The organism is Hydrogenophaga sp. (assembly GCF_051860785.1).
Taxonomy (GTDB): domain Bacteria; phylum Pseudomonadota; class Gammaproteobacteria; order Burkholderiales; family Burkholderiaceae_C; genus Hydrogenophaga.
The window spans coordinates 1-112,940 of the sequence record NZ_JBIMLB010000011.1; the positions used below are offsets into that span (position 1 = coordinate 1).

Below are 112,940 nucleotides of genomic sequence, written 5' to 3' on the forward strand. Positions count from 1 at the left end.
TCGAGAAACTCGACCTCATGTTCCTAGGCTTCATCAGCTTCGTGCTCGTCGCTGATGGTCTGCGGTTGTGTTAACAGACCCTAGTTTGTGGTGAGAAGCTTCTTCTTTTGCGCTTCGAACTCCGCGTCGTTCAGGATGCCGCGCTTTCGCAAATCCTCAAGCTTGAGAAGCTCTGCATACGTGTCCGTCGATTGCCCACGCGCCGCTTGTGGAGGCTGAGCCGATGGGACGACCTGGATAACCTGATCTGCTGACCGTTGCAGCTTCGGGCGGCCCAACTCATGGTCACCCTCGGCGAGGCACATGAATTGGACCTCTGCTGTCGCATTCACCCCAAAGCTCATGTCGCGCTCATTGGTGTTTACGACCTGCATTTTTTTCCCTTGAGTCGCGCAGAACTGCGTAGCCTCGCGGAACGCAGCAGCCTTCACCTCTGCCCCCGAGTAGCCACCTGGACTCTTACCGCTACCGCCGACCATGTAGGTGTCTTGTCCAATTGGCACTACGCCGGTCGTTGTCGTGCAGGCCACGAGTACGGGCAATAGAAGCACTGAAAGCTTGCGCAAAGTTTTCTCCTCAAAAGCAGTTTTGACTGTGGCTGCCAGAGCGTTGCACTCTGCTCGCCTCTCCGGGCCGCAGTCTGCCACAAATCAAACTCATAGTGTGTGTACTGATAGTGTGGGTCACGGAAGACTCGGGGCATGGTCAAGGCCCCTCCCAAAGCACCCACCAAAGAAAAGGCCCAAGTGGCCTTTGGTGCGGCGCTACGGGCCTATCGTGAGGAGCAGGGGCTGACGCAAGAGCGCTTGGCCGAGCGGGCCGACCTGCACACGAATTACGTCAGTTCTGTGGAAAGGGGCGAGCGCAACCTGTCCTTACACAACATCGCCAAGTTGGCCTATGCGCTGGAGATCGATGTTTCCGCCCTGGTGGGTTGCCTGGATCGGCGCCACTAGAAGCTGTGCAGTAGGCCTATAGCTATACTGGCTGCTTTCAACAACCGTGAATCACACCGTGTAACGATACGGCGGTTTTCAGGCTGTTCCCCTCTATGAAGAGGTGGTTTTTAGGAGCGCCCCGTCCACTCCGCCAGAAAAGCGAGAAGCCGTTGCAAGTCCTGCTTGCAGCGGCTTTTTCATTTCAGTGCTGACTTGGCTCATCGAGAGCGGCTGTCAGCTCGTGGGCCAGGTGGCGCACTTCAGATTCGTGCAGCCCGACGAGTTCGAGTCGCAGGATGCCCTCGGCAAGCCCGTGTTCCATGACCCAGATGCTGGGTCGGCCTGCCTTCAGGCGGCGCACGATTTCCCTGGCCGCACCCGCGCCGCCTGCGATGGTGAGCCGGACGCGCTGGAACGGCATGCCGACCGGGTCGTTCTCCGCCTGCGACTGAACACCCTGGCATGGCTGCAAAAGGTCCAGCAGCAGATCCACCTTGCGCTGTTGCAGGAGCTTCCACGCCGTGCCATCCAGCCTGTCGCGCTCTTCAAGGGCAGCCAGCACGCCCACGATGGCTTCCTTGCTGGCTTTCATCGCGCGGCCTATGCCCCGTTCCTGCGCCCTGAAGGCTTCAACGAAGGCCTGCGTGCCCAGGACGAGCCCGGCTGTGGGAGAGGCCAGGTGCTTGTGGGCGCTCACAAGGACTGCGTCGGCTCCGGTGGCGAGCAGGGCTCTCACGCGCAGGTCCTGCGCAGCGCCGTCGATGACGGTGGGGATGCCTCGGGCATGCGCGGCCGAGACCGCAGCGGCCAGGTCGAGATCGTGAAACGAAGTCAGCCGTGAACACACCAGCAACAAGCAGCACACGCCGGGTTCATCCAGGCAGCGCTCGAGTTCGCTCAGGGAAAGTGAAATCCGGTCGCCAGCCTGCAACGCACGGCCGCCGGCCATGCGAATGTCCGTCTCGATGGGGTGGCCGTAGTTCACGCAGTGGCCCTGGGGAATCACCACGAGGTGTTTGCGCTCCCCTGGGTCAGGCAGTGCTTCCACGGCCGCCTGATCGGTGCCCGCGATGCAGGCTGCCACCGCTTGGGTGATGGCGGCCGCTGCGCAGTGGGTCACCGCGCCCGCCTGGCACCCTGCCCAGGATGCGAGCCTTTGCGAGGCACGCTGTTGGAGCTCTTCCATGATGAAGAATGAGCCCATGGCCAGTGCGGCACTTTGTGCCACGTGATTGGACGATCGCGACACCCCCAGCGGGGTGAAGCTGCCTGCTGCGTTCAGGACGAGCGTGAGCTGGTACTTGCGATGAAGGTCGTCGAGGCTCATCGCCGCGAATCTACAGATCGACCGACGGGGCGCTCAGTGAGGCTTCGGGAGGTGAAGCGCAGCGCCGCTTTCGCGCCGGTGCGCATCCAGCACCGATTGCACCCGCGCCGCCAGCTGGGCCCGGTTGTCGGTCTGGAATTTCCTGAACGCGTTGGCCAGGTGGAAGCGCACCGTGGAGTGACCGACCGAAAGGCGTTGGGCGATGAGCTTGTCGGGGCAGCCGCAGGCGACCAGCCAGGCCACTTCGGCTTCGCGCTGGCTCAGGCGGGCGTGGCGTTGCAGCAGTTCTTCGGCGCGTTCGTCTTCGGCGGGCGGGGGCGCCAGATGCGATTGCCAGCGCAGTCGCGCCAGGGCCGCGGCCAGGGCTGGCTCCACCATGCGCAGCACCTCGATCTCGTTGCTGTCGAAGTTGCCCCGGTGGTGCTGGCGCCAGATGCGCAGGTCACCCACGCATTCATCGCCTGCGTAGGCGTAGACGTTCACGCCCCAGTACATGCGGTCTCGCTGCAGGAAGTCGTTGAAGAATTCGGTGCGCATCAGCTCGGGCTGGCGCAGGATCTGCGTGGCCACCGTGGGGCGGCGGCGCTCCATCATGGGAAAAGTAAGGGGGTCGACGAACCGGTAGTGTTCGTCCCAGGCGCGCAGGTTCTCCTGGGATATGTTGATCGACTTCACCCGCTCGAAGCGCTGCTGGGTGCCGTTCCACACGAACGAGACGTAGGTGTCTGCACCCATGAGGTCCAGCATGGGCAGGGCGAGTTGTTCGCGCAGGGCGTCGGCGTCGGTGGCGTCGGCCATCAGGCGCATCACGTCGCGCAGCGCGCGCGTCTGGGAAGTGGACAGGTGCATGCCCAGAGTGAAGCAATAAACGTGCTCGAACCGCATCGGGTCTTTCCCCACCCCTCCCGCCCCGCAGGGGTACCCCTAACAATCCTGATAGGTGCGCAAGCGCCTTGCGGCTCCTACGCTGCTTACCAGTCAAGTCCAAGCACTGGAGTAGCACACATGTCGGAAACAGATCCCATCGGGCAGGGCGTGGTGGCCTTGCGGCGCCTGCTTCAGGCTCGAAAGCTCACCAGCCTGGCGCTGGCCGAGGCGCTGATCGCCCGCACTGAGGCAGGGGCAGCCCTGAATGGCTACGTGGCTTTCGACGCCGAGGCCCTGCGCGATCAGGCGCGCCAGGCAGACGCGCGCATTGCGGCCGGGGAAGACCTGCCGCTGCTGGGCATTCCGATCGCGCTCAAGGACAACATTGACGCGGTCGGCTGGCCCTGCGGTGCCGGCACCGGCGCCCTGCATGGCCTGCACCCGGTGCAGGACGCCGAACTGGTGCGCCGCCTGCGCGCGGCCGGTGCATTGATCACGGGCAAGGCCAACATGCACGAGCTCGCTTTCGGCATCACGACCAACAACGCGGTGACCGGTGCGGCACACAACCCCTGGAACCCCGCGCGCATCCCGGGTGGCAGCAGTGGGGGCTCGGGTGTGGTGGTGGCCGCCGGCATGGTGCCCGCTGCCATCGGCACCGACACCGGTGGGTCTGTGCGCGTGCCTTCGGCACTGTGCGGCCTGGCCGGCCTGCGTCCCACGGTGGGCCGGGTGCCGGGCACCGGTATTGCGCCCATTTCCACCACGCGCGACACCGCTGGTCCGATGGCGCGCAGCATCCTGGACTGCGCCCTGCTCGACGAGGTGCTGACCGGCGACACCACGCCGTTGAAGGTGCCCGCGCTGCGCGGCTTGCGACTGGGTATCCCGGGCGCCGGCTATTGGGACAACCTGGAACCCGGGGTGGAGCTGGTGGGCCTGCGCACGCTGGAAGCGCTTCGCACCGCCGGCGTGGTGATGGTGGAGGTGGACTTGCCGGGTCTGCAGGAGGCCAATGCCGCCGCCAGCTTTCCCGTGGCCCTCTACGAATTCGTGCGCGACATGCGCGCCTACCTGACGGACGCGCAACGCGGCATCACGCTGGAGCAGCTTGTGGCCGGTGTGCGGAGCCCCGATGTGGCCGGTCTCGTGCCAGGGCTGCTGGGCGAAGGCGCCATGCCCGAAGCTGTCTACCAGGACGCACTGGCCGCGCGCCAGCGCCTGCAGGCCATCTACGCCAATGCGTTCGAAAGCCACTGCGTGGCTGCATTGATCTTCCCCACCACCGCACTGACCGCGCGGCCCATCGGTGAAGACGAAACCGTCGAGCTCAATGGCGTGCGCGGCCCGACCTTCGGCACCTTCATCCGCAACACCGACCCCGGCAGCAACGCCGCCATCCCGGGCGTGACGCTGCCCGTCGGCCTCAGCGATGGTCTGCCCGTGGGCATCGCCCTCGACGGCCCGGCCGGTAGCGACCGCCGCCTGCTCGGCATCGCGGCCGCCATCGAAGCATTGCTGCCACCCGCCCCCCTCGCACCGTCGCCCGTCTGATATTCGCCACCCAACCAGGAGCATTTCCATGGACCGTCGTCAATTCGTGAAGTACACCGGCGCACTCGCCGGCAGTTCCACTGTCGCCACGCTGGGCGTTGCGCCCGCGTTCGCCCAGTCCGACCTGAAGGTGGCGGTGATGCTGCCGCAGAGCGGGCCGGCCGGCCTGTTCGGCCCCTCGTCCAAGGCCTGCGCCGAGCTCGCCGCCGAAACGCTCAACGCGAAAGGCGGCATTCTGGGCCGCAAGATCTCGCTGCTGTTCGGCGACGCCGGTCTGCCACCGGCCGAGGCCTCGCAGGCCGCGCTCAAGCTGTGGAAGGGTTCCGGCGCGCAGGCCTTCATCGGCATGCACGACAGCGCTGTGCGCGGCGCGCTGGTGGGCCTGTTCAAGGCGCAGGTGCCTTACTTCTACACACCGGTGTACGAAGGCGGCGAGTGCGCAGCCGGCACCTATGTGAACGGTGAGACGCCACAGCAACAACTGGAACCCGTCATTCCCTGGCTGGCGGCCGAGCGCAAGCCCACCAAGTGGTACATGATCGGCAACGACTACATCTGGGGCCGCACCACCAACGCCGTGGCCAAGGGCTACATCACCAAGACAGGCGCACAGGTGGTGGGCGACGAGTACCTGCCCTTCACCGCCGACAACTTCGACTCCAGCCTCGCGCGCATCCGCGAGAGCGGTGCCGACGCGGTGCTGGTTTCTCTGGTGGGGGGTGCCTCGGTCGGCTTCAACAAGGCCTTCGCCAGCTTCGGCCTGGCCGACAAGGCCATCCGCCTGGGCACGCTGATCGAAGAAAACACACTGGCCGGCATCGGTGTGGCCAGCGCGCGCAACCTGTACTCCAGCGCGGGCTACTTCGCCAACATCACCACCCCGGCAGCCAAGGCGTTTTCCGATGCGTACTTCAAGCGCTTCGGTGCGCAGGCGCCCGCACTCAACGGCCTGGCCGAGTCGGTTTACGAAGGTTTCCTGATGCTCGACGCGGTGGCCACCAAGGCGAAGTCGCTCGATACCAAGGCACTGGATGCCGCCAGCCAGGGTGCAAGCTACAACGGACCACGCGGCGCGGTGACCATGCGCGCGCGCCACGTGGACCAGGACGTCTATCTCGCCGACGTGAACGACAAGGGCTTCCGCGTGATCAAGACCTTCCCACGCATCGGTTCGGGCCAGACCTGCAAGGTGTGACGCGGCGATGGAGGGAAGCTGGCTGCTGCACGGCCTGAACATCGCCTACGAACTCGCCACCCTCGGGCTCACCACGCTGGGCCTGGCGGTGGTGTTCGGTCTGCTGGGCGTGATGAACATGGCCCACGGCGAGTTCGTGATGATCGGCGCGTACTCGGTGGTCACGGTGCAGGCCTGGGGCTGGCCGCTGTTCACCGCGTTTCCGCTTGCGGTGGTGGTATGCGGTGCACTGGGCCTGGTGGTGGAGCGCTGGCTGATCCGTCCGCTGTACGCGCGCCCGTTCGACATGCTGCTCGCCACCTGGGGCCTGGCCATGCTGCTGCGAAAGCTGGTGGAGGCCATCTACGGCAAGGGCTACCGCAACGTGGAGAGCCAGTTGGGCGTGCCCATGCAGTTCGGTGGTATCGAGTACCCGGCCTACCGGCTGGTACTCATTGCGCTGGCCGTGCTGCTGCTCGTGGGGCTTTTCTTCTGGTACCGGCGCAGTGCAGCAGGCCTGCGCGTGCGCGCCATGACGGGCAATCCCGTGCTGGCACAGGCGCTGGGTATCGACACCCAGCGTCTGGCCTCGCAGGCCTTCGTCATTGGCGTGGTGCTGGCGGGCGCTTCCGGCGTGCTGCTGGCGCCACTGGTGCGCATCGAACCCGGCATCGGTGTCGACTATCTGCTCGATGCCTTCTTCGTGCTCGTGGTGGGTGGTCTTGGCACGCTCGGTGGTTTCGCTGGCGGCGTGGGCGTGATCGGTGGTTCGCAAGCCGTCATGAGCAGCATCGCGGGCCAGACCAGCGGCTATGCGGTGGTGCTTGTGCTCTCCATCCTGTTCCTGTGGCTTCGTCCTCACGGACTCTTCGGGCGCCGCTGAGATGAAGCACCCCCTGCGCCGCTTCGCGGCTTCCCCCTCTCTTGCGCGCCTTCGGCGCTTGGAGGGGGACGACACCAGCCGACCGGCAGAGCCGGATCGGCGGTGTCCCACGGTTGGACCGTTTCGTGCGTTGCAGGTCGCGCTCCGGCGCGGTGGAAACTGATACCGTGATATTCGCCAAGACCTTCGCCGCACCCCTTGCCCTGGCCGCCGCGCTCGTGGCGCTGCCGTTTGCGAGCAACGAATTCGTCGCATATCAGATTGCGCTGTTCCTCATCTATGGCATCGCCACCCAGGGCGTGGCGCTGTGCTGGGGCCGGCTGGGCTTCCTGCCGTTGGGGCATGCGCTCTTTTTCGGCCTCGGCGCCTACCTCGCGGGTGGCACGCTCAAGGCGGCCGAGCAGCAGGCCGTGTGGTTCGCCGCGCTGCCACTGGCGCTGCTGCTGCCAGCCGCACTGGCCTACCTGGTTGCGCGGCTCATCTTCGCCCGCAGCCACCGCAGCGGACCGTTCTTCTCGCTTATCACGCTGGCCATGACCATGCTCGGCTTCCTGGCCGCGCAGCAATGGAGCGATCTCACCGGCGGCTTCAACGGCATGGCCAACATCCCGGACCTGCCCGGCACCGAGCGTTACAGCACGCTCTACTGGCTGGTGGCTGCCTGTGCGGTGGCCAGCACCGCGCTGCTGGGCCTGCTGTTTCGCCGGCCACTGGGCGTGCTCTGGAGCGCCATTGCACTCAACGAAGACCGATTGCAGCTCTTCGGTTTCGCCACCGACCGCATGAAGGCCAACGCCTACGCGCTCTCGGCGCTGCTGGCAGCGGGCGCGGGCGCACTGTTCGCGGCGCACCAGGGCATCGTCACGCCGCTCACCATGGGCTTTGTGCTGTCCACCGAATTCGTCATCTGGGCCGCAGTGGGTGGCAAGGCCAGCCCACTGGGGGCGCTGCTTGGTGCTGTGCTGGTGGGCTATGCGTCGAGCGAGCTGCGCGAACACTTCAGCTACTGGGAGGTGCTGGTGGGCCTGCTCTTCATCGGCGTGGTGCGCTTCCTGCCCGATGGGGTGGCGGGCATCGGCGCGCGCTTCTTCGGCGGTGACCGCCGTGCGATGTTGAAGCCGGTGCCGGCACCGCCGCTGGCAAAGGTGCCGGGCGAGCTGAGCCTTTCGTTCGATGGCGTGTCCTGCGGGCAGGGCGGTGTGAAGATCCTCGATGGCCTCACGCTGAGGCTGCAAGGTCCCGGCATCCGCTGCGTGATCGGGCCCAACGGGGCGGGCAAGACGTCAACCTTCAACGCGATGACCGGTCGCCTGCCCGTGCGCGCTGGCCATATCGTGCTCGACGACACCGACATCTCGGGTGCCACCGCATGGCGCGTGGCACGCCATGGCGTCGGCCGCAAGATGCAGATTCCCTCGGTGTTCGGTGCGCTCACCGTGCGGCAGAACCTGGCCATTGCACTGTGGGCTGCTCGGCTGCGGCCTGCGATGTCGCTCGCCCGCGCGCCGCTGGGGTGGCACAGCGCCTTGCAGACCGAACTGCTCAACCGGTTTCCTGCCTTGAAAGAGCGGCTGGATGAATCGGCTGGCAGCCTCTCGCAGGGGCAGCGACAGGCGCTGGAGTTGGTGATGACCGTGCTGCCCGAGCCGCGCCTGGTGTTGCTGGACGAACCTTGTGCCGGCCTGTCGCCGGCAGAGACCCACCAGATGATCGATGTGATTCGCGACGCCATGGCATCGCTCGGTGCAGCCGCGCTCGTGATCGAGCACGACATCAGCGCGGTGGCCGCCATCGGTGGCGATGTGTTCGTGCTGCACCAGGGCCAGCTGCTCGCGCAGGGGTCACTCGCCACCATCCAGGCCGACCCTGCCGTGCGTGCCGTATATGCCGGGGGACGAAAGTGAAGGACTTCGTGTTCGAGAACATCGTATGCGGGTATGGCGACACCATGGTGCTTCGTGGTGTGAGCGGCCGCGTGTCCCCGGGGCGCGTGCTCGGCATTCTTGGTCGCAACGGCGTGGGCAAGACCACGCTCCTGCGCGCGCTCGCGGGTTTTCTGCCGCTGGCCAGCGGCACCGTGCTATGGGCGGGGCACGATCTCCGTGGTGTGCGGCCACACCGCCGGCTGACCATGGGGATTGCGTATGCGCCGCAGGAAGAGGTGGTCTTCGCCGAACTCAGCGTGCAGGAGAACCTGTGGCTGCACCTGCCCGAACGCCAGGGCGAACGCTACGCCCCACTGCTGGCACAGTTCCCGCGCCTGGCCGAGCGCATGGGGCAGCGCGCTGGTTCATTGAGCGGGGGCGAACGCAAGCTGCTGTCCTTCACCCGCACCCTGGGCCTGTGCGCCGAGCTGAGCCTGCTGGACGAACCGACCGAAGGCGTGCAGCCCGAGAACATCGAACGCATGGCGACACTGCTGCGCCATCGATGCCATGAAGCCCGCGCCACCTTCATCGTGGTGGAACAGAACCTGTCGTTCCTGATGGGCGTGGCCGACGACGTGCTGGTGCTGGACCACGGGGACTGTGTGCTGCAGGGACCGGTGGCGAGTTTCGGGCGCGAGGCGCTGGAGGCGCATCTGGTGGTTTAGCTTCTGGCTCCAAAGCTCGCAGTGGGTGGAATTCAGACCACGATCGGCACCGATGCACCGTCCAGCGACATCACCACGCCAGTGACGTAGGCAGCGCGTGGCGAGGCGAGGAACACCACCACGTCGGCGATGTCCTGCGGATTGGCCAGGCGGCCCAGCGGCGCGCGCGATTGCGCCTGACGCATGGCTTCTTCTTCCGATACGTTGCGCTGCCGTGCGTCGGCCGAGATGTTGGCAGCGGCGCGTTCGGTCAGCGTGATGGCGGGATTGACCGCATTCACCCTCACGCCCTGGGGTGCGTACGCGGCAGCCAGGCCCACGGTGGAGAGCATCAGCGCGGCGTTGGCCGAGCCACCGGCCAGGTGGTGGATGGTGGCGACCTTGCCGCCCATGCCCACCACGTTGACCACCGCACCCCGGCCGCGCGCGCCCATGCGTTTGATCAGCGGGTCCGTCACGTTGATGTAGCTGAAGAACTTGGCCTGCATGGCGGCTTGCCATGCGGCGGGGCTCAGTTCGGCAAACGGCGTGAGCTTGGCCGCGCCTGCGGAGTTCACCAGGATGTCGATGGGGCCACCTTCGCGCTCGGCCGCGTCCACCACGGTCAGTGCGGCTTGCGTGTCGCTCAGGTCGGCACTGTGGATCGTCACGGTGGCGCCCGTGTCCCTTTTCAGTTGCGCCTGCGCAGTCTGCAGGTGTTCGGGGTTGCGGCTAACGATGCTGACGCGAGCACCTTCGCGCAGAAATTCAAGCGCGCACGCCAGTCCAATGCCGCGGCTGCCGCCCGTGATGAGCACATGTTGTCCGGTGAGTCTGAGGTCCATGCGGTCTCCGTTGGCCTGTGAGGATGGAAGGGTCTTGCCCGTAAAATTCTAGGTCTTCAAGCGCTGCCTTTACAGGCCGACCTGCCTGGCATCCTCATGCCAATGGAATGGAACATGCAATGCAAACTGTCCTGATCACTGGTGCCTGTGGCAATCTGGGGCGCGCTGTGGCGCAGGCCTTTTCTGATCGGGGTTGTGCTCTGGTCCTGCTCGATCGCGAGCAGAGCCTGCTGGGCTCGATCTACGGGCCCGATACCGATCGGCAGCTCAGCCTGGCCGCCAACCTGCTGGATGCTTCTGCGGTGGACGCAGCGGTGCAGCGGGCACTCCAGCAGTTCGGCCGCATCGACGTGCTGTGCAATCTTGCAGGTGGTTTCCGCATGGGCGAGGCGGTGCACGAGACCAGCGACGGCACCTGGGATTTCCTCATGGGGCTCAACGTGCGTTCGGTGCTGCACACCGCCCGTGCGGTGGTGCCGGCGATGCTGGGTGCAGGCGGCGGACGTATCGTCAACGTGGGCGCGGGCGCCGCGGGCAAGGGGGGTGCGAACATGGGCGTCTACGCGGCTTCCAAGAGCGCGGTGGCGCGCCTGACCGAGTCGATGGCGGCCGAGCTGCGGGAGCGCGGCATCAATGTGAACTGCGTTCTGCCCAGCATCATCGACACGCCCGAGAACCGCAAGGACATGCCCAAGGCCGATCCCTCGCGCTGGGTGTCGCCCCAGTCGCTGGCAGGCGTGATCGTTTTCCTGGCCTCGGATGCCGCCAAGGACATTCATGGTGCGAGCGTGCCCATCACGGGCCTGAGCTAGGCTGCCTGTCATGATTCCTGCCCGCTCACTCGGTGGCTCCGGCATCCAGGTCGTACCGCTGGCTTTCGGTGGCAACGTGTTCGGCTGGACCGTGGACGAAGGCCGTGCGTTCCGCCTGCTCGACGCCTGGGTCGACGCCGGTTTCAATCTCATCGATACGGCGGACATCTATTCCAGCTGGGTTCCTGGCAACCAGGGTGGCGAGTCGGAAACCATCATTGGCAAATGGTTCAAGGCCAGCGGCAAGCGCGACCAGGTGGTGATCGCGACCAAGGTGGGCAAGCCCATGGGGCCCGGCAAGAAGGGGCTGAGACCCAAGTACATCCGCCAGGCGGTGGAGGCTTCGCTCAAGCGCCTGCGCACCGATCGCATCGATCTTTACCAGTCGCACGACGACGATCCCGACACGCCGCTGGCCGACACGCTGGGTGCTTACCAGGCGCTCATCCAGCAAGGCAAGGTGCGCGCCATCGGTGCATCCAATTTCACTGGGGCGCGCCTGCGCGAGGCGCTGGACGTGAGCGAGCACCACGGCTTGCCGCGCTACGAAACGCTGCAACCCCTCTACAACCTGTACGACCGCCAGGGCTTCGAGTCCGACCTGTTGCCCGTGTGCAAAGCGCGGGGCGTGGGTGTGCTCACCTTCTACGCGCTGGCCGCCGGCTTTCTGAGCGGCAAGTACCGCAAGCCCAAGGACGCGGGCAAGAGTGCGCGTGGCAGCAGCACGGTGACCAGATACCTCAATCCGCGAGGCCTGGCGATTCTCGATGCGCTGGACGAAGTTGCCGCACGCCATTCCAGCACGCCCGCCCAGGTGGCCATCGCCTGGCAACTGGGCATGCCGGGCATCACCGCACCGATTGCCAGCGCGACTGCGCTGGATCAACTCGAGGATCTGGTGGCTGCCGCGTCACTGAAGCTGGACGAGGCCGACATGAAGCGGCTCGACCAGGCCAGTCGTTGACAAGAGCGGCCTCGCTTCGTCCCGATGAATCCGACACCCAACGATCCTGAAGCCGTTGCCGCCGCGAGAACCCCGCGCGCGGCCTCCACGCTCATTCTCTTGCGCGACGCCGAACAAGGCCCCCAAGTGCTCATGCTCAAGCGCCATGGGCTCTCCGAGGTGCATGCGGGCGCTTTCGTGTTCCCAGGGGGCAAACTCGATGCGCCCGACGCCCAGCTGCAGGACACGCACCACCTGGATGAATCGGCCCAGGCACTGCACGCGCGGCTGGGCGAGAGCGACATCGATACCGCCACCGCCGCGGGCCTGTACGTGGCCGCATTGCGGGAGACCTTCGAAGAATCCGGCCTGTTGCTGGCTGAAAACCTGACCATCGCGCGCGCCGAAGAGGCGCAGGCGCGCCTGGCCAGCGGCCTGGCGTTCAACACGTTGCTGGCCGAGATGGGCCTGCGTCTGCGCGTGGGTGCGCTCGCACCGTGGTCGCGCTGGGTCACGCCCCCTGATTCGCCCAACAAACGTTTCGACACCCGCTTCTTCGTGGCGCGTGCACCAGAAGGCCTGGCCCGCCATGACGAGCGCGAAACCACGGAGGCGCGGTGGGTGCTGCCACGTCCCGCGCTGGAGAGCTATTGGCAGGGCGAGATCGCCCTGGCACCACCGCAGATCATGACCCTGGCCCACCTGGCGCGGCACGGCAGCGTGGAGAGCGTGCTGAGCGAGGCGCGAGGGCGTCTGCCGGCGTTGATCCAGCCGCATGTGTTCCGCGATGGTGAAGGGCGCGCCATGTGTTACCCCGGTGACGAATTGCACCCCGTGCGAGCGCGTGCCATGCCTGGGCCGTTGCGCCTGTTCACACGCGGCCATCGCTTCGAACCCGAAAACGGTTTCGAGGGATTCTTCTCCGCCTGTGCACCCTGACCCGGGGAGTGCCGCGCAAGTCGTGCACGGCGATCGCCTGGGTTGGTCAATGCGTGGATTCGGTGCGCCGGCCCAGCGCGCTGGCGAAGGCCCACCCCGCCACTGAAAAACCGACCGCTGCCGTTGCCAGCATGGGCGTGTAGCCCAGGTGGTCAACCGACCAGCCCGCGAGCGTGACGCCCAGGGCCTGGCCGCCGAAGAGGCAGAAGGCGAACAGCGCCACGGCGGTGCCGCGCGAGGCGGGGGCCATCTGTGTGGCATGTGTTTGCAGCGTGTTGTGAAACAGATAGGTGCCAAAACCCATCAGCAGCGCAGTGGGACCAGCCGCGAGCCACCACGGCGAGAGCCACAGTGCCAGAAACGCGGCGCCCACCAGCAAGCCACCCACAAGCACCATGCGCTGCTCGCCCCATGTGGCCACCAGGCGCCGCGCGCTCATTGCGTACACCAGCCCACCCACCGCGTACAGCGCGATCAGGCCCGAGGCCACCACCAGTGAAAGGCCATGGCGCTCATGCAGATAGGAGGGCAGGAAGGCCATGGGTCCCAGCAGAAAGGCGCCCTCGGCACCCACGGCCAGCAGCACGCGGCGCGCCCAGGGCTCCTGCAGCACGGACCACAGGCTGCGGCCCAGGTGACTGGGTGCCGCGCTGGGGGTGGGCGGCGGCACCGGCATGCGGTGCACACGCTTCAGCAGGAGGATGGCCACCAGCGTGAATCCCACCGCGAGCGTGAAGAAGGCGCCGCGCCAGCCGGCGGCGAGTTCGGCGAAGAGCCCACCAGCCAGCTGCCCTGCCATCATTCCCGACAGGGTGCCAGTGAGGAACCGTGCCAGCGTGGTCTGGCGCTGCGCATACGGCACGTTGTCGCCGATCCAGGCCATGGCCAGCGGGATCACCCCGGCCGCCGCCATGCCCCAGAGCATGCGTGTCCACACCAGTGCGTCGAAACCCGGTGCCAGTGCCGAGGCGATGGCACCCCCCGCGCAACCGAAGAGCGCAGCGCACATCAGGCGCGCCTTGCCGTAGCGGTCGCCCAGCGGTCCGAACACCAGTTGCATCAGGCCATAGGCCACCGCGAAACTGATGACCACCTGGCTGGCCGCGCCGGGCGTGATGGAGAAGTCGCGCGCCAGGCGTGGCAACAAGCCATCGCACACGCGCAGCGCAGCGCCGCTGAAGAACGCGGCGCAGGCCAGCAGCACGATGGTGCTGTCGCGCTCGGCATCGTTGGTCATGGAATGGGTCGGTTCTTTCAGGGGGCTTGAGTTCAGCCAGAGCTGCGCAGCACTGTGGCGATGGTACCGAGGCACAGGATGGCCAGGCCGAGGTAGATCAAGGCGAAGCCTCGGTTGAGGTTCACGGTGACCGCGGTCACCGAATAGCCGGAATAGCGGTGCACCATGAGCGCGATCATGGAGAACGGCGTGGCATAGCTGGCCACGCCCCAGGCCACGAGCATGGCCGCCATGTGCACCGTCACGGGCAGGTCCAACATGGCGGGCGGCAAGGCCGTAGCGACCAGCACCACCGTGAGCACCGGATGCACCGCGAGAAACGCCAGGCCGATGACGATGGCGATCAGCGCCAGACAGGCGAGGTACGGCGATGTCGCGAATGCGGCGCCGATGGCACTGGTCCAGGCCTGGGGGATCGCGCCGGCAATGACCGTGCCGCCGCAGCCCGCCGCCATGAACAGCGCCACTTCACCCGCCAGCGCCGGCAGCTTCTGGTAGTCCTCGCGCAGCCGCTGGCGCGCCTGCGCCAGCCGGGTCGGTCCCTGGGCCTGCAGCGCATGGAGCACCAGCACCGCGAAAGGAATCAGCAGCACAATGCCCGCGACTACCGCCACCTGCAGGGCATGGGCCAGCGCGATCACCGCCGCGAGGAAGATCGCCATGGCCAGCAGCATGGGCAGCAAGGCGCGGTAGAGCGGTGCGCGTGGCATGGGCAGCGGTGAAGCCAGCGTGCGATGGCGCAGGCGTCGCATCTCGAGCAGGGTACCGAGCAAGATGGAGGAGGCGGCCATGGCCAGGCACAGCGGCACCACCGTGGACCACGAGAGGCCCGGATAGAGCGCCAGCAGGATGGTGACGTTGCTGAACATGGGGCTCCACATGGTGGCCGCCGCAAAGCTTCGCATGATGGCGGCCAGCATGGAGAGGCGGTCCTCCTCCACCAGCACTTCGCCCCTGGAGGCCATGTTCATCAGCATGCTCACGCCGGCCAGACCCATCAGCCCACCGAAGAGCTGGCAGGCCAGCGAGACCAGCAGATAGCGGCTGCGCATGCCGGTGGCCAGCAGGTGGTGCGCCACCACACCGGTCTGCGGTGCGGCCAGCGCGGCGCGCGCCATCAGCGTCACCGAAGAAATGAGGGACACCATGAGGCCACCGATGGCGATGCCCTTGCCCAGGCTCTGTGCGGGCGACGCTGCGAATGGCAGCAACAGCAGCGTGATCGCACCCAGGGCCAGCGTGATCCGACGGATGCCGGGTGCCAGGCGAGCGCGCTCCCGCACCAGGAACGCGGCCGCGGACACGCCGACCAAGGCCACCGCCCCGGGGTGCGGATGGAACAGGTTGAACAGCGTGCCGATCATCATCGCCAGCAGCAGCACGGTGCTCCTGGACGATCGTTGCGACTCTCCCACGGGTGGAATCACTCCAGCAGGATGATCATGCGCGTGACCGGATGTCGACGATGCTGGGTGATGGGGTGGACGCCATGCGGATTCCTCGGATGCGAAAGGGGCTCCAGGGTTCTGGAGAGGGTCAAAGACCTGCCCGATGCTACCGAATGGGAGGCCGCCTTGTCAGGGCTGTTGAGTTGGCCCTGGCCGGCGCTCTTTCTGGAATCGTCCCAACCGCACCAGCCCCGTCGACAACGCCGTACCGCAAAGAATCACCACCCCGCAACCGATCATCAGCGGCGTGATGGTCTCGCCCAGGAGCAGCGCGCCGTAGGCCAACGCGAACACCGGGATCAGGAAGGTGACGGTGAGTGCGCGCGACGGCCCGGCCTGTTCGATCAGGCGGAAATAGAGGACGTAGGCCACGCCAGTGCAAAGCACGCCGAGCGCAACGATGGCGGCCCAGGCGGTGGCGCCAGGCATGCTGGCGGGCCAGAGCCAGAGGGCGGGCAACGCCAGGCCGCACACGGCACCCAGTTGGCTGCCGGTGGCGGTGACCATGGACGGCAGGCCGCCCAGATAGCGCTTGGTGAAACTGGCGGCGATGCCGTAGCACAGCGTGGCAAGCAGGCAGGCAAGCACGGCCCAGGCCGGCGCGATGCCGGAGACGGCGTCGGGCTTGAAACTGGCCTTGCCGCTGGTGAGTGCCACGATGCCCGCAAAGCCGATCACCAGACCCAGGATGCGCGAAGCGTTGGGGCGATCCTTGAGCCAGAGCCAGGCCACCAGCGCGCCGAACAGCGGCACAGTGGCGTTGAGGATGGCCGAGAGACCGGTGGTGATGGCCAGCAGCGCGAACGAGAAACACGCGAAGGGAATGGCCGAGTTCAACAAGCCCACGAAGAAGATTGCCCTCCAGTGTTGCAGCAGGATGCGGGCCTGGCCCTTCCAGAACAGGATGGGCAGCAGGAAGGCGGCGGCCACCGACACGCGCACGAAGGCGGTGGGCAGCGCGCCGAAGTCCACCACGGCCAGGCGCATGAACAGGAAGGAGGCGCCCCAGATGGCGCCGAGCAGGACGAATTCGAAAGCGAGTGCAGGATTCATAGGCCGGAAGTATGCAGTTGAAGCGGCGTGGGCACACTCCGGTGATTGATGATGCTTGGCGCGTGAATTGATGCGCGGGTCTGCTCAATGCAGAAGCGCACCTTCGAGGGACAGCAAGGCGGTCTTGCGGTCCAGCCCGCCCGCGTAGCCGGTGAGCGAGCCGTTCGTTCCGATCACGCGGTGGCAGGGCACGACGATGCTTACGGGATTGCGCCCCACCGCCGCGCCCACGGCGCGCACGGCAGCGGGGTTGCCGATGCGTTCGCTCAGCGCGCCATAGCTCGTGGTGCCACCCGGTGCGATCTCCAGCAGCGCCTGCCACACGCGCTGCTGGAAGTCGGTGCCCCCGCTCAGATCCAGCGGCACGTCGAATGCCTTGCGTCGGCCGGCGAAATAGGCGGCGAGCTGGGTCATGGCTCGCTCCAGCACGGGCACCTCGGCCGCGCGTTTCCAGGCCGAGGTGTCCGGTCCATGGCGCTGGCCTTCGAACCAGACGCCGCTGAGGCCTCTGGGCGTGGCGGCCAGGATCATGGGGCCGAGTGGCCCCTGCCATTCGGTGAAGACGGTGTCGGGATCGTGTTTCATGTCGGGCTTCCTTGTCGTTCGTTGGCGGGTGCGACGCCGCCGGTCCAGGCGCGGATCACGGCGTAGCTGCGCCAGGGTTTCCAGGCCGCCGAGGCGGCCTCGGCCAGACGCGCCGCCTGCTTGTGCTGCTGCACGCCCATCACCTTGTGCAAGGCCACGTCGCCCGCGGGAAAGGCGTCCGGCCAGCGCAGCGCGCGCATGGCGATGTACTGCGCCGTCCAGTCGCCAATGCCGGGCAGTTCCTTGAGCGCAGCGATGGTGGCCGACACGTCGGCGCTGCCATGCAGCGACAGGCGTCCTGCGGCCACCGCCTGCGCCAACGCCACGATGGCGGCCTGGCGCTGTCTCACGATGCCCAGCTGGCCCAGCGCATCGCCACCCGCCACCGCCAGCACCTCGGGCGCGGGAAAGAGGCGCGTGAGTTCGTCGAACGGGGTGTCGATGGCGTCGCCGAAGCGGTCCACCAGGCGCTGCGAGAGCGTGCGCGCGGCGGCCACCGTGATCTGCTGGCCGAGCACCGCGCGCACCGCGAGTTCGAAGCCGTCGATCGCGCCCGGCACACGCAGGCCGTCGCCCTGGGGAAAGGCCTCGTGCAGCACGGCGTTGATGGCGGCGGGGTCGGCGTCCAGGTCGAGCGCGGCGCGCACGCGGTGGATCACCTGCGGCAGCGCTTCGCGCAGCGAATCGCTCACGCGCAGCACCACCTGGCAACGTGCTTCGTCGAAGTCCGCCAGCAGCCAGCCCTGGTGCACCTGCCCGGCGACGGCCAGCCGGCACGTCTGTCCCAGTTGCGGCGGTGAGCCCGCCTCGGTGCGCACGAACCCGGTGCCGGCGATGAGGCGCTGGCGCAGGAAAGCGAGCAGGGCGCGGGCGTCGTACGGCGGTCGGTAGCCCAGGCGCACCGAGGTGCCCTGGCCTGTGTCGGCCGCTTGCCGGGTGGGCGCCTGGCGGCGCAGCTGCGTGGGATTGAGCCGGTAGTGTTCTAGAAATGCGGCGTTGAAACGGCGCACGCTGGCAAAGCCGCTGGCCAGCGCCACCTGGGTCACGGGCAGGTCGGTGTCGGCCAGCAGTTGTTTGGCGGTGAGCAGCTTGCGCGTCTGCAGGTACTGCAAGGGCGAGACACCCAGGTGCTCCTCGAACACGCGCCGCAGGTGGCGGTCGCTCACACCGAGGCGGTTCGCCAGCCGCTCGCTCATGGCGGTGGAAACGTCCGGGTCGGTCCAGTGCTGGGGGTCGTCGAGCCAGCGCGTGGCCTGCTGCACCAGGATGGTGGAGGCGTCTTCGGTGGACCAGTGCCGTTCCAGCGGCGCCAGCTCGGGCCGGCAGCGCAGGCAGGGCCGGAAGCCGGCACGTTCGGCCTGGGCCGCGTGCTCGAAAAAGCGGCAGTTCTCGCGCCGCGGCGTGCGCACGCGGCACACCGGGCGGCAGTAGATGCCGGTGGAGGTGACGGCGGTGAAGAAACGACCGTCGAAGCGCGCGTCGTGTGCGCACAGGGCGCGGTAGCAGGCGTCGTCGTCGATGGGGTTGGAAGGGTCCATGGGTGCCATGGTAGGCCCGGTCGGCCGATTCAACTGGCCGTTTCCGGACATATGCCTCACAAAGCCGGATACACCCCCTCCTACAATGTTTTTTTCAATTGAACAGGGATCCTTCATGAAAGTTGCGGCGTCCATCTTCAAGGCCTACGACATTCGCGGCGTTACGCCTACCGACCTGAACGAGGGGGTGGCCGAGGCCCTGGGCCTGGCCTTTGGCACACAGGCGATGGCGCAGGGCGAGCGCACCGTGGCCGTGGGGCGCGATGGCCGCCTGAGCGGGCCGTCGCTGTCGGCCGCGCTCATCCGGGGCCTGGTGGCTGCCGGGGTGGACGTGATCGACATCGGCATGGCCACCACGCCCATGCTGTACTTCGCCGCGAGCACGCTGTGCACCAGCGGCATCCAGGTCACGGGCAGCCACAACCCGCGCGACTACAACGGTTTCAAGATGGTGCTGGGCGGCCGCGCCATCTACGGCGAAGACATCCAGGCCCTGCGGCGCACGATGGAGGGCGAGACCCACCAGCGCAAGGACGGCGGGCGCGTGCGCCTGATCAACGTGTCGGCTGCCTACCAGGCGCGCATCGTGGGCGACGTGAAGCTCGCCCGGCCGATGAAGCTGGTGGTGGACTGTGGCAACGGCGTGGCCGGCGCCTCGGCCCCCGCGATCTTTCGCGCGCTGGGTTGCGAGGTGATCGAGCTGTTCAGCGAAGTCGACGGCAACTTTCCCAACCACCACCCGGACCCGAGCAAACCCGAGAACCTGCAGGACGTGATCCGCACGCTGCGCGAGACGGATGCCGAACTCGGCCTGGCCTTCGACGGCGACGGCGACCGACTGGGCATCGTCACCAAGGACGGCGCCACCATCTACCCGGACCGGCAGATGATCCTGTTCTCGCAGGACGTGCTCTCGCGCGTGCCGGGCGGCGACATCGTGTTCGACGTGAAATGCTCGCAGCGCCTGGCCCCGGCCATCGAAGCGGCGGGTGGCGTGGCCCACATCTACAAGACCGGTCACTCGCTGATCAAGGCGCGCATGAAGGAACTGAACAGCCCGCTCGGTGGCGAGATGAGCGGCCACATCTTCTTCAAGGAGCGCTGGTACGGCTTCGACGACGGCACCTATGCGGGAGCACGTTTGCTGGAAATCCTGAGCCGTAGCGCTGACGCCAGCGCCGTGCTCAACGCCTTGCCCACCAGCTTCAGCACGCCCGAGCTCAACGTGGCCTGCGCCGAAGGCGAGCCGCATGCGGTGGTGGAAAAGCTGGTGGCGCTGGCGAAGTTCGACGCACCGGCCAAGGTGTCCACCATCGACGGTGTTCGGGTCGACTGGCCCGATGGCTTCGGCCTCGTGCGCGCGTCCAACACCACGCCGGTGCTGGTGCTGCGTTTCGAGGGGCACACGCCGGAGGCCCTGCACCGCATCGAGGCGGCGATGTTGACGCTTCTCAGGCTTGGCAAACCTGATGCGGTGGTGGGCGCCAGCGCCCACTGACGTCAACCAGGCAAGTGAGAAAGCACGCGCGTGATCACCGCTTCGGCCTGTGGATCCACCAGCGCGGCCGCATCGGGCTCGCGCCGCATGGCCCAGACGGCGTTGACGGAGCGCACCACGTCGTCAACGTCTTGCACCTGTTGACTCTGACCCAGGCTGTCGAGTCGCTCGTAGCTCTCTGAAAAATTCCACACGTTGGGCCCGTGCAGCACCGTGCAGCCCAGCGCCAGCGGCTCGTGAGGGTTGTGCCCACCGACCTGGGCGAACGATCCACCCACGAGCGCGATGGGTGCCAGCCGGTACCACAGGCCCATCTCGCCAATGCTGTCGGCCACATAGACCGGTGCTTCGGTCGGCAACTGGGCACCCGCGCTGCGCAGCGGTGCGTTGTCGGCCAGTGCCGCCACTTCAGCGCCGCGCGCGGGTGCACGCGGCGCGATCAGCAGCAGGGCGTCCGGCCGTTGTTCGCGCAGGCGTGCATGGGCCTGCAGCGCCATCGATTCCTCACCGGGGTGGCTGGACGCCAGCAGCCACACTGGTCGCGCACCCAGGGCCTCTCGCCAGGCAGCCAGTTCATCCACATCGCAGCCCAGCGCCGGCACCAGCGACTTGATGGTGCCGCTGACCGTGATGCGCTCGCGCGGCGCACCCAGGCTCACCAGCGCTTCCACCGTGGCCTCGTTCTGCGCGAACAGGTCGCGAAATCCCGGCAGAAGGGCCTGGTACAACCAGCGACCCCAGCGTCGCTTGGCCAGCGATTCGGGTGAGAGCCTGGCATTGACCAGCACACGCGGCACCCCGCGCGCGTCGGTGCCGGCGATCAGCGCGGGCCACAGGTCCATCTCGCACCACAGCGCGAGTGATGGGCGCCAGTGGTCGAGGAAGCGGGCCACGGCCTCGGGCGTGTCGACCGGCGCGAACTGGTGCTGGCAGCGTGGTGGCAGGCCGGTGCGCTTGAGCGCATCGCCCGAGGTGCGTGCGGTGGTGGTGAGCAGGAAACTGCAGTCCGGCCGCAGCGGCGCCAGGCGCGCGAACAAACCGGCCAGTGCCATCGCTTCGCCCACACCGACCGCGTGGCCCCAGACCACCGTGCCCTCGGGTCGGTCGGCGTACTCGCTGCCCAGTTTCTGGCGCACGCTGCGCGGTGTCTCCTTGCCGCGTTTCAGGCGCCGTTCCAGCCCGCGGCGCCACACCGGCGCGAGCTTGCCCGCCAGGCCCAGGTAGGCCCGCAGCACCCAGGGCAGGGGGGTGCCGCTCACCGACCCTCCAGCCAGGGCACCAGCGTGGCCATGTGTCTTTCGGTGGCGCCACCGTGCTCGGCGTAGAACGCCTCGGCACCGGCAATGGCGGCGGCGTAGTCGGTGGGCGAGGTGAGCAGCTTCACCAGCGCATCGCCCAGGCTCTGAATCGTCATGTGCTGCTGCAACACACCCGCAGCCAGCGCTTCCACGCCGGGGTACTCGATGCCCCAGATGCTGTGGCCCACCATCACCGGCTTCTTCAGCGCCAGCGGCTCGATGACGTTGTGCGCGCCCAGCGGCACGAAGGAGGCGCCCACCACCACCACCTGGGACAGTGCGAGGTAGAAGTACATCTCGCCCAGGGAGTCGCCGAGCAGCACGTCCACCTGCGCCATGTCGGGCGCGTCGGTGTTGGGCGTGAGTTCGGCGTCCAGCATGCGGCTGCGGCGCGCCACTTTCAACCCGGCGCCTTCCAGCATGTCGGCCACCGCGTCGAAGCGCTGCGGGCTGCGCGGCACGTACACCACCAGCAGGCGAGGCAGCCCAGCCTGCACCAGCCCGGCCTGCACGCGCGCGATGGCGTCGATGAATTGCTCGTCCTCGCCCACGATCGCGCTGGCGAAGCAGAGCACCGGTCGTCCGCCAGCCACACTGGTGGCCAGGTTCCATGGGGTGAGCAGGGCATGGGCTGCAGCGAGCTGCGCGGGAGAGACTGGCAGGTCGAACCGCGTTTCACCCGCGATCACCACGCGCTCGCATCCCACGGCGCGAAAGCGCTGCGCGTGCGTTTCGGATTTGCAGAGCACGAGTTCGTAGGCCTGGAAGATGCCGGCGCGAAATCCGCCCCATTTCCGGTCGCGTTCGATGCTCTTCTTCGGGTACTGCGCGTTCGCGATGCACAGCGGCACGCGCTGGCGGCGGATGCTGGCCAGCAGCACCGGCCAGGTGTCGATCTCGGTCATCATCGCTGCGCGTGGGCGCACGCGGCGGATGAAGCGGCGCACCGCCCAGCCCAGCTCCAGCGGCACGAAGGCCACTTGCGCCCGGCCCTGGCGTATGTCTTCCTCGAAGAGCTTGTTTGCGGCGGTGCGACCGGCGGGCGTGAGCGTGGTCACCAGCACCGGGTAGCCGGCCGCGAGCAGGGCCCGCACCAGCGGTGCGGCCCCTCGAATCTCGCCCATGGAGGCCGAGTGCACCCACAGCGGACGCTCCAGCGTGGTGGTGACAGCGCCAAAGCGCTCGCCCCAGTGCTGGCGGTACAGCGGCTCTCGCTTGCCGCGCTGCCACAGGAACAAAAGGAAGAACGGCAGCAGCAGGTGCCACAGCAGTTCGTACAGCGCGATCATGGCCGACAGGCGCCAGCCGGGCGGGAACGGGCGAGACGATGTTCGGTGGGAAGCGGGCTGGGCCATCGGTGGTTGCGGGGTGCGCTGGCCGGGAGCCCGGCGAAAGGCTTTCAGTATAGTTACGCACCTGCACCGGCCATCCCGCCGTGCGGGCGCACCCGCACCACAGGAAATCCACCATGTCCCTTCCATCTCCGGCCTGGACCGCGGTCATTCCGCTGCGCGCCGGATCCAAGGGCCTGCCGTCCAAGAACATCCGCCCGCTGGCGGGCAAGCCGCTGTACCGCCATGCGGTCGACCAGGCCCTGGCGGCCGGCGCGGCCCGCGTGGTGATCACCACCGATATGCCTGAGGTGCTGTGGGCCGAACTGCCCACGCAGGTGACGCTGGTGGAACGACCGGTCGAGCTCGCCGGCGACAACGTGCCCATGGCGCCGGTGCTGCAGCACGCCCTGCAAACCGCCGACGTGCACGGCGGCGTGGTGCTGCTGCAGGCCACTTCGCCGCTGCGTCGCCCGGCTGACATCGAAGAAGCGTTGCGCGTGTTCGCCGGCGGCTATTTCGAGCTTGTGATGTCGGTCACCGAGGCCGACCGGGGCGTGCTCAAGTGGGGCACACTGCGGGGCAACCGGTTCCAGCCTTTGTCCGACCCCGCGCACTGCTTCGCCAACCGCCAGAGCCTGCCGGCGGTGGTGCGGCCCAATGGCGCCATCTATGTGCTCGACGCCGACTGGTTCGTGGCGCGCGGCAGCTTCGTCTCCGAGCGCATCGGCGTGCTGCAGATGCCCGCCGAGCGCAGCCTGGACATCGATTCGCTGGAAGACTTCGAGCGCTGCGAGGCGCTCCTGAAACAGAACAGCTCCTGAAGGAAACCCACCCATGAAGATCGCCCACCGAGAGATCTCGCCCGCCCACCCACCGCTGGTGGTGGCCGAGATCGGCATCAACCACGGCGGCAGCCTCGACGTGGCCAAGGGCATGGTGCTCGCCGCGCACCGAGCCGGCTGCGAGATGGTCAAGCACCAGACGCATTTCGTCGACGACGAGATGACCGACGAAGCCAAGGCCATCTTCCCGCCCAATGCCGACAAGTCGATCTGGGACGTGATGGCCGAATGCGCGCTGTCGAAGGACGACGAGATCGCACTCAAGACATACGCCGAGTCGCTCGGCATGATCTACATTTCCACGCCGTTCTCGCGCGCGGCGGCCGACTTCCTCAACGACATCGGCATCGCCGCTTTCAAGATCGGTTCGGGCGAATGCAACCATGTGCCGCTGATCCGCCACATCGCCAGCTTCGGCAAGCCCATCATCATGAGCACCGGCATGCAGACCATCGACGGCATGCGCCCCTCGGTGAAAGCGCTCGACGATGCTGGGGTTGATTACGCGCTGCTGGAGTGCACCAACCTCTACCCCTCGCCGCCGGAGATCGTGAGCCTGCAAGGCATCACCGAGCTGCGCAGCGCCTTCCCGCGCGCCGTCATCGGGTTCTCGGACCACAGCATCGGGCCCGAGATGGCGATCTCGGCGGTGGCGCTGGGCGCCTGCATCCTGGAGCGCCACTTCACCGACACGCGCTACCGCAAGGGTCCGGACATTTCCTGCTCCATGGACCCAGCCGAACTCAAGTTCCTGATTGACCGCTCGCGCGAGATCCACACCGCGCTGCACAACCCCAAGGTGCGCACCGCTCCGGAGGAAGACGTGTACCGCTTCGCGCGCGGCTCCATGGTGGCCGACCGCGACCTGGCGGCCGGCCACGTGATCACCGCCGCCGACATCTGGGCGCGCCGCCCCGGTTCGGGCGAGATCTCGGTGCAGCATTTCGACCGGCTCGTCGGCGCGAAACTCACGCGCGCCGTCAAGCGCAACCAGCAACTGCTGTGGAGCGACCTGGATGGCGTGAAGCCGCTGGTGAACACCTGATGGGCCGCAAGCTGCTTTTCGTCACCGGCACGCGCGCCGATTTCGGCAAGCTCGAGCCGCTGGCGCTGGCTGCGCAGCGAGCCGGCTTCGACATCAGCTTCTTCATCACCGGCATGCACATGATGCGGCGCTACGGCGAGACGCGCCTGGAGGTGAAGCGTTTTCCGCAGGCCGAGTTCTTCGAGTTCGTCAACCAGCGCGAAGGCGACGCGCAGGACTTCATCTTGTCCAAGACCATCCTCGGTTTCTCCGATTTCGTGCACGAGCACCGGCCCGACCTGGTGGTCATCCACGGCGACCGTGTCGAGGCGCTGGCCGCCTCGATCGTGTGCGCCATGAAGTACATCCCTTCGGCACACATTGAAGGCGGCGAGGTGTCGGGCACCATCGACGAGAGCATCCGCCACTGCAACACCAAACTGTGCTCCCAGCACTTCGTGAGCTCTGAAGAGGCGCGCCAGCGCGTGCTGGCACTGGGTGAGCCGGCCGACCGCGTGCACAACATCGGTTCGCCCGAACTCGACACGCATGCCCAGCCGTCGGGCGTGACGCTGGCGCAGGTGAAGGAGCGCTACGCCATTCCGTTCGATGACTACGGCATCGCCATCTTCCATCCCGTCACCTCCGAGGCAGACACCATCGGTGCGCAGGCCGAGGCGCTGTTCGCACGGCTGGAAGCGAGCGGCCGGAACTTCGTGGTGATCTCGCCGAACAACGACCCCGGTACCGAAGACATCTTCGCCGTGCTCGATCGCCTGCCCCCCGCGCGTTTCCGTCAGATCCCGTCGATGCGCTTTGCCTACTTCTCCGAACTCATGCGACATGCATCGGCCATGGTGGGCAACAGCAGCGCAGGCGTGCGTGAGGCGCCCTTCCTCGGTGTGCCGAGCCTGGACGTGGGCACGCGGCAGAACAAGCGAGCCAGCGGTCCTTCGATCACCGCGTGCGCGGCGAGCGAAGAAGCCGTGATCGACCATTTCCTGCGCAAGACCTGGGGCCAGCGTTTCGCCGCCGACACCACCTTTGGCAGCGGCCATGCGGCCGAGGGTTTCGTGGAGGTGCTGCGCCGTCCCGGGTTCTGGCAGCAGCCCCTTCAAAAGGCCTTCTCCAGCGACTGATGGTCATCGAATCTTCTGTTCCCTCGGTTTTGCACCGCTTCCAGTCCTCGATGGATGTGACCGCCCGGTGGGCCGCCGTGGCCTTGCTGCTGGGTGCGCCCACCTCGATCGCACTGGTCAACATCTCGGTGCTGCTCATCCTGGTGTGCTGGCCGCTCTCGGGTCGCTATGCCGAGAAGTGGTCGCTGATCCGTCACCACCCGATCACGCTGCCCAGTCTGCTGCTGTTCGCCCTGGTGCTGGTGGGCATGGTGTATACCGAAGCGCCACACGACATCATGGGCAAGCACCTTTACGTGTACAGCAAGTTTCCCATGATGCTGATGCTGCTCACGCTGCTGCACGAGCCACGCTGGCAGAGCCGGGCGCTGGCGGCCTTCGCGGTGGGTTCGCTGATCACCCTGGTGTCGACCTACGCCAACGTCTGGGTGCAGGTGCCCTGGTCGGACTCCCACCAGCGTGGCTTCGGCGTGAGCCACAACATCTTCAACGACTACATCGCGCAGGGCCTGGCGATGTCGTTCTTCACTGCGCTCTCGGTGGTTTACGCGATGGAGGCCCGGGGGCGCGCCGCACGTGTGGCGTGGTCTGTGGTGACGGTATTTGCCGTGTTCAGCATCACCCACCTGCTGCAGGGGCGCACCGGCCAGGCGGTGCTGCTGGCCATGTTCTGCGCGCTCGCGCTGGTATCAGCGCCGGTGGTCTGGCGCTGGCGATCCCTGGCCGCCGTGCTGCTGCTCATGGTGGTGCTGTTTGCCTCATCGCCCCTGCTGCGGCAGCGCATCCTTTCCGCCTTCACCGAGTTCGGCCAGTACCTTGACGGTGGCGTGGTCAACACCTCCATCGGTGCGCGGCTGGACATGTGGAAGAACGCCTGGGACATGTTCCTGGCCAGCCCGATCTGGGGGCACGGCACCGGCGGCTACCGCATGTATTCGCTGCAGTTCTACAACGACGCCGGGCAGTGCGCGATTTCATGCGTGCACCCGCACAACCAGTTCCTCTTCTTCGCTGCCGAGCATGGTGTCATCGGCGTCCTGGCTTACGCCTGGCTGCTGCAGCGCGCGCTGGTGGCGGGCCTGTCGCAGCAGGGGCGCTACAGGCTGCTGGCGGTGGCCTTCCTGACCATCCTGCTGGTCGACAGCTTCATCAACGGGCCATTCTGGGTGACCACCGAACGGCACTTCTTTGCGTCCATGCTGCCCTTGCTGCTGGCCGGCTGGCGCAGCGCGGCATCGCCTGCGGCCGTGAGGTGACGCGCATGGTTCCACGCTGGAAGATCGAACGCGAGCTGGAGACGCTGCGCCAGCAGATCCAGTCTCTGCCCGAGCGACTCATCGGCCCCGCGCGCCAGCGCCGCCTCGATGCCCGGTTCCCGTCGGACTACCGCGTGCTCAACGGCGCCGCACCGCTCACGCCCAAGGTGGCCATCTTTCTGGTGTACCAGCCGAAGGGCATGGCGGCCTCGGTGTTGGCCACCTGCCGGCACCTGGCCCGGCGCGGCTACGCGGTGTTGCTGGTCTCGAACGCGCCGGTGTCTGCGCAGGACCAGCAGGCCCTGGGCTCCTGCGTATGGCGCTTCGTTGAGCGCCCCAACTTCGGCTACGACTTCGGCGGCTACCGCGATGGCATCCGGCTGCTCTGGCATTGGTCGGTGTCGCCGGAACATCTCGTCATCCTCAACGACAGCGTCTGGTTCCCGCTGAGCGAGAACGAGACGATGCTGGCGGCCATGGAGCGATCGCATGCAGGCTTCGTGGGTGCCCTGCGCCACGTGGACCACCCGCAACCCGAGTCCGAGCACGCGGGTATTTTTCTTTCGTACTTCTTCCACATCAAGCGCACCGTGCTGGGCTCGCCGGCGTTCCTGGACTACTGGAACGAGTACGTGGCCACCAGCAACAAGTACCTCACCGTGCGCCGGGGCGAACGTGGCTTTTCACGCCGCCTTTTCGCGGCGGGCGTGCCCAGCGAAGGCATCTTCTCGCGCGATCGACTGCTCCAGGCCATCGCGCAGCAACCCGTGGAGGCCGTCGTCAAGACGCTGGAGTACGGCGCCTACACCGACCTGCACCAGCAACACGAGCGCGACGAGCTGCTGGACGCGGGCGAACGCGACGCCACCTGGCGCGCGCGGGCGATGTTGCACATCGAGACGGTCACGGCGAAACGCAACTTCCACTCGTCGTTCTGCTACGCCACCATCGGCCTGATGGGCGTGCCGCTGCTCAAGAAGAACCGGGGTGAGCTGCAGATCCGCATGCGGCTGCAGTACGTGCGCGCGGTGGAGGCCGGCGATCTGCCGCGGCCCGATGAGGCCACGTTCTCCGAGATCGCTGCCAGCGTCGCCCAGGCCTGAGAAAAGCCTCAGGGCGCCAGCAGCGAATTCACGGGTCGCAGGTCTTCGGGTGCCAGCTTGCCGCTGGCCTGACGAAGGCGCAGGCTGCCAAGCAACACGTTGTAGCGCGCCTGCGCCAGGTCGCGCTTGGTCTGGAACAACTGGCTTTGCGCATTGAGCACGTCGATGTTGATGCGCACGCCGACCTGATAACCGAGGCGGTTGGCATCCAGCGCGCTCTGGCTCGACGCCTCGGCCGCTTCCAGCGCCTTCACCTGACCCTGGCCCGAGACCACCCCCAGGAAGGCGCTGCGCGTGTTCAGGTTCACCACGCGCCGCGCTGCTTCCAGGTCGGTGCGGGCCTTCTCTTCCAGCGACAGGGTTTCCTTCACCCGGTTCTGGATCGAATAGCCGGCGAACAGCGGCATGTTGAGCTGGACACCGACGCTGGCGTTGTTGGAGCGCACGTTGCCCGGGATGGTCGCGACGTTGGCGGGCGCGCGGCCCACCTGGTACTGGGCCACCAGGTCGACGGTGGGCTTGTGCCCGGCTTCGGCCTTGGCGGTCTCCAGTCTTGCGATCTCCAGACCGCGTGTTGCCTGCAGGATGGCGGGGTGGGTTTCATCGGCCAGATTCACCCAGGCCTGCGGATCGGCCGGCAACAGCTCGGGCAACGCCACCGGTGCGATCAGGGGTCTGGGTGTGACACCGGGACGGCCCACGAGCTGGTCCAGTGCCAGCTTCTTCACGCGCAGGTCGTTCTCGGCCGCAATTTCCCTTGCCAGCACGAGGTCGTACTGTGCCTGCGCCTCGCGCGAGTCGGTCACGGTGGTGGTGCCGACCTCGAAGTTGCGTTTGGCAGCGGCGAGCTGTTCGGCCACCGCGGTCTTCTGCGCCTGCACGAAGGTCAGTGTGTCCTGCGCGGCGAGCACGTCGAAGTAGGCCTGCGAGGTGCGCAGGATCAGGTCCTGCTCGGCCTGTGTGAGGCGGGCCCTGGCGACGTCGATGGAGAGTTGGGCCTGTTCATCGACCAGCTTGTTCACAGGACGGTAGAGCGGCTGGCTGGCAGTGACGCCGGTGCTCTGGCTGTTGGTTGTGGCATCCAGCGCGTTGACACTGCTGTCGCGGCGCGCCCAGCTGGCTGCTGCCGCCAGGCCCACCTGCGGCAGCAGGCCCGCGCGGGCCTGGGCTGCACGCGACAGGTCGGCTTCGTATTGCGAGCGCGCCGAGAGGTAGGTGGCATCAAAGCCCTGCGCGGCATCGAACAGTTCCACCAGGCTCTGGGCCTGCGCGCTCGTGGCAGCACCGAGCACCAGCAGCGCCCCCAGCGCCGTGCGGCGGAGGGCAGGCAGGCCGGGTCGGGTCGGGCGGTAGAGGGCAGGGCGATCGGGGCGTTCATGGAGAGTCCTTTGAGACAAGGCGGTGCGATGCAGGGCAATGAGGTTTTCAGTACACCGGCACAGCGGGGTCGAGCTCTTGCGACCAGGCGTGGATGCCGCCGTGGATGTTGACCACGTCGGTGAAACCGTTCTGCAGCAGGAATTGCGCCACCTGCGCGCTGCGCGCACCGTGGTGGCACAGGCAGGCGATGGGTCGAGCGCGGTCCAGTTCCAGATAGCGCTCCGGCACGCTTCGCATGGGCATGGTCACCAGGTCGAAGCCATCGGGTCTGACGGACGCGGTCTGCAGTTCCCAGGGTTCGCGCACGTCGAGCACCACGGGCACGGTGCTGGGCTCGGCGAGTTGCAACCAATCCTGGAGCTGGGCGGGGTGGATGGCTTTCATGTCGAAGTCGGGTGTGAGAGGCGGATCAAAAGCGGAAGCTCGACGGTGCGGGAAAGTTCCGCAGGCGCGGTGCCACGGTGTCCCAGGGCTGCGCGGTCTGGAACGCCGCATCGCCAGTGCGCGTGACGATGGTGGCGCGCATCATGGGCTCGAAACCGACGATGGCGGCCAGGCGGCCGCCCTGGGTCAGCAGGGCCAGCAGGGCGGGCGGCACCTCGGCCACCGAACCGCTGAGCACGATGGCGTCGAAAGGGCCGAGGCTGGTGCACGCAGCAAAACCATTGTCGGCCGCATCGGCCTGTCGCACGTCCACGTTCTGAATGCCCGCGGTCTTCAGGTTCTGGCGCGCGGTGTTGGCCAGCGCGGGGTTGATCTCGAGGGAGACCACGCTCTGCGCCAGGCTGGCCAGCAAAGCAGCCATGTGGCCACTGCCGGTGCCCACCTCCAGCACCTTGTCGGTGGGTTTGAGCGCGAGGTCCTGCAGCAGGCGGGCCTCGACCCGCGGCGCGAGCATCGCCTCGCCGTCCACCGCAGGGTGGGTCAGGGGCAGTTCCAGGTCGCCAAAAGCCAGGGCCTTGTGTGCGGCGGGCACGAAGTCTTCTCGGTGCACGCGGCCCAGCAGCTCCAGCACCTGGCCGTCCAGCACCTCCCAGGGGCGGATCTGCTGTTCGATCATGTTGAAACGGGCCTGGCTCATGTTCGTGGCGGCTTGGGTGTTGGATGTGGTCATGGGATCGACTCGGTTGAAGGGTGATTCGAGGGGCGGATCAGCGCGGGATTTTAAGGAGTGGGGCCCGCCGGGGCTGGGTAAGCTGGCGCCAGTCCCAGGCGGCGGCGGAACCAGGCGGCCAGGTCATCCATATAGCAATAGACCACCGGCACCACCACCAGGGTGAGCAATGAAGAGGTGATGACGCCGCCGATGACGGCCTGGCCCATGGGCGCGCGCTGCTCGGAACCTTCGGTGAGCGCGAAGGCCAGTGGCACCATGCCGAACACCATGGCCAGCGTGGTCATGAGGATGGGGCGCAGCCGCACGCGCGCGGCCAGCAGAAGAGCCGATTCGCGGTCCACCGGCGGGCCGCCAGCGCGGCCCTCGCGCGCACGGATGGCGAAGTCCACCAGCAGGATGGCGTTCTTGGTGACCAGGCCCATGAGCAGCACGATGCCGATGACCGAGAACATGCTCATGCTGGAGCCGAACATGAGCAGCGTGAGCACCACGCCAATGAGTGTGAGCGGCAGCGAGGTCATGAGTGCGAGCGGTTGCAGGAAGCTCTGGAACTGGCTCGCCAGGATCATGTAGATGAAGATGATGGCCAGCGCCAGCGCGGAGAGCGCGTAACCGAAGGACTCCTGCATGTTCTTGGTGGAACCGCCGAACTCGTAGCGGTAGCCGGGCGGGAACGCCATGCTGTCGAGCACCTGGCGGATCTCGCCGGACACCTCTCCTGCCGAGCGCCCGTACACGTTGGCGTTGATGGCCACCTCTCGGTTGAGGTTGCGCCGGTTGATCTGGTTCGGGCCGGTGGCGTCCACCACGTCGGCCACCTGGCCCAGGCGCACCACCCGCGCCGTGCCGTCGGCAGCGGTGCCGACCATGAAGGGCAGGCTGGCGAGGTCGCTGGTGCGCTCGCGTTCACCCGGCGCCAGCCGCACGTTCACGTCGTAACTCTGGCCGTCGGCGGCGCGCCAGTTGCCCACCGTGGTACCGGCCACCAGCGTGCGCAGGCTGGCGCTGACAGCGGCCACGTTCAGGCCCACGTCGGAGGCCAGGTCGCGCTTCATCTTCACGTCCACCGTGGGCTTGTTGGGCTTGACACTGGCGTCCAGGTCGACCAGGCCCACGATGGGGCGGATGCGCTCCATCACGGTCTGCGTGAGGCGCTCGAGCTCGGCGAGGTCGTCACCCTGCAGCGAGAACTCCACCTGCTTGTTGCCACCTACCGCGTCGAGCAGGCCGACGTGCGTCACGGTGATACCGGGCACGCTGCGCAGGCGATCGCGCAGTCGTGCCGCCATCTGGTTGGCGCTGAGCGTGCGCTCCTTGCGGTCGACCAGGCGCACGTAGACGCTGGCGTACATGGCGCCCTGCGCGTTGCCGGTGTTCAGCGTGGACAACGTGTACTTCACCTCCGGAAACTCGCGCAGGATGGCCTCGACCTGCCGTGTCTTGGCCTCGGTGGCTTCGAGCGAGGAACCCACTGGGGTGTTGAAACTCAGCGAGGTCTCGGAGAAGTCGGCCGTGGGCACGAACTCGGTGCCCAGCAGCGGCACGATGGCCAGGCTGCCGACGAAGGTGGATAGCGCGAGCGCCAGCGTGGTGAGCTTGTGTTTGAGCGACCAGCGGAGCGTGCCCTGGTAGGTGTCGGCCAGGTCGTCCTGGAAACGGTCGAACCAGCCCGTCACGCGGCCGATCGTTCTGTCGTAGAACGACTTGGGTCCGGTGCCTTCGCCGTGCTTCTCGATCTCCGGGTCGTGCCACACCGAAGACAGCATGGGGTCGAGCGTGAAGCTCACGAACATCGAGATGAGCACGGCCGCCACCATGGTGATGCCGAACTCGTGGAAGAACTTGCCGATGATGCCGCCCATGAAGCCAATGGGCAGGAACACCGCCACGATGGACAGCGTGGTGGCCAGCACGGCCAGGCCGATCTCCTGCGTGCCCTCCATGGCGGCGTTGTAGGGCGTCTTGCCCATCTGCACGTGGCGCACGATGTTCTCGCGCACCACGATGGCGTCGTCGATCAGCAGGCCCACCGAGAGCGTGAGCGCCATCAGCGTGATCATGTTGATGGTGAACCCGAACAGGTTCATGAAGAAGAAGGTGCCGATCAGGGCAATGGGCAGCGTGAGCCCGGTGATGACGGTGGAGCGCCACGAGTTCAGGAACAGGAAGACGATCAGCACGGTGAGCAGCGCGCCTTCGATCAGCGTGCGGCGCACGTTGTCCACCGAGACACGGATCGGTCGCGAGCCGTCGGCGATCTGCTCCAGCCGCATGCCGGGTGGCAGTTCCGCGCCCAGTGCCGCCACGGCGGCCTTGAGCCCGTCCGTCACCGCGATGGTGTTCTCGTCCTGCGCTTTCTGCACCTGCAGCAGCAGCGTGCGCTGGCCGTTGTAGAGCGCCAGGCTTTCCACTTCCTGCGTGCCGTCGCTCACGCGCGCCACCTGCCCCAGGCGCACCGCCTGGCCGCCCCGGCGCGCCACGATGATGTTCTCGAAGTCCTGCGGGTTCTCCAGGCGAGAGAGTACCTGCACCACGCGCTCGGCCTCGCCGGTCTTGAGCGTGCCCACCGGCAGGTCCTGGTTCTCGTTGCGCACGGCGGTGTTGATCTGCTCGGTGGTCACGCCCAGCGCTTCCATGGCCGAGGGGTCCAGGTCGATGTTGATCGCGCGCCGCGTGGGTCCGACCAGCGTGACCGAGCCGACACCGCGCACGTTCTCCAGCCGCTTCTTGAACACCTGCTCGGCCCAGGTGGTGAGCTCGACCGCGCTGGGCGTCCTGCCATTCACCGCTTCGGGAATCACCGCCACCGACCAGATGGACCGGCTCGCCGGGTCGAATCGCAGCACGCGCGGCTCTTCCACCTCGTCGCGGAACACCGGGCGCAGGATGGCGATCTTCTCGCGCACGTCCTCGGCCGCCTTGCGGCCATCCACCGTGAGCTGGAATTCAATGATGACGATCGACTGGCCTTCGTAGCTGCGCGAGGTGAGCGTGTTCACGCCAGCGATGGCGTTGACCGCTTCCTCCACCTTCTTGGTGACCTCGGACTCCACGATTTCGGGCGATGCCCCCGGGTAGGCCACCTGGACCACCACCACGGGGAAATCGATGTTGGGGAACTGGTCGACCTGCAGGCGCTGGAACGAAAACAGGCCCAGCACCACGAACGCGATCATCACCATGGTGGCGAAGACCGGGTTGCGCAGCGAGACCTGGGTGAACCACATGGCGGTCGTTCAGGGAGTGGCCAGCTTCACGGCCGTGCCTTCGCGGATCAGGCCCGCCTGCGCGCCGAGCACCTGCGTGCCCTCGGCGAGGCCGGCGATCTCGCGCATGGGCTCGCTGCCGCGCAGGCCGGTGGCGCCGCCAGAGACGGTGAGGTACACCACCGAGCCTTCGCGCATGAACTGGATGTAGGGTTGTGGCTTGTCGTTGCGCACGGCCGAGGCCGGCACAGCGACCGCCTTCACGGAACCCGTGGCCAGATGGCCCTGTGCGAACAGGCCCTGGCGCATGCCCGGTGCTGCCGGCACCCGCAGGTACACCAGCACGCTGCGGCTGCCCGCCTGCACGCTGGGGTTGATCCGTGAGACCGTGGCCGGTACGGGTTCTGGCAGGCCCTCGACGCGCAACACCGCAGTCTGGCCCACGCGCACGGTCACCGCGTCGGCGGGTGAGATGGCGGCTTCCATTTCAAAGGCGGAGAGATCCACCACGTCGAATACGCGCGTGTCGATGCCCACGCGTTCGCCGTTCTGCACCAGCCGCGCCGACACCTGCCCGCTCAGCGGCGAGCGCAGCGTGGTGTCGGCAAGGGCCTTCTGCGCGATGTCCAGTGCGGCCAGCGCAGCGCGGTGGTTGGCCTCGGCGGCGGACAGGTTGTTGGTGGACGTCTCCAGTGCGGTGGCGGAGATGAAGCCCTGGCGCACGAGCGCCTGGTTGTTGTCCATCGTGCGCCTGGCGATGCTTACCTGCGCCTGCGCCGACTCCGCCTGCTGCGCGGCCTGGCGCACGCGCGCCTGGGCTTCGGTGCTGTCGATGCGCGCGAGCACTTCGCCGGCCTTCACCTCGTCGCCCTCGCGCTTGCTCAGGCCCTGGATTTCACCCGCGGTGCGCGCCTTCACGGAGGCCTTCTGCAAGGCGGCGACCGAGCCCGAGATGCCAACGGTCTGTGTGAGCTCCAGCGATTGGGCGATCACCACGTCGCTGGCCGCCAAGGTGTACACGGGCGCTTTCTGCATCGCCTCGGCGGCCGTTCGCGCCTCGGCGGCTTGCGTCTTTCGCTTGTCCAGTGCGCGCACCAGCCCGAGGCCGATGCCCACCACCAGCAGAGCCAGCAGCAACCATTTGATCCAGGTGGAGCGCGCGCGTGGAGGAGTCATGGCCGAAGCAAGGAGGAGTGAAAATTCAGGCCGATGCGGTCGGCAACAGCATGCCGTGCAACAACAGATCGACCTGGTTGTCGATGAAACCGATCGGGTCGATCTGTTCGGACGCGGGACAGCACGGCGCCATGGAGTGCTTCCACATCAGCAGGAAAATCATGGGCGCAATCAAACTGTAGACCGCGTACTCCAGCTGAAGGGGCCGGAACTCACCGCGGTCGATGCCGCGCTGCAGGACACGGCGCAGCAGATCGTGGCCCGGCGTGATGACCTCCTGCTGGTAGAACGCAGCGATCTCGGGGAACATGCCCGCCTCGCTCATCACCAGCTTGGTGATGCCTGACGCCGCTGTCATGCCGATGCGCTCCCACCAGGTGTGCATGCAGTAACGCACCAGCTCGACGCTGCCGCCGCTGAACTGCTGCAGTTCCTCGTTCCATTCGGTGAAGCGCCCGGCGATGTTCTCGCGCACCACGGCTTTGAACAGCTCTTCCTTGCTGGGGAAGTAGAGGAACAGCGTGCCTTTGGAAACGCCCGCGCGCGCGGCGACTTCCTCCACGCGGGTCGCGGCAAAGCCCTTTTCTACGAAGAGCTGCAGCGCAGCGTCCAGCAACTCACCCGGGCGCGCTTCCTTGCGACGGGCGCGGCGCTGGCGCGGCTCGGCGTCGGAATCGGTGGGCGTAGGTGGGGTTGGCATGGATATGGATTTAATGACCGGCGGGTTAGTAATATAACCCATGGCCCCACGCCGCTGGATGGACCGCCGGTAAAGCCGGCGGGCCCCATATCAGGAGAAGGCGGCGATGCCCGTGATGGCGCGTCCGAGGATGAGCGCGTGCACGTCGTGCGTGCCCTCATAGGTGTTGACCACCTCAAGGTTCACCAGGTGGCGCGCCACGCCGAACTCGTCGCTGATGCCATTGCCGCCCATCATGTCGCGCGCCAGCCGAGCGATGTCCAGCGCCTTGCCGCAGCTGTTGCGCTTGAGGATGGAGGTGATCTCCACCGCCGCGGTGCCTTCGTCCTTCATGCGGCCCAGGCGCAGGCAGCCCTGCAGGCCCAGGCTGATCTCGGTCAGCATGTCGGCCAGCTTCTTCTGGATCAACTGGTTGGCGGCCAGTGGGCGGCCGAACTGCTGGCGATCCAGCACGTACTGGCGGGCGCGGAAATAGCAATCTTCGGCCGCACCCAGAGCACCCCAGGCGATGCCGTAACGCGCGCTGTTGAGGCAGGTGAACGGGCCTTTGAGGCCGCGCACGTCGGGGAAGGCGTTTTCCTCTGGGCAGAACACACCGTCCATCACGATCTCGCCGGTGATGGAGGCGCGCAGGCCGACCTTGCTGTGGATGGCCGGAGCGCTCAGGCCCTTCATGCCCTTTTCCAGGATGAAGCCTCGGATGGCGCCTTCGTCGTCCTTGGCCCAGACCACGAACACATCGGCGATGGGCGAATTGGTGATCCACATCTTGGCGCCAGAGAGGCTGTAGCCACCGGCCACCTTCTTCGCGCGCGTGACCATGCTGCCGGGGTCGGAACCGTGGTTGGGTTCGGTGAGGCCGAAGCAGCCGATCCACTCACCCGTGGCCAGCCTGGGCAGGTACTTCTGCTTCTGTGCCTCGGTGCCGAACTCGTTGATCGGCACCATCACCAGCGAACTCTGCACGCTCATCATGGAGCGGTAGCCTGAGTCCACGCGCTCCACCTCGCGCGCCACCAGGCCGTAGCACACGTAGTTCAGGCCGGCACCGCCGTAGGCCTCGGGAATCGTCGCGCCCAGCAGGCCGAGCTCGCCCATCTCGCGAAAGATGGCCGGGTCGGTCTTCTCGTGGCGGAAGGCTTCGGTGACGCGGGGCAGCAGGCGTTCCTGGCAGTAAGCGCGTGCGGCCTCCATCACCTGGCGTTCGTCATCGCTGAGTTGCTGGGACAGGTGGAACGGGTCTTCCCAGCTGAAGCTGGCTTTGGCCTTGGTGGGGGAAAGCATGGGTGGTCTCCTATCGGTGAATAGGCCGATTGTCGACCTCGCATGCATACTTGTCTAATATCGTCCGTGTATCCATTGATCCAGAAAACATATTCATGGAATTCCGCCACCTGCGCTATTTCCTGGTGCTGGCCGAAGAGTTGCACTTCGGCCGCGCGGCGCAGCGCCTGTCCATCACGCAGCCGCCGCTCTCTCTCAACATCCAGCAACTCGAAGCCTCGGTGGGAGCGCAGCTGTTCATCCGCAACAGCCGCGGTGTGCAACTCACGGCGGCGGGGCAGGCGTTCGTGCCTGCGGCGCGCGCGCTGCTCGATCAGGCGGGCCAGGCCGCCCGGGAGGCGCGTGAGGTGGCGCAAGGGTTGGTGGGCAGCCTGCAGATCGGCTTTGCCGGCACCGTGCTTTACCGGGGCTTGCCGCAGATGCTCAAGGGCTTCGCCGCCGAGCACCCCAAGCTGCGCCTTAACCTGCGCGAACTCAGTTCGAGCGACCAGCTCATCGACCTGATGCACGAGCGGCTGGATGTGGGCTTCGTGCACACCACGCGGGTGCCGGCGGGCTTTTCGCAGATCCTGGTGTCTCGACAGCCGTTTGTGGCCTGCCTGCCGGTGGGGCACAACATGGCGCGGCGCAAGCGGCTGGCATTGCACGCGCTGCAGGGTGAGCCTTTCGCCATGATCTCGCGCGCTGTCTCGCCCGATTACCACGAGCGCATCCTCGGCCTGTGCGCCGACGCAGGCTTTTCGCCAGAGGTGCGCTACGAACTGCGCCACTGGCTCAGCGTGGTTTCGCTGGTGGCGCAGGGGCTGGGCGTGGCGCTGGTGCCGGCCGCACTGCAACAGGCCAACCTGCCTGGCGCGGTGTTCGTGCCGCTGGATTCAGACACGGCGCCCTACGAAACGCACTGCCTCTGGAAAACCGACAGAGACCAGGCCGCGCTGGGGGCATTCCTGGCGGTCGTGCGCGCGGCCGCGCAGTCGGTACATTCGGTGGGCTGAAGTTTCTGGAGCGATGCAATGAGCGACAAACAGGTGCTGGTGCTGGGTGGCGGCTGCTTCTGGTGCACCGAGGCGGTGTACGTGGGCGTCAAGGGCGTGACCGATGTGGAGTCCGGGTACAGCAACGGACAGGTGAAACAGCCGAGCTACGAAATGGTGTGCACCGGGACCACCGGTCACAACGAAGTGGTGCGGCTGGAATACGACCCGCAGCAGATCAGCACGCGAGAAATCCTTGAAATCTTCTTCGTGGTGCACGACCCGACCACGCTGAACCGCCAGGGCAACGACGTGGGCACGCAGTACCGCAGCGGCATCTACTTCACCACGCCCGAGCAACAGCAGGTGGCGCAGGCGCTGATCGATGAACTCACGAAGGACAACGCCTTCGGCAGGCCCATCGTCACCGAGGTGAAACCGCTGGACAACTACTGGCCGGCGGAGGACTACCACCAGGACTTCTTCGAGCGCAACCCGCACCAGGGTTATTGCATGGCGGTGGCCGCGCCCAAGGTGGCGAAATTCCGCAAGACCTTCGCCCGGCTGGCGAAGTAGGTCTTGCAGATTCTGGGTGGCTTACTTCGGCAGCAGCACCTTGTCCACGACGTGGATCACGCCGTTGGACTGGTAGACGTCGGCGATGGTGACGGTGGCCACGCCACCCTTTTCATCGGTCACCGTGACCTTGCCGCCGGCCGACTTGGCCACCAGCGTGCCACCGGCCACGGTCTTGATCGAGGCCATGCCCTTGCCGTCGGCGATCATCTTGCTGATGGCCGCTGCGTCCCACTTGCCCGCGACCACGTGGTAGGTCAGGATGCCCGTGAGCATGGGCTTGTTTTCCGGCTTGAGCAGGGTGTCCACGGTGCCTGCAGGCAGTGCGGCGAAGGCGGCATTGGTGGGTGCGAACACGGTGAACGGGCCAGGCCCTTTGAGCGTGTCAACCAGACCGGCTGCCTTGACGGCGGCGACCAGCGTGGTGTGGTCCTTGGAGTTCACGGCGTTGTCGATGATGTCCTTGCTGGCCAGCATCGGCGCGCCGCCGACCATGACTTGCGCGAACGCGCCGAGGGATGCGGTGCCGATGGCCAGGGCCAGAACGGTCTTGCTGAGGGTCTTGGTGATCATGAAGTCTCCTTGAGGGGTTGAAGCCGATGCGGCTACAGGAGATACGCAGCGCAGGTGTGCACTGGATTCAGAAAAAGTCATGGCGTTTCGTAGCGCAACTGGATTGCGTTAACATCGCCTCTCTATCGCAACTGTGTTGCATTAGAGGAGAAGGAGCCATGTCATCTCGTCTTGCCAGGGAGCTCACGGGCGTTCCGCCCGAGGTGCAGTCGCGACTGGAGCGGGCGGGCCTGCGCCGCACGCTGGCCACGCGAGCGGTGCTGGGCCTGTTTCTGACCAGGCCTCGCAGTCGCCTCACTCATGCCCAGGCACAGGCCGCGCTCACCGCGCGAGGCCTGGATCTCAATCGCGTCACGCTCTACCGCTTGCTGGACCGCCTCGCCGTCTGCGGTGTGTTGCGGCGCGAAGCCGACGAGCAGCGCATCTGGCGTTTCAGCCTGGCGCCGACCGGCGATACCCTGGCCGAAACCGATGGCGCCGGTCCGCGCTTCGAGTGCGACACCTGCCATCGGCGCTTCGAACTGTCGGACGCCGGCGAGCCCACCCGCGCGGTGACGCGCGATCTGTTCGAGGCGCTGGCCCGGCTGGGCCACCAGGGGCGGCGCCTGGATGTATCGATTCACGGCACCTGCGCCAGTTGTGTGACGCCGAATGACCTGGCGGAGGGCATCGCGTGATCGAGACCCGTGGCCTCACGTATGCCTATCCACACGCGCAGTCCCTGCCATTGCCGGACGTGGTGGTGCCTCAGGGCGGCACGCTGTTGTTGCGCGGGCCTTCGGGCAGCGGCAAGTCGACCTGGCTCGCGCTCGCTGCGGGCTTGCTCATGCCTTCGTCGGGTGAGGTGGTGGTGGCGGGCCAGTCGCTCGGCGTGTTGCGCTCGGGTGCACGCGACACCTGGCGCGCGCGCCACGTGGGCTTTCTGCCGCAGAAGCTGCACCTGAGCGATGCGCTCAGCGTGAGCGACAACCTCGCCCTGGTGTATTTCGCGGCGGGGCTGCCTCTGGATCGAGCGGCCATCGTCCGATCGCTGGATGCCTTGCAGGTGGGAGCGTTCGCCGCGCGCCGGCCTTCACAACTCTCGGGAGGGCAGGCGCAACGGGTGGCACTGGCGCGCGCCTTGTTGTTGCGCCCGTGCGTGATCCTGGCCGACGAACCGACGGCGAGCCTGGACGATGACGCCAGCGCCATGGCGCTGAGCTTGCTTAGAGATAGCGCAGCCCGGCTGGAGGCCACTTTGGTGATCGCCACGCACGATGCGCGTGTGTGGCAGACGCTGCCGCAGGCGCAGGTGTTGCCGCTGATGCGCCCGGAGCGCCGGGCATGAACGTCGCCACCCTGTCCTGGCGCTACCTGTGGTCGCGCCCCCTGGCCACCACGCTGAACCTGCTGCTGCTCACACTCGGGCTCGCGTCCATGGCGATGGTGCTGATCGCGCGGGATCAGGTGGAGCGTGCTTTCGAGCGCGACCTGGCGGGCATCGATGTGGTGGTGGGCGCCAAAGGCAGCCCCATGCAGCTCATCCTGGCCGGCGTGTTCCACATCGACGTGCCGCCGGGAAACATCCCGCTGGCCGAAGCCGGGAAGCTCGCACAGCATCCTCAGGTGGCCCAACTCATTCCGCTGAGCCTCGGCGACAACCTTCAGGGCTTTCGCATCGTCGGCACCACGCACGACTATCCCGCGCACTACGGCGCGCAACTGGCCAGCGGTGCCTGGTGGCAGCGCCCGCTGGAGGTGGTGCTGGGTGCGCAGGCGGCCGCCATCACCGGGCTGCGGCTGGGGCAGGCTTTCGAAGGAGCGCACGGTCTGGGCGTGGGCGGGGCTTCACACGGCGAGACACCCTACACCGTCACCGGCCTGCTGGCTCCCTGCGGCTGTGTGCTCGACCGGCTCATCCTCACCGCCACCGAATCGGTCTGGCGGGTGCACGACGACATGCACGCAGGCGAGGGCATGAGCGAGGCCGAGCGCGCTGAACTGGACGCCGCGCTGCAGGACGAACGCGAAATCACGCTGGCGCTGATCCGCTACCGCACGCCCATGGCAGCGGTGAGCTTTCCGCGCTTCGTCAACGAGACCACGTCCATGCAGGCGGCGGCGCCAGCGCTGGAGATCACACGCCTGCTCGCCATGGTGGGTGTGGGCACGCAGGTGCTGCACGGCCTGACAGCGGTGCTGCTCGCGGTGGCGGGGCTCTCCGTGTTCATCGCGCTCTGGAGCGCTGTGCGCGAACGCCGGGGCGATCTCGCCATGCTGCGCATGCTGGGCGCGCCACCGGCTCGCGTGAGTGCGCTGCTGCTGTGCGAGGCGCTCTGGCTCGCGCTGCTGGCCTGCGCGCTCGGCCTGCTGGCCGCGCACGCGCTTACCGCCCTGCTGGGCCAGATGTTGGTGGCCCGGCACTCGCTGGCCATCTCGGGTTGGCAATGGGTTCCCGCCGAGGGGTGGGTGCCTGTGCTGGCTTTCGGTGTGGCGGTGGTGTCGGCCCTGTTGCCGGCGATCAGCGCTTATCGGCTCGATGTCACTTCCCTTCTCAACACTTCAAGGTGAACTCCATGAAAAAACCGCTCCTGTTCCTCGCTACCGCCGTGCTGCTGGCCACCTCGGCCCTCGCCCAGCACTCCGACAAGGAAACGAAGGAAGACATTGCGCGTCACCGCGCCATCGCGTCCGCGCACGAAGGCGCGGCCAGGTGCCTGGAAGCGGGCAAGGGCGAAAAGGTCTGTGTGCAGGAACTTCAGGCCGCTTGCAAAGGTCTCGCCCTGGGCAAATACTGCGGCATGCGCCATGCTCACTGAGTCCCCTGTCCCTTTCTTCGTATGACATCTCTTCGCTCCGTCGCATCGATTCTTTGCCTGTGCCTCTCGGGTGGTGCGTTGGCCCAGCTGAGTTCACCGCTGCCACCTGGCGCTGCAGCCACCCAGGCTGCGCCTGCCGCTCCGCACCTGCAAGGGCAGGGCGCTGGCGTGCACAGCCCGCTCAGTCCGTTTGCACCCTTGCCCAAACGCGGCGACGTGGTGGCGTGGTCCACGCTGACCGACATCACCACCAAGGTCGAGAAGAAGCGCATCGTGCCGGTGTACCCCGATGCGGTGAACGCGCTGAACCAGAAGACGCTGCGCCTGCAGGGTTTCATGATGCCGCTCGAGCCCGGCGAGAACCAGCGCCACTTCCTCCTGGCCTCCGTGCCGCTCACCTGCTCGTTCTGCACGCCAGGCGGACCTGAAAGCATGGTGGAGGTGCGCACCAGCAAGCCGGTGAAGTACAAGCTGGACGCGGTGGTGGTCGAGGGGAAGTTCCACGTGTTGCAGAACGACAAATACGGTCTGTACTACCGCATCACGGAGGCGGTGGGGGTGGAGTGAGTAACATCCCCGGGTGAACTTCGCCCAACACCCCGTCGTCGCCTCCCTCACCCCGGTCTTCCTGCTCATCGCGCTCGGCTTTCTCGCCGGTCGCCTGCAATGGATTCGCGACAGTTCCATCAAGGATCTGTCCAACCTGGTGTTCCTGCTGCTGATCCCGGCGCTGCTGTTTCGCACCATGAGTGCGGTGCGTTTCGAGCAGCTCGACCTGCTGCCCGTGGCAGCGTACTTTCTGGCCGCGCTCACGCTGCTTGGCGTGTCGATCGCGTGGCGCGGTTTCAACCGTCGCAGCGTGGTCATGGCCCTGGCCGGCACTTTCTCGAACATGGTCATGCTCGGTATCACGTTGGTGGAACTGGCCTACGGAAAGGCTGGCCTTGTGACGGTGCTCACCCTGGTGTCGGTGCACGCGCTCATCCTGCTGACCGTGGGTTCCATCGTGCTCGAACTGGCGGTGGCGCGTGAAGCCCGTGCGGGCGGCGAGCGAGCGCCACACGTGCTGGCCACCGCGTGGTCGGCTTTCAAGGGCGCGCTGATCCATCCTATTCCGCTGCCTATCCTCTGTGGCCTCCTGTTCGCGCAGACGGGCTGGAGCCTGCCTTCGGTGGTGGACAGACCGCTTCAGTTGCTCGGCAGTGCGTTCGGCCCTATCGCCCTGGTGCTGGTGGGGGTGACGCTGGCGCGAACGCCCATGGCGGGGCACGTTCGCCAGGCGCTGTGGATCAGTGTGTCAAAGAATGTGGTGCTGCCGATTCTGGTCGGCGCAAGCGCCTGGGCCATGGGCATCACCGGAGTGCCGCTGACCGTGCTGGTGGTGGTGGCCGCGCTGCCGATCGGCGCCAACGTGTTCCTGTTTGCCCAGCGCTACGAAGTTGCGCAGGAGATCACCACGGCCAGCATGGGCCTGTCCACCGTGCTGGCCCTGTTCACGCTCAGTATGGTCATGCTGCTCATGGCGCACATCGGCTGAGCACTCACTGGCTGATCTTGCGCCCTTCCTCCACCTGGTATTCGAAGTAGCGCTGGAAGCCGAACGCGAGGCTGCCCATCAAGGCAACCGTGCCCATGAGCAGCGCCGCCACCAGGGCGCCGATGGTCAGCCAGTTCGTGCCGCCAGGGTTTGCATCTGGGGGGAGATCAGGATTGAACTGGCGGTTCCATTTCTCGCGGTCGGTCAGCGCGTAGATGATCGCCATGAGGCAGCTCGCTGCCACCGTCATGCCCAGCAACGGGATCAGGATCCACGAGAGCTTGTCGTCCTGCCCGTACAGCAGCACCCGGTCCACGCCCCACAGGCCGAGTGCAGCGGGAATGGGATGCAGCCAGCCTACCCAGTCGCCCAGGCCGCGCAGGTAGAAGCGGTGCAGGCCGAGCACTCCGAAGATCAGCGCGAGCCAGACGGCCAGCGTCTTGTTTCTGCGATACGCGCTCATGCCGGGGCGTTCGGCGGCGTGCTGTCGCCCGCGCCCAAGGTCTTCTGCATCATCACGATGTCGAGCCAGCGGTCGAACTTCCAGCCGCAGGACTGCACCACACCCACCGTCTCGAAGCCCAGTGCACGGTGCACACCGATGGAGCCGGCGTTGTTCGAGTCGCCGATCACGGCCATGACCTTGCGGGTGCCCGTGCGCTCCAGCACCGCCAGGAGTTCGGCCAGCAACGCGCGGCCCAGGCCCTTGCGGTGCGCAGCCGGGTCCATGTAGATCGAATCCTCCACGGAGAAACGGTAGGCCGGTCGCGGCTTGAACCAGTTGCCATAGGCAAACCCCAGCACCTGGCCGGCGTCTTCCGCCACCAACCAGGGCAGGCCCTTGGCCAGGACGTCGGCGCGGCGGGCCGTCATGTCGGCCACGGTCGGGGGGGTGGTCTCGAAGGTGCCGGTGCCATGGAGCACATGGTGGCCATAGATGCGGGTCATCGCGTCGAGGTCTTCGTCGCGGCTGGGGCGTATGAGGGGCATGGCGTCGGACGGTGAAAAGAAGGCGGCTGGCAGAAAGGCCAGACGGGCTATAATCGCGGGTTTCGTGGCGTTTCGCTGGCCGGGTGGTCAGTCGTGTGTCTCAGGCGCCGCGATCGAGGCGGGTTGCAAAACCCAGTGAAGTACCAGTTCGGTACCTCTCCACCCGAAGGATAAATCATGGTCGTCATCCGACTCTCCCGCGGCGGCGCAAAAGCCCGTCCGTTCTACAACATCGTGGTTGCCGACAAGCGCAACCGCCGCGATGGCCGCTTCATCGAGCGCATCGGCTTCTACAACCCGCTGGCCCGCGGTGGTGAAGAGCCCCTGCGCATCGCCCTGGACCGCCTGACCTACTGGACCAGCGTCGGCGCCACCCCGTCCGACACGGTGGCCCGCCTGGTCAAGCAAAGCGCTGCTGCCACGGCCCCTGCGGCCTGATCCTTCGCCACCGAAGGTGACCAGCCCCGCGTCCGGCACCTTTCGGGCGTCGTCCCTGCCCGATGACGCCATCGAGCTGGGTCGCATCCAGGACGCGTGGGGCATCAAGGGCTGGGTTCGCATCCTGCCGCACAGCGCCGATACGCAGGCGCTGCTCACTTCCTCCCGTTGGTTCCTCCAGCCGCCCGAAGCCCGCTTCGCGCGCGGCTTTTCGGCATTTTCCGGATGTGTGGGCGTCGAAGTCGCCGAGGTCAAGGCCCACGCCGATGGTCTGGTGGTGCAACTCGAAGGCGTGAACGACCGCAACACTGCTGAATCCCTGAAGGGTGTGCGCATCTACCTGCCGCGCAGCGTTTTTCCTGCCACACCAGAAGGCGAGTACTACTGGGTCGACCTGATCGGCCTGGACGTGGTCAACCGCGAGGGCATGCACCTCGGCGTGGTGCGCGACCTCATGCCGACCGGGCCGAACTCGGTGCTCGTGCTCGAGTACCCCGAGACCGTGGATGGCGAGCCGCAGGTGGCCGAACGCATGATTCCCTTTGTCGCCGCCTATATCGACCAGGTCGACAAGTCGACACGCAGGATCACCGTCGACTGGCAGCCTGACTATTGAGGCTGGGACGTCCGCATCCAGGCCCACCCATGCGCTTCGACGTCATCACCCTGTTTCCCGAACTGTTCGCGCCGTTTCTGCAGAACGGCATCAACCGCCGCGCTTTCGAGTCCGGCCAGGTGGCTGTGCACCTCTGGAATCCACGCGACTTTGCGGAAGGTAATTACCGACGCGTGGACGACCGGCCTTTTGGTGGCGGTCCCGGCATGGTGATGATGGCCGAGCCACTTTGGCGGTGCCTGCAGGCGGTGCGCGAGGCTCGGGGGGGGACTGAGGCAGCGCGTGCACCTGTGGTCCTGTTTTCCCCCATTGGTGACAAGCTGGACCATGTTGGCGTGGCGAACTGGTCAGACAGTCAAGGCGCCGTGCTGGTTTGCGGTCGCTACGAGGGCATTGACCAGCGTTTCATCGACGCCTGCGTGGACCTGCAGGTCAGCCTGGGCGATTTCGTGCTCTCGGGTGGTGAGATCGCCGCCATGGCCCTGCTGGATGCCGTGGCGCGCCTGCAACCGGGGGTGCTGAACGACGAAGGCAGCCACCAGCAGGACAGCTTCAACCCGGCGCTGGACGGCTTGCTCGACAGCCCGCACTTCACCCGCCCCGAGGTCTGGCAGGGCCCCACTGGCCCGCAATCGGTGCCTGAAGTGTTGCTGGGAGGCCACCACGAGCGCATCGCTCGCCATCGGCGTGAACAAAGCCTCCTGCTCACCGCACGTCAGCGCCCCGACGTCCTGGCGAGGTCAAGGGAGCAGGGTTTGCTCGAGCCGGCGGACGAGGCTTTTCTGCGTTCTCAGGGCTTGCTATAATCCAAGGCTTTTCGATCCTCTGACCGGCCGCCGCGACCGGGCCAGCCCGCAACCCCGCAGCCCGTCTGCGAAGGTTGGACAGGGCTCCTGCCGGATTCGCGGCCTTTAGTGCAGCGCGGTCATGACCGATGAACAGGAAATCATGAACCTCATCCAGACCCTTGAGCAGGAAGAAATTGCTCGCCTCGGCAAGGTGATCCCGCCATTCGCCCCCGGCGACACCGTGATCGTCAGCGTGAACGTGATCGAAGGTACGCGCAAGCGCGTGCAGGCCTACGAAGGCGTGGTGGTGGCCCGCCGCAACCGTGGCCTCAACTCCAGCTTCATCGTGCGCAAGATCTCCAACGGCGAAGGCGTGGAACGCACCTTCCCGCTGTACAGCCCGCTGATCGCCAAGATCGAAGTCAAGCGTCGCGGTGCCGTGCGCCGTGCCAAGCTGTACTACCTGCGTGAGCGCAGCGGCAAGTCGGCCCGCATCCGCGAAAAGCTGGGCGCGTAAGCCTCCATGCTGGTCCAGAAAAGCCGCTCCCCGGAGCGGCTTTTTTGCGTTCCGCCTATGCTCGCTGCTCCATGACCCAGCTTCTGCCTGCCTTCGATCCGCGCCTCGTGCCCATCCAGGCCGATGCGCCTGACGAAATCCTCCATCCGGCGCAGGCGCAGCGCCTCACACCAGCAGGTCTGCGCGATCTGTTCACCCATCCTCCGGTGTGGACGCCCGAACTGCACCGCGAGCGCAAGTTCGCCGACCGGGCACCTGCGCAGGCCGCCGTGCTGCTGCCGCTGGTCATGCGCGACGAACTCACGCTGATCCTCACCCAGCGCACCGCGCGCATGTCGACTCACGCAGGGCAGATCGCGCTGCCTGGTGGCAAGCTCGACCCGGAGGATGCCGATGCCATCGCCGCCGCGTTGCGCGAAGCCCATGAAGAGATCGGCCTGCCGCCGGACCATGTGGAAGTGCTCGGCACCATGCCCGAGTACGTCACCGGCACGGCGTTCATCATCACGCCGGTGGTCGCCCTGGTTCAGCCGGGCTTCGAGCTCGTGCCCAACCCGCATGAAGTGGACGATGTGTTCGAAGTGCCGCTGGCCTACCTGATGAACCCCTTGCACCATCGCCGCCATGCGCACGATTTCGAGGGTGTGGTTCGCGAGTGGTACTCGATGCCCTACCAGGATGGCGACAGGGAACGCTTCATCTGGGGCGCCACTGCCGGCATGTTGCGCAACTTCTATCGGCTTCTTACAGCCTGATCCAGATCCTCGCCGTGAACGCGCCACTATGATGGCGCCATGAGCTTCTTCGCCATTCTCATTGCCCTGTTGCTGGAGCAAGCGCGCCCCCTGGCTTTCGACAATCCTGTTCACGCCGGTCTTCGCGGTTGGGCACGCATGGTGCGGCGCAATCTTGATGCAGGGCAGTCTTCCCACGGTTGGGTGGCATGGCTGCTGGCAGTGGGCGTACCTTCGCTGCTTGCCGGTCTCATCTATTGGGGTCTGTGGCGATTCAGCCCGGTGCTGGCGTTCGTGTGGGTGGTGGGCATCCTCTACGTCACGCTGGGCTTTCGCCAGTTCAGCCACCACTTCAGCGAGATTCGTCAGGCGCTGGAAGAAGGCAACGACATCGCAGCGCGCGAGAAGCTGGCCGCCTGGCTTCGCGTGGATGCCTCCACGCTGCCGCGCACCGAGTTGCTGCGCCAGGTGATCGAGCATTCGGTGCTCGCGGCGCACCGCCACGTGTTCGGCGTGCTGGTGTGTTTCGTCGTGTTCTGGGCCGTGGGACTGGGGCCTTCGGGCGCGGTGTTCTACCGCCTGGCTGAGTACCTCTCGCGCAACTGGCGCGCGCGCCCGGACGGCACGCCCAGCGTGGCGCTGCAACTGGCGGCGGAAAAGGCATGGGGCTGGGTGGATCACGTGCCTGCACGCCTGACCGCGCTGGGTTTTGCCATCGTTGGCAACTTCGAGGAGGCCGTGGCGAGCTGGCGCGGTGACGCCGAGCGTTTTGCGCCGGGCAGCGACGGTGTGGTGCTGGCCGCCACCTCTGGCGCGATCAACGTGCGGCTGGCGCCGCAACCCGACGCACTGGTGCTGCCCGAGGAAGGTGATCCGGGCAGTCGACCCGAGCCGCAGTTGGCGCACCTGGGCAGTGTGGTGGGCCTGGTGTGGCGCGCGGTGGTGCTCTGGATGCTGCTGCTCGCCCTGCTCACGCTGGCCGGGCTTTAGTCTTCAATAGCGGCGCTTGTTCGAGAGCTCTTCGAACAGCTCGCGGTAAATGCGGTAGCGGTTCTCGTTGATGGCCATCGGCGCATCGCCGTCCTGCACGTGCGCCACCACGGCGCAGCCCGGTTCGTGAAGATGGGTGCAGTTGTAGAAGCGGCACTCGCCCAGGGTGGCGTTCAGGTCGGGCATGAGGTGGGCGAGCTGCATGGGCTCGATGTGATTCAGGCCGAACTCCTGAAATCCAGGCGAGTCGATCAGGGCCGTGCTGCGCGCCGCGTCCACCCAGTACCACGTGGTGCTGGTGGTGGTGTGCTTGCCGGAATTGAGTGCGCGCGAAATCTCACCCGTCTGTGCCCGCGCTTCAGGCACCAGTCGGTTCACCAGCGTGCTCTTGCCCACACCCGATGGGCCGAGCACCAGGGTTCGTTTGCCGGTCAGGCGATCCTGCAGCGCATCCAGTCCGACCTCCGAACCGTCGGCCGACTTCAACCGCAAGGGCAACACCGTGCAACCCATGCGTCGGTAGGGAGCGAGGCGGGCCCAGGCGCGATCGAACGCGGGTTGCAGATCGCTTTTGTTGAGCACGATCAGCACGTCGATGCGCTCGGCCTGAGCCGCAATCAATGCGCGTGCGAGCTGGCTTTCGGAGAACTCGGGGTCGGCCGCCACCAGCACCAGCACCTGGTCGAGGTTGGCGGCAAACGACTTGGTGCGCATCTCGTCCTGCCGGTAGAACAGGTTGCGCCGCTCGTCCACGCGCTCGATGCTGCCTTCGTCGCCAGTGACCTGCCATCGCACCGCGTCGCCCACCACCACCGCGTTCTTCTTGCCGCGCGGATGGCAGATGCGGCGTTCGCCATCGGGGCTTTCCACGAGACAGTGGCGCCCGTGGGCGGCCACCACCAGACCAGGCAGCAGATCGGCCATCAGTCCTTCTGCAGTGCGTCCACCGCGGTCGCGCAATGGAAATCGCTGATGGAGATGCCGCCCACGTCGTGCGTGTTGAACCGCACCGTGCAGCGGCTGTAGCCCAGCGCGAGGTCGGGGTGGTGGTCTTCACGGTGTGCGATCCAGGCCAGCGCGTTCACGAACGCCATGGTCTCGTGAAAGTTGGCGAAGGTGTAGGTCTTCTCCAGCGAACCGTCGATCAGCTTCCAGCCCTGGGCGACGTCGCCGTTGAGTTGGGTCAGCTGGGTGACGATTTCGGTGGCGGAAAGCGCGCGGCGGTTTTGATGGATCGGATTCATGGGCAGGGGGTGGTGATCAGGCTGCCTGCAAGCGGGTGAGGCGCTCGCTGGCCGGAGGGTGTGAGTAATAGAAGCGGGCGTAAAGCGGATCGGGCGTGAGCGTGCTGGCGTTGTCCTTGTAGAGCTTGAGCAGCGCGCTGGCCAGGTCGGTGCCGCTGGTCTGGGCCTTGGCGTAGGCGTCGGCCTCGAACTCGTGCCGGCGCGAGAGCTGCGCCATGAGGGGCGAGAGGAAGAAGGTGAACAAGGGCACGACCATGAGGAAAAGCAGCAAGGCCAATGCGTCGTTGGGTGCCTCCATGGAGGGCGTCACGCCCAGGCCGCTGTAGAACCAGGCCTGGCCGGAGACCCAGCCGAGCAGAGCGAAGCCCATGAGGCTCAAAGCAAACATCAGCGCTATGCGCTTGAGGATGTGGCGACGCTTGTAGTGGCCGAGTTCGTGGGCGAGCACGGCATCGATTTCGCCCGGGCTCAGTTGCTGGAGCAAGGTGTCGAAGAACACCACGCGCTTGGCCGCCCCGAAGCCGGTGAAGTAGGCGTTGGCGTGAGCGCTGCGCTTGCTGCCGTCCATGACGAACAACCCTTTGGCAGCGAAGCCACAGCGCTGCATCAGCGCGTTGACCCGCGCCTTGAGGGTTTCGTCCGACAGCGGTTCGAACTTGTTGAACAGCGGGGCAATCACGGTGGGGTAGAGCACCAGCGCCAGCAGGTTGAACGCCATCCACGCGCCCCATGCCCAGAGCCACCAGGTGGAGCCGGCTGCGCCCATCAGCCACAGCATCAGCGCGGCAATGGGCAGGCCGATGAGCGCGCCGATCAGCGTGCCTTTCATCAGGTCACCCAGCCAGAGCGAGAGCGTCATCTTGTTGAAGCCGAAGCGTTCTTCGATGCGGAAGGTGCTGTACCAGCCCAGCGGCAAGGTGATCAATCCCCCGATCAGCACGAAGGCCGCCATCAACGCCAGTTGTTGTCCCATACCGGGGCCGAGCGCTTCCAGCAGCGACTGGTTGAGCCAGTCCAGGCCGCCCAGGAGCGTCCAGCCCAGCAGCAGTGCGGCTTCGATGGCCGTCTCCAGAAGGCCGAAGCGCGACTTGGTGATGGTGTAGTCGGCGGCTTTCTGGTGCGCGGTGATGGAGATGGTGTCGCTGAAAGCGGCGGGCACGGCGCCACGGTGCCGCGCCACGTGGCGAATCTGTCGGCTGGCCAGCACCGTGCGCACGAAAAGGCCCAGCACGAGCAGGGCGCAGAAAAGGGCGGTGAAGGAGAGGGAGGCGGTGTCCATGGGAGCGAGTCTATCGAATCGGTGAAAATCCCCGCCATGACCTCCGCCACCTCCTCGGCCACCGTGCCCGCCGCGTCCGACGCCCCCACCCTCCCCAAAAGCGACCAGAACCTGGTCTGGATCGATTGCGAGATGAGCGGTCTCGACCCCGAGAAAGAGCGCTTGCTCGAAATCGCGGTGATCATCACCGGCCCACAGCTCACTCCGCGCATCGAAGGCCCAGTGGTGGTGATTCACCAGAGCGACGCGGTGCTGGGTGCCATGGACAACTGGAACAAGGGCACGCATGGCCGCAGCGGGCTGATCGACAAGGTCAAGGCCAGCACGGTGACCGAAGCCGACGCAGAGGCCACGCTGCTGGCGTTCATCGCGCAATACGTGCCGAAGAACGGCTCACCCATGTGTGGCAACACCATCAGCCAGGACCGTCGCTTCATGGTGAAGTACATGCCCAAGCTGGAGGCATTCTTTCACTACCGCTGTCTGGACGTGAGCACATTGAAGGAACTGGCCAGGCGCTGGCGACCCGAGGTGTATGAGGCTTTCAAGAAGCACCAGAAGCACACGGCTCTGGCCGACGTGCACGAGTCCATCGACGAACTCGAACACTACCGCACGCACTTTCTGCGCTGATTCGGGCGGCTTTGCCGCGTTCGACACATGTCAAAATCGTGACATTCACGCGAAAAATTCATGACAAGAAAATCCCGAGCCCGCTTCTTCACCAAGCACCAGGAAGTGTTCCAACTCGGAGCCGCCGTGCTGTTCCTCCTCATGGTGGGGGTGTACGCCTCGCTCACAGGTGCCTCTACCGCCGGTTTGACGACACAGGCCACCTGGCTTTTGATCGTGGCCGCCGCCGTGGGCGCCTACATGGCCATGAACATCGGCGCCAACGACGTGGCCAACAACATGGGCCCGGCGGTCGGTTCCGGGGCCATGACCATGGGTTGGGCGATCTTCATTGCCGCCATCTTCGAGGCGTTGGGCGCCATCGTGGCAGGCGGCGACGTGGTGGGTACCATCAAGGGCGGCATCATCGATCCGAATGCGATTGCCGATCCCTCGCTGTTCGCCTGGGTGATGTTCGCGGCGTTGCTGGCGGGGGCCCTCTGGCTCAACCTGGCCACGGCGCTGGGCGCGCCAGTGTCCACCACCCATTCCATCATCGGTGCCGTCATGGGTGCGGGCATTGCCGCCGGTGGCTGGGGCCTTGTCAACTGGGAGACCATCGGCCAGATCGTCATCAGCTGGGTGGTCTCGCCTCTGGCGGGCGGGGCCATGGCAGCCGCGTTTCTGTACATCATCAAGCGCAGCGTGACCTACCGCAGCAACATGATCGAGGCAGCCAGCCGCGTGGTGCCCATCCTCATTGGTGCGATGGTCTTTGCCTACACCACCTACATGCTGCTCAAGGGTTTGGGGCAACTGGTGCAGGTGAGCGTACCGACGGCCCTGCTGGCGGGTGCTGGCGTGTCGGTGGTGGTGTGGTGGCTGATTCGAAAGCCCATGGCCAACATGGCCCGGCGGCAAGACAACAGCAAGAGTGGTGTCAACCGCCTGTTCACCTGGCCGCTGGTGTGCTCGGCCGCTTTGCTGAGTTTTGCGCACGGCGCCAACGACGTGGCCAACGCCATCGGGCCGCTGGCAGCGATCTACGAAGCCGTGAAGGAGGGCGCCATCGCCACCAAGGCCGGCACGCCGATGTGGATCATGGTGCTGGGCGCGCTCGGGCTGGCGGTGGGTCTGGCGCTGTACGGCGCGCGGCTCATCCGCACCGTGGGCAAGGAAATCACCGAGCTGGACAACATGCGGGCCTATGCCATTGCCATGTCCGCCACGCTCACCGTGATCATCGCGTCGCAACTGGGCATGCCTGTATCGACCACGCACATCTCCATCGGGGCGGTCTTTGGTGTCGGCTTCCTGCGTGAGTTGCTCAAGGTGAACTACGCCAAGATGGAAGCGGCGGTGCGCAAAGGCCATTCCGGGGCGGACCGCGAAGAGGTGGAAGCTTATCTGCTGCGTTTCGAGGCCGCTGAGGTCGGCGAGAAAAAGCGCATGCTGGCAGACATGAAGCGACGCGCCAAACATCGCGAAGCGGCGGACAGCGAAAACGGAGCCGTGTTCGCCAAGAAAGAACAGAAGGCCTTCAGGAAGGCCTACAAGAAGGAAATCGTCAAGCGCTCGGTGGTGCTGCGCATCGTGGCCGCCTGGATCGTCACCGTGCCGGCTACGGCCGTGCTGGCGGCGATCCTGTTCCACATCGTCGCTGCCGTGCTCAACTGATCAGGCCGACGTGCCTCGCAGCAGACGCTCGAACACATCGGCCGGGCCCATCTGCCCGCCCTTGAGCATCAACTCCAGTCCTTCCAGAGAGGCCTGATCGCTGCGTGCGCGGCTCAGCGTGACGCCCGGCGCCAGCACGCCCTGGCAACCCAGAGCCCAGATCCCGAGCTTCTGAACCGCCAGGCTGGAAGTGTCGCCCCCCGCGATGCCGATGCGCCTGAGAGGCTGGCCCTGGGTGACCCGGGTGGCCACGATGCGGGCCACCAATTCACCGGTGGCGAGGGCGACCGCGCGGGCATCGAGCTCTGCGTGGCGGGTGTTCGAGTCGGTGTGCAGCAAGACGTGTTGCCCGCTCGCCAGATCTTTCATCACCGCACCGACACATTCATCGGCATGGTCTGGCCCGTCGTCGAGCAGGCGGCGCACATCGACGGGCTGCTTCCGGTAAGACCGCGCCGCCACCACCTGTGCTGCGGTCTGTGGCGAAAGGCTGCCCGCGAACGCGAAGACCGGGCCTTCGGCGGGCGCGGGAGGGGCGAGGACATGGGGCTGCGACGTTGAAGACGACCAGTGCGCGGCCAGGGCCTGCACCACGCCGCTGGGCCCCACCACCAGCAACGGGGCGCGCTGTGCATCGCGCCAGATGAGGCGGCCAACAGCCGGCAGGTCACCGGGGCCTGAGATGTCCATCAACACCGCCTCGGGATGCCTGGACAGCAACTGGCGCAGCGCCTCGTCCTGTTGCTCGTGAGACAGGCCGTAGCTGGGGTAGTGCACGGCCAGGACGCCAGCCAAGCCTTGGGCTTGCAGGTGCAAGCGCAGGTCGGCCTCTGCCATGGGCGTCACCGGGTGCTGCCTCATCGTGGGATGGCGGTCGATGCGGTGGACTTCACCGGCAGCGCCCGCCGCCGCGAAGAGCTGGCTGAAACAGCAGTAGCGGCCGATGTTGGGCTGCCCGCCGACGATGGGCACCCAGGCGCTGCCGATGTGGCGGTTCAGCAGCCGGATGGCTTCGCCGATGCTGCCCACGTGGGGTGCACTGTCGAAGGTGGAGCAGCATTTGTAGTGAACCACCGGCGCGCGCAACGCGGCGAAGAACCGGCCCACCGGTTCGAGTTCTTCCGCCATCGCGGCGGGGTCCATCGCGCGCGCGGCCCCGGCGATGCCGATGGCGTCCAGCGGGCCTGCCTGCTGCAGGTGCTGCGCGCTGGGCACGCCCAGGAACAGCAGGCTTCGCAGCCCTGCCTGTGCGGTGGTAGCCAGGGTGTCGGTGGCGCCTGTGAAATCGTCGCCGTACCAGGCCAGCCGGGGCGGGGTGCTCTCGGTCGACGGGTTCACTTCGTTTTCGGGCCGAAGAACGCCAGGGCGGCAGCCAGCTCGGGGGCCTCGCGCGCGCTGTCGGCCAGTGGGCGGCCTGCAAGCGCCGAAGCCCACGCTTGCCGGATGCTGGCCACGCCCGCTTCGGGGCCACCCGGGTGCGCGAGGATGCCGCCGCCGGACATGAAGAGCAGGTCGTCGGTGCCCGTGGCGGACCAGGTGGCCGGCACGGTGCCGGCCCACTGGCCGGAGGAGAAGGCGGGCATCACCGCGTCGTCGGCGCCATCGGTCAAAGGGGCGAGGCAATCGCGCGCGGATTCTTCCACTTCCTCGTCCGGTTGCGAGAATTTGCCTTGCAGTCCATGGACGTGCATGTGGTCCACGCCAGCCAGCCGCCACAGGGTCTGGTAAGCCTGAAAGCCGATGCCCAGCAAGGGGTGGCGCGAGAGCGCGCCAAAGCCGTTGCGATGGCCGTGCAGTGTCAGAGGCGTGTGGCGGCGCAGGGTCTGCACGGCCGAGTAGCCACACCAGTTCAGGCTGGCCATCACGCATGAGCCGCCTTCGCGCTCCACCAGGTCGGCGTGGCGCCGCATGGCATCTGTCTCATCGGTGATATTGAAGGCCACCATCACATGCTTGCCGGTGCGCTGCTCGTGCGCGCGCACGGCGGCCATCACGGCGGGCACGCGTTGCGCCAGGGGCGCGTGCTCCGGGTCGGCACACACCTCGTCGTCCTTGATGAAGTCCACGCCCGCTGCGCACAGCCTGGTGACGAGCTCGGCTGTCTGTTCGGCGGAGAAGCCCACGTTGGGTTTGATGATGGTGCCCACCAGCGCACCCTTGCGCACACCGGTGCGCTCGCGTGTGCCGGCCATGCCGACCCTGGGCAGATCGAAACGTGTCCGGTAGGCTGCCGGCAACTGCAGCGACTCCAGGCGCAGGCCGGTGACTTCGCCCAGGTCGTAGAGGTTGCCGCTGACGGTGGCGGCCAGCGTGGGCAGGTTGGCACCGATGTTCGCGGAGGGAAAGGCGATGCGCACGCGTGCGCGCCGCCACGGGCCGCCCCGGCCCTGGCGTGTGAGCCAGGCATTGGGCAGGCTGGGCGCGTCGGCATCGGGCAGCAATTCGATGTGCTCCACCGTCGCGCGCGCGCGATCGCGCAACTCGTCGGTCTCGCCCTGCACGCGGGTGAATGTGCCGCAGGATTGTTCCCCCGCCATCACCTCGGCCACCTGCGCGGGCTCCAGCGGGGTTTCAATGAGGTAGGTGGCGTGCAGGCGTTCGCAATGCGTCATGGGACGGGTCAGATCTTGCTCAGGTCGGGAAAGGGACGCACCGGGTCGGTGACGCCGTCCCAGGTCAGCGAGGATTCGCGGATCAGATCGAACATGCGGCCTTTGGGGCCGGCCACTTCAGACAGTTCGATCACCGTGCCTGGGTGGTACTCGGTGTCGAAATAGATGAAGCGGCCACGCTCGCCCACCTCACCCTGCATCTTGGGCTTGAAACCCTCCGTCAGCAGGCGCTCCAGGTCCGCGTCGTAGTCGCTCGTCCAGTACGCCACGTGCTGCAGACCGGTGCGGCCGGCCTGCAGGAAGTCGCGGTACATGGACGGCACGTCGTTGCGGGTCTGGATCAGTTCCACCTGCACGAAGCCTGAATTCGCCAGCGCCACGGAGTTGTGCGGTTGGTAGCTGTGGCCGTCGTACTGATAGTTCTCGATGGGCACGCGCGGGTTGTAGTACCACGGGCCCACGCCCAGCGTGCGGCTCCAGTACTCCATGGCGGCTTCAATGTCGTGCACGACATAACCGAGCTGGCGGATCTCTCCGAAATGGCGACTCATGTGTTGATCTCTCTCAGGTGCGAATGCAGGCGGCGAAATGAAGGGCTTTACTTCGCACCGTCGACGATTTCCTTGGGGATCGGCACGCCCGCGTGTTTGATGTGGATGTCGTTGAGCTTGCCGTTGGCCAGATTGGTCTTGACCCAGCCGTTGACCCAGTTCATCAGATCGGGTTGGTTCTTGCGCATGGCCACGGCCAGCTGGTAGGACTGGAGAACGAACTTCACTTCGAATTCGCGTGCGGGTGCGCGCTTGGCAATTGCCGCGATGATCGGCGGCGTGATGGCCACGATGTCGGTCTGGCCGCTGGCAGCCGCGGTGATGGAAGCGGCTTCGTCGTCGAAGCGCACCACCCTGGCCTGCGGTGCGCGCTCGGTAACGATCTTGTCCTGCGGGCCACCGCGCGTGACCGCCACGGTCTTGCCAGCAAGGTCATCGATGTTGGCAATCTTCAGGCTCTTGGGTGCGCCCACGGCAGCCTGAATGGCGCCGTAGGGAATGGAGAAGTCCACCGCTTTCTGGCGCTCGGGCGTGATCGAGAGCGAAGAGATGATCAGGTCTGCCTTGTTCGACAGCAGGTTGGGGATGCGTGCGGAGTTGGTCGAGTTCACGATCTCGAGTTGCACACCAAGATCCTTCGCCAGCAACTGTGCGGCTTCCACATCGGAGCCGGCGGGGTTCACCTTGTCGTCCACATAGCCGTAGAACGGCGCGCTCAGGTCGATGGCGATGCGGATCTTGCCGGCTGCCTTGATGTCGGCCAGATCGGCCAGCGCCGGAAGGGACAGGGCGCCAAGGGCGGCAGCGAGCACGGTGCGGCGCAGGATGCTGGAAGCGGTCATGGTGTATCTCCAGGGTTTTGTAGGAAGGGACGGGGAAAAGGTTGGTGGATCAGAGTCCGTGAGAGAGGAACTCGCGCAGTTCCTGGGTCTTCGGATTGCGCAGCATGGTGCCGGGTCCGGTCTCCCAGACGCGGCCTTCGTGCATGTAGATGATGGTGTCGGCCACGCGCGCGGCAAACTCCATCTCGTGCGTCACCAGCACCATGGTCATGCCGCCTTCGGCCAGTTGCTCGATCACGCGCAGCACTTCGCCGGTGAGTTGCGGGTCCAGCGCCGAGGTGACCTCGTCGAACAGCATCACCTGCGGCTCCATGGCGAGCGACCGCGCGATCGCCACACGCTGCTGCTGCCCGCCGGAGAGCTGTTCCGGGTAGGCCTGCGCCTTTTCGGCCAGCCCGACCTGGCGCAGCGTGCGTTCTGCGATGACGCTGGCCTCCGCAGCGGACAGGCCCTTCACCGCCTTGGGCGCGAGCGAGATGTTCTGTTCCACCGTCAGGTGCGGGAAGAGGTTGTAGCTCTGGAACACGATGCCCACGTCCATGCGCAGCTTGCGAAGGTCGATCGCACCGGCTTCGTGGACCGCATGTCCGCACACCTGGATGGTTCCGCTGTCGATGATCTCCAGGCGGTTGATGCAGCGCAGCGCCGTGCTTTTGCCTGAGCCGCTCTTTCCGATGATGGCCGTGACCTGGCCCTTGGGGATGGCGAAGGAAACGCCCTTGAGCACCTGGTTGGCACCGAAGCGCTTGTGCACGTCCTTGAGTTCGACGACCGGGTTCATGGTGGTGGCTTCTTTCATGTCTCACTCAGGGGGCGGCTGCCGAACTGCAGGCGCTGCTCCAGCCGGCGGCTCCATACAGAGAGCGGATAGCAGAGGGCGAAATACAGCACGGCGATGATCACGTAGACCAGGAAGGGCTGGAAGATGGAGTTGTTGATGAGCTGGCCTGCGCGCACCAGTTCGACGAAGCCAACGATGGACGCCAGCGACGTGTTCTTCACGATCTGCACCATGAAGCCCACGGTGGGCGGCGTGGCGATGCGCAGCGCCTGCGGCAACACCACCAGGCGCATGCGCTGCGATCGCGAGAGGGCCAGGCACTCGGCCGCCTCCCACTGCGTGCGCGGCACGGACTCGATGCACCCGCGCCAGATTTCGCCAAGGTAGGCGCTGACGTAGATGATCATGGCGATACCTGCGGCCACCAGGCCCGGCAGTTCCAGCCCCAAGATGCTCAGGCCGAAGTAACACACGAACAACACCACCAGCAGCGGTGTGCCCTGGATCAGCTGGATCCAGGCGATGGCCAGCCAGCGCAAGGCCCTGACCGGGCTGATGCGGCACAGTGCCACCGCGCCACCCACCAGGCCACCCCCGACGAAGGCGATCACCGACAGGCACACCGTCCACATCAGGCCCACCAGCAGCAACTGCACGTGGTACAGGTTCAGTCCACCCTCGATCATCGTGCGCCTCCACCCGCGCCGAGCCGGCGCTTGCGCGTGAAGACCACCTGGCCGAACACCCACAAACCGACGCGCATCAACAGCGACAGCACCAGGTAGGCCACGGCGACCAGGATGTACGCCTCGAACGGGCGGAAGGTTTCGGACTGCACGCGCGCGGCAGCGGCTGTGAGCTCTTCCACCGAGATCTGCGACGTGATGGAGGTGGCCAGCATCAGCAGCACGAACTGGCTGGTGAGCGCCGGATACACCTTCTCCATGGCCGGGCGCAGCATCACGTGCCAGTAGATCTGACGGCGCGTCAGGCCCAGACACTCGGCCGCCTCGAGCTGGCCCTTGTGGATGGAGTCCAAGCCCGCTCGCATGATCTCGCAGGAGTAGGCCGCCACGTTGATCACCAGCGAGAGCAGCGCCGCCGAAAAAGCCGTGACCTTCCAACCCAGGCTGGCCAGGCCGAAGAAGACCAGGAACACCTGCACCAGCAGCGGCGTGTTGCGGATCACTTCCACGTACACCCCGCACAGTGCGGACAGCCAGCGCACATCGCTGCGGCGGCCGATCGCGAGCACCGTGCCGATCACAAAGCCCAGCACCGTGGCCGGAAAGGACAGCTGGATGGTCATCCACGCCCCGTCCAGGAACTGGGGCCAGGCGGCCAGCACGCTGGCAAATTCGAATTCGTAGTCCACGGTCTCCGACTCGTTGTTTTGATTTGATTTGATGTCTTGCACATCAAAATCTGCATGGATGTTATCTTTCGATCCTTGCAGACGCCAGGCGGTTATCTGATGCTTTTTGATGGATTCGATCGAATGTCCAAAGCTGCCCGAATTCCCGACATCGCCCACATGGCTGGCGTCTCCACCGCCACTGTCGACCGTGTGCTGAACCGCCGGCCCGGTGTGCGGCGCGCCACGGTGGAGCGCGTGATGCAGGCGGCCGAGCGCCTGCAGTACCTGCCCGATGCCGAAGTGCGTGCGGCCCTGCGGCCAGCACCGATGCAACTGGTGTTCCTCCTGCCTGCCGGCAGCAACCGCTTCCTGCGCATGCTCGGCGACACCATCGGTTATTCCGAAGAGCACTGGACACCCTACAACGTGCGCTGCCGCGTCGAGTTCGTGGAGGGCTTCAATCCCGAGGTGCTGGCCAAGGCTTTGCTTCGCCACGGCGCTCGCGCCGACGGCATTGCCTTTATGGCGCTGGAGCATCCGCTGGTGCGCGACGCCGTGGACGCGCTGGCCGAACGCGGCGTGCACACCGTCACCCTCATTTCCGATCTGTCTAATTCGCGGCGAGCCGCCTACGTCGGCCTGGACAACCGCGCCGCCGGCCGCACGGCGGCCTATCTGATTGCCCGTTTCATTGGCGATCGGCCCGCGCAGGTGGCCATGATCGCTGGCAGCCTGAGCTACCGGGCACACGAAGAGCGTGAAATGGGCTTTCTCTACCTGTTCAAGGAATCGTTTCCGCGCATTGAAGTGGTGGGCTTGCGAGAAGGGTATGACGATGCCGAGCGCAACCACGCGCTCACGCGCACGCTGCTTGACCAATATCCCGATCTCGCCGGCATCTACAACATCGGCGGCGCTTCCGACGGTGTTGGGCGCGCGCTGAAAGAGGCCGGGCGCGACCAGAAAGTCGTCTTCATTGGCCACGGCCTGTCGCCTGACACTCGTGCCCTGCTGATCGACGGCACGATGGATGCGGTCATCAGCCAGAACCCCCAGGGCGCGATGCTCACCAGCGTGCGCATCTTCGCCAATCTGCGCGATGGCCGCGACGCACTCACCGGCGTGGAGGCGGTGCGCGGACAGATCATGTTCCGGGAGAACCTTCCTTGAGAAGATTTCAGGGTTTTCCCGAATCTGTGCCATAATCACTGGCTTCGCAGGCAACTGCGACGATTTGTGCATCTGCCTCACACACCAGGCCCCCGGAATCTCCAGGATGGGCCTTCGCTCCCGGTGTCACGCTTCTCTTTGTGACCCATGGCGCGTTGATCGTTTGATGGTTGATGTTTTGTAACCACGAACGGATCCAGCGCCCCGGAGCTGCCACCCCTTGAGGTCGGCCGTCCCATTCAGCGTTTGCATTCGATCAATTGCGCATCTGGCGCATGGACGAACATGAGCGACTCTTTTGAAGCCCGCGGCGATTTCTCGCCCGAAATCCTTTCTGCCGACACCGAGGCAGACACTTCCACCCTAGTGGTCACCGAGCCTGCTGCTCCCAACGGCTTCCAGTTGCTGGGCCTTGCGCCTGAGCTGGTGCAGGCGTGCATGGACCTCGGCTACACGCAGCCCACTGCCGTGCAGAACAACGTGATCCCCAAGGCCATGGTGGTCAAGGGTGATCAACGCTTCGCCGATCTGATGGTTTCCAGCCAGACCGGCAGCGGCAAGACCGCCGCTTTCCTGCTGCCCGTGTTGCACACCCTGCTGCAACAACGTGCCGACGCCGAAGCGAAGGAGCGCGCCGACCGTGAGCGCGCCGTGGCCGAAGCCCTGGCGCGTGGCGAGGCACCGCCCAAGGCCCCCAAGCGCAAGGACCCGACCAGCTCGCGCAATTTCAAGGCCGCCACGCCCGGCGCCCTGATCCTGTGCCCCACCCGCGAACTCGCTCAGCAGGTGGCCAACGACGCCATCGACCTCGTGCGCCACTGCCGTGGCCTGCGCATCGCCAACGTGGTGGGCGGCATGCCTTACCAGTTGCAGATCGCTCGCCTGCAGAACGCCGACCTCGTGGTGGCCACGCCCGGCCGCCTGCTCGACCTGCAGCGTTCGCAGCAACTCAAGCTCGATCAGGTCCAGTTCCTCGTCGTTGACGAAGCCGACCGCATGCTCGACCTCGGCTTCTCCGACGACCTGGCCGAAGTCAACGAACTCACCAGCCAGCGTCGCCAGACCATGATGTTCAGTGCCACCTTTGCGCCGCGCATCCAGCAACTCGCCATGCGCGTGATGCACGACAACGGCAAGCACGTGCAGAAGGTCCAGATCGATTCGCCCCAGGAACAGCACGCCAACATCAAGCAGGTGCTGTTCTGGGCCGATCACGCCGACCACAAGCGCAAGCTGCTCGACCACTGGCTGCGTGACACCACGATCAACCAGGCCGTGGTGTTCTGCAGCACGCAGATCGAATGCGACGGCCTCGCCAACGATCTGCAGCAGTCCGGCTTTGCGGCCGTGGCCCTGCACGGTGCACTCAGCCAGGGCATCCGCAACCGCCGCCTCATGGCATTGCGCAGCGGCCAGGTGCAGATCCTGGTGGCCACCGACGTCGCCGCACGCGGCATCGACGTACCCACCATCACCCACGTCTTCAACTTCGGACTGCCGATGAAGGCCGAGGACTACACCCACCGCATCGGCCGCACCGGCCGTGCCGGCCGCGACGGCCTGGCCGTCACGTTCGCCGAGTTCCGCGACCGCCGCAAGATCGGTGACATCGAGGCCTACACCCGCCAGCGCATCAACGTGGAAACTGTGCCGGGCCTGGAGCCGCGCCAGCGCGCACCACAACCCGAATTCGGTGGACGTGGTCGCCCGACCGGTCGTCCCGGCAACGGTTACGCCGACCGCAGCGGCTTCAACGATCGCCGTGGTCCTTCGGCACCGCGCGGCCCGCGTTTTGAAGGTCGCCCGGAAGGCCGCTTCGAAGCACCGCGCGTGGACCACAGCCGCCCCGAGACGCGTTTCGACCCGCGTTTCGAAGGCCGTGCCGACCCGCGCAGCGAGAGCCGCTTTGACAACAACCGTGGCGGCGAAGGCCGCTTCGACAGCCGCCCGCCCGCTGGCCGAGGTTTTGCCGATCGCGCCCCTGCCCGCACGGGTGGCAAGCCCAGCGGTGGCTTCTCCAGCTTTGGTCGCAGCGACAAGGGTGCCGAGCGAGCACCGGCTCGACCGGTGGCACGACGCAGCCCGCGCTGAGCGACCGCACACTTCAAAAAGAGCCGGACCTGAGGGTCCGGCTTTTTTTCGTTTGCATGGACCCAAGGCATTTCAACGCCTTGTTCCGGTTAGGACTTGAGCCGATCCAATTTTTCGTTGAACCGTTCTTGAAAATCACTGCCCGTGTGATCCGAGCCAGACTCGCCGCTGCCGTTTTTGGCCTGTCGAGGCACCGCGCGCAATTGCCATGAAGGGCCCACAAGGCCCGAGATACTAGAAGGCAGGTCGCGGTTCTCAGAGCACCCTGAGGGAGGGGAAGGTGCGATCACCACAAGCATGTATGGCGGCATGGTTGTGCCTGTGCGTCACGAGCGCGTTGGCACAAACACCCAGCCAGAAGGAAATCGGTTCAGAAGCTGCACAGGCTCAGGAACGCCGCACGCTAGAGCGTGAGGCAGAGCAGCAGCGCCGCTTGCAGCCTCGATCCGATGTCAGGTTGCCCACTGCACAGCCTGTCGCAGGGGCCGCTCCGCTGCCCCGCGACGAGACACCTTGCTTTGTCATCCGCCGTGTCTCGCTCCCCGGTTTGAGCGGCGCCATTGAGCCCGCTTTCGACTGGCTGCCCGCCGCGCTCGCAGGCATGGATGGAAGCGACCCGCCAGAGGGACTGTGCCTGGGCGCCCGAGGCGTGGCCCAACTCATCGACCGAGCCCAGCAAGCGCTGGTTGAGCGAGGGTTTGTCACCACTCGCGTGTTCGCCCCGCCTCAGGACCTGAGCGGTGGCGACCTCGCCCTGCAAGTGCTGCCCGGGCGCATCCGCAGCATCCGTTTCGCCGAACCGCTCAGCATTCGCGCAACAGCCCTCAACGCGATGCCCATGGCCCCCGGCGACATCCTCAATCTGCGCGACATCGAGCAGGCCCTGGAGAACTTCAAGCGCGTGCCCACCGCAGATGCCAGCATCGAGATCGTCCCAGCAGATGGGCCGCAGGACGGTCCGGGGTTCAGCGATCTCGTTCTCACCTGGCGGCAGGACCAGCTCTTTCGTGTGAGCCTGGGCCTGGACGATGGCGGAAGCCGTGCCACGGGGCGGTACCTCACGGGCCTGACCGTGAGCTACGACCACGCGCTGACCCTGAACGACCTGTTCTACCTCACGCTGCAGCGCGATCTGGGCGGGGGGGATGCCGGACATCGAGGAACGCGCGGTGCCACCGCCCATTACTCGCTGCCGCTGGGCTACTGGCTGCTGAGCTTAAACACCAGCCGCCAGCGCTACTTCCAGACCGCTCCCGGACCATGGCAGGACGTGCTCTACAGCGGCTGGAGCGCCAACCAGGACATCCGTCTCTCGCGGCTGATCCACCGCGACGCCGACAGCAAAACCACCCTGAGCTTCAAAGCCTTCGCTCGTCAGTCGAACAATTACGTCGAAGACCTGGAGATGCTGGACCAGCGCAGACGCGTGGGAGGCTGGGAGCTTGGCTTGGGGCATCGGGCCTACGTGGGCGATGCTGTGTTGGACTTCAACGTCGCCTACAAGCGCGGCACGGGTGCGTTCGGATCGAAGCCTGCGGTTGACGAGGACTTGGGCGAAGGCACCTCGCATTTCCAGCTCACCACGCTGGACGCCGGCCTTCAGCTGCCGTTTGAGCTGGCTGGCCGATCCTGGCGTTACAGCGGCAACCTGCGGGCACAGGTCCACCACACCCCGTTGACGCCCCAAGACCGCTTTGCCATCGGCGGGCGCTACACAGTGCGCGGTTTTGACGGCGAGGTCACGCTCTCGGGCGACAGCGGGTGGCTGGTGCGCAACGAGATATCCACCGACTTGGGCGAGAGCGGTGCGTCGCTGTATGCCGGGGTCGACCACGGTGAGGTGCGCGGACCCAGCAGCGTCTGGCTCCTTGGCCAGCGCCTGACGGGCGCGGTGATCGGATTGCGCGGCTCGATCGGCCCCACGCAATACGAGTTCTTCTTGGGCGCGCCGCTCAGCAAGCCCCAGGGCTTTCGCACCTCCAACGCCACCGCCGGCTTCCAGCTCTATTGGCAATTGCTGTAGAGCAGCAGAACTCAGGGAGAACCCCGCATGAACAAGCAACGTCACCGACTCGTCTTCAACGCACGCCGTGCCCAAGTCATGGCGGTGGCCGAAACGGCCTCCAGCATCGGAGAGGGTTCCTCGGGTGAACGAGCAGCACCAGCGCATCCGCGCGCAGGCCCGCTCGCTTATCCACTGCGCCACATCGCGCTGCATCCGCTGAGCCTGAGCATCGGCCTGGCGCTGGCCTTGGTGCTCAGCACCAGCGCACAAGCGCAGATCATTGCCGACCCCAGTGCTCCCGCCAACCAGCGGCCCACCGTGCACAGCGCCGCCAACGGTGTGCCATTGGTCAACATCCAGACCCCGACGGCAGGCGGCGTCTCGCGCAACACCTACCGGCAGTTTGACGTTCAGAGCAACGGCGTCATCCTCAACAACAGCCGCACCCAGGTGCAAACGCAGCTCGGCGGCTGGGTTGCCGCCAATCCCTGGCTGGTTGGTGGGTCGGCCCGCATCATCGTCAACGAGGTCAACTCCTCCAATCCCAGCCTCCTTCAAGGCTTTGTGGAAGTTGCAGGTCAGCAAGCGCAGGTGATCATCTCCAACCCTTCCGGCATCCAGGTCCAGGGCGGAGGTTTCATCAACGCCAGCCGCGCCACGCTCACCACCGGAAAACCCGTCTTCCACAACGACACGCTCGAAGGCTTCCGAGTGCAGGGAGGCACCATCACCATCGATGGAGCCGGGCTGGACACCTCGTCCACCGACTACACCGCCGTCCTCGCGCGCGCCGTCCAAGTCAACGCCGGCATCTGGGCTCAGGAACTCAAAGTGGTTACCGGCGCGAACGAGATCAGCGCTGACCTTAGCACCCTCAACGCCAATCCCTCGGCGGCCACTGGAAGCACCCCCACATACGCGCTGGACGTGGCTCAGCTTGGTGGCATGTACGCCGGCAAGATCCACCTCGTTGGCACCGAATCGGGCGTGGGCGTCAATCTGCGCGGCGTGGTTGGCGCCACGTCGGGTGATGTGGTCATCCACGCCAGCGGACGGCTCCACGCCCAGGGGACGTTGCAGGCCAGCGGGCTGGTACGCGTGCAGACGAAGGGCGATGTGCGCGTTGAGGGCGATGTTTACGCGGGTGGAGATCTCTCGGTGTCCACCACACATACCCTGTCCAACAGCGCGGAGCTCCGTGCCCAGGGTGACGTTGACGTTGATGTCGGCAAGCTGAGCAACGAGCAAGGGGCTCGCATTGTCTCGGCCTCTACGCTGCGCATTGCCAGCCAGGGCGATGTGGACAACGCGGGCCAAATTTATGCGGCGGGCAGCCATACCCTTAACGCTGCGGGGGCCTTAACCAACAGCGGCCTGATCGCAGCAGGTGGGCATACCAACGTCACTGGCCAGACCATCACAAACACGGGCTCCATGGCTGCTGGCTTGAACACCGACGGCACGCTCAAGGCAGACGTTGCCAACCTGGGCGTGCAGGCCGGTGCGCGATTGACGGCGACCGGCGACCAACTGGCCAGCGGCGACGTGAGCCTGCGCGCACAGGCCGTGAATCACGCGGGAGGTCAGACCCAGGCGCGGCGCGACGTCACCATCGAAGCCGGTGACCTGAACAACATCCAGAGCTCGGTGGTGGCCGGGCGAAATCTGAGCGTCACCAGCGCCCAAAAGTTGCTTAACCATGGAGGATTGCTCAGCGCCGGTGAGACCCTGACCATTGCCGATGCGGCCGCCACCGCCGATCCCAGTGCTCCCCGCTCGCTGAGCATTGGCAACACCGGCGGCACCATGATCGCCAACGGCCATCTGGGCATTGAAGCCGCGAACCTCGGTCTGGACGGGCAACTGCTCTCTCGAAACACCATGAGCCTGAAGCTCGATGGCGACCATCAAATCGCGCAGACCGGGGTGGTGCTCGCCAACAACGACCTGGACATCACGCTCGACGGCGGCGACCTCACCAACGACGGAACGCTGCAGGCTGGGCGTTTGCTGCAAGCGAATGCACGCAACATCACCAACAACGCCACAGGCGTCATCAGCGCTGAAACCACCCGCCTGCGTGCGCTGCAGAACCTGGTCAACCGAGGGTTGATCGACGGCGCCACCACCGATGTGCGCGCGCATGGCATCACCAACACCGCGACCGGGCGCATCTATGGCCAGGACGTGCGCCTGCAAGCCCAGGCCAACCTGATCAACGAGGGCAACGCGGTGGTGGCCGCGCACAACTCGCTGCACATCGGCGTGGGCGGTGAACTCACCAACCAGGACGGCGCCACCTTGCTCAGCCTGGGCGAACTGGCTGTGGGCGGCGCACTCGATGCCGATGGCAAGGCCACCGGTGCCGCGCAGGCCATTCAAAACCGAAGCGCGAGCATTGAGAGCGGGGGCGACATGCGGCTGAGCGCCGGCGAGCTCAACAACGTCAACGATCAGCTCGAATACAAGATCGTTCCTGAAGGCACGACCTCGCGCACGGACTACTACCTCAACTCTCTCGGCTATGTCGGCAGCGAGGACGTGGCCTGGACGGCACCGATGGTGCTCTACGCAGCGGGTGACTACGTCATTTACTGGCCCAATCGGGTCGCCTTGTTGCTCAAGTCCAGTCCGTACGCCGACCCGATGTACCGCAGTTACTTTGTGGGTCCCACGGCTTTTGTGCCGGAGCACTACAAGTCCTTGAATGATGTCAACGCTAGCCAGGTCTGGGTACCCGATACCTTCAACTACGCGCAAAGCTCGCCCATATGGCAGGCGTTGGGCATGACAGCACCCGCCTGGGAGGCCCCAGGCCAACGACCGCAGCCGCGCGAAGGCGTCAACAACACAGAGCCACCCGACCCTCAAGCCGTGGCGGCATGGCAGGCGAAGGCGGCTCCCTGGTTCGAGTTGAACAACAAGATTGCGGCATTCAAAAATGCCGTCAATGGCCAGTTGCTGGGTTACGACATCTACCGGAACTACACCGAAACCACCCACTCCGCCGAGGTCACCGCCAGCCAGCCGGCCAGGATTCTGAGTGGTGGCAACCTGCAATTGCTGGTGGATGGCACCGCACTCAACAAGGACAGCACCATCGTTGCTGGCGGAGGCATTCAGGTGGTGGGCAGCAATGTCACCAACCAGAGCACCGAAGTCAATGCGCCCACACTGCGCAGCGGGACCTTCTCCAATTGGGCCGTCCTCGGCCAGAGCTGCGACCTCTTCGGCTGCGATCCCATCTTCGGTTGGGCCACCGCTCCGTATGCGGAGACCATCAACCGCGCCGTCTCCCTCGCCTCCGTCCGCTACGAGCAAAACACCCAGCCGCCCGCCATCAGCCAGCAACCGGGCGCGCTCCAGACCGGCCAGACCACCACCCAGGCTTCCGGGGTCACGGCCCCCACCGGGCAGGCCGGCGCGCCCAACCTCACCCTGCCCAGCAGCGCTCTTTACCAACTGCATCCCGACACCACCTCGGGCTACCTGGTCGAAACCGATCCGCGTTTCACCGACAGGCGCCAGTGGTTGAGCTCGGACTACATGCTCGCCGCCCTGTCGGTCGACCCCGCCACGGCACAGAAACGCATGGGCGATGGCTACTACGAACAGCGCCTCGTGCGCGAGCAGGTGGCTGCGCTCACCGGCCACCGCTTCCTGGGCGACCACACCAGCGACGAACAGCAGTACCAGGCCCTCATGAACGCAGGCGCCACCTTCGCGCAGGCCCACGAGCTGCGCCCGGGCATTGAACTCTCCGCCGCGCAAGTGGCCGCACTCACCTCCGACATCGTCTGGCTCGTCGAGCGCAACGTGCGCCTGCCCGACGGCAGCACCACGCAGGCCCTGGTGCCCCAGATCTACGTGCGCCCGCAGGTGGGCGACCTGCAACCCAGCGGCGCGCTGCTGGCCGGCAAGAGCGTGAACCTCAGCCTCAGCGAAGACCTCACCAACACCAGCGGCACCATCGCCGGGCGCCAGGTCACGCAGATCAATGCACAGAACGTGCACAACCTCGGCGGCCTCATCAGCAGCGGCCAGACCACCGCCATCACCGCCGCACAGGACATCCGCAACGTCGGCGGCACCATCGGCGCGCAAGACGCCCTGGCGCTGGACGCCGGACGCGACCTGAGCGTGCAGACCACCACCACCCAGGGCAGCGGCAACACCGGTGTGGGCGTGTACAGCAGCCAGGGCATCGACCGCGTGGCCGCCCTGTACGTGAGCAACCCCAACGGGACCCTGCAGGCCAGTGCCGGGCGGGACGTGAACCTCACCGCCGCCCTGGTTCAAAGCGAAGGCAGTGTGCAGATTCAGGCCGGGCGCGACATCGCTCTGCAGACCGTGCAAACCCGCACCGACATGGCCGTGCAGCGGGACAGCCGCAATTACGCCGGCGTGCGCCAGAGCGAGGAGGTGGGTACGCGCATCACCAGCGAAGGCAGCACCAGCCTCAGCGCCGGGCAGGACATCCGTGCCCGAGCCGCACAGGGGCAGGCGCAAGGCGAGCTGACCCTGCAGGCCGGGCGCGACGTGCAGATAGAAGCCGGCCAGCAAAGCCTGGCCACCGACAGCGCCAGCTACGCCAAAGGCCGAAGCCTGACTGGTTCAAGCCGCACCGAAATGCGCAACCGCCGCAGCGAGACCAACGCCGTGGCCAGCAACCTGAGCGGCGAGCAGGTCACCATCCAGAGCGGGCAGGACACCACCGTGCAAGCTTCCCGCGTGGCCGGGGATCAAGGCGTCAGCGTGAGCGCCGGGCGCGACGTGAACGTTGTGGCCGGGCGCGCTTCCAGCGAATCGCTGTCCGCTTTCCACTCCAGCAAGAGCGGCATGCTCTCCAGCAAAAGCAACACCACCCAGGCAAGCTCCAGCGCCGATCTTGCGGTCGGATCGAGCATCGACGCGCAGTCTGTGGAGATCACAGCCGGCCAGGACATCGCCGTCAAGGGCAGCAGCGTCAACGCGCAAGACCTCCTGTTGTTCGACGCCGGCCGCGATATTGCCATCTCTTCGGAGCAGAACCACGAGTCGGGCTCGTACTTCTCGGAGACGAAGAAGTCCGGATTCACCGTGAGCAAAGAAGGCATTGGCTACGGCAAGAGCGCTCAAGATCGCAGCGGCATCAGCGAATCCACCACCCAGGCAGGCAGCACCGCGAGCGGTGGGGATGTGCTTCTCTTCTCGGGCCGAGACAGTCGCGTCGAAGCCAGCACCGTGGTGGCCGACGACATGCTGGGCATCGAGGCCGGCCGTGACGTGAGCATCGTTGCAGGCGTCAACACCGAAACCAGCGGGCAGACCAGCAACAACAAGAGCAAGGGCATCAACCTGGTGGCCAGCGGTTTGACCGAGAGCGTCACGATCATGCACGACATGCGCCAGAGCAGCGATGGGACCGGTAGGTCCGCCACCGCCGCCGCCAGCACCGTGGGCAGTCTGGAGGGCGAGGTAACGATCACCGCCGCCCAGAAGTACCAGCAGACCGGCAGCGACGTGCTTGCCCTGGAGGGCGATATCGACATCCAGGCCAGACAGGTGGAGATCACCGAAGCCAGAGAAGCCGGCAGAACCACGAGCCAGCAGAGCAGCAAGAGCACGGTGCTGGGTGCCACACCGCGCAACCCGCTGGTCGATGCTATCCAGGGCGTCAAGAGCACCGCTGAAACGGCCCTGGCCACCGCCCAGACGGGCAACGGCCGCGCGCAGGCCCTGGGCGCTGCGGCCACCGCACTCAGCGCCTACAACACCGCGAACCAGGTGGCCGACCTCATCGCCCACCCGGAAAAGATCGCCAGCGTCACCATCGACTTCAACCTCAGCAGCAGCAAAAGCCAGAGCCAGAGCACCGAGACGGCAGACAGCGGACGCGCCAGCGCCGTGGCCGCCGCAGGCGATGTGCGCATCGCGGCCGAAGGCGGCGGCGCCGAAAGCGACCTGCTGGTGCGTGGCAGCGACGTGAGCGCAGGCAACAACGCCACCTTCAAGGCCGAAGGCGATGTCCAGCTCGAATCCAGCCAGGACATCTCCACCCTGCACAGCACCAGCCAGAGCAGCGGCGCGAGCATCGGCGTGGGGGTGAGCTTTGGCGCGTCCAACGGCATCACCTTCAACGCCTCGGCGAACAAGGCCCGGGGCAACGGCGATGGGGAGGATGTCGTCCAGCGCAACACGCACATCGTGGCTGGCGACACCGCGCGCATCGAGTCCGGTGCCGACACCACCCTGGCTGGCGCCACCGTCTCGGCCAATACGGTGCAGGCCGAGGTGGGCGGCGATTTGAACATCGAGAGCCGCCAGGACACGGGACAGTTCAAGAGCGACCAGAACTCCAGCGGCTGGGGCGTGAGCTTGTGCATCCCGCCCTTCTGCTACGGGGCTTCGAGCGTGAGCATCTCGGGCGGCGCGCAGAACATCGACAGCGAGTTCGCCTCGGTCACTGAACAGTCCGGACTCCGCGCGGGCGATGGCGGCTTCCAGGTCAACGTGCAGAACGACACCACGCTCACGGGCGGCGCCATCACCAGCACGGACCAGGCGGTGCAGGACGACAGGAACAGCTTTGCCACCGGTGGGGAACTCAAGCTGAGCGACGTTGAGAACCACGCCGAGTTCAAGGGGGACGGCTACAGCGTGACCATGACGGTGGCCGGCGGTGGGCCAGACCCCAAAACGCTCACACCTGAACAGAAAGCCCTGGCGCCAGCGACCCCGGCAAAGAACGCGGGCAGTGCCGGCATCGGAGAAGACAGCGGCTCGGCCAGCAGCACCACTCATGCCGCGATCTCGGGGATCGCGGGCAACACCGAAGCGCGCACGGGAGACGCCGAGACCGGCATCGCACCGATCTTTGACAGGGAACGGGTGCAGAGGGAGATCGATGCGCAGGTGAGGATCACGGCGGAGTTCGGCAAGCAGGCGAGCCAGGCCATCGGGGACTATGCGACGAAGCAGTACAACGAGCTCAAGGCCACGGACCCTGAAGAAGCGGCCAAGTGGGCCGAGGGAGGCATCTTCCGCTCCATGGCGCATGCCGTGGTGGGTGGGCTCACGGGTGGGGCCGCAGGGGCAGCGGGCGCAGGCCTTGCGGCCCTCTCGGCAGATGCCATCAATCAGCTCACCGAAGACATGCCCGATGGCGTGAAGAACATGGTGGGTGCCGCCGTGGCAGCGGGCATTGGTGCCATTGCAGGCGGAACCACGGGTGCAGCCACTGCGTTCAATGCCGACATGAACAACCGGCAGTTGCATCCAAGCGAGCGCGCTATTGCCAAGAAGCTCGCCGCCAAGAGTGATGGCAAGTACACCGCCGAGGAAATTGAGAACGCGCTGCGCAATGCAGGCAACACAAAAACCGGCGAGAGTGTGGTGGCCGGTATGGTTGTTGACCCTGCACAACGCGATGCCATCTACGATGCTGGCGCTGTATGGACCACCGGAGAGAACGGCTGGCTGGTGCAAGTGCTGCCGCCGCAACCCGATGCAGAACTGACCACGTTTATCCGGCAGAACACTGGTGAAACCTACAACTGGTACACGCCGTCAACGGGGGGACTCCCAAACGACCCGAACATGGCGCGGGACCGGCTGACCGGCCAGCCGCTGGATGAGAAAGGGCGCTACAGCCAGAGGGTGATCTTGGATGGAAAGGCGTTTGAGCCCAAGTATTTCCAGTGCGCGACCACCGAGTGCATGCGCACCGGGGCCAATCTCGATGTGAGTGATCCTGCGTCGCAGGCCTACATCAGGGCGCTCGATGCGCAGATATTTAAGGACATGGACAAAGCAGCAACGGTGGGGACCTTGGTTACGCCCATTGGGGTTCCAGGTGCGGTGCTAACCGCTGTTGGGCTATTGGCCTCTGGTGGACAGGTCGCCACTAGCGACAAGCCGACAGATGTCGCCATCGACGAAGCAGTCAAGGAGATTTCTGAGCTTGGGGCGGTACGATTCTTTGAGAAGGTTCTTGGACACACATCTTCTGCTGCGGCACGAGCATCGGCACTGATCAATCTTGGTGGCGGATGGGATGCGTTTTCTGAACGTGTAAGGGTCGAGCTATTGGGGATGAAATCTGATGAAAAAAAGAAGTAAGGCCATATGGCTTTGGTCAAGCATTACCGTTCTGACGCTTCTCCTGTACGTCATGGGGAATATGGGCACCTATCCGAGCAGAGCGCTGCCTTTCGTTTGGGCATTCTTCTCTTGGAATTTCTATGCTTACGGGTTCTCGGGGGATATGTGGCCCTTTCAGTTTGTAGAACTCAAAAAGGCAGGGCACCAATTGGCTCGAGAAGTGGTCTTCTGGGCCACCGCCGGTGTATATCTGATGCTCTTGGCTACCTTGGCTTGGGCTTAGTAGGTAAGCCGCCGTGATCATCGAAGCCTGGCGACACCACTACAAAACGGTGCGTCCCCACAGCAGCCTGGACTACCGCACACCCCACGAATTCAAGCAGCACAATCAACCCATTCCCAACCGGGCCGTCTTACAGGAATGAATGGCTCGAAAACGCCGAGCAGGTCAATGGCGACCAGAGCACAGCCAGCACACCCGCCGAGAAGCGCGCGGCCAATGCGCCCACCGCCCCCGGCGGCAGTGCGGGCATGGGGCAAGACAGCGGCTCGGCCAGCAGCGTGACCCAGGCGGCCATCTCAGGGATTGCGGGCAATCAGGATGCACGCACCGGAGACACCGAGACGGGGATTGCACCGATCTTCGATCAGGAGCGGGTCAAGGCGGAGGTGAATGCGCAGGTCACCGTCACGGCGGCGTTTGGTCAGCAGGTCAGCAGGCCAGCAAGTCGGTGGGGGACTACGCCACCCGGCTGCGTTTAAGGCTGCCGAACCTGGTCGTCGCTCTACGGACATCTTCGTTTTTGTGGGAGATGCGAAACCCGATGAGGGGGCGCTGCCCGCAGGGATCAAGGTGCATTGGGTGCGAGCGGATGGCTCCCTGTGGCCTTGACGTGATCGAGTCCACAGGCTGGTGGAGACGAGGAGGATCGAACTCCCGACCTTCGCATTGCGAACGCGACGCTCTCCCAGCTGAGCTACGTCCCCACGAAGTGAAAATTCCAGATCAGGCCATGCCGTTGCGGCTGGCCAGTTCGACGAACAACGCCGAGTGATCCAGCTCGGCCAGGCCGTGGTCGGCGGCCTGGGCGAAGAGTTGCTCGAAGAGCTGCGTGATCGGTGCTTCGAAGCCGATTTCGCTCGCGGTGGCGAGGGCGTTGCGCATGTCCTTGAGCTGTACCGCTACCGCGCCTCGTTTGGTGAAGTCGCGCTCGATCATGCGCTGACCGTGTACTTGCAGGATGCGGCTGTCGGCGAAGCCGCCGGTGATGGCCTGCCTGACCTTGGCCATGTCGGCACCACCTTTCTCACACAGCAGCAGCGCTTCGGCCACCGCGCCGATGGTGATGCCCACGATCATCTGATTCGCGAGTTTCGCGAGCTGTCCGGCGCCGGTGGGGCCCACGTGCGTGGGTCGGCCCAGCAGCTCCAGCAGCCCGCGCACGCGTTCGAAATCGGCGGGCTTGCCGCCGACCATGATGGCGAGCTGGCCCGCTTCCGCGCCCACGGTGCCGCCTGAGACCGGCGCGTCCAGGTGACCCACGCCCATGGCGGAAAGCCGTGCAGCGTGGTCGCGGGCCTGGCGTGGCTGGATGGATGACATGTCGACCACCAGCGTGCCGGGTCGCAGCCCTTTCATGGTGCCCTGGTGGAACAGCACGTCCTCCACCACTTCGCCATCTTCCAACAGCGTGATCACCACGTCGGCTTGCGACACGGCTTCTGCCGGCTGGTCGGCCACGCGTGCGCCGAACGGCGTCAGGCGATCGGCCTTGGCGCGGGAGCGGTTCCAGGCGCTGACTTCACAACCCGCTTCGCACAGCCGCCGCGCGATGGGCAGGCCCATCATGCCGATGCCGAGCACGGCAACGCGTGCAGGGGCGGAACCTTGTGGTGTTGGCGTGGGCGTGTTCACTGAATCTTCCGTTGGTTCGCTGAATGAAGGTCGAAGGGCACACCAGCAAAAAAAGGCGGTTTCCGGGCAAGCCCGGAAACCGCGCAGAAGTGGGTCAAATGCTAAAGCAAATGACGACCACGGAGTTGTCGGGTGCGAGCGGTCCGGGCCGCCAGGGGTGGCTCGGTGCGGTGCTGCCGGGCCTTCTCGATCATTTCGGCGCCGAGTGTGGAGCTGGCCTTGCCGCTGTGCTCGCGCATCAGTTCATCGGCCAGATGCACATCGCCATTGGCCACCGCGTTGGCGATGGCCTCGTGTTCGTCCCACACCGGTTCGCGCAACATCTCGGACTGCAGGGCTTCGCCCATGGCGCGGCGGATATGGTGCCAGTGCAACAGCGCGCTCTGTTCAATCAGCGGGTTCTGGGAGGCCCTGTAGAGGGCGGTGTGAAAAGTCAGATCGGCGTCGATCATGGCCTTGATGTCGCCACGTTTCACGGCATCGCGGCCCTCGGCGAGGAGGGCAGGGTCGATGGCGGTGCGCCGCTGTGCCGCCAGGCGCACGGCCAGTGCATCGAGCGCCCCGCGAACCTCATACACCTGGGCGATCCAGTTGGCATCGATGGGCGTGACCTGCAACCCCCGGCAGCGACCTGCCGCGCCACGGATGATGGGCGCGTCCTGAACAAACCCGTCCTTCTTCAGCAACCGCAGAGCCTGCATCACCGGCTGGCGCGACACGGCAAGCTGCTCAGCCAGTTCTTCCTGCGTGATTCGCTGGCCCGGCTTGAGCGAGCCTGCGCTGATGGCGTCCAGCAGCACCCGGTAGACCTGGTCGGCCAGGTCCGGGGTGGCGTCGAGTTGGAGGGGGGGTACGGGCATGGCGAGAAATTGGAACTCTGTATACAGAATACACGTTTGGCGCCAGTCCGACCAGGGGTGTCTGGCAAAAGACCCCATGACACAATGCGCCTCCATGACCAATGCCACCCCCTACGACGCTGCCTGGCTCGACCGCGAGTACAACAACCGCGCGAGGGTGCCTGGCCATGCCACCCATTTCGAACGCTGGGCGCGCGACTCGGCCCAGGCTCGCCAGGACGGCCGTGCATTGCTGGATGTGAGCTATGGCCTGGGTGCTGGCGAGACGCTGGACCTCTTTCCCGCTGCGCGCAGCCCTGGAACTCCGCTGGCGCCTGTGCTGGTGTTCATTCACGGTGGCTGGTGGCGCAGTCTGGACAAGGCCGATCACTCTTTCGTCGCGCCGCCTTTCGTGCAGGCGGGGGCCTGCGTCGTGGTGCCCAACTACGCGCTGTGCCCGGCCGTCAACATTCCCGAGATCACCTTGCAGATGGTGCAGGCGCTGGCCTGGGTGCATCGGCACATCGCCGCTCACGGGGGCGACCCGAGCCGCATCACCGTGGCCGGCCATTCTGCGGGTGGTCACCTGGCAGCGATGATGCTGGCATGCGAATGGAAAAGGGTGGGTGACGATCTTCCCGCCTCGCTGGTGAAGAACGCCATGTCCATTTCCGGACTGCACGATCTCGAGCCGGTGATGCACACGCCCTTCGTTAGGGAATCGCTGCGTCTCACCCCGGCTCAGGTGAAAAAAGCCAGCCCTTCGCGATTGCCCGCGCCTCCGTTGCGCGAAGGGCGGGGCCGGCTGTACGCATTGGCCGGTGCAGATGAAAGCAGCGAGTTCCAGCGCCAGAACCGCTTGATCCAGCAGGCCTGGGGCCGCCAGGTGGTGCCGGTGTGCGAAGCGCTGACAGGTCTCAACCACTTCAGCATCGTCGAGGCGCTGGCGCAACCCGAACACCGGTTGCACGATCTCATGCGGGAACTGCTGGATCTCTGACGACCCGCCCGGGGCTACATCAGCAGGTGTTCACCGGCGTTGTCGCCACCCAGAATCACGTAGTTCACCTTGCGGATGTCCATGAGCTTGGTGCCGCCGCCATAGCTGATGGAACTCTGCACGTCCTGCTCCATCTCCACCAGCGTGTCGGAAAGCTGGCCCTTGATGGGTTCCAGAATGCGTTTGCCTTCCACGTGGCGGTATTCGCCCTTGTTGAAGTCGCTCGCCGAGCCGTAGTACTCCTTGAAGCGCTGGCCGTCCAGCTCCACGGTCTGCCCCGGGGATTCCTCGTGGCCGGCAAACAGCGAGCCGATCATCACCATGGAGGCGCCAAAACGCACGCTCTTGGCGATGTCGCCATGGCTGCGGATGCCGCCGTCGGCAATGATGGGTTTGGTGGCCACGCGCGCGCACCACTTGAGCGCTGACAGTTGCCAGCCACCGGTGCCGAAGCCGGTCTTGAGCTTCGTGATGCACACCTTGCCTGGACCCACACCCACCTTGGTTGCATCGGCGCCCCAGTTCTCCAGGTCGATCACCGCCTCGGGTGTGGCCACATTGCCGGCGATCACGAAGGCCGTGGGCAGCTTCTTCTTGAGGTAGACGATCATGTCCTTCACGCTGTCGGCATGGCCGTGCGCGATGTCGATGGTGATGTACTCGGGCGAGATGCCTTCGGCCGCCAGTTGATCCACCGTGGCGTAGTCCGGGGCTTTCACGCCCAGCGATATCGAGGCATAGACCCCGGCCGCACGCATGTCTCGCACGAATTTCACGTTGTCCAGGTCGAAACGGTGCATCACGTAGAAATAGCCGTTGCGCGCGAGCCAGGTGCAGATGGATTCATCCACCACCGTTTTCATGTTGGCCGGCACCACCGGCAGGCGGAACTTGCGCCCGCCCAGCTCCACACCCGCGTCGCATTCCGAGCGGCTGTTCACGCGGCACTTGCGCGGCAACAGCAGCACGTTGTCGTAGTCGAAAATTTCCATGAAAAACCAGGCTCCAGATGACTGTTGTTGAACAGGAGAGCGCTTGGCTTGTGCCGGCTTCTGTGGGCGATGGCCACAAAAAACCGGGCGCAAGAATCTTGGGCCCGGTGACTGATTCTACCCGCGCTCGCTCCAACAGGAACATGCACATGTCCCTATGCAGGTCATACGAACTTTCGCATGACCGTGTCTCAGAGCCTGCGGGGCTGATTCCCCTGGCAAAGCGAACGCGCGAACTCGCCGGTCTCGCGGCGGTAGGCTGCCGCCTGGGCCTCGTTGTTGAACATGCGCTGCGCGTGCAAGGGCCAGTAGGCAGCTTCCCGGCCCATGATGCGCATGTAGCGCTCGCGGTTGCTGGTGACGCTGTGATCGGTTCCCGCATCCAGTGCCAGCGGAAACAGCGCCGTGGCGATCAGCTCGCGCGGCCAGCGTTGCAGGAAAGCCTGGAAGGAGGGCATGGGAGCGGGCGGCGCGAGCTTCTGCAACAGCGACTCGTAGTCCGGGTAGGTCGGCGTATCGCTCACGTCAACGGTCTCGAACTGAGCACCTTTCAAACCCTCGTTGGCTTGCAGGATGTCGAGCAGGCTGCCTTCCAGGGTGCCCGGGTGGGGCGTCGCCTCGATGCCCTTGAGGCGGTCCGCGCTGTTTTCCATGCCGTACAAGGGGCGCAGCGATCCCTGGGCGTAGCTTAGTTGCGGGTCGGTCCAGGGCGATGCAGCCACGCTGTCTGGGGTGAATTTTTCCGGCTCTGCCAGCAGGATGGACATGGTCTGTACCTGCGCCAGGTTTTCGCGCGAACCCAGTGGCAGGCCCGCGAGCACGGCAGCGGCCTTGGGCGCGAGTTGTGGATCGCTCAGGTAGGGGCCGATGGCGGCCACGATCTCCAGTCGCGAATGGCGGCGAGCGAACCGCCAGGCCGTCCAGTTCAGATCGATTTCCCAGAACGGGCCGAAGCGTTCCGTGGGCGCTCCAACGCGCTGCCGTTCCCAGCGTTCGTGACGCTTGAAGCCTTCGTAAACCGGGTTGGGCAGCGCCAGGAATTCGGTCCGGATGCGGCAGATCGCCGCCATGGGCGTTTCATCCGCCGCCAACGGGGTGGGTGCAACGAAATCGTGTCGCCAGTCGCGCAGAGACGGCCACGCCAGAAAGCCAATCCCGATCAGCAGCAACAGGCCCAGCACTCGCAGGATCTTCATGAAAGCCTCTTCATGTCCCTTCGGTGTGCGCATTGTGCCTCGCAACGCGTCGCCGGCTTCCTACAATCGAACGCATGCCGTTTGAAGAACCATCGCAAGCCAGCTTGCTCCCGTCCCCGTTGCTCACGGGCCTCAATGCCGAACAGGCCGCCGCCGTCACCCTGCCGGCCGAACACGCGCTGATCCTGGCGGGCGCCGGCTCGGGCAAGACCCGTGTGCTGACCACGCGCATTGCCTGGCTGATGCAGAACGGCCATGTGTCCCCCGGTGGCATCCTGGCCGTGACCTTCACCAACAAGGCCGCCAGGGAAATGATGACCCGCCTCTCGGCCATGCTGCCAGTGAACGTGCGTGGCATGTGGATCGGCACTTTCCATGGGCTGTGCAACCGTTTCCTGCGTGCGCACCACAAGATCGCCAACCTGCCTGCCACGTTCCAGATCCTGGATACGCAGGACCAGCTCTCGGCCATCAAGCGCCTGTGCAAGCAGTTCAACGTGGACGACGAGCGCTTTCCGCCCAAGCAGGTTCAGTACTTCATCAGCGGCTGCAAGGAAGACGGCCAACGCCCGCGCGACGTCGTTGCGAAAGATGAAGAGACGCGCAAGAAGTTGGAGCTGTACGGCCTCTACGAAGAACAATGCCAGCGCGAGGGCGTGGTCGACTTTGGTGAACTCATGCTGCGCAGCTTCGAAGTGCTGCGCGACAACGATCCGATCCGTGAGCACTACCAGCGGCGCTTCCGCCACATCCTGATCGACGAGTTCCAGGACACCAACCGCCTGCAATACGCGTGGATCAAGATGTTCAGCGCACCGCCGCTTGAAGGCCTCACGCCGTCGGGCAACGCCGTGTTCGCCGTGGGCGACGATGACCAGAGCATCTACGCCTTCCGAGGCGCGCGCGTGGGCAACATGGCCGATTTCGTGCGTGAGTTCCACGTGCGCCACCAGATCAAGCTGGAACAGAACTACCGCAGCGCCAGCAACATCCTGGACTCTGCCAACCAGCTCATCAGCCACAACACGCACCGCCTGGGCAAGAACCTGCGCACCGATGCGGGCGCGGGCGAGCCTGTGCGCGTGTATGAAGCCACCAGCGACTTTGCCGAGGCGCAGTGGATGGTGGACGAGATGAAACAGCTCGCGCGCGAAGACGTGCCGCGCAGCGAGATGGCCGTGCTCTACCGCAGCAACGCACAAAGCCGAGTGGTGGAAACCGCCTTGTTCAATGCCTCCATGCCTTACCGTGTGTATGGCGGGCTGCGCTTCTTCGAACGCGCCGAGATCAAGCATGCACTGGCCTACCTGCGCCTGCTGGAGAACCGGCACGACGACACCAGCTTCCTGCGCGTGGTGAACTTCCCGCCGCGCGGCATCGGCGCGCGCAGCATTGAACAGTTGCAGGACGTGGCGCGTGCGTCCGGGTGTTCGCTGCACGACGCGGTGAGTGCCGTCACGGGGCGTGCGGGCGTGGCCATCGGTGCCTTCGTGGCCAAGCTCGACGTCGTGCGTGAGCGGACCGAAGGCAGCACGCTGCGCGAGATCATCGAACTGGTGCTCGAACACAGCGGGCTCATCGAGCACTACCGTGCGGAGCGCGAAGGGCAGGACCGCGTGGAGAACCTGGAGGAACTGGTGAACGCGGCCGAGAGCTTCGTGAGCATCGAAGGCTTTGGCCGAGATGCAGTGGCCTTGCCCGTCGACGAACTGGGCAAACCGTTGACGCAGAGCCCGGTGAGCCAGGGGCTGGATCCGGCCCTGCCGGTGATCAACGAACCCCTGGCGCCCGACGCCGAAACCGGCGAAACCCTCAGCCCGCTCGCCGCTTTCCTCACGCATGCGGCCCTGGAGTCCGGCGACAACCAGGCCCAGGCCGGGCAGGATGCGGTGCAGCTCATGACGGTGCACGCCGCCAAGGGGCTGGAGTTCGACTGCGTGTTCATCACCGGCATGGAGGAAGGCCTGTTCCCGCACGAAAATTCCATGAGCGACCGGGCGAGCCTGGAAGAGGAGCGCCGCCTGATGTACGTGGCGATCACGCGTGCGAGGAAGCGCCTCTACCTCAGCCATTCACAGACGCGCATGCTGCATGGTCAGACGCGTTACAACCTCAAGAGCCGCTTCTTCGACGAACTGCCCGAAGCCTGCCTGAAGTGGCTCACGCCACCGCAGCCGGCCTGGGGCGCGGGGGGGGGCACATGGCAGAACGGACGCCGGGGCTTCGGCGCCGCTCCGGTTCTGCAACCTTCGTGGTCACCCGGTTTCAACGACAAGGGCGATCCCAAAGGCCTGGGACAGAAAGCGCCCGAACCCGATCGCGGCACCGACATCCACGCCGGCCTCGCCGTGTTCCACAACAAGTTCGGTGAAGGCAAGGTGCTGGCGGTGGAGGGCGCAGGGGACGATGCGCGCGCCCAGGTCAGTTTCACGCGACATGGTACGAAGTGGCTGGCCTTGAGCGTGGCCAAGCTCACCCCGATCACCTGACCATCAGGTACCGATCACGCCCCCGTCGTTCTTCGTGATCACGATGGTGGCCGAGCGCGGGCGTTTGCCCGCGCCGTAGCCCGCATTCGAAGGCCACTGGCTCTCGAATTTCGTCACGTCGTTCACATCCACCATCTTCGTGTTTTCGCCTGCGTGCTGGATGTTCACGAAGATGGCGCGGCCGTCGGGCGTTTCGGTGATGCCGGTGATCTCCGCGCCCTTGGGGCCGACCAGGAACCGTTTGAGCGTGGCCGGCGTCTGGGGCTTGCCCACATGGGTGATGACCTGCCTGTCGCCATAGGCCAGGGTCTTGCTGGTGCCGTCGCCGCGCTGGCCGGGCAGTGCGGCCAGCAGCATGCAGTTGGTGTTGTCGGTGTAGGCGCTGTCGTCGGTCTGGATCCAGCACACGCCGGTGGCCTTGCTGAACACCAGGCCATCGGGCGATGACAGGTCGTTGTCGTCGGTGAGGTTCGAGAGGTTCACGCTGGCCTTGTCGGCGTCGGCCTCGGAGGCGAACAGGTAGATGTCCCACTGAAACGCCGCATCGGCGGGCGACTTCTCGGCCAGGCGCACGATGTGGCCGTGCACGTTGCCCTTCTGTTCCTTGCCAGCCTTGAGGTCGGTGTACGAGCGCGGGTTGGCGCTGTCCACGTTGGCCGCGGTGCGCGCGCTGTTGTTGGTGAGGGTGATGTAGACCTCACCGTTCCTCGGGTTCACACCGCCCCACTCGGGGCGGTCCATGCGCGTGGCGCCCACCGCATCGGCGGCGAGCCGGGTGAAGATGACCACATCGGCTTCGCCCTTGAATTCGAAGTAGGAACTGTTGGCGATCACCGGGTTGTTCATGGAGAGCTCCAGCCACTCGCCGGTGCCGTCTTCCTTGAAGCGCGCAACGAAGAGCGTGCCCTTGTCGAGGTATTTGTCGCCGGCGGCCAGACGGTTGGCGGGCCGGGCGTCGGCCGGATCCCATCTGGCGGCCGAGACGAACTTGTAGATGTACTCGCCGCGTGCGTCGTCACCCATGTAGGCCACCACCGGCCGGCCTGCGCTTACGCGCGCGAAAGTCGCGTTCTCGTGGCCCATGCGGCCGAGTGCGGTGCGCTTGCGCAACGCCGTGGTCTTATCGTAGGGATCGATCTCGACGATGTAGCCAAACGTGTTCATCTCGTTGCGAAAGTCGTCCTTCGCGCTCGCGCCCACCGCGCTGTTGTTCCAGCGCGCGTAGGTGTCGGCATTGCCGCTGCTGTTTCCAGTTTCCCAGCCGTGGCGGCTGGCCGCACCGGCCCTGCGGCCATAGCGGTTGAGGGCCTGCACCTGCTTGTCCTTCTTGCGTGCGTCGTCGTCCTTTGCGTCGCGGAAGAAGTAGCCGAACCAGTTCTCCTCGCCCGAGATGAAGGTGCCCCACGGCGTGCGACCCGTGCCGCAGTTGTTGAGCGTGCCGCGCGCCTGCGTGCCGTCGGGGCTGTACTTCGTCACCAGGTGCTCGCTGCCGCGCGCGGGGCCGTGGATGGTCACCGGCGTCATCGTCGTCACGCGGCGGTTGAACGCCGAGCCCGGCTTCGTGGCCCAGGCCTTGCCGTCGCTCTGAACTTCAACCACCGACAGCCCGTGAATCATGAGCTCCTTGTCGATCTCGGCCGCCGGACGGGGCAGGGTGGACGTGCCGCCATTGGCGTGGATGAAGAAGGAGCTGAGCTTCTCGTCGGTGGTGGCTTCGTGGTTCATCGCCAGCAGGCCGCGCGATGCGAAGCTGTCCGAAGGCTGCCCGGTGGCGTCCAGGCCAAACCACTCGATCCCATCGTGGTGATCGCCCGCGCGGTTGCCGAAGTCGGCGTCGTTGCCGTCGTTCCGATAGGCCGGCGTGCTGGCGGTGAGCGGGTCACCGAGCGCGTAGATGACGCGCGCGGTGTAGCCAACTGGTACGGTGACCTGGTCGGCGGTGGTCTTGGCCACGGCGGTGAAGCCGAGGGCGTGAACCGGCGAGGCCGGGCCCGATGCCGTGGCGCAACCTCCCAGGGCGGCGGCGCCGCCGAGGGCGGCCGTACCGCGCAGCAGGCCACGGCGGCTCAGGCGAGCCTGAAGCACGCTGTCGAATGCGGGGTTGTGGCTGGCGTTGGAATCTTCGTTGTTGAATTGAGCGTGGGTCATGTGATGTCCTGGTGGTGACGGAGCCACCGGGAAGCATGTGCAAGCTGTGTGAAAAGTGTGTGACAGGCGAAGAGGTGACTTGTTTCCAGCGGATGGTGGTGAATGTGACAAGGTGATGTCGAAGCGGCTTGCTTGGGTACGGGTGGGGGTTTCCATCCGATTCACGGAAACGTCATGCGCGCTCGGGACACTGCGCAGGTCTTTCAACCACCCACGCAAACCAACATGTCCCACCATTCCGACGACGCTTTCAACGATTCGCCCAACGAACACTTCCAGGATGTGCTGGAACGCAGCAGCCAGACACCGCTGAACCGCCGCAATCTCATTCGTGGTGGTATCGGCCTGGCTGCGCTCTCCAGCATTCCTTTCCTGTCGGCCTGCGGTGGTGGCGGTGACGATGCACCTGCGCCCACGCCCGGCGCACCGTCTGCCCGGGCGCTCGGCTTCGGTGCGATCGACAAAAGCCTGCTCGACAACGTGATCCTGCCCGCCGGCTACACCTACAGCGTGCTGCACGCCACCGGCGATCGTCTGGTCTCCAGCATTCCGGCCTACACCAACCTGGGCACCGAGACCGACGAGTGGACGATGCGCGTGGGCGATCACCACGACGGCATGGACCTGTTCTACGTCAATGGCAGCGGCCGCTACTCGACCACGGACACCGGCCGCGCCGTGCTCGTCGTCAACCACGAAAGCTCGGCCGACGCTCATTTCTTCCACGCCAACGGCCAGACCACCAACGGCGTTTCGGGCAAGAAGTTCAGTCAGTTCGACAGCTGGGATCTTGGCGTGCGGCCCGAGTTGGAAGTGCTCAAGGAAATCAACCACCACGGCGTGTCGGTGGTGGAAGTGGGCAAGAACGCCAGTGGCACCTGGGAATACAAACTTGACTCGCTCTACAACCGGCGCGTGACGGGCCAGTCGCCCATGCGCATCGCGGGCCCCGCTGCGCACCTGGCGGACATTCGCGCCCTGATGGTCACGGCGTTCGACAGCACGGGCGCTTCGTCGCGTGGCACGCTGAACAACTGCGGCCATGGCAAGACGCCCTGGGGCACCTACCTGGCCTGTGAGGAAAACTGGGCCGCTTACTTCTTCATGCCCGCCGGCTCGACCGACGTGGACGCCCGCACCAAGACCTCGCGCCAGCGCTACGGCGTGATCCGCGCGCCGCATGCCGCCGCCACCGCCGGCTCGCAAGGCTGGTCCAACACGGCGACCGCCGGCACCGACAACCGTTTCGGCCGCTGGAACGTGTCGGCGCCCGGTGCTTCCGCCGCACAGGATTTCCGAAACGAACCCAACACCTTCGGTTTCAACGTCGAGATCGATCCGCTGACCAGCGGCACGCCGGCCAAGCGCGTGGCCATGGGCCGATTTGCGCACGAAGCCGCCATCTGCGGCCTGCCGGTGGTGGGCCAGCCCCTGGCCTTCTACATGGGCTGCGACTCGCGCAACGAGTACATCTACAAGTTCGTCTCCACCGCCGTGTGGAGCGCGAGCGATGTGGGCGGTGGCCTGGCCGCTGGTGACAAGTACCTTAATGAAGGCCGCCTGTATGTGGCGAAGTTCAACGACAACGGCACCGGCGAGTGGCTGGAGCTCAATATCGCCAACCCGCTGATCAGCGGCTACGCCACCTACGTGTTCGCCAACCAGGCCGACGTGCTGGTCAACGCCCGCCACGCCGCCGATGCGGTGGGTGCCACCAAGATGGACCGCCCGGAGTGGGGCGCGGTGAATCCCGCCAACGGCGAGATCTACTTCACCATGACCAACAGCAACAATGCCAACCGTCCGGTGACCGGCACCAACGCGGCCAACCCTCGTTCGTACACCGACAACGATGGCCGTGGCCAGGTCGGCGGCAACCCCAATGGTCACATCATCCGTTTCAAGGAAACAGCGAATGCCTCGACCGCGACCACCTTTGCCTGGGACATCTTCCTGTTTGGTGCGGAAGCGGATGCGGGTGCCAACATCAACCTCTCCGGCCTGACCGCGAAGAACGATTTTTCTTCGCCCGATGGCCTGTGGTTCAGCAAGGCCACAGGCATCTGCTGGATCCAGACCGATGACGGCGCTTACACCGACCAGAGCAACTGCATGTTGCTGGCGGCCATCCCGGGTTCCGTGGGCGACGGTGGTGCGATCGCGGTGAACAACACCGTGGCGGGCGTCAGCGCCACACAAGGCACCTTCATCGGTGCCGCGCTGGGCGAGGCCCGGCTGCGCCGGTTCCTGGTGTCACCGCGTGGCGCCGAAGTCACCGGCATCACCGAGTCGGCCGATGGCCGCGCGATCTTCGTGAACATCCAGCACCCGGGAGAGGGCACGCCCGCACTGGGCGCCGGGCCGTTTGCCTTCGAGAGCCAGTGGCCGGGCAACCAGGGCTACGCACCGGCCGGCCGCCCGCGCTCGGCGACCATCGTGATCACCCGCATCGATGGGGGCGTGATCGGCCTGTGAGTTGCGGCGCGCGCCTCAGCGCGGCGCTGCAGGATGGGCTTCCGGCGGGCGCTGCTCCATGTAGCCGCGCCCGTCCTTCACGCCGGTCTGGCCGACGATCTGCCAGGCCGTGCGCTGACCGATCAGGCGGGCGAGGAACTCCAGTTCTTCATCGGTGTGGTTGAGTGCCGGCGCCGGCGTGAGGAAACGCCCGCCGCGTGGTTGCACCTCGCCCCAGAACGACTGGTGATAGCTGGACACGGATACCGCCTTGTTGCCATTCGACTCCATGTCGACCGTGCCATAGCAGTTGCAGAAATAGCTGCGCCCACCCTGGTCGGCCATGATCTCGGTGTACACCCCGGTACCCCGGATGCCCGCGGTGAGCGTGGGGGTGACGATGCTGCGGTTGCTGCCCCGTCCGAACGCGCTCACCACGGCGCCGGAGGCCAGGCGCAGAAGGCTTGCTGTGTTCAGCGTCGCGCCGCGCTCCACGCGCAGGCGCGAGTTCTGCCGCACGTGGAAGGCGGCGTTGCCGATCAGAAAGACCAGCCGCGAGGCCGGGCCGGTGAGGATGTCGTCACCAGTCTGCACCGTCTGTTGCGGCACCATGCGCTGACCGTTGAGCATCACGTCGCCCACGAATTCCACCACGTTGCTGCGCTGTTGCGCCAGGGCCGCAGGCAGCCCGCCTGCCAGCACCCAAGCGGCCGCGGCCTTGATCGTGTCGCGCCGCTGGAACCACAGGATCTCGTCTTCGCTTCGGCCTTGCAGGTGGTGCTGGCTCATGCGTTTTCTCCTCAGGTGGCGTCGATGGGAGCGGAATCGCCTTCCGCCACAAAACTGTCACGGACACTGAAATAGATCGAGGTGTGGAACATGGAGGCCATGAGCAGCACCATGGGGTAGAGGATCAGGTTCAGCGCCTGCGTGCCGCCCAGCAGCGTGCCCAGCAGGCTCATGATCAGGCCGCCCAGCATGAAGACACCGACCCATCCGAAGAAATAGAGCAGCATGGCGCCCTTGTTGGACCAGCACGCCAGCAGGCTGAAGAACAGGCTCTTGAGCGGGCTCACCCCATGCCAGTGCACCAGCGCCGGTGCATGCCAGAAGGCCATGAGCAGCGGCAGATAGAGCACCATGGCGGCCCACAGGCCCTGGTTGGCAAACATGTTGCGGACCATCTCCGGCGAGACCTCGTCACCCGGCACATCGGCAGGTACCGGAACGTCCGTGGCGAACAGCGCGGACACGCCCAGCACCATCATCAGGCCACCGGCATACATCGCGCCGAGGATGAGCATCGAGCGGGTCTTGTCAGGACCGGCGCGAAACCCCGAGATCAGCAGCGAGGGCATGGGAAAGCGTCCCTGCGCGGCCTCTGCGCTGGCGGCCATGAGGCCGAGCGTGGCGGCAGGCACCAGCGCGAGCGAGATGGCGGTGCCCAGCACGGGCACCAGAGAAACGATCGACACCGTGGCCATGAACATGAAGAACAGGCCCGACATGGCCAGCGGCTGGCGGAAAAAGGTCTTCACGCCGAGCTTGACCCATTGCAGGCCGGTGCGGGCGGGGACGAGGTTGAGTTTCATGCGGGTTGGAGGGCGTCTTCGCGCAGCAGGGCCGACAGCGCCTGCGTATCGCGCACGCGCGCGCGCAGCACGCGTTCGAAATGGGTGGGGTCGTGGGGTTGCAGCAGCGCGGCCTCGCGCGGCAGATGCAGGTCCCAAAGGCGGGAAATCCAGAACCGCAAGGCACCGGCGCGCAGCAGCGCCGGCAACAGGCTGCGCTCAGCCGCACTCAAAGGGCGAACCGCCTGGTAGGCCGACAAGAAGGCGAGCGAACGTGGCGTGTCCAGCGAACCGTCGTGGTCCTCGTCGTGCAGCACGCACCAGTCGTTGAGGCAGACGGCAATGTCGAACAGGAATGTGTCGTGGCCAGCGAAATAGAAGTCGAAGAACCCCGTGAGCTCGCCATCTTCGAACATGGCGTTGTCACGGAACAGGTCGGCGTGTATGGGTCCGCGCGGCAGCGCGGCGTAGGCCGGGCTGCCGGCCACGTGGTTCTGGTAGGCCAGTTCCGAGCGGATCAGGTCGGCCTGCGGTGCACTCAGGAAAGGCAGCACCACCGGCACGGTCTCATTCCACCAGGGCAGGCCGCGCAGGTTGGGCTGGCTCATGGGGAAATCGCGCCCGGCCAGGTGCATGCGCGCCAGCATGTTGCCCACGGCCTCGCACTGCGTCACGCCGGGCGCCAGGTCGCTGCGGCCGCGCAGCTTGTCCACCACCGCTGTGGGCTTGCCTTGCAAGGTGTGCAGGATCTCGCCTTTCGCATTGCCCGCCGGTGCAGGCACCGGGATGCCACGTTCGGCCAGGAACTTCATGAAATGCAGGTAGAACGGCAACTGTTCGAACCCGAGGCGTTCGAACACGGTCAGCACATGCTCCAGCGTGGCGCCATCGCGCTCGCTGGTCACAAAATAGTTGGTGTTTTCAATGCCGCCCTGGATGCCGCGAAGCTCGGTCAGGTCGCCCAGACCAAGGGTGTGGAGGAGGGCGGCGGCATCGGAAAACGCGACTTCGGTGTAGACGGCCATGTCGCGGACGGTCAGAAGTTCAGGACGCGCCAGCTGCTGCGCCCGGCGTTGCCGGTGCGTTTGCCACTGGAGTCGGTCGAACCGCCTGCTTCCGGCTGGATCTGGTAGGCCGGAGCCCCATTTTTGGGCTGAACGTCGATGCTCTGCGTCTGTCCACCCACGCGCACTTCGTCGATGCGGGTCAGGCGGTCTTCATGCGTGATTCGCTCGATGCGGTCGCGCGGCGAACCGGGCTCGCGCGGCGCCTCCACGGGAGCCACCTGGGCCAAGGCGGTCAAAGTGGCGCACAGGCCGAAGGCCAGTGCGACGAAGGGGCGGCGGATGTTCGGGGTCATGCGGCATTGTAGGCAAGGCAGGTCAACTGCGCCGACGAAGGGATGCGGGCGGTTACCACTGGATACGCAACCGGTGCACGGCTGGATGTAGGGCGATCTCCGCCACAATCGCTCCATGTCCGAAGCCCAGACCCCCACCCAGAACCCCGCGCCCACGCTGCTGCTGGTCGACGGCTCCAGCTACCTCTACCGCGCCTTTCACGCCATGCCCGACCTTCGGGCCGTGCCGGGCGACCCGTCCAGCCCCGCCACCGGGGCGATCCGCGGCATGGTCAACATGATGCAGAAGCTGCGCAAGGACGTGCGCGCCGACTACGCCGCCTGCGTGTTCGATGCCAAGGGCCCCACGTTTCGCGACGCGCTCTACCCGGACTACAAGGCCAACCGGTCCCCCATGCCCGACGATCTGCGTGCGCAGATCGGCCCGATTCACGAAGTGGTAAAGCTGCTGGGCTGGAAGGTGCTGGACGTGCCCGGCGTGGAAGCCGACGACGTGATCGGCACGCTGGCCCACGTGGCTGCCCAGCAGGGCATCACCTGCATCATCTCCAGTGGCGACAAGGACCTGAGCCAGCTCGTCAACGAGCACATCACCGTGATCGACACCATGAACGACCGTCGCCGGGATATCGCTGGTGTGACGGCTGAATTCGGCGTGCCGCCCAGCCTGATGCTGGACTACCAGACGCTGGTCGGTGACCAGGTGGACAACGTGCCCGGCGTGCCCAAGGTGGGGCCGAAGACGGCCGTGAAATGGTTGCAGGAATACGGCTCGCTGGAGGCGCTGGTGGCGCGTGCCGGTGAAATCAAGGGCGTGGCGGGCGAGAACCTGCGCAACGCGCTCGACTGGCTGCCCAAGGGCCGTGAGCTGCTCACCATCAAGACCGATTGCGACCTGAAAGACTACATCGAGGGCTTGCCCTCGCTGGAGGCCATCTCCATCGGCGGGCAGGACACCGAGGCCCTCAAGGCGTTCAGCGAGAAGTACGGCTTCAAGGGTTTGGTGAAGGCGCTGGAGCAGCTCGAGGTGCCTCCCGAACTGATCGAGGAGCACAAGGCCCGCTCGGGCAACGCGGCGCCGGGCCTGTTCGACGAGCCCGACCTGAGCGGCACCACGCAGGCCACCAACCTGAAGTACGACACCATCCTGGACTGGGCGCTGTTCGACGACTGGCTGGCCCGGTTGCAGGCGGCAGAGCTCGTGGCCATCGACACCGAGACCACCTCGCTCGACGAAATGCGCGCGGAGATCGTGGGCATCAGTTTCAGCGTGACACCGGGCGAGGCGGCTTACATTCCGCTTCGCCATGCCGGTCCGGACGCACCGGTGCAACTGCCGTTCGATGACGTGCTCGCGCGGCTCAAACCCTGGCTGGAAGACGGCAGCCGCAAGAAGCTCGGCCAGCACGTGAAGTACGACCGCCATGTGTTCGCCAACCACGGCATCGAGGTGCAGGGCTATGCGCACGACACCATGCTGCAGAGCTACGTGCTGGAAGTGCACAAGCCGCACGGCCTGGCCAGCCTGGCCGAACGCCATCTGGGTCGTCAAGGCATCAACTACGAAGACCTGTGCGGCAAGGGTGCGCACCAGATTCCCTTTGCCCAGGTCGACGTGGCCCGGGCCGCTGAGTATTCGTGCGAGGACAGCGACCAGACGCTGGACGTTCATCGGGCCTTGTGGCCGAAGCTGGAAGCCGACGAGAAGCTGAAGTTCGTGTACGAGCTGGAGATGGCGAGCAGCGAGGCGCTTTACCGCATCGAGCGCAACGGCGTGCTGATCGACGCGCCCACGCTGGCCGCGCAGAGCCACGAACTGGGCCAGCGCATCGTGGCACTGGAGCAGGAGGCTTACGCCATCGCCGGCCAGCCGTTCAACCTCGCCAGCCCCAAGCAACTCGGCGAAATCTTCTTTGACAAACTGGGCCTTCCCGTCATCAAGAAAACCGCCACCGGCGCGCGCAGCACCGACGAAGAAGTGTTGGAAAAGCTGGCCGAAGACTACCCACTCCCTGCCAAGATCCTGGAGCATCGGGGCCTCTCCAAGCTCAAAGGCACCTACACCGACAAACTGGCCCAGCTCGCGCTGCCGCGCACCGGCCGCGTGCACACGCACTACGCTCAGGCCGTGGCAGTGACGGGGCGACTCTCCAGCAACGACCCCAACCTGCAGAACATCCCGATCCGCACGCCCGAAGGCCGCCGTGTGCGCGAGGCTTTCGTGGCGCCCCCCGGCCACGTGATCGCCAGCGCGGACTATTCGCAGATCGAGTTGCGCATCATGGCCCACATCAGCGGCGACGAAGCCTTGCTGCGCGCTTTCCACGAGGGCCTGGACGTGCACCGCGCCACGGCGGCAGAAGTGTTCGGCGTGGAGACGGTACAGGTCAGCAGTGAGCAGCGGCGCTATGCGAAGGTGATCAACTTCGGCCTGATCTACGGCATGAGCGCCTTCGGTCTGGCCAAGGCCCTGGCGATCGACAACACGGCGGCCAAGAACTACATCACTCGCTATTTCGAGCGATTCGAAGGTGTGAAGCGTTACATGGACGAAACGCGCCAGAGCGCCAAGGCCAACGGTTATGTCGAGACCGTATTCGGTCGACGCCTGTACCTGCCCGAAATCAACAGCCCCAACGGCCCGCGCCGCAGCGGCGCAGAACGCGCCGCGATCAACGCCCCCATGCAGGGCACTGCCGCCGACCTCATCAAGCTCAGCATGGTGGCGGTGCAGAAGACGCTTGACGAACAGCGCCGCGGCACGAAGATGATCATGCAGGTGCACGACGAACTGGTGTTCGAGGTCCCCGAGGGCGAGGTGGACTGGCTGAAGAGCGAGATTCCGCACCTCATGGCCGGCGTGGCAGCGCTGAAGGTGCCACTTCTTGCCGAGGTGGGCGTGGGGCCGAATTGGGACAAAGCGCATTGAGCATGGATGGCTTGAACTTTGGGCGGCGCACGGAGTCAGCCCACTTTCCCCACCCAGCTTAAGGAGACACGACGATGCTCGACGACCGACACGCCCAGGACCTGGATGCCCTGCTGCCTGGCCAGTCCACCGAAAGCGGTGCCACCCGCAGAACCGCTCTCAAAGCTGCGCTCGGCGTGGGTTACGCGGCCGCTGCCGCGCCTCTGATGGCCCAGACCGCGATCAACACACAAGCCGACGGCCTGACCGTGGGTGAAGTCATGATCGACGTGAATGGCTTCAAGATGCCCGCTTACCGCGCGGCGCCGGCCGGCAAGACCGGCCTGCCAGTGGTGCTGGTGCTTTCCGAGATTTTCGGCGTGCACGAGTACATCGCCGACACCACAAGGCGCTTCGCCAAGGCCGGCTACCTGGCCATCGCACCCGAGCTGTTCGTGCGCCAGGGCGATGCCCAGAGCTATGGCGAAATGGCCAAGTTGATCGCTGAGGTGGTTTCCAAGGTGCCCGACGCGCAGGTCATGGGCGACCTGGATGCCACCGTGAAGTGGGCGGCCGCCAACGGCGGCGATGCGCGCAAGCTCGGCGTCACCGGCTTCTGCTGGGGCGGGCGCCACGTCTGGCTGTACGCGGCGCACAACCCGGCAGTGAAAGCCGGTGTGGCCTGGTATGGCCGCCTCGTGGGCGACGCCACGCCCCTCAGTCCAAAGCACCCGGTGGATGTGGCTGCCACGCTCAACGGTCCGGTGCTGGGCCTGTATGGCGGTGCCGACACCGGCATCCCTCTTGACACGGTTGATAAGATGAAAACCGCCCTGGCCGCTGGTAACGCGGCGGCCAAGGCATCGACCTTCGTGGTCTACCCCGACGCTCCGCACGCCTTCCACGCCGACTACCGACCGACTTTCCGCAAGGAGCCGGCCGAGGATGGCTGGAAGAGGGCAGTGGCGTGGTTCAAGCAGCACGGCGTGGCCTGAAGACTCGCCTGCACCGTTGACCTCGGGGCCGCTGCAAGCGGCCCTTTTTCATGGCTGAATACTGACTGAATCGAGCAGAAACATGACCCTGATTGCGATCCTGATCGGCACCGTTGCCGCCGGCGTGGGCAGCGTCTGGCTGGCCGCCCTTCTGGGTTTTGCCATGATGGCCCGCTACACGCAGCACATGCTCAGTCTGGCGGCAGGCGCGCTCATGGCGACCGCCTTCATGCACCTGCTGCCCGAGGCTTTCGAGAGCGAGGCCAGTTCGCACGAACTGTTCGCCCTGTTGCTGGGTGGCCTGGTGTTCTTCTTCCTGCTCGACAAGGCCGAACTCTGGCACCACGGGCACGAACACCATCAGGAAGACCACGCCGGCCACCACGGTCATGGTCACCACCATCACCACCACCATGAACCCCGCTCGGGTGGCTGGACGGTGCTGGCCGGGGACAGCGTGCATGCTTTCGGTGACGGCATCCTGATTGCCTCGGCCTTCATGGCCGACATGCGGCTGGGTGTGATTGCCGCGCTGGCGGTCCTTGCCCATGAAGTACCTCACCACATGGGCGATCTGGTGGTGCTGCGGCAGACCTCGAGCACCACCCGGGCCGCACTCATCAAGGTGTCACTGGCCGGCACGGTGACCGCGCTCGGTGGCCTGATCGGGTACTTCCTGCTGACCCGGCTGGAGGACTACCTGCCCTATTTTCTGGTGGCTGCTTCCAGCAGCTTTGTCTATGTGGCGCTGGCGGACCTGATCCCGCAACTGCAGAAGCGCGTGGGCCTGCACGCCACCGTGGCGCAGATTGCCTGGCTTCTCGTGGGCATCGGGCTGGTCACTTTCGTCAGTGGCCTCGCCCATTCCTCACATTGAAGCGGGCGGGTCTCCAAAGGTGAAGGAGAAGAGGGCACCTTCGCCGGGTCTGCTCTCCCCCCGGATGGAGCCGCCGTGTCGTTCGATGATGCGGCGCACCGTGGCCAGGCCGATGCCGGTGCCCTCGAACTCGCTGGGCATGTGCAATCGCTGGAAAGGCTTGAAGAGCTTGTCGGCGTAGGCCATGTCGAAGCCCACGCCGTTGTCGCGCACAAAAAACAGCGCAGGCTGATCCCCTTGCGCGGGCAACCGGCCCCATTCGATCAAGGTCTGATCGCGCCGGCGGGTGTACTTGAACGCATTGGCGAACAGGTTTTCCAGCGCAATGCGCGCCAGGCGCGGATCGCAATGGGCCTGCAAGTCGGGCTCCACCCGGTATTCGATGTCGCGCTCGGGATGCTTCTGCCGTTCCTGCAGCAACACCTGGCTGGCCAGGGCGCTGAGGTCCACCGTCTGGCGCTCCAGGCGACCCTGGCTGACCCGTGCCAGCGCCAGCAAGTCGTTGATGAGCGAACTCATGCGGTTGGTGGAGTGCAGGACGCGATCGAGCAGCTCGCGCTCGTCCGCGCTCAGGCGCTCGCCCACCGCTTCGTCGAGCAAGCGCGTGAACCCGTCGATCGCGCGCAGTGGCGACTTGAGGTCGTGCGAGACGGAGTAGGCGAACGAGTCGAGCTCGGCGTTGAGGTTCTGCAGATCGGCGGTGCGCTCGCGCACACGCTGTTCCAGCGTCTCCCTGAACTGCTGGATCTCCCGGTCGCGGCGCAGCCGCACCAGCTCGGCATTGGCGCGGCTGGCGAAGATGGCGATCAACGCCTGGGTGTCCGAGCGGATTTCCACTTCGCGACCCCAGAGCGCGAAGATCACACCGATGGGAGTGCCGTCGGCATCGCGCAGGGCCTTGCCCAGGTAGGCCTGGCAGCCCGACGCAATCAGGCTGGTGGCTTGCGGGAACTGCTCGGCCAGCGCGTGGTCGCAGACCAGCATGTCCTGCTGGAGCAAGGTCTGGCCGCAAGGTGTGCCGTTGGGGTTGAAGCTGAAGTTGGAGGCGGCCTGCCCGTTCTGCTGAATCGCCAGTGTGCGCACGCGGCCGTCTTCTCGGCATTCGCCGATCACGACCATGTCCGCGCCCACGGTTTCCTCCAGGTGGCGCGTGAGGGCGCCGAAGAAGGCCTCACCGGTTTCCGCCGCCACGCCTCTGGCGACATTCAGGAGCAGGTTTTCCCGCTGCTTTTCTTCGGTGATGTTCACTGTGCACGACAGAATGCAGCGTTCGCCGTCCATTTCCACCAGCTCGGCCCATAGCCGGGTGTCCACCAGATGTCCGTCCTTGTGGCGCATGCGGGTGTCGTAGCCATCGACACGACCGTCGCGCAGAAGGCGCTCGACGAAGGCTTCGCGGTGCTGCGGTGTCAGCCAGGAGCCGATCTCCACCGAGGTCTTGCCCTTGAGGTCTCCTGGCACCAGGCCTTGAGCGCGATCCTCGGCCCGGTTGACCTCGATGAAAGAACCATCGGAGAGCCGCGTGATGGTCATGTTCAGAGGGCTGAAGTTGAAGGCCTTGGCAAACCGTTCCTCCGAGCGACGCAGCCGTTCGAGCATCTCGTTCTGGGCGCTCGCGTCCGAGATGGTGGTGATGATCAGCTTGTCTTCGCTGTCGTCGCCCATCTCGCTGGAGATCAGCGCATCGAACACACTGCCGTCGGCGCGCAGGCCGTGCGCCGCGTACTGCTCGGCCCGACGCCTGGCGAACAGGAAGGTCATGAACGCCTCACGCTCCTCCTGCGACGCCCAGAGAAAGCTGTCCTGACGTCCCAGTACCTGCGAGCGCTGGTAGCCGTAGCAACGTTCGAATGCGGGGTTCACGTCAAGGATCATTCCGGAGCGGGCCGACTGCGCCACCATTGGACTGGGGTTGGTTCGGAAGATGCGGGCGAAACGCTCGAGGTTGCGGTCGCGCTCCTGCTCGGTCTTCTTGCGGCGCTCCAGTTCCTCCATCTGCCGCTTGAGGGCTTCGCGTGCGCGAGTGCGGCTGTGGAAGACCATGATGGCCACGACCACCAGCGTTGCCGAATATGTGATCCAGACCCGCAGTCCGACTTCAAAATACGGCTGGTTGGGCAGCAGGCCCTGCGTCTCGGCCCAGGTGAGCACGCCCAGGGTCACCACACTGACCGAGAGCGTGGCAATGAGTGCCATGCGCCCGAGGAAAATGCCTGCACCCACGACCGCGCCCACGAACAGGAAGCCTACGGCAGTGCGCACCGAGCCGTAGGACAGCACGGAAAAAATGGCCGTTGCCAGGATGCCCGCCACGATCAGATGCGCCACGAAGTCCAGGTGCCCTTTGCGCACCATCCCGTAGCAGGCCCATGACACCAATGCCAGCAGGCCAGCCACCCAGGCCTCTCTTTGCTCCGGGGGGGCGAGCAGAAAGTCCATCACCATCACCAGCGTCGAGACGCCGCCGATCAGCAGCGTCAACAGGGCCAGTGTGGTTTTGCGGTCGTTGTCGCCGTGAAATTCTCGCGACGGGGGGTCCTGTGGTGACAAGCTGTTGGGCATGGTCGACGGGGCGGTGGCGGGCTTAGCCTTTGGCGCAGGGCATGCCTGGCGTGTTGCACCACTCGCTCCAACTGCCTGGGTAGAGCCGCGAGCGGCCCAGGCCTGCAATTTCCATGGCCAGCAGGTTGGGAATGGCGCTCACCCCGCTGCCGCAGTGATGGACCACGCTGGCGGGATCGCGCCCTCCCAGAAGTTGATCGAACTCGGCTCGCAAGGTCGCGGCTGGCTTGAAGCGGCCATCGGCTGTCACGCTTTGCACGAAGGGCCGGTTGAGTGCGCCGGGAATGTGCCCTGCCACCGGATCGAGTGGCTCGGTTTCGCCACGGAAGCGGGCCGGCGCGCGTGCATCGATGAGCGTGAGCCCCGGCCGCCCCAGCGCTTCCGCGATTTCGTGGGTGCTGGCAATGTGGGCCAGGGGCGGGTGCAATTCGAATCGTGCAGGCACAGGTGTTGGCGACGATCCGCTGGTCACGGCTCCATCGGCGGCTTTCCATGCGGGCAACCCGCCATCGAGCACCGCCACCGCTTCGTGGCCGCACCACTTCAGCATCCACCACAGGCGCCCGCAGTAGTTCGCTCCCTGCCGGTCGAGCACCACCACCTGCATGTCGTTGGAGATTCCCAGTTCACCCAGTCGCCGGGCGAAAGTCTCGCGAGATGGCAAAGGGTGGCGCCCACCGCTGGCGCGGTCGGAGCCGGTCTTGTCGCTCAGGTGGTGATCGAGGTGAACGTAGGTCGAACCCGGGATGTGTTCGTCTTCGAACTGGGCCGCGCCCGCGTCGGGGTTCATCAACTCGAAGCTGGCGTCCAGCACGCGCAAGGCTGTACCGCTGGCGATCAGTTGCTGAAGCTGGACGGGGGTGATCAGGGTCGTGTACATGCGCACATTGTGCGGTAGAGCCGGATTTCAGTGCTCTTCGGCGGGTGCATTGGGCATGGCCCGTGCACGCAGCACGGTCGCGGCGATGCCGCTGATCACGATGAGCGCCATCCCCAGCCAGCCGATCAAGGGCAGCTCGTCGCCGAAGAGGGTAATGCTGTAGAGCGCAGCAAACACGATACCCGAATACTGCAGATTGGCCACGACCATCGTGGCACCGCTGGAGTAGGCGCGTGTCATGCAGAGTTGCCCGAGAGCCGCAATCAGGCCGATGGGCAGAAGCCACAGCGCGCTCGGCCAGAACCAGGGGCTCGCACCCACGAACAGCATGCCCAGAGCGCCTGCGACGACAGCGCCGGCGGAGAAATAGAAGACCGTGCGGCTATCGGGCTCACCCGCGCGGGCGAGTGAGGCCACCTGCAGGTAGGCAAAGGCAGAAAACACGCCGGAGATCAGGCCAACGAAGGCTCCCATGATCTGGTCCTCGTTGAGCGTGGGCCGCAAGATCATGGCCACGCCAGCGAATCCAGCCAGGACCGTCAGAAACAGCGGACCCTGCTGGCGAACCGGAGCCCCGCGACCCTGTAGCAGCAAGGCGCCACCCAGGAGGAACGCAGCGATCCATACACTGCTCATGTAGTTCAAGGTCATGGCCGTGGCCAGCGGCAGATGCGCAATGGCGTAGAACCAGGCTGTGAGCGCGATCACGCCCACGACGCTGCGCCAGAAGTGCATCATGGGAACATGTGTGCGCAGCGAAACGCCTCGCGCACGCGTCACGCCGATCAGGAAGAACACGCCCACCAGACCACGATAGAACACGATCTCGAAGCTGTTGAAATGGGCGCCTGCAAACTTGATGCATACCGCCATGGTGGCGAACAGCAGTGAGGCCAGCAACATCCACAGGGCCTGCATGCTAGCGACCTCCGCGCACCGCGAGCAAGCGGCATTTGTCGAGAGTCACCGCGGAACTGGCTCCGCCAGGCCGCAGGTGACGCCCCCGCGGGGGGGTGACGCCGAAGGCGGCGCGGGGGGGTACATCTTCCTACGGTACCACTCGTGGAAGTGCTGCATGCCGTCTTCCATCGGGCTCTGATACGGTCCCACCTCGTTGTCCCCGCGCGCCAGCAGAGCCTTGCGGCCGGCGTCCATGCGCTCGGCAATCTCGTCGTCTTCCACGCAGGTTTCCATGTAGGCCGCGCGCTGCGCTTCGACGAACTCGCGCTCGAAAGCCGCAATCTCCTCGGGGTAGTAGAACTCCACCATGTTCAGGGTCTTGTCCACACTCACCGGATGCAGCGTGGAGACCGTCAGCACATGGGGATACCACTCCACCATGATGTGCGGGTAGTAGGTGAGCCAGATGGCACCGTGTTCGGGCATGGCACCCTGGCGGTAGTTCATGAGTTGCTCGTGCCAGTGCTGGTACACCGGGCTGCCCGCCTTGCCCAGCAGATTGGCTGCACCCACGGTCTGTACAGAGTACTCTGGCTTGAACTCCCAGCGCAGGTCTTCGCAGGTCACGAACCCGCCGAGGCCGGGGTGGAAGGGCGCCACGTGGTAGTCCTCCAGATAGACCTCGATGAACGTCTTCCAGTTGTAGTTGCACTCGTGCAGTTCCACGTGGTCGAGCACCATGCCTTCGAAGTCGAGTGCCGCACGTGGCCCCATGTTCGCCAGATCCCCCGCGATGTCGCGGCCGTTGTCTTCAAACAGCAGCCCGTTCCATTCGCGCAATGGGTATTGGTTGAGATTCAGGCAGGGGTCCTGCTCGAAGTGCGGCGCCCCCAGCAATTGCCCAGCGCGCTCGCCGCGCACACCGCTGTAGGTCCAGCGGTGCAGCGGGCAAACGATGTTGCCCCCGGCACTGCCGCTGCGGGTGTCGTTCAGGTTGCCCTTGCCCTGCAGCATCATGGCCTGGCGATGACGGCATACGTTGGAGACCAGTTCGACGCCCCTGGCCGTGTGCACCAGGGCGCGGCCACCACGTTCCTGCGGCAGCGTGTGGTAGTCCCCGACGTTGGGAACCGAGAGTTGGTGCCCCACGTACCGGGGCCCGCGCTGGAAGAGACTTTCCTTTTCGCGCTGGAACAGCGCCTCGCTGAAGTAGCTGGAAACCGGAAGTTGGCTTGCGGCCTGCTGCAGTTGAAGACTTAAATCAGACATCAGGGTCCTGACCTAGAGACTCCCCCTATGAAGGGGCAGGGTAAGCGCTGTGCTCGTCAGACGAATTCGCGCGGGATGGGTGGAGTGGTGCGTCCCTCCGGGCCTGGAGGCCCGTCAGTATGAAAAAAAGAGGCCGGATTGTACCCCGGGGGGCCACATCGCGTGCTGTGCATAGAATGTCGCTCGGCCGGCTCGCGGCCATCGACAATCCAATCCTATGACCACACGCCCCGCCGCCAGTTCCTCCCGCGCAACGGCATCCACCGTGCCTGTCAGTTACGAAGCGGCACTGGCGGAACTCGAACAACTCGTTTCACAACTGGACGCCGGGCAATTGCCGCTGGAACAGTTGCTCACTCACTACCAGCGCGGAGCAGAACTCCTGGCCTTTTGCCGCGCACGCCTTGACGCGGTGGAGAACCAGATCAAGGTGCTCGAAGGCGGTGAGCTCAAGCCATGGGACGCTGCTTGAACGCCGTGCTCAGCCATTCTCTGGATTTCGCCGCCTGGCGCCAGGCGAGGCAGGATGAGGTGGAGCAAGCCCTCTCCACCTGGGTGCCAGCCGATGCGCCCGCGGGCCTGGGAGAGGCGATGCGTTACGCGGTGCTCGACGGCGGCAAACGGCTGCGCCCCCTGCTGGTGCTTGCCACGAGCGACGCGGTAGGCGGCTTGCGCACTGCGGCGCTGCGTGCGGCTTGCTCGGTCGAACTCATTCATGCGTATTCGCTCGTGCACGACGACATGCCCTGTATGGACAACGATGTGCTGCGCCGGGGAAAACCCACGGTTCATGTGCGTTTTGGCGAGGCGCAAGCGCTGCTGGCGGGCGATGCCTTGCAGGCGCTGGCTTTCGAACTCCTGGTGCCCGGCGACGACAGCGTGCCGGCCGACATGGCTGCTTTGCTTTGCCGCTTGCTGGCGCAGGCCGCCGGTGCCACCGGCATGGCCGGCGGCCAGGCGGTCGATCTGGCCAGTGTGGGCATCTTGCTGGATCAGCCCGCGCTGGAGGCCATGCATCGGAAGAAGACCGGTGCCCTGCTCAAGGCCAGCGTGATCATGGGCGCGGCCACGGGCCGCGCTTCGCCCGAGGCGCTGGTGCAACTGGGCCGCTATGGTGCGGCCCTGGGCCTGGCCTTTCAGGTGGTGGACGACGTGCTGGATGTCATCGCCGACTCGGTCACCCTGGGAAAGACGGCCGGCAAGGACGCCGCCGCCGACAAACCCACTTTCGTCTCGTTGATGGGTCTGGCGCAGGCTCAGAGCTATGCCGAGCGCGTGCTCGACGAGGCCCACGCCGCGCTGGACCAGAGCGGCCTGGACGACACCGCCATCCTGCACGCATTGGCCGACTGGGTGGGCCGGCGTGCATACTGAGCCCTTGCTCAAGGCCCCCACGACATGACCCGAGCCAATTTGCCCATGAGTTCACTGCTGTCCACCATCGAGTCGCCGAAGGACGTGCGCCGCCTCACCCGCGCGCAGCTGCTTCCCCTGGCCGATGAGCTGCGCACATTCCTGCTCGAAAGCGTGGCCCGCACGGGCGGCCACCTCAGCTCCAATCTGGGGACGGTGGAACTCACCCTGGCCCTGCACTACGTTTTCGACACGCCGGAAGACCGGCTGGTGTGGGACGTGGGCCACCAGACCTATCCGCACAAGATCCTCACCGGTCGACGCGACCGCATGGGCACCCTGCGCCAACTGGGCGGCATCAGCGGATTCCCCCGCCGCGACGAAAGCGAGTACGACACCTTTGGCACCGCGCATTCGTCGACCAGCATCTCGGCCGCGCTGGGCATGGCGCTGGCCGCCAAGATCAAGGGCGAGAAGCGCAAGGCCGTGGCCATCATCGGCGATGGCGCCATGACGGCCGGCATGGCCTTCGAAGCCCTGAACAACGCGGGCGTGGCCGAAGGCCGCCTGCTCGTGGTGCTCAACGACAACGACATGTCGATCTCGCCACCGGTGGGTGCGCTCAACCGTTACCTGGCCCAGCTCATGAGCGGGCAGTTCTACGCGGCCGCCAAGAACGTCGGCAAGCAGGTGCTCAAGGGCGCGCCGCCGCTGTTCGAACTGGCCAAGCGGCTGGAAGAGCAGGCCAAGGGCATGGTGGTGCCCGCCACGCTGTTCGAGAAGTTCGGCTTCAACTACATCGGCCCGATCGACGGGCACGACCTCGATTCGCTCATTCCCACGCTGGAGAACATCCGCCACCTGCTCGACACCGACAGCGGGCCGCAGTTCCTGCACGTGGTCACGAAAAAGGGCCAGGGCTACAAGCTGGCGGAAGCCGATCCGGTCGCTTATCACGGCCCGGGCACCTTCGATCCCGCCGTGGGCTTGACCAAGCCCGCCACGCCACCCAAGACCACCTTCACGCAGGTGTTCGGTCAATGGCTTTGCGACATGGCTGCGGCCGACCCGCGCCTGGTCGGCATCACGCCTGCCATGCGCGAGGGTTCCGGCATGGTCGAATTCGAGCGCCGCTTCCCTGCGCGCTACTTCGATGTGGGCATCGCTGAACAGCATGCGGTCACCTTTGCCGCCGGTCTGGCCTGCGAAGGCCTCAAGCCCGTGGTGGCGATCTACTCCACTTTCCTGCAGCGTGGCTACGACCAGTTCATCCACGACGTGGCCCTGCAGAACCTGCCGGTGGTTTTCGCGCTTGACCGCGCTGGCCTGGTGGGCGCCGATGGCGCCACCCACGCCGGGGCTTACGACATCGCCTACCTGCGTTGCATTCCCAACATGGCCGTGGCCTGTCCGGCCGACGAGGCCGAGTGCCGCCAGTTGCTGAGCACCGCGTTCGAGCAGAACCATCCGGTGGCCGTGCGCTACCCGCGCGGCGCGGGTGCTGGCGTGGCACAGCCGAAGGACCTGACGGGATTGCCGTATGGCCGTGGCGAAGTGCGGCGCAAGGGCCGCGGCGTGGCCATCCTGGCCTTCGGCACCTTGCTTCACCCGGCGTTGGTGGCAGGCGAGAAGCTCGGGGCCAGCGTGGCCAACATGCGTTGGGCCAAGCCGCTCGACATCGAGTTGCTGCGTGAACTGGCGCAAACCCATGAAGCGCTCGTGACCGTGGAAGAGGGCTGCGTGCAAGGTGGCGCAGGCTCCGCGGTGCTGGAAGCATTGCAGGCCGAAGGGCTCATGCTGCCGGTGCTGCAGTTGGGCCTGCGCGACGAATTCATCGAGCACGGAGATCCGGCCAAGCTGCTGTCCTTGCAGGGACTGGATGCCGGCGGCATCGAAACCTCCATCCGTGCACGCTTCGAAGCGCTGCTTCAGGCGCCCTTGAACCTCAAGGTCGTGGGCTGACAAGCCCCTGGCCGAACGAGCGGCCAGAAAGCTTGCAGGAGGCTGAACACGCCCCAGCGAGGGGGCGTGTTTCGAGGGAAAACCCGTGACTGTGGCGCGGGGGCCATTTCTACAATGACTTCGGACTTGCCAAGTCTCCAGCGCGGTTCGCCGGGCCGGGTGTATTCCCATTCAAAACCACGGAGTCAAACAATATGGATCGTCGTTCAATGATCAGGCACGCCGGTATGGCCGGTGTGCTCGCCGCTGGTGCCGCGCCTGCGGTGCATGCCCAGGCCGCCATCCGCTGGCGACTGGCCTCCAGTTTCCCCAAGGCGCTGGACACCATCTATGGTGCAGCCGACGTGTTCGCCAAGAAGGTGGGCGAGATGACGGGAGGCAAGTTCACTGTTTCCGTCCATCCCGGCGGCGAACTCATGCCCGCCTTCGGCGTGGTCGACGGCGTGCAGGAAGGCACCGTCGAATGCGCGCACACCGCGCCGTACTACTTCTTCGGCAAGGACGACACTTTCGCACTGGACTGCGCGATTCCCTTCGGTCTCAACAGCCGGCAGATGACGGCATGGATGTACGAAGGCAACGGCTTGAAGCTGTTCCGTGAGTTCTACGAGGGCTACAACATCGTGAACTTCCCCATGGGCAACACCGGTGCCCAGATGGGTGGCTGGTACCGCAAGGAAATCAAGACCCTGGCCGACATCAAGGGCATGAAGATGCGCATTGGTGGCTTCGCAGGAAAGGTGCTCACCACCATGGGCGGCGTGCCACAGAACATTCCGGGTGGCGAGATCTACCAGGCGCTCGAGAAGGGCACCATCGATGCCACCGAATGGGTGGGTCCGTACGACGACCAGAAGCTCGGCTTCAACAAGGTGGCCAAGAACTACTACTACCCCGGCTGGTGGGAAGGTGGCCCGCAGCTCTCGCTGTACGTCAACAACAAGGCGTACAACGCCCTGTCGGCCGAGAACAAGGCCATCGTGGAGTGCGCTGCCGCCATCGCACACACCACCATGCAGGCCAAGTACGACGCCCTGAACCCCGCGGCCCTCAAACAGCTCGTGGCCGCAGGCACCAAGGTGCTGGCTTTCCCCAAGGCGGTGATGGACGCCGCGTTCAAGAACTCCATGGAGCTCTACGCGGACAACAGCGCAAAGAACCCGAAGTGGAAGAAGATCTACACGGACTACTCGAACTTCCGCAAGGACCAGAACCTGTGGTTCCGCTTCACCGAGGCGCAGTTCGACCGCTACATGCAAGCGGCCAAGCTGTAGTCCATCCCGCATCGTGCCAGTAGCCCCGCCCCGGCGGGGCTTTTTGCTCGGATCGGGTTGAGCCTCGAGCCCAGGTGGACCGCCTGTGCGTCAGCCGTCTTTCAGCTCGGACTCGAGTCGTCCGCTAGACTACCCGGTTGCTTTCGAGACAGCCCTTCACAAGGGGAATCCCATGCCGTTCTTACTGAAAATCTCCCGACTCATCGACGCCTTCAGCGACTTCATCGGCAAACTGGTCATGTGGTTCATTCTGGCAACCACTCTCATCAGCGCGGGCAACGCCATCGTTCGCAAGCTGTTCGACAGCAGCTCCAACGCCCTGCTGGAAATCCAGTGGTACCTGTTCGCTGCGGTGTTCATGCTTGGCAGCGGCTATGCCTTCCTGCGCAACGCCCATGTACGCATCGATTTCATTTCATCCAGGTTCAGTGCACGCGGCCGCAACTGGGTCGACATTCTGGGCATCCTCATCTTCCTGTTCCCACTGTGCTACATGATGGCCACGTTGGGCTGGCCGCTGTTCGAGCGCGCCTGGCACACCGGCGAGATGTCGTCCAACTCGGGCGGTCTGATCCGCTGGCCGGTCTACGGCCTGATTCCGCTGGGGTTCCTCATCCTGTTCGTGCAGGGCGTCAGTGAGCTGATCAAGCGCGTCGCGTTTCTCACCGGACATGGCCCCGACGTGCTGGCCCACGACGGCCCCACCGACGAGGAGAAACTCGCCCAGCAACTCCTGGAAGAAGCCCAGGCGCGCCTCAAGGGAGCGCAGTGATCATGATCGAATTCATTGCCGCCAATTTCGTCCCGATGATGTTTGCGGGACTGCTGGTCTTCCTGCTGTCCGGCTTCCCCGTGGCCTTCGCGCTCGCGGCCACCGGTCTGTTCTTCGGTGTCATCGGCATGGAGGCAGGCCTGTTCCCGTCCAACCTGTTCCAGGCGCTGCCGTTGCGCGTGTTCGGCATCATGCAGAACGACACGCTGCTGGCCATTCCCTTCTTTACCTTGATGGGGATCATTCTTGAACGCAGCCGCATGGCCGAGGACTTGCTGGCCACCGTGGCGCAGGTGTTCGGCCCGGTGCGCGGCGGTCTGGCTGTGGCCGTGATTCTGGTGGGCGCGCTGCTGGCCGCCACCACCGGTGTGGTGGCCGCTGCGGTGATCTCCATGGGCCTGATCTCGCTGCCCATCATGCTGCGCTACGGCTACAACCGCACCATCGCCACCGGCACCATCACCGCGTCGGGCACCTTGGCGCAGGCCATTCCGCCGTCGCTCGTACTGATCGTGCTGGCTGACCAGCTCGGCCGCTCGGTGGGCGACATGTACGCCGGCGCGCTGATTCCGGGCCTGATGCTGGTGGGCCTGTACCTGCTCTTCATTGCAGGCGTGGCCATCATCAAGCCCCGCTGGGTGCCGGCCCTGCCGGCCGAAGCGCGCATCTACAACGAGCCCGACGGCACCAGTGGGCACCGCTCTCTGCTGGTGTTGCTGGCGATGTGTGCAGCGGTCAGCTACGCATGGGCGCAAGTGCACGAAGCGGTGATCAATCCGCTGATTGGCCGCGAGTTCAGTCCCGCCGCCGACGAAATCATCATCCTGTCGATCACCGTCGGATCCCTGCTGGCGCTGGCGCTGGCCTTGCTCAACCGCCTGTTCCGCCTGGGCCTGCTTTCCCGCCTGGCCGAGCAGGTCACCTTCGTGCTGATCCCGCCGCTGGTGCTGATCTTCCTGGTGCTGGGCACGATTTTCCTGGGCATTGCCACGCCCACCGAAGGCGGTGCCATGGGTGCGCTGGGCGCGCTGATCATGGCGAGCTCGCGCCGCGCGCTCACCTGGAGCCTGCTCAAGCAGGCGCTGGAGAGCACCACCAAGCTCGCCATCTTCGTGATGTTCATCCTGATCGGATCCACGGTCTTCAGTTTCACCTTCAACGCCGCCGATGGACACGTCTGGGTCGAACATCTGTTTGACAAGCTGCCGGGCGGCCAGATGGGCTTCCTTCTGTTCGTGAACATCCTGGTGTTTGTGCTGGGCATGTTCATCGACTTCTTCGAGATCGCCTTCATCGTGGTTCCGCTGCTCGCCCCTGTCGCTGCGAAGATGGACATCGACCTGATCTGGTTCGGCGTCATCCTTGCCATGAACCTGCAGACCTCGTTCCTCACGCCGCCGTTTGGCTTTGCACTGTTCTACCTGCGCAGCGTGGCCGCCCGCAGCGACTACACCGACGTGGTGACGAAAGAGCGCATCCCCGCGGTGACCACCGCGCAGATCTACAAGGGTTCAATCGCCTTCATCATTCTTCAGCTCATCATGGTGGCGGTGGTGGTGTTCAATCCCACGCTGGTCACCGGCAGCCTCGGCGCCAAGGTACAGGTGGACGACGACGCTGTGAGCGACATGCTTCGCAACATGCCCGGCCTGGAAGAAGCCTCGCCGCAGGAAGAAGAAGCGCCCGCAGAGGAAGAGGCCGAGGTGCCCGAACCCGAAGCTTCTGCGCCCGCAGAGGAGTCGGCAGAGGACCCGCGCAAGGCCCTGCAGGACAGCCTGAAAAAGCCCTGAAGACCAACGACATGGCCCGCAGGGCTGGAGTGACTGCATGAAGATCGATGTGAAGGTGCTGGATCCACGCATGGCGAACCAGCTTCCGGCGTACGCCACCGCGGGCAGCGCGGGCCTGGACCTGAGGGCCTGTCTGGACGCCCCCGTCACGCTGGCGCCCAACGCCTGGCAACTGGTGCCCACGGGCCTGGCCATCCACCTGGAAGACCCAGGCTACGCGGCCATGATCCTGCCGCGCTCCGGCCTCGGTCACAAGCACGGCATCGTGCTGGGCAATCTGGTGGGCCTCATCGACAGCGACTACCAGGGCCAGCTCATGGTGAGTGCCTGGAACCGCAGTGACGTGGCCTTCACCATCGAACCCATGGAGCGCATCGCGCAGATGGTGATCGTGCCGGTGGTGCAGGCGCGCTTCAACGTGGTGGAAGAATTTGCAGCCGCAAGCGAACGCGGAGCTGGCGGTTACGGCTCCACAGGTCGCGGCTAATGCAGCGTGCGGGGGCCGGGTGGCGTGATCCCCGGGCCCTGCAGTTCGTCGGGGGCGTCCACCTCCATGCGGAAGAAGCCCGTCCCCAGTGTGCCGCGCCCGATTTCGCTTTCTTCGGCCTCTCGCACCGCATGCACCTTCAGCACGATGCGCAGGGCGATGCCTGCGAGCGGGTGGTTGCCATCCAGCACCACGTGTTCGGGATAAATGTCGCTCACGAAATACAGGCGGTCTTTGGGCGCCGCCGAGTTGCAACCCTCGGGCAGGCCTTCGAAACCCATGCCTTCTTCGATGTTGTCGGGAAACAGGTGCCGGGGCTCCAGGAACAGCAGGCGGTCGTCGTAGTCGCCGAAGCCATCCACAGGTTCCAGGTGCAGTTCGACGGTGTCGCCCGCCGAATGGTTGAGCAAGGCCTCCTCGATCTTCGCCAGCAAGTCGTTGCCGCCCACCAGGAACTCCACCGGCTCTTCGAGCACATCGAGCTCCTCGCCCAGCGTGTCCTTGAGGGTCCAGGTCAGTGCGACCACGCATTGTTGGTTGATTTTCATCCGACAATTGTCCCATGACCCCAGCATTCGCATCCAGCCTCCCTGACGCGCCTTCCCCGCTGTTGGGCGGCCTCTCGCCCGCACGGTTCATGCGCCGCCACTGGCAAAAGAAGCCACTGTTGATCCGCGCGGCGGTACCTGGATTCCAGCCGCTGCTCTCGCGCCAGCAATTGTTCGAAATGGCGGGGCAGGAGACGGTGGAGTCGCGCCTGATCGTGCGCCAGGGCGCCAGCTGGACCCTGCGCCAGGGACCCCTGGGCCGCAGCGGCCTGCCACCCTTGAAGCAGCCTGGCTGGACGATGCTGGTTCAGGGAGTGGACCAGCATCTGGACGCTGCACACGAACTCTTGCAGCGGTTTCGTTTTGTGCCAGACGCAAGGCTGGACGACCTCATGGTTTCCTGGGCCAGCGACGGTGGCGGTGTGGGGCCGCATGTCGACAGCTACGACGTGTTCCTTCTGCAGGCCACAGGTCAGCGGCGTTGGCGCATTGGCCGGCAGACCGACTTCTCGCTTCAACCCGATGTGCCACTGAAGATCCTCAGCCATTTCGAACCCGAGGAAGAGCACCTTTTGGGCCCGGGCGACATGCTCTACCTGCCGCCGCGATGGGCGCACGACGGCGTCGCGGTGGGTGGCGACTGCACCACCTATTCCATTGGCTTTCGGGCGCCACAACGCGGAGGCCTCGCGGGGGAACTGTTGCAGCGCATGGCCGACGAATGGCAGGACGACACGCTCTACCGCGACCCTCGTCAGCATGCCACCGCGACCCCGGCGGCCATGCCCGTCGCCCTGCGCGACTTCGCGCTCGATGCATTGCAGCGCCTGCTGGCCGATCGTCGCTCACTTGCCTGCGCGCTCGGTGAAGTCATGACCGAACCCAAGCCCCGCATCTGGTTCGACGAGGCCTCTGGCGCCTGGACGCCCGGTGCCTTGAGACTGGACCGGCGCACGCGCATGATGTACGACGAGCATCACGTGTTCATCAACGGTGAGAGTTTTCGCGCGGGCGGGCGCGATGCGCGCCTCATGCGCACGCTGGCCGATTGGCGTGTTCTCGCCGAACGCGAGGTGATGCACGCCAGCGAAGACGCGAAGACGCTGCTTCAGGACTGGTTCGAGGCCGGCTGGCTGCACCGGGAATTGAGCCCATGAACAGGAGGCAAGCATGAACCCTGCCGAAGAGTCGACCCCACCGCCCGATCTGCCCGCGTTGCCGCAGGGGCGGCTGGAAGGCCATGCCCTGTTTGTCGACCTGGTGCGTCAGGCGCTGGTGACCGCCTCGGCAGAGGGCTGGTCGCGCGTCGTGCTGTGCGATGTGGATTTCGCCGACTGGCCACTGGGTGAGCGCGACGTGGTGGCCTCCCTGCACGCCTGGTCGGCGCGCGGTCGCACCCTGCAATTGATCGCGCGCGATTACCGCGACCTGCGCGAACGCCATCCGCGCTTTGTGCAATGGCGCGTGACCTGGTCGCATCTGGTCGAAGCCCATGCCTGCGCACAGGCGGTGCAGGGCGATCTGCCCAGCGCGTTGTGGTCGCCTGGCTGGACGATGGAGCGCCTTGATCCGGCGCGGGGAACGCTCGTGGCGAGCCACGACGCGGCAAGGCGCGTGGAGTTGCGGGAGCGTTTGAACCAGTGGTGGCAGAAGGGGACACCGGCATTTCCGGCGTCGACCCTCGGCCTCTGACGGCTTATTTGAGGTCGTCGGCCAGCAATTGCGCGATGCGCTGCGCGTTGGCCGACCCATCGGCCTTGCCCTGACCGTCGAGCACCGACACCGTGGTCTTGTTCTCGGCGCTGCGCACCACCACGCGGTAGCGGGCCGCGCTGGCTTCGGGCGTCGAGGCACCGAAAATGCGGCTGATGAAGCCAGGCTTGGTGGTGGTCACGGGTTCGACGTAGCGAACGAAGTACGTACCCTGGCTGCGGTCGCGGTCTTCCACGGTGAATCCGGTGCGGTCCAGCGACAGGCCGACGCGTCGCCAGGCGCGGTCGAAGTTGTCGTCAAACTGCACGACTGGCGCGTTGTTCACCATGGTCATGCGGGCCGCGGCCTGCACAGGCGCCGTGGCGGTCACGGCCTTGGCCTGCGCTTCACTCACGCCGAGCTTGACCATCATGCGGCGCAGGAACTCGGTTTCCAGCTCGACATCGGCCGGGCGGGGTTGCCAGATGGTCTGGTCCTTCTCGGTGTTGGAATACACCTCGACCATGCCGCGGTGACTGATGTAGACCTCGGTGCCACCCGCGGCATTGCGCTCCAGTCGGGTGCGAAACTTGTCGCGCTCGCCAGTCGAATAGGCGCTGTCGAAGAGCTTGCCGATGGTGGAGCGGATGATGTCCTGCGGCAGCTTGGCGCGGTTCTCGGCCCAGTCGGTTTCCATGATGCCCAGCGATTCCTGGTCGACCTCGAGCAGGAAGCCGTTTTCCTGCCAGAAGTCGCGCACCGGGCTCCAGAGCTTGTCGGCCGGCCGGTCGACCACCAGCCAGCGCTGCGTGCCGGCGCGTTCGATGCGCACATCGCCCACGCTCACGGTGGCGGTTCCCGTGCCCGCTGCAGCGGGTTGGGCCGTCTGGTAGCCGCTGGCGGTCACCACCGAGCCGGGCACGTTGTAGCGCGAGTCGCGGCTCAGTTGCGTCAGGTCGGGAGGCACGTCCAGCGTGCTACCGCGTGCGGCGCCCTTGTAGTCGATCTTGTCTTCCTGGAGGACGGAGCAACCCGAGACCACCAGCGCGGCCATCGCCAGCATGCCGAGTCGGACCGACAGGTGGGCGGAGCGAGCCTGGCTCATCCGGGAAGAGGGGGTCGTGATCGAGGTGCGGATGGACATGGATGAGCTTGGTAGGAACAGGGTGGAATTCGACGAGGCGCGCGATCCGGTCAGGACAGCAGGCCACTTTCTTTCAGCGCACCTTCGACCAGCGGCACGAGGTTTCGCGACATCGGCGTCATGGGCAGGCGCAGGGTTTCCTTGCAGAGGCCCATGCGCGCCATGGCCCACTTCAACGGGATGGGATTGGCTTCGACGAACAGATTCTTGTGCACCGGCAGCAGGCGCAGCTGGATCTCCATGGCGCGCTTCACGTCACCGGCAATGGCGGCGGCGCACAGCTCGTGCATGAGGCGAGGCGCGATGTTGGCGGTGACGCTCACATTGCCCTGGCCGCCACACAGCAAGAGCGCCACGGCGGTGGGATCGTCGCCGGAGTAGACCGCAAAACCTTTCGGCACTTCGCGAATGAGCCACTGCGCGCGCTCGATGTTGCCTGTGGCTTCCTTGATGCCGACGATGCCTGGCACTTGCGCCAGGCGCAGCACGGTGTCGTGGTGCATGTCGCCCACGGTGCGGCCGGGCACGTTGTAGAGCACTGTTGGCAGGTCGCCCACGGCCTCGGCAATGGCCTTGAAGTGCTGGTACTGGCCTTCCTGCGTGGGCTTGTTGTAATAGGGCACCACTTGCAACTGGCAGTCGGCGCCGACGCTGCGAGCGAAGCGTGCAAGCTCGATCGCTTCGGCGGTGGAGTTGGCGCCACAACCGGCCATGATGGGCACGCGTTTCTCGCCGTGGGTGCGCGCCTGCTCCACCGAGACGCGGATGATCTCGCAGTGTTCTTCCACCGTGACGGTGGGCGACTCGCCGGTGGTGCCGACGACGCCGATGCAGTCGGTGCCTTCGGTGATGTGCCAGTCGATCAGTTTGCGCAGGGTCGGATAGTCGACGCTGCCGTCTTCCTGCATGGGGGTGACCAGGGCGACGATGCTGCCGGTGATGGGTGTCATGTTCGGGGTCCGATGGAGGGCGACGGGTGCGCCCTTTTCAGCAGGGCGCGCCGGGCGCGCGAATCACGCATTCTACCCAGCGGCATCCAGTGGATACCTTGGGGGGGAGACAGGGGTGGTTGAGCGTTTTCGCACAGCGGCGATGCGCTGCACGAATCGCTCTGGACGGTCGCTGAACCCATCCTCGAAAGCCACCACCCTCAGGTCCCTGCAGGCGACCAGAAGTTCACCGGTCTGCAACAGAAAGTCAGGCCGGGAGGGCTTGCCCACGCTCTCGTTGCCGTCGGCAAAGGTCTCGTAAATCAGCACGCCGCCTTCGGCCACACTGGCCACGATGACCGGCAAAAGAGGGCGCCAGAGGTAATTCGTGACCACCACGGCGTCAAAACGCTCGCCCTCCAGGGGCCAGGGGTGGTTCTCGATGTCGGCGAGCACCGTGCGCCCTATGCCCGCCAGGGAGGCGATGGCCTCGGGTGAACGGTCCACACCCGTGACCGGATGACCCCGCTCCGCGAACCAGCGCAGGTGGCGCCCGTGGCCGCAGGCCACGTCCAGAACGCTGCCGCCGGCGGGCACCAGGTGGGCCCAGCGCTGCACCCATGCCGATGGCGTCTCGGTGCCGTGCATCTAGAAACAACTCCAGATCTGGTCGGCCAGATTCACCAGGAAGTCGGGGCGCTGGTAGAGCGCCAGCGTGGCCAGCAGGCCCGCGGCCACCGCAGCCCAGACCATGGCACGCATTACCAGGGGCTTCATGCTGCCGCTCCCACGCCCTGTGGCGGCGTGCGCACGATCGGCGTCTCGCGCACAGGCAGGTTGATCAGGCCAGCAAAGATACCCAGCGCGATGGAGAGGTACCACACGATGTCGTAGCTGCCGGTGCGGTCGTAGAGCACGCCGCCCAGCCACACGCCCATGAAGCTGCCGATCTGGTGGCTGAAGAACACGAAACCGCTGAGCATGGACATGTGGGCCACGCCGAAGATCTGCGCCAGAACGGCATTGGTTGGCGGCACGGTGGAGAGCCACAGCACGCCCATGACGCTGGCGAACACGTACACGCTGGCCGGCGACAGCGGCACGATGAGGAACACAGCGATCACCAGCGCACGCGCGAAGTAGATGAACGCCAGGATGTGGCGCTTGGCAAGCCGCTGCCCGAGCGCGCCCGCCGCGTAGGTGCCCACCACGTTGAACAGGCCGATCAGCGCCAGCGCGTAGCTCGCCACCTGCGGCGACAGGCCGTTGTCCTTCAGGTAGCTGGGCATGTGCACGCCGATGAAAACCACCTGGAAGCCACACACGAAGTACCCCGCCATGAGCAACTGGAAGCTGCGGTAGCGGAAGGCCTCGCGCAGCGCCTGTGCAATGGTCTGTTCGCGCTTGGCCGGCGCGCCGCTCGCGAATCCGGGTTCGCGCAGGCCCATCGCCAGGGGCATCACCAGCAGCACCGCCGCGCTGAGGAACAGCAGCGCCTGCTGCCAGCCAAAGTTGCTGATCAGCCAGCCTTCCACCGGCACCATGAGGAACTGCCCGAACGAGCCGGCAGCCGCTGCCACACCCATCGCCCAGGAACGCTTTTCCGCGGGAATCTGGCGGCCGATCACCCCGTAGATCACCGCGTAGGTGGTGCCTGCCTGCGCTGCGCCGATCAGCACACCGGTGGTGAGTGCGAAGCCCAGCGAAGAGGTGCTCAGCGCCATGCCC

At 65.7% G+C, this 112,940-nt stretch carries 101 protein-coding genes, 1 tRNA gene and 1 pseudogene (1 of these 103 running past the window's edge); 51 read left to right on the plus strand and 52 right to left on the minus strand.

All coding sequences use genetic code 11. The features are described 5' to 3' along the window. Positions 1–80 precede the first annotated feature (80 nt). Positions 81–566, minus strand: a complete 486-nt coding sequence (locus ACTIF6_RS15130; protein WP_439588750.1) for an SHOCT domain-containing protein — start codon at positions 564–566, stop codon at positions 81–83. Positions 567–701: 135 nt separating this feature from the next. Between ACTIF6_RS15130 and ACTIF6_RS15135 the strand changes: the two genes are divergently transcribed. Then, positions 702–956 (plus strand): helix-turn-helix domain-containing protein, encoded by a 255-nt coding sequence (locus ACTIF6_RS15135; protein WP_439588751.1) that lies wholly within the window; start codon positions 702–704, stop codon positions 954–956. A 184-nt stretch (positions 957–1,140) separates the two neighbouring features. Here ACTIF6_RS15135 and ACTIF6_RS15140 read toward each other — a convergent pair whose 3' ends face one another. Together ACTIF6_RS15140 and ACTIF6_RS15145 are read right to left on the minus strand one after the other, a co-directional pair. Next, positions 1,141–2,265: a hypothetical protein gene (locus tag ACTIF6_RS15140; protein ID WP_439588752.1), complete on the minus strand. Its 1,125-nt coding sequence runs from the start codon at positions 2,263–2,265 to the stop codon at positions 1,141–1,143. 33 nt (positions 2,266–2,298) lie between these two features. After that, positions 2,299–3,150, minus strand: a complete 852-nt coding sequence (locus ACTIF6_RS15145; RefSeq protein WP_439588753.1) for a helix-turn-helix transcriptional regulator — start codon at positions 3,148–3,150, stop codon at positions 2,299–2,301. A 120-nt stretch (positions 3,151–3,270) separates the two neighbouring features. Between ACTIF6_RS15145 and iaaH the strand changes: the two genes are divergently transcribed. From iaaH to ACTIF6_RS15170, 5 genes are all read left to right on the plus strand, one after another. Then, complete coding sequence (gene iaaH / locus ACTIF6_RS15150; protein WP_439588754.1) at positions 3,271–4,686, plus strand: indoleacetamide hydrolase; 1,416 nt, start codon at positions 3,271–3,273, stop codon at positions 4,684–4,686. A 28-nt stretch (positions 4,687–4,714) separates the two neighbouring features. Continuing rightward, a complete protein-coding gene (locus tag ACTIF6_RS15155) occupies positions 4,715–5,881 on the plus strand; it encodes a substrate-binding domain-containing protein (RefSeq protein WP_439588755.1) in 1,167 nt (388 codons plus the stop codon). 7 nt (positions 5,882–5,888) lie between these two features. Then, positions 5,889–6,743, plus strand: a complete 855-nt coding sequence (locus ACTIF6_RS15160) for a branched-chain amino acid ABC transporter permease (RefSeq protein ID WP_439588756.1) — start codon at positions 5,889–5,891, stop codon at positions 6,741–6,743. A 167-nt stretch (positions 6,744–6,910) separates the two neighbouring features. Then, positions 6,911–8,647 carry a branched-chain amino acid ABC transporter ATP-binding protein/permease gene (locus tag ACTIF6_RS15165; RefSeq protein ID WP_439588757.1) on the plus strand — a complete coding sequence of 579 codons (1,737 nt, stop codon included), beginning with the start codon at positions 6,911–6,913 and terminating at the stop codon, positions 8,645–8,647. 8 nt (positions 8,648–8,655) lie between these two features. Continuing rightward, positions 8,656–9,336 carry an ABC transporter ATP-binding protein gene (locus tag ACTIF6_RS15170; RefSeq protein ID WP_439588758.1) on the plus strand — a complete coding sequence of 227 codons (681 nt, stop codon included), beginning with the start codon at positions 8,656–8,658 and terminating at the stop codon, positions 9,334–9,336. 32 nt (positions 9,337–9,368) lie between these two features. Here the strand turns inward: ACTIF6_RS15170 and ACTIF6_RS15175 are convergent, their stop codons facing one another. After that, on the minus strand, positions 9,369–10,160 hold the full coding sequence (locus tag ACTIF6_RS15175) for an SDR family NAD(P)-dependent oxidoreductase (protein WP_439588759.1): 792 nt from the start codon (positions 10,158–10,160) through the stop codon (positions 9,369–9,371). Positions 10,161–10,279: 119 nt separating this feature from the next. Here ACTIF6_RS15175 and ACTIF6_RS15180 point away from each other — a divergent pair, with 119 nt between their 5' ends. The 3 genes from ACTIF6_RS15180 to ACTIF6_RS15190 are packed head-to-tail and all read left to right on the plus strand — an operon-like array spanning position 10,280 to position 12,854. Further along, positions 10,280–10,972, plus strand: a complete 693-nt coding sequence (locus tag ACTIF6_RS15180) for an SDR family NAD(P)-dependent oxidoreductase (protein ID WP_439588760.1) — start codon at positions 10,280–10,282, stop codon at positions 10,970–10,972. A 10-nt stretch (positions 10,973–10,982) separates the two neighbouring features. Further along, a complete protein-coding gene (locus ACTIF6_RS15185) occupies positions 10,983–11,936 on the plus strand; it encodes an aldo/keto reductase (protein ID WP_439588761.1) in 954 nt (317 codons plus the stop codon). Between the two features lie 24 nt (positions 11,937–11,960). Continuing rightward, complete coding sequence (locus tag ACTIF6_RS15190; protein ID WP_439588762.1) at positions 11,961–12,854, plus strand: NUDIX hydrolase; 894 nt, start codon at positions 11,961–11,963, stop codon at positions 12,852–12,854. A gap of 46 nt (positions 12,855–12,900) precedes the next feature. Here the strand turns inward: ACTIF6_RS15190 and ACTIF6_RS15195 are convergent, their stop codons facing one another. From ACTIF6_RS15195 to ACTIF6_RS15215, 5 genes are all read right to left on the minus strand, one after another. Continuing rightward, the gene (locus tag ACTIF6_RS15195; RefSeq protein WP_439588763.1) at positions 12,901–14,091 is read right to left on the minus strand and encodes an MFS transporter; all 1,191 of its coding nucleotides are present in this window, start codon (positions 14,089–14,091) and stop codon (positions 12,901–12,903) included. A 32-nt stretch (positions 14,092–14,123) separates the two neighbouring features. Continuing rightward, a complete protein-coding gene (locus ACTIF6_RS15200) occupies positions 14,124–15,506 on the minus strand; it encodes a hypothetical protein (RefSeq protein WP_439588764.1) in 1,383 nt (460 codons plus the stop codon). A gap of 162 nt (positions 15,507–15,668) precedes the next feature. Next, positions 15,669–16,592: a DMT family transporter gene (locus tag ACTIF6_RS15205; RefSeq protein ID WP_439588765.1), complete on the minus strand. Its 924-nt coding sequence runs from the start codon at positions 16,590–16,592 to the stop codon at positions 15,669–15,671. Positions 16,593–16,676: 84 nt separating this feature from the next. After that, positions 16,677–17,177, minus strand: a complete 501-nt coding sequence (locus ACTIF6_RS15210) for a methylated-DNA--[protein]-cysteine S-methyltransferase (RefSeq protein ID WP_439588766.1) — start codon at positions 17,175–17,177, stop codon at positions 16,677–16,679. Continuing rightward, positions 17,174–18,715 carry a DNA-3-methyladenine glycosylase 2 family protein gene (locus tag ACTIF6_RS15215; RefSeq protein WP_439588767.1) on the minus strand — a complete coding sequence of 514 codons (1,542 nt, stop codon included), beginning with the start codon at positions 18,713–18,715 and terminating at the stop codon, positions 17,174–17,176. The genes ACTIF6_RS15210 and ACTIF6_RS15215 overlap by 4 nt, the downstream gene beginning before the upstream one ends. A gap of 115 nt (positions 18,716–18,830) precedes the next feature. Here ACTIF6_RS15215 and ACTIF6_RS15220 point away from each other — a divergent pair, with 115 nt between their 5' ends. Further along, positions 18,831–20,213: a phosphomannomutase/phosphoglucomutase gene (locus ACTIF6_RS15220; RefSeq protein WP_439588768.1), complete on the plus strand. Its 1,383-nt coding sequence runs from the start codon at positions 18,831–18,833 to the stop codon at positions 20,211–20,213. Between the two features lie 2 nt (positions 20,214–20,215). Here the strand turns inward: ACTIF6_RS15220 and ACTIF6_RS15225 are convergent, their stop codons facing one another. Further along, positions 20,216–21,472: a 3-deoxy-D-manno-octulosonic acid transferase gene (locus tag ACTIF6_RS15225; protein ID WP_439588769.1), complete on the minus strand. Its 1,257-nt coding sequence runs from the start codon at positions 21,470–21,472 to the stop codon at positions 20,216–20,218. Continuing rightward, positions 21,469–22,866, minus strand: a complete 1,398-nt coding sequence (locus tag ACTIF6_RS15230; RefSeq protein ID WP_439588770.1) for a 3-deoxy-D-manno-octulosonic acid transferase — start codon at positions 22,864–22,866, stop codon at positions 21,469–21,471. Before ACTIF6_RS15230 ends, ACTIF6_RS15225 begins: the two co-directional genes overlap by 4 nt. Positions 22,867–22,979: 113 nt before the next feature. Here ACTIF6_RS15230 and ACTIF6_RS15235 point away from each other — a divergent pair, with 113 nt between their 5' ends. Genes ACTIF6_RS15235 through ACTIF6_RS15255 form a run of 5 tightly spaced genes read left to right on the plus strand, consistent with a single transcriptional unit; the run spans position 22,980 to position 28,209 of the window. Then, positions 22,980–23,666, plus strand: a complete 687-nt coding sequence (locus tag ACTIF6_RS15235) for an acylneuraminate cytidylyltransferase family protein (RefSeq protein WP_439588771.1) — start codon at positions 22,980–22,982, stop codon at positions 23,664–23,666. A gap of 13 nt (positions 23,667–23,679) precedes the next feature. Further along, on the plus strand, positions 23,680–24,732 hold the full coding sequence (locus ACTIF6_RS15240) for an N-acetylneuraminate synthase family protein (RefSeq protein ID WP_439588772.1): 1,053 nt from the start codon (positions 23,680–23,682) through the stop codon (positions 24,730–24,732). Beyond that, complete coding sequence (gene neuC, locus ACTIF6_RS15245; RefSeq protein ID WP_439588773.1) at positions 24,732–25,850, plus strand: UDP-N-acetylglucosamine 2-epimerase; 1,119 nt, start codon at positions 24,732–24,734, stop codon at positions 25,848–25,850. The genes ACTIF6_RS15240 and neuC overlap by 1 nt, the downstream gene beginning before the upstream one ends. A gap of 50 nt (positions 25,851–25,900) precedes the next feature. After that, the gene (locus tag ACTIF6_RS15250) at positions 25,901–27,106 is read left to right on the plus strand and encodes an O-antigen ligase family protein (protein WP_439588774.1); all 1,206 of its coding nucleotides are present in this window, start codon (positions 25,901–25,903) and stop codon (positions 27,104–27,106) included. 5 nt (positions 27,107–27,111) lie between these two features. Continuing rightward, entirely contained in the window at positions 27,112–28,209 is a 1,098-nt protein-coding gene (locus ACTIF6_RS15255) for a rhamnan synthesis F family protein (protein ID WP_439588775.1), read from the plus strand. Between the two features lie 8 nt (positions 28,210–28,217). On the opposite strand, the gene ACTIF6_RS15260 is transcribed toward ACTIF6_RS15255, so the two are convergent. The 7 genes from ACTIF6_RS15260 to ACTIF6_RS15290 all read right to left on the minus strand — a co-directional run bounded on the left by ACTIF6_RS15260 (position 28,218) and on the right by ACTIF6_RS15290 (position 37,072). Continuing rightward, positions 28,218–29,540: a TolC family outer membrane protein gene (locus ACTIF6_RS15260; protein WP_439588902.1), complete on the minus strand. Its 1,323-nt coding sequence runs from the start codon at positions 29,538–29,540 to the stop codon at positions 28,218–28,220. A gap of 94 nt (positions 29,541–29,634) precedes the next feature. Continuing rightward, on the minus strand, positions 29,635–29,973 hold the full coding sequence (locus ACTIF6_RS15265) for a rhodanese-like domain-containing protein (protein WP_439588776.1): 339 nt from the start codon (positions 29,971–29,973) through the stop codon (positions 29,635–29,637). Between the two features lie 25 nt (positions 29,974–29,998). Beyond that, complete coding sequence (locus ACTIF6_RS15270) at positions 29,999–30,703, minus strand: protein-L-isoaspartate O-methyltransferase family protein (RefSeq protein WP_439588777.1); 705 nt, start codon at positions 30,701–30,703, stop codon at positions 29,999–30,001. A 50-nt stretch (positions 30,704–30,753) separates the two neighbouring features. Continuing rightward, positions 30,754–33,933, minus strand: coding sequence for an efflux RND transporter permease subunit (locus tag ACTIF6_RS15275; RefSeq protein ID WP_439588778.1), 3,180 nt, complete (start codon positions 33,931–33,933; stop codon positions 30,754–30,756). Between the two features lie 9 nt (positions 33,934–33,942). Then, positions 33,943–35,088 (minus strand): efflux RND transporter periplasmic adaptor subunit, encoded by a 1,146-nt coding sequence (locus tag ACTIF6_RS15280; RefSeq protein ID WP_439588779.1) that lies wholly within the window; start codon positions 35,086–35,088, stop codon positions 33,943–33,945. A gap of 25 nt (positions 35,089–35,113) precedes the next feature. Beyond that, positions 35,114–35,788, minus strand: a complete 675-nt coding sequence (locus tag ACTIF6_RS15285; protein WP_439588780.1) for a TetR/AcrR family transcriptional regulator — start codon at positions 35,786–35,788, stop codon at positions 35,114–35,116. Between the two features lie 90 nt (positions 35,789–35,878). Beyond that, positions 35,879–37,072 carry an acyl-CoA dehydrogenase gene (locus ACTIF6_RS15290; RefSeq protein ID WP_439588781.1) on the minus strand — a complete coding sequence of 398 codons (1,194 nt, stop codon included), beginning with the start codon at positions 37,070–37,072 and terminating at the stop codon, positions 35,879–35,881. Positions 37,073–37,167: 95 nt separating this feature from the next. Here ACTIF6_RS15290 and ACTIF6_RS15295 point away from each other — a divergent pair, with 95 nt between their 5' ends. Continuing rightward, the gene (locus tag ACTIF6_RS15295; protein ID WP_439588782.1) at positions 37,168–38,067 is read left to right on the plus strand and encodes a LysR family transcriptional regulator; all 900 of its coding nucleotides are present in this window, start codon (positions 37,168–37,170) and stop codon (positions 38,065–38,067) included. 18 nt (positions 38,068–38,085) lie between these two features. Continuing rightward, entirely contained in the window at positions 38,086–38,622 is a 537-nt protein-coding gene (gene msrA / locus ACTIF6_RS15300; RefSeq protein ID WP_439588783.1) for a peptide-methionine (S)-S-oxide reductase MsrA, read from the plus strand. 21 nt (positions 38,623–38,643) lie between these two features. Here msrA and ACTIF6_RS15305 read toward each other — a convergent pair whose 3' ends face one another. Continuing rightward, positions 38,644–39,195 (minus strand): fasciclin domain-containing protein, encoded by a 552-nt coding sequence (locus ACTIF6_RS15305; protein ID WP_439588784.1) that lies wholly within the window; start codon positions 39,193–39,195, stop codon positions 38,644–38,646. 158 nt (positions 39,196–39,353) lie between these two features. Here ACTIF6_RS15305 and ACTIF6_RS15310 point away from each other — a divergent pair, with 158 nt between their 5' ends. The 6 genes from ACTIF6_RS15310 to ACTIF6_RS15335 are packed head-to-tail and all read left to right on the plus strand — an operon-like array spanning position 39,354 to position 43,530. After that, on the plus strand, positions 39,354–39,872 hold the full coding sequence (locus ACTIF6_RS15310) for a Fur family transcriptional regulator (RefSeq protein ID WP_439588785.1): 519 nt from the start codon (positions 39,354–39,356) through the stop codon (positions 39,870–39,872). Further along, on the plus strand, positions 39,869–40,522 hold the full coding sequence (locus tag ACTIF6_RS15315; protein WP_439588786.1) for an ABC transporter ATP-binding protein: 654 nt from the start codon (positions 39,869–39,871) through the stop codon (positions 40,520–40,522). Before ACTIF6_RS15310 ends, ACTIF6_RS15315 begins: the two co-directional genes overlap by 4 nt. Then, positions 40,519–41,745 (plus strand): FtsX-like permease family protein, encoded by a 1,227-nt coding sequence (locus ACTIF6_RS15320; RefSeq protein WP_439588787.1) that lies wholly within the window; start codon positions 40,519–40,521, stop codon positions 41,743–41,745. Before ACTIF6_RS15315 ends, ACTIF6_RS15320 begins: the two co-directional genes overlap by 4 nt. Before the next feature lie 5 nt (positions 41,746–41,750). Beyond that, positions 41,751–41,993: a hypothetical protein gene (locus ACTIF6_RS15325; protein ID WP_439588788.1), complete on the plus strand. Its 243-nt coding sequence runs from the start codon at positions 41,751–41,753 to the stop codon at positions 41,991–41,993. A gap of 21 nt (positions 41,994–42,014) precedes the next feature. Then, complete coding sequence (locus ACTIF6_RS15330; RefSeq protein ID WP_439588789.1) at positions 42,015–42,560, plus strand: DUF3299 domain-containing protein; 546 nt, start codon at positions 42,015–42,017, stop codon at positions 42,558–42,560. A gap of 13 nt (positions 42,561–42,573) precedes the next feature. After that, the gene (locus ACTIF6_RS15335) at positions 42,574–43,530 is read left to right on the plus strand and encodes an AEC family transporter (RefSeq protein WP_439588790.1); all 957 of its coding nucleotides are present in this window, start codon (positions 42,574–42,576) and stop codon (positions 43,528–43,530) included. Between the two features lie 4 nt (positions 43,531–43,534). Here ACTIF6_RS15335 and ACTIF6_RS15340 read toward each other — a convergent pair whose 3' ends face one another. Both ACTIF6_RS15340 and ACTIF6_RS15345 read right to left on the minus strand, forming a co-directional pair. Continuing rightward, a complete protein-coding gene (locus ACTIF6_RS15340) occupies positions 43,535–43,993 on the minus strand; it encodes a TM2 domain-containing protein (RefSeq protein WP_439588791.1) in 459 nt (152 codons plus the stop codon). Further along, on the minus strand, positions 43,990–44,520 hold the full coding sequence (locus ACTIF6_RS15345) for a GNAT family N-acetyltransferase (RefSeq protein ID WP_439588792.1): 531 nt from the start codon (positions 44,518–44,520) through the stop codon (positions 43,990–43,992). Before ACTIF6_RS15345 ends, ACTIF6_RS15340 begins: the two co-directional genes overlap by 4 nt. A 177-nt stretch (positions 44,521–44,697) precedes the next feature. On the opposite strand from ACTIF6_RS15345, the gene rpsP reads away from it, so the two are divergent. From rpsP to ACTIF6_RS15375, 6 genes are all read left to right on the plus strand, one after another. Then, entirely contained in the window at positions 44,698–44,958 is a 261-nt protein-coding gene (gene rpsP, locus ACTIF6_RS15350; RefSeq protein WP_439517290.1) for a 30S ribosomal protein S16, read from the plus strand. A 16-nt stretch (positions 44,959–44,974) separates the two neighbouring features. Next, the gene (rimM, locus tag ACTIF6_RS15355; RefSeq protein WP_439588793.1) at positions 44,975–45,574 is read left to right on the plus strand and encodes a ribosome maturation factor RimM; all 600 of its coding nucleotides are present in this window, start codon (positions 44,975–44,977) and stop codon (positions 45,572–45,574) included. Positions 45,575–45,603: 29 nt separating this feature from the next. Further along, the gene (gene trmD, locus ACTIF6_RS15360; protein ID WP_439588794.1) at positions 45,604–46,380 is read left to right on the plus strand and encodes a tRNA (guanosine(37)-N1)-methyltransferase TrmD; all 777 of its coding nucleotides are present in this window, start codon (positions 45,604–45,606) and stop codon (positions 46,378–46,380) included. A gap of 142 nt (positions 46,381–46,522) precedes the next feature. Continuing rightward, the gene (gene rplS, locus ACTIF6_RS15365; RefSeq protein WP_086123134.1) at positions 46,523–46,879 is read left to right on the plus strand and encodes a 50S ribosomal protein L19; all 357 of its coding nucleotides are present in this window, start codon (positions 46,523–46,525) and stop codon (positions 46,877–46,879) included. Positions 46,880–46,950: 71 nt separating this feature from the next. Next, a complete protein-coding gene (locus ACTIF6_RS15370) occupies positions 46,951–47,634 on the plus strand; it encodes a CoA pyrophosphatase (protein WP_439588795.1) in 684 nt (227 codons plus the stop codon). 39 nt (positions 47,635–47,673) lie between these two features. After that, positions 47,674–48,603, plus strand: coding sequence for a CobD/CbiB family protein (locus tag ACTIF6_RS15375; RefSeq protein ID WP_439588796.1), 930 nt, complete (start codon positions 47,674–47,676; stop codon positions 48,601–48,603). 3 nt (positions 48,604–48,606) lie between these two features. On the opposite strand, the gene rsgA is transcribed toward ACTIF6_RS15375, so the two are convergent. Genes rsgA through ACTIF6_RS15390 form a run of 3 tightly spaced genes read right to left on the minus strand, consistent with a single transcriptional unit; the run spans position 48,607 to position 51,126 of the window. Beyond that, positions 48,607–49,527 (minus strand): ribosome small subunit-dependent GTPase A, encoded by a 921-nt coding sequence (gene rsgA / locus ACTIF6_RS15380; protein ID WP_439588797.1) that lies wholly within the window; start codon positions 49,525–49,527, stop codon positions 48,607–48,609. Next, a complete protein-coding gene (locus tag ACTIF6_RS15385; RefSeq protein ID WP_439588798.1) occupies positions 49,527–49,847 on the minus strand; it encodes a 4a-hydroxytetrahydrobiopterin dehydratase in 321 nt (106 codons plus the stop codon). The genes rsgA and ACTIF6_RS15385 overlap by 1 nt, the downstream gene beginning before the upstream one ends. 16 nt (positions 49,848–49,863) lie before the next feature. Continuing rightward, a complete protein-coding gene (locus tag ACTIF6_RS15390) occupies positions 49,864–51,126 on the minus strand; it encodes a M48 family metallopeptidase (RefSeq protein WP_439588799.1) in 1,263 nt (420 codons plus the stop codon). Between the two features lie 36 nt (positions 51,127–51,162). Here ACTIF6_RS15390 and orn point away from each other — a divergent pair, with 36 nt between their 5' ends. Both orn and ACTIF6_RS15400 read left to right on the plus strand, forming a co-directional pair. Further along, positions 51,163–51,759 (plus strand): oligoribonuclease, encoded by a 597-nt coding sequence (orn, locus tag ACTIF6_RS15395; protein ID WP_439588800.1) that lies wholly within the window; start codon positions 51,163–51,165, stop codon positions 51,757–51,759. Positions 51,760–51,819: 60 nt separating this feature from the next. After that, the gene (locus tag ACTIF6_RS15400) at positions 51,820–53,415 is read left to right on the plus strand and encodes an inorganic phosphate transporter (RefSeq protein WP_439588801.1); all 1,596 of its coding nucleotides are present in this window, start codon (positions 51,820–51,822) and stop codon (positions 53,413–53,415) included. Here ACTIF6_RS15400 and ACTIF6_RS15405 read toward each other — a convergent pair whose 3' ends face one another. From ACTIF6_RS15405 to ACTIF6_RS15435, 7 genes are read right to left on the minus strand one after another with little or no spacing between them, the layout of a single operon-like run. Further along, positions 53,416–54,753, minus strand: a complete 1,338-nt coding sequence (locus tag ACTIF6_RS15405; protein WP_439588802.1) for a four-carbon acid sugar kinase family protein — start codon at positions 54,751–54,753, stop codon at positions 53,416–53,418. It abuts the gene before it with no gap. Continuing rightward, the gene (locus tag ACTIF6_RS15410) at positions 54,750–56,027 is read right to left on the minus strand and encodes a ribulose-bisphosphate carboxylase large subunit family protein (RefSeq protein WP_439588803.1); all 1,278 of its coding nucleotides are present in this window, start codon (positions 56,025–56,027) and stop codon (positions 54,750–54,752) included. The genes ACTIF6_RS15405 and ACTIF6_RS15410 overlap by 4 nt, the downstream gene beginning before the upstream one ends. An 8-nt stretch (positions 56,028–56,035) precedes the next feature. After that, complete coding sequence (locus tag ACTIF6_RS15415) at positions 56,036–56,578, minus strand: VOC family protein (protein ID WP_439588804.1); 543 nt, start codon at positions 56,576–56,578, stop codon at positions 56,036–56,038. Between the two features lie 47 nt (positions 56,579–56,625). Then, positions 56,626–57,420, minus strand: a complete 795-nt coding sequence (locus ACTIF6_RS15420) for a transporter substrate-binding domain-containing protein (RefSeq protein ID WP_439588805.1) — start codon at positions 57,418–57,420, stop codon at positions 56,626–56,628. A 49-nt stretch (positions 57,421–57,469) separates the two neighbouring features. Next, positions 57,470–58,201, minus strand: a complete 732-nt coding sequence (locus ACTIF6_RS15425; protein ID WP_439588903.1) for an amino acid ABC transporter ATP-binding protein — start codon at positions 58,199–58,201, stop codon at positions 57,470–57,472. Between the two features lie 14 nt (positions 58,202–58,215). After that, entirely contained in the window at positions 58,216–58,887 is a 672-nt protein-coding gene (locus tag ACTIF6_RS15430) for an amino acid ABC transporter permease (RefSeq protein ID WP_439588806.1), read from the minus strand. Further along, a complete protein-coding gene (locus tag ACTIF6_RS15435) occupies positions 58,884–59,576 on the minus strand; it encodes an amino acid ABC transporter permease (protein WP_439588807.1) in 693 nt (230 codons plus the stop codon). The genes ACTIF6_RS15430 and ACTIF6_RS15435 overlap by 4 nt, the downstream gene beginning before the upstream one ends. 123 nt (positions 59,577–59,699) lie before the next feature. On the opposite strand from ACTIF6_RS15435, the gene ACTIF6_RS15440 reads away from it, so the two are divergent. From ACTIF6_RS15440 to ACTIF6_RS15460, 5 genes and pseudogenes are all read left to right on the plus strand, one after another. Beyond that, a complete protein-coding gene (locus ACTIF6_RS15440) occupies positions 59,700–60,728 on the plus strand; it encodes a LacI family DNA-binding transcriptional regulator (protein WP_439588808.1) in 1,029 nt (342 codons plus the stop codon). Between the two features lie 285 nt (positions 60,729–61,013). Beyond that, entirely contained in the window at positions 61,014–62,819 is a 1,806-nt protein-coding gene (locus ACTIF6_RS15445) for a DEAD/DEAH box helicase (RefSeq protein ID WP_439588809.1), read from the plus strand. Between the two features lie 547 nt (positions 62,820–63,366). Then, the gene (locus tag ACTIF6_RS15450) at positions 63,367–64,842 is read left to right on the plus strand and encodes a ShlB/FhaC/HecB family hemolysin secretion/activation protein (protein ID WP_439588810.1); all 1,476 of its coding nucleotides are present in this window, start codon (positions 63,367–63,369) and stop codon (positions 64,840–64,842) included. 27 nt (positions 64,843–64,869) lie between these two features. Next, positions 64,870–71,145, plus strand: a pseudogene (locus ACTIF6_RS15455) (hemagglutinin repeat-containing protein); the annotation flags it as partial. A 2,057-nt stretch (positions 71,146–73,202) separates the two neighbouring features. Beyond that, positions 73,203–73,331, plus strand: coding sequence for an integrase core domain-containing protein (locus tag ACTIF6_RS15460; protein ID WP_439588811.1), 129 nt, complete (start codon positions 73,203–73,205; stop codon positions 73,329–73,331). Here ACTIF6_RS15460 and ACTIF6_RS15465 read toward each other — a convergent pair. From ACTIF6_RS15465 to ACTIF6_RS15480, 4 genes are all read right to left on the minus strand, one after another. Further along, positions 73,320–73,502, minus strand: a complete 183-nt coding sequence (locus tag ACTIF6_RS15465; RefSeq protein ID WP_439588812.1) for a hypothetical protein — start codon at positions 73,500–73,502, stop codon at positions 73,320–73,322. The genes ACTIF6_RS15460 and ACTIF6_RS15465 overlap by 12 nt on opposite strands. A 315-nt stretch (positions 73,503–73,817) precedes the next feature. Further along, a tRNA-Ala gene (locus tag ACTIF6_RS15470) sits at positions 73,818–73,893 on the minus strand. Between the two features lie 19 nt (positions 73,894–73,912). Next, positions 73,913–74,821, minus strand: a complete 909-nt coding sequence (locus ACTIF6_RS15475) for an NAD(P)-dependent oxidoreductase (RefSeq protein WP_439588813.1) — start codon at positions 74,819–74,821, stop codon at positions 73,913–73,915. Between the two features lie 101 nt (positions 74,822–74,922). Beyond that, positions 74,923–75,681 (minus strand): GntR family transcriptional regulator, encoded by a 759-nt coding sequence (locus ACTIF6_RS15480; RefSeq protein ID WP_439588814.1) that lies wholly within the window; start codon positions 75,679–75,681, stop codon positions 74,923–74,925. Positions 75,682–75,775: 94 nt separating this feature from the next. On the opposite strand from ACTIF6_RS15480, the gene ACTIF6_RS15485 reads away from it, so the two are divergent. After that, positions 75,776–76,660, plus strand: a complete 885-nt coding sequence (locus ACTIF6_RS15485; protein WP_439588815.1) for an alpha/beta hydrolase — start codon at positions 75,776–75,778, stop codon at positions 76,658–76,660. Positions 76,661–76,674: 14 nt separating this feature from the next. Here the strand turns inward: ACTIF6_RS15485 and ACTIF6_RS15490 are convergent, their stop codons facing one another. After that, on the minus strand, positions 76,675–77,652 hold the full coding sequence (locus tag ACTIF6_RS15490; RefSeq protein ID WP_439588816.1) for a GMP reductase: 978 nt from the start codon (positions 77,650–77,652) through the stop codon (positions 76,675–76,677). A 191-nt stretch (positions 77,653–77,843) separates the two neighbouring features. After that, on the minus strand, positions 77,844–78,848 hold the full coding sequence (locus ACTIF6_RS15495) for a hypothetical protein (RefSeq protein ID WP_439588817.1): 1,005 nt from the start codon (positions 78,846–78,848) through the stop codon (positions 77,844–77,846). A gap of 74 nt (positions 78,849–78,922) precedes the next feature. On the opposite strand from ACTIF6_RS15495, the gene ACTIF6_RS15500 reads away from it, so the two are divergent. Next, positions 78,923–81,337, plus strand: coding sequence for a UvrD-helicase domain-containing protein (locus tag ACTIF6_RS15500; RefSeq protein WP_439588818.1), 2,415 nt, complete (start codon positions 78,923–78,925; stop codon positions 81,335–81,337). Positions 81,338–81,340: 3 nt separating this feature from the next. On the opposite strand, the gene ACTIF6_RS15505 is transcribed toward ACTIF6_RS15500, so the two are convergent. Further along, the gene (locus tag ACTIF6_RS15505) at positions 81,341–83,485 is read right to left on the minus strand and encodes a PhoX family protein (RefSeq protein WP_439588819.1); all 2,145 of its coding nucleotides are present in this window, start codon (positions 83,483–83,485) and stop codon (positions 81,341–81,343) included. Positions 83,486–83,710: 225 nt separating this feature from the next. Here ACTIF6_RS15505 and ACTIF6_RS15510 point away from each other — a divergent pair, with 225 nt between their 5' ends. After that, a complete protein-coding gene (locus ACTIF6_RS15510) occupies positions 83,711–85,960 on the plus strand; it encodes a PhoX family protein (RefSeq protein ID WP_439588820.1) in 2,250 nt (749 codons plus the stop codon). Positions 85,961–85,975: 15 nt separating this feature from the next. Here the strand turns inward: ACTIF6_RS15510 and ACTIF6_RS15515 are convergent, their stop codons facing one another. Genes ACTIF6_RS15515 through ACTIF6_RS15530 form a run of 4 tightly spaced genes read right to left on the minus strand, consistent with a single transcriptional unit; the run spans position 85,976 to position 88,870 of the window. After that, positions 85,976–86,728 (minus strand): iron dicitrate transport regulator FecR, encoded by a 753-nt coding sequence (locus ACTIF6_RS15515; protein WP_439588821.1) that lies wholly within the window; start codon positions 86,726–86,728, stop codon positions 85,976–85,978. 11 nt (positions 86,729–86,739) lie between these two features. Next, positions 86,740–87,531: a BPSS1780 family membrane protein gene (locus ACTIF6_RS15520; protein ID WP_439588822.1), complete on the minus strand. Its 792-nt coding sequence runs from the start codon at positions 87,529–87,531 to the stop codon at positions 86,740–86,742. Beyond that, a complete protein-coding gene (locus tag ACTIF6_RS15525; RefSeq protein WP_439588823.1) occupies positions 87,528–88,535 on the minus strand; it encodes a homoserine kinase in 1,008 nt (335 codons plus the stop codon). The genes ACTIF6_RS15520 and ACTIF6_RS15525 overlap by 4 nt, the downstream gene beginning before the upstream one ends. Positions 88,536–88,546: 11 nt before the next feature. Then, on the minus strand, positions 88,547–88,870 hold the full coding sequence (locus tag ACTIF6_RS15530; protein WP_439588824.1) for a hypothetical protein: 324 nt from the start codon (positions 88,868–88,870) through the stop codon (positions 88,547–88,549). 115 nt (positions 88,871–88,985) lie between these two features. Between ACTIF6_RS15530 and polA the strand changes: the two genes are divergently transcribed. The 3 genes from polA (at position 88,986) to ACTIF6_RS15545 (ending at position 93,650) form a co-directional block, all read left to right on the plus strand. Beyond that, positions 88,986–91,799: a DNA polymerase I gene (gene polA, locus ACTIF6_RS15535; protein ID WP_439588825.1), complete on the plus strand. Its 2,814-nt coding sequence runs from the start codon at positions 88,986–88,988 to the stop codon at positions 91,797–91,799. Positions 91,800–91,873: 74 nt separating this feature from the next. Next, positions 91,874–92,773 (plus strand): dienelactone hydrolase family protein, encoded by a 900-nt coding sequence (locus tag ACTIF6_RS15540; RefSeq protein WP_439588826.1) that lies wholly within the window; start codon positions 91,874–91,876, stop codon positions 92,771–92,773. A gap of 82 nt (positions 92,774–92,855) precedes the next feature. Then, complete coding sequence (locus ACTIF6_RS15545) at positions 92,856–93,650, plus strand: ZIP family metal transporter (RefSeq protein ID WP_439588827.1); 795 nt, start codon at positions 92,856–92,858, stop codon at positions 93,648–93,650. Here the strand turns inward: ACTIF6_RS15545 and ACTIF6_RS15550 are convergent. Genes ACTIF6_RS15550 through ACTIF6_RS15565 form a run of 4 tightly spaced genes read right to left on the minus strand, consistent with a single transcriptional unit; the run spans position 93,642 to position 99,261 of the window. Beyond that, positions 93,642–96,212, minus strand: a complete 2,571-nt coding sequence (locus ACTIF6_RS15550) for a PAS domain S-box protein (RefSeq protein ID WP_439588828.1) — start codon at positions 96,210–96,212, stop codon at positions 93,642–93,644. The two genes, ACTIF6_RS15545 and ACTIF6_RS15550, sit on opposite strands and share 9 nt — an antisense overlap. Before the next feature lie 22 nt (positions 96,213–96,234). After that, the gene (locus ACTIF6_RS15555; RefSeq protein WP_439588829.1) at positions 96,235–97,092 is read right to left on the minus strand and encodes a sulfurtransferase; all 858 of its coding nucleotides are present in this window, start codon (positions 97,090–97,092) and stop codon (positions 96,235–96,237) included. A 27-nt stretch (positions 97,093–97,119) separates the two neighbouring features. Then, a complete protein-coding gene (locus ACTIF6_RS15560; protein ID WP_439588830.1) occupies positions 97,120–98,010 on the minus strand; it encodes a DMT family transporter in 891 nt (296 codons plus the stop codon). Between the two features lie 45 nt (positions 98,011–98,055). Then, positions 98,056–99,261, minus strand: a complete 1,206-nt coding sequence (locus ACTIF6_RS15565; protein WP_439588831.1) for an aromatic ring-hydroxylating oxygenase subunit alpha — start codon at positions 99,259–99,261, stop codon at positions 98,056–98,058. Positions 99,262–99,478: 217 nt separating this feature from the next. Between ACTIF6_RS15565 and ACTIF6_RS15570 the strand changes: the two genes are divergently transcribed. The 7 genes from ACTIF6_RS15570 to dut all read left to right on the plus strand — a co-directional run bounded on the left by ACTIF6_RS15570 (position 99,479) and on the right by dut (position 106,899). Beyond that, the gene (locus ACTIF6_RS15570) at positions 99,479–99,733 is read left to right on the plus strand and encodes an exodeoxyribonuclease VII small subunit (protein ID WP_439588832.1); all 255 of its coding nucleotides are present in this window, start codon (positions 99,479–99,481) and stop codon (positions 99,731–99,733) included. 5 nt (positions 99,734–99,738) lie between these two features. Next, positions 99,739–100,635, plus strand: a complete 897-nt coding sequence (locus ACTIF6_RS15575) for a polyprenyl synthetase family protein (RefSeq protein ID WP_439588904.1) — start codon at positions 99,739–99,741, stop codon at positions 100,633–100,635. A gap of 45 nt (positions 100,636–100,680) precedes the next feature. Beyond that, positions 100,681–102,576 carry a 1-deoxy-D-xylulose-5-phosphate synthase gene (dxs, locus tag ACTIF6_RS15580; protein WP_439588905.1) on the plus strand — a complete coding sequence of 632 codons (1,896 nt, stop codon included), beginning with the start codon at positions 100,681–100,683 and terminating at the stop codon, positions 102,574–102,576. A 194-nt stretch (positions 102,577–102,770) separates the two neighbouring features. Continuing rightward, entirely contained in the window at positions 102,771–103,850 is a 1,080-nt protein-coding gene (locus tag ACTIF6_RS15585; protein ID WP_439588833.1) for a TRAP transporter substrate-binding protein, read from the plus strand. Between the two features lie 172 nt (positions 103,851–104,022). Continuing rightward, a complete protein-coding gene (locus ACTIF6_RS15590) occupies positions 104,023–104,622 on the plus strand; it encodes a TRAP transporter small permease subunit (RefSeq protein ID WP_439588834.1) in 600 nt (199 codons plus the stop codon). Positions 104,623–104,624: 2 nt separating this feature from the next. Further along, positions 104,625–106,412 (plus strand): TRAP transporter large permease, encoded by a 1,788-nt coding sequence (locus ACTIF6_RS15595; protein WP_439588835.1) that lies wholly within the window; start codon positions 104,625–104,627, stop codon positions 106,410–106,412. Positions 106,413–106,449: 37 nt separating this feature from the next. Beyond that, positions 106,450–106,899 carry a dUTP diphosphatase gene (dut, locus tag ACTIF6_RS15600; protein ID WP_439588836.1) on the plus strand — a complete coding sequence of 150 codons (450 nt, stop codon included), beginning with the start codon at positions 106,450–106,452 and terminating at the stop codon, positions 106,897–106,899. On the opposite strand, the gene ACTIF6_RS15605 is transcribed toward dut, so the two are convergent. Then, on the minus strand, positions 106,896–107,447 hold the full coding sequence (locus ACTIF6_RS15605; protein ID WP_439588837.1) for an FKBP-type peptidyl-prolyl cis-trans isomerase: 552 nt from the start codon (positions 107,445–107,447) through the stop codon (positions 106,896–106,898). The genes dut and ACTIF6_RS15605 overlap by 4 nt on opposite strands. A 14-nt stretch (positions 107,448–107,461) precedes the next feature. Here ACTIF6_RS15605 and ACTIF6_RS15610 point away from each other — a divergent pair, with 14 nt between their 5' ends. Continuing rightward, entirely contained in the window at positions 107,462–108,604 is a 1,143-nt protein-coding gene (locus tag ACTIF6_RS15610; protein WP_439588838.1) for a JmjC domain-containing protein, read from the plus strand. A 13-nt stretch (positions 108,605–108,617) separates the two neighbouring features. Beyond that, on the plus strand, positions 108,618–109,139 hold the full coding sequence (locus ACTIF6_RS15615) for a hypothetical protein (RefSeq protein WP_439588839.1): 522 nt from the start codon (positions 108,618–108,620) through the stop codon (positions 109,137–109,139). A gap of 4 nt (positions 109,140–109,143) precedes the next feature. Here the strand turns inward: ACTIF6_RS15615 and bamC are convergent, their stop codons facing one another. The 5 genes from bamC to ACTIF6_RS15640 form a co-directional block, all read right to left on the minus strand. Next, positions 109,144–110,244 (minus strand): outer membrane protein assembly factor BamC, encoded by a 1,101-nt coding sequence (bamC, locus tag ACTIF6_RS15620; protein WP_439588906.1) that lies wholly within the window; start codon positions 110,242–110,244, stop codon positions 109,144–109,146. An 89-nt stretch (positions 110,245–110,333) separates the two neighbouring features. Next, positions 110,334–111,233, minus strand: coding sequence for a 4-hydroxy-tetrahydrodipicolinate synthase (dapA, locus tag ACTIF6_RS15625; protein WP_439588840.1), 900 nt, complete (start codon positions 111,231–111,233; stop codon positions 110,334–110,336). Between the two features lie 72 nt (positions 111,234–111,305). Further along, positions 111,306–111,860, minus strand: a complete 555-nt coding sequence (locus tag ACTIF6_RS15630; RefSeq protein WP_439588841.1) for a class I SAM-dependent methyltransferase — start codon at positions 111,858–111,860, stop codon at positions 111,306–111,308. Beyond that, a complete protein-coding gene (locus ACTIF6_RS15635; RefSeq protein WP_439588842.1) occupies positions 111,861–111,989 on the minus strand; it encodes a hypothetical protein in 129 nt (42 codons plus the stop codon). After that, positions 111,986–112,940: the 3' portion of an MFS transporter gene (locus ACTIF6_RS15640; protein ID WP_439588843.1), read on the minus strand. The gene runs 290 nt beyond the window's last position; the window shows 955 of its 1,245 coding nt (coding positions 291–1,245); its start codon lies beyond the right edge, outside the window; its stop codon occupies positions 111,986–111,988. Before ACTIF6_RS15640 ends, ACTIF6_RS15635 begins: the two co-directional genes overlap by 4 nt.

What these genes read in the sequence shown, in the direction of transcription:
- ACTIF6_RS15540 (WP_439588826.1), top strand. Translation starts at nt 91,874, where the DNA reads ATGCTCGACGACCGACACGCCCAGGACCTGGATGCCCTGCTGCCTGGC.
- ACTIF6_RS15425 (WP_439588903.1), bottom strand. Translation starts at nt 58,201, where the DNA reads ATGAACCCGGTCGTCGAACTCAAGGACGTGCACAAGCGCTTCGGTGCC.
- ACTIF6_RS15440 (WP_439588808.1), top strand. Translation starts at nt 59,700, where the DNA reads ATGTCCAAAGCTGCCCGAATTCCCGACATCGCCCACATGGCTGGCGTC.
- ACTIF6_RS15635 (WP_439588842.1), bottom strand. Translation starts at nt 111,989, where the DNA reads ATGAAGCCCCTGGTAATGCGTGCCATGGTCTGGGCTGCGGTGGCCGCG.
- ACTIF6_RS15490 (WP_439588816.1), bottom strand. Translation starts at nt 77,652, where the DNA reads ATGGAAATTTTCGACTACGACAACGTGCTGCTGTTGCCGCGCAAGTGC.
- ACTIF6_RS15190 (WP_439588762.1), top strand. Translation starts at nt 11,961, where the DNA reads ATGAATCCGACACCCAACGATCCTGAAGCCGTTGCCGCCGCGAGAACC.
- ACTIF6_RS15290 (WP_439588781.1), bottom strand. Translation starts at nt 37,072, where the DNA reads ATGCTTTCCCCCACCAAGGCCAAAGCCAGCTTCAGCTGGGAAGACCCG.
- ACTIF6_RS15390 (WP_439588799.1), bottom strand. Translation starts at nt 51,126, where the DNA reads ATGGACACCGCCTCCCTCTCCTTCACCGCCCTTTTCTGCGCCCTGCTC.
- ACTIF6_RS15385 (WP_439588798.1), bottom strand. Translation starts at nt 49,847, where the DNA reads ATGAATCCGATCCATCAAAACCGCCGCGCGCTTTCCGCCACCGAAATC.
- bamC (WP_439588906.1), bottom strand. Translation starts at nt 110,244, where the DNA reads ATGAGCCAGGCTCGCTCCGCCCACCTGTCGGTCCGACTCGGCATGCTG.
- ACTIF6_RS15215 (WP_439588767.1), bottom strand. Translation starts at nt 18,715, where the DNA reads ATGGACCCTTCCAACCCCATCGACGACGACGCCTGCTACCGCGCCCTG.
- ACTIF6_RS15590 (WP_439588834.1), top strand. Translation starts at nt 104,023, where the DNA reads ATGCCGTTCTTACTGAAAATCTCCCGACTCATCGACGCCTTCAGCGAC.
- ACTIF6_RS15275 (WP_439588778.1), bottom strand. Translation starts at nt 33,933, where the DNA reads ATGTGGTTCACCCAGGTCTCGCTGCGCAACCCGGTCTTCGCCACCATG.
- ACTIF6_RS15330 (WP_439588789.1), top strand. Translation starts at nt 42,015, where the DNA reads ATGACATCTCTTCGCTCCGTCGCATCGATTCTTTGCCTGTGCCTCTCG.
- ACTIF6_RS15270 (WP_439588777.1), bottom strand. Translation starts at nt 30,703, where the DNA reads ATGACCACATCCAACACCCAAGCCGCCACGAACATGAGCCAGGCCCGT.
- ACTIF6_RS15555 (WP_439588829.1), bottom strand. Translation starts at nt 97,092, where the DNA reads ATGTACACGACCCTGATCACCCCCGTCCAGCTTCAGCAACTGATCGCC.
- ACTIF6_RS15495 (WP_439588817.1), bottom strand. Translation starts at nt 78,848, where the DNA reads ATGAAGATCCTGCGAGTGCTGGGCCTGTTGCTGCTGATCGGGATTGGC.
- ACTIF6_RS15240 (WP_439588772.1), top strand. Translation starts at nt 23,680, where the DNA reads ATGAAGATCGCCCACCGAGAGATCTCGCCCGCCCACCCACCGCTGGTG.
- ACTIF6_RS15595 (WP_439588835.1), top strand. Translation starts at nt 104,625, where the DNA reads ATGATCGAATTCATTGCCGCCAATTTCGTCCCGATGATGTTTGCGGGA.
- ACTIF6_RS15515 (WP_439588821.1), bottom strand. Translation starts at nt 86,728, where the DNA reads ATGAGCCAGCACCACCTGCAAGGCCGAAGCGAAGACGAGATCCTGTGG.
- trmD (WP_439588794.1), top strand. Translation starts at nt 45,604, where the DNA reads ATGCGCTTCGACGTCATCACCCTGTTTCCCGAACTGTTCGCGCCGTTT.
- iaaH (WP_439588754.1), top strand. Translation starts at nt 3,271, where the DNA reads ATGTCGGAAACAGATCCCATCGGGCAGGGCGTGGTGGCCTTGCGGCGC.
- msrA (WP_439588783.1), top strand. Translation starts at nt 38,086, where the DNA reads ATGAGCGACAAACAGGTGCTGGTGCTGGGTGGCGGCTGCTTCTGGTGC.
- ACTIF6_RS15420 (WP_439588805.1), bottom strand. Translation starts at nt 57,420, where the DNA reads ATGACCGCTTCCAGCATCCTGCGCCGCACCGTGCTCGCTGCCGCCCTT.
- ACTIF6_RS15250 (WP_439588774.1), top strand. Translation starts at nt 25,901, where the DNA reads ATGGATGTGACCGCCCGGTGGGCCGCCGTGGCCTTGCTGCTGGGTGCG.
- rsgA (WP_439588797.1), bottom strand. Translation starts at nt 49,527, where the DNA reads ATGGCCGATCTGCTGCCTGGTCTGGTGGTGGCCGCCCACGGGCGCCAC.
- dxs (WP_439588905.1), top strand. Translation starts at nt 100,681, where the DNA reads ATGAGTTCACTGCTGTCCACCATCGAGTCGCCGAAGGACGTGCGCCGC.
- ACTIF6_RS15530 (WP_439588824.1), bottom strand. Translation starts at nt 88,870, where the DNA reads ATGACCCCGAACATCCGCCGCCCCTTCGTCGCACTGGCCTTCGGCCTG.
- ACTIF6_RS15520 (WP_439588822.1), bottom strand. Translation starts at nt 87,531, where the DNA reads ATGAAACTCAACCTCGTCCCCGCCCGCACCGGCCTGCAATGGGTCAAG.
- ACTIF6_RS15480 (WP_439588814.1), bottom strand. Translation starts at nt 75,681, where the DNA reads ATGCCCGTACCCCCCCTCCAACTCGACGCCACCCCGGACCTGGCCGAC.
- ACTIF6_RS15180 (WP_439588760.1), top strand. Translation starts at nt 10,280, where the DNA reads ATGCAAACTGTCCTGATCACTGGTGCCTGTGGCAATCTGGGGCGCGCT.
- ACTIF6_RS15145 (WP_439588753.1), bottom strand. Translation starts at nt 3,150, where the DNA reads ATGCGGTTCGAGCACGTTTATTGCTTCACTCTGGGCATGCACCTGTCC.
- ACTIF6_RS15605 (WP_439588837.1), bottom strand. Translation starts at nt 107,447, where the DNA reads ATGAAAATCAACCAACAATGCGTGGTCGCACTGACCTGGACCCTCAAG.
- ACTIF6_RS15325 (WP_439588788.1), top strand. Translation starts at nt 41,751, where the DNA reads ATGAAAAAACCGCTCCTGTTCCTCGCTACCGCCGTGCTGCTGGCCACC.
- ACTIF6_RS15305 (WP_439588784.1), bottom strand. Translation starts at nt 39,195, where the DNA reads ATGATCACCAAGACCCTCAGCAAGACCGTTCTGGCCCTGGCCATCGGC.
- ACTIF6_RS15370 (WP_439588795.1), top strand. Translation starts at nt 46,951, where the DNA reads ATGACCCAGCTTCTGCCTGCCTTCGATCCGCGCCTCGTGCCCATCCAG.
- neuC (WP_439588773.1), top strand. Translation starts at nt 24,732, where the DNA reads ATGGGCCGCAAGCTGCTTTTCGTCACCGGCACGCGCGCCGATTTCGGC.
- ACTIF6_RS15510 (WP_439588820.1), top strand. Translation starts at nt 83,711, where the DNA reads ATGTCCCACCATTCCGACGACGCTTTCAACGATTCGCCCAACGAACAC.
- ACTIF6_RS15155 (WP_439588755.1), top strand. Translation starts at nt 4,715, where the DNA reads ATGGACCGTCGTCAATTCGTGAAGTACACCGGCGCACTCGCCGGCAGT.
- ACTIF6_RS15585 (WP_439588833.1), top strand. Translation starts at nt 102,771, where the DNA reads ATGGATCGTCGTTCAATGATCAGGCACGCCGGTATGGCCGGTGTGCTC.
- ACTIF6_RS15610 (WP_439588838.1), top strand. Translation starts at nt 107,462, where the DNA reads ATGACCCCAGCATTCGCATCCAGCCTCCCTGACGCGCCTTCCCCGCTG.
- ACTIF6_RS15430 (WP_439588806.1), bottom strand. Translation starts at nt 58,887, where the DNA reads ATGATCGAGGGTGGACTGAACCTGTACCACGTGCAGTTGCTGCTGGTG.
- ACTIF6_RS15230 (WP_439588770.1), bottom strand. Translation starts at nt 22,866, where the DNA reads ATGGCCCAGCCCGCTTCCCACCGAACATCGTCTCGCCCGTTCCCGCCC.
- ACTIF6_RS15525 (WP_439588823.1), bottom strand. Translation starts at nt 88,535, where the DNA reads ATGGCCGTCTACACCGAAGTCGCGTTTTCCGATGCCGCCGCCCTCCTC.
- ACTIF6_RS15205 (WP_439588765.1), bottom strand. Translation starts at nt 16,592, where the DNA reads ATGAATCCTGCACTCGCTTTCGAATTCGTCCTGCTCGGCGCCATCTGG.
- ACTIF6_RS15320 (WP_439588787.1), top strand. Translation starts at nt 40,519, where the DNA reads ATGAACGTCGCCACCCTGTCCTGGCGCTACCTGTGGTCGCGCCCCCTG.
- ACTIF6_RS15255 (WP_439588775.1), top strand. Translation starts at nt 27,112, where the DNA reads ATGGTTCCACGCTGGAAGATCGAACGCGAGCTGGAGACGCTGCGCCAG.
- ACTIF6_RS15280 (WP_439588779.1), bottom strand. Translation starts at nt 35,088, where the DNA reads ATGACTCCTCCACGCGCGCGCTCCACCTGGATCAAATGGTTGCTGCTG.
- ACTIF6_RS15295 (WP_439588782.1), top strand. Translation starts at nt 37,168, where the DNA reads ATGGAATTCCGCCACCTGCGCTATTTCCTGGTGCTGGCCGAAGAGTTG.
- ACTIF6_RS15285 (WP_439588780.1), bottom strand. Translation starts at nt 35,788, where the DNA reads ATGCCAACCCCACCTACGCCCACCGATTCCGACGCCGAGCCGCGCCAG.
- ACTIF6_RS15160 (WP_439588756.1), top strand. Translation starts at nt 5,889, where the DNA reads ATGGAGGGAAGCTGGCTGCTGCACGGCCTGAACATCGCCTACGAACTC.
- ACTIF6_RS15415 (WP_439588804.1), bottom strand. Translation starts at nt 56,578, where the DNA reads ATGAGTCGCCATTTCGGAGAGATCCGCCAGCTCGGTTATGTCGTGCAC.
- ACTIF6_RS15615 (WP_439588839.1), top strand. Translation starts at nt 108,618, where the DNA reads ATGAACCCTGCCGAAGAGTCGACCCCACCGCCCGATCTGCCCGCGTTG.
- ACTIF6_RS15485 (WP_439588815.1), top strand. Translation starts at nt 75,776, where the DNA reads ATGACCAATGCCACCCCCTACGACGCTGCCTGGCTCGACCGCGAGTAC.
- ACTIF6_RS15400 (WP_439588801.1), top strand. Translation starts at nt 51,820, where the DNA reads ATGACAAGAAAATCCCGAGCCCGCTTCTTCACCAAGCACCAGGAAGTG.
- ACTIF6_RS15545 (WP_439588827.1), top strand. Translation starts at nt 92,856, where the DNA reads ATGACCCTGATTGCGATCCTGATCGGCACCGTTGCCGCCGGCGTGGGC.
- ACTIF6_RS15135 (WP_439588751.1), top strand. Translation starts at nt 702, where the DNA reads ATGGTCAAGGCCCCTCCCAAAGCACCCACCAAAGAAAAGGCCCAAGTG.
- ACTIF6_RS15500 (WP_439588818.1), top strand. Translation starts at nt 78,923, where the DNA reads ATGCCGTTTGAAGAACCATCGCAAGCCAGCTTGCTCCCGTCCCCGTTG.
- ACTIF6_RS15185 (WP_439588761.1), top strand. Translation starts at nt 10,983, where the DNA reads ATGATTCCTGCCCGCTCACTCGGTGGCTCCGGCATCCAGGTCGTACCG.
- ACTIF6_RS15565 (WP_439588831.1), bottom strand. Translation starts at nt 99,261, where the DNA reads ATGTCTGATTTAAGTCTTCAACTGCAGCAGGCCGCAAGCCAACTTCCG.
- dut (WP_439588836.1), top strand. Translation starts at nt 106,450, where the DNA reads ATGAAGATCGATGTGAAGGTGCTGGATCCACGCATGGCGAACCAGCTT.
- ACTIF6_RS15210 (WP_439588766.1), bottom strand. Translation starts at nt 17,177, where the DNA reads ATGAAACACGATCCCGACACCGTCTTCACCGAATGGCAGGGGCCACTC.
- ACTIF6_RS15195 (WP_439588763.1), bottom strand. Translation starts at nt 14,091, where the DNA reads ATGACCAACGATGCCGAGCGCGACAGCACCATCGTGCTGCTGGCCTGC.
- ACTIF6_RS15410 (WP_439588803.1), bottom strand. Translation starts at nt 56,027, where the DNA reads ATGACGCATTGCGAACGCCTGCACGCCACCTACCTCATTGAAACCCCG.
- ACTIF6_RS15175 (WP_439588759.1), bottom strand. Translation starts at nt 10,160, where the DNA reads ATGGACCTCAGACTCACCGGACAACATGTGCTCATCACGGGCGGCAGC.
- ACTIF6_RS15550 (WP_439588828.1), bottom strand. Translation starts at nt 96,212, where the DNA reads ATGCCCAACAGCTTGTCACCACAGGACCCCCCGTCGCGAGAATTTCAC.
- ACTIF6_RS15235 (WP_439588771.1), top strand. Translation starts at nt 22,980, where the DNA reads ATGTCCCTTCCATCTCCGGCCTGGACCGCGGTCATTCCGCTGCGCGCC.
- ACTIF6_RS15220 (WP_439588768.1), top strand. Translation starts at nt 18,831, where the DNA reads ATGAAAGTTGCGGCGTCCATCTTCAAGGCCTACGACATTCGCGGCGTT.
- ACTIF6_RS15265 (WP_439588776.1), bottom strand. Translation starts at nt 29,973, where the DNA reads ATGAAAGCCATCCACCCCGCCCAGCTCCAGGATTGGTTGCAACTCGCC.
- dapA (WP_439588840.1), bottom strand. Translation starts at nt 111,233, where the DNA reads ATGACACCCATCACCGGCAGCATCGTCGCCCTGGTCACCCCCATGCAG.
- ACTIF6_RS15505 (WP_439588819.1), bottom strand. Translation starts at nt 83,485, where the DNA reads ATGACCCACGCTCAATTCAACAACGAAGATTCCAACGCCAGCCACAAC.
- ACTIF6_RS15570 (WP_439588832.1), top strand. Translation starts at nt 99,479, where the DNA reads ATGACCACACGCCCCGCCGCCAGTTCCTCCCGCGCAACGGCATCCACC.
- ACTIF6_RS15445 (WP_439588809.1), top strand. Translation starts at nt 61,014, where the DNA reads ATGAGCGACTCTTTTGAAGCCCGCGGCGATTTCTCGCCCGAAATCCTT.
- rplS (WP_086123134.1), top strand. Translation starts at nt 46,523, where the DNA reads ATGAACCTCATCCAGACCCTTGAGCAGGAAGAAATTGCTCGCCTCGGC.
- orn (WP_439588800.1), top strand. Translation starts at nt 51,163, where the DNA reads ATGACCTCCGCCACCTCCTCGGCCACCGTGCCCGCCGCGTCCGACGCC.
- ACTIF6_RS15375 (WP_439588796.1), top strand. Translation starts at nt 47,674, where the DNA reads ATGAGCTTCTTCGCCATTCTCATTGCCCTGTTGCTGGAGCAAGCGCGC.
- ACTIF6_RS15140 (WP_439588752.1), bottom strand. Translation starts at nt 2,265, where the DNA reads ATGAGCCTCGACGACCTTCATCGCAAGTACCAGCTCACGCTCGTCCTG.
- polA (WP_439588825.1), top strand. Translation starts at nt 88,986, where the DNA reads ATGTCCGAAGCCCAGACCCCCACCCAGAACCCCGCGCCCACGCTGCTG.
- ACTIF6_RS15630 (WP_439588841.1), bottom strand. Translation starts at nt 111,860, where the DNA reads ATGCACGGCACCGAGACGCCATCGGCATGGGTGCAGCGCTGGGCCCAC.
- ACTIF6_RS15310 (WP_439588785.1), top strand. Translation starts at nt 39,354, where the DNA reads ATGTCATCTCGTCTTGCCAGGGAGCTCACGGGCGTTCCGCCCGAGGTG.
- rpsP (WP_439517290.1), top strand. Translation starts at nt 44,698, where the DNA reads ATGGTCGTCATCCGACTCTCCCGCGGCGGCGCAAAAGCCCGTCCGTTC.
- ACTIF6_RS15340 (WP_439588791.1), bottom strand. Translation starts at nt 43,993, where the DNA reads ATGAGCGCGTATCGCAGAAACAAGACGCTGGCCGTCTGGCTCGCGCTG.
- ACTIF6_RS15345 (WP_439588792.1), bottom strand. Translation starts at nt 44,520, where the DNA reads ATGCCCCTCATACGCCCCAGCCGCGACGAAGACCTCGACGCGATGACC.
- ACTIF6_RS15560 (WP_439588830.1), bottom strand. Translation starts at nt 98,010, where the DNA reads ATGCAGGCCCTGTGGATGTTGCTGGCCTCACTGCTGTTCGCCACCATG.